Raw genomic sequence first — 115,343 nt, 5'->3', positions numbered from 1 at the left:
CACAAAAGCCTAACAGGGTTGTCAATCAGCTCTCCACAGGGAATATATGTTAGATTCTCGGTAGTTGTATCATACTTAATCCTCCCGATTGGTGCCTTATCCATAAGATAATCTGAAAGCCCTACCGTAGCATTCTCATTAAGTCTTTTGTATCTGTTCTTTTTTCTCATGTCGCCATCAATCAGTACGGTCTTCCACCCTGATTCAGCAAGCGCAGCAGCAAGATTGATCGCCACAGTAGTTGTTCCGTTACCTGCCTCACATCCACAAACAACAAAACTTCTATATCCATTTTGTTTCTTTAAAATATGAAGGTTCATGACTGCTTCATCAAAAGCATCCTTCAATATATAATTATCACTTTTATAAATATCTAACTTTTTCAAAATAGCCCCTCCTTACTCCTTATACTCAGGAATGATACCAATTACAGGCAGGCTGTTTCCAATTGTAGCCTCTCTAACGGTTCGTACATTTTTATCAAGAATTTCAAAAAGAATCACCCCAAATGATGATAATGCGAATCCGACCATCATCGCAATTATTCTCTTTTTCCAAGCAGATTTATTGGCATCATGAGCCATATAATATGTATAGGCATTATCCAGCACTTTAACTGAATCCGCACGTAGTATATTAGCCATCTCAATAGTATATGCTTGAGCCATGGCATCAGCCATAGCCATTGATAAATCCGGATCAGACGTTCTTGCTGTAAACGAGATAATAGTTGCAGAATTAGCCTTTGCCAAAGCTGAAGAAAGCGAATTTGTATCCTGCGATGAGTATACGGATATACTGTTCTGAATATCGGATGTCTCCACATCACTTCTTCCAAGAATAAGTGCTGCTCTTTGACATACCTTATAGGACTTTGCCACATCCATATATGCATTCATGGCAGTTACAGCATTTGCCGCATCTGAATAAGAATTCACCGCTGATGCATATACTGTAGCTTTAGCTCCAAAAGTATCATTTCCCTTATCCAAGGTAACACCTAATCCTACTAAGAAAAACAACAGTGTTATTATTGCTATGAACTTTATATTTTTTTTAAGCGCATTTATACATCTAAAAATATCAATCTCTATTTCATTTTTATACATTATTATTCCTTCCCAACTGTGACTAAATTGAACAAAAAACACAAATTCACACAAAATCTATGAAATTATATCATCAAAAAAAGGGATTGTATACTGATATTTTCATAGAGAATCTTCTTTTTCAGATAGGTTTTTTGTATAATTTGATTATTTTACAATTCCATGTTAAAAATGTTACAATATTGTTACATAGTTGTTTTTATACACTAGGTAATATAAATGCAGTGTCAATATTTTTTCGTAATCTATTTTTACTTACATGGAGGACTACCTACTAATGGTTAAGAGATTATATTTAAGGTCACTATCTATTTTTATTACGCCTATCATTCTGGTTTCTTTAATGGGGCACCCCCTACACTCTTACGCCAGTAATACCCTAACCAGCAGCAAAGATGTCGAAATACCGGAGGAATTAGCCAATGATCCTGTCTATTGTTCAATGAATACTCCTTCAGAATCTGTTTCCGACGAAATGATTCGCGCCTGGCGTGATTACGGACACATAATCCATGATGATATTCCATCATCAGCTGAATACTTACTCAACTTCGGTGCTATCGAAGAAACCACTAAAACCACTCTCCCCGATCAATTTACTGTCTACCTCGGAAAAATGAAAATGTTCGCTTACTCAATCTCCCAAAAAAGGTGGATCACCATAGACTCTCAGCCTTATCCAACAGGTATATACATCTATACTCTTCCGTGGACAACTACAACAGCAACAAAATGCAAGGATGTAACCTATTACGACAACTATGCAAAGGTTGAATTGACTAAAAAGGATCTCCAGGGAAATTGTCTACACTTTTGGGGCAGATCTGTTCCTCTGCTCAAAGACGATTATCTATACTATGCTGCATGTTACGATGTATGGATAAGTGGAAATGCTGTAGGAACTTTAACCGCATCCGGGGGTATTGACACTAAAGATTCTACCGGCAGAAACACCTTAACCCAACTTTATTCTTCACGTGGATATAGTGGCGCAACATACAAAAAAACCGTTTGGGGAACAAATATTCCGAACGATGAATATCAAAAGTGTAATTCACAAATGCTAAACTTATTGTATTCATCCGACTCTGCTTATTCAGGTTCAAATACTTCTTCCAAATCCGAAAGCACAAACAAGTCATCTAATGCCAATAAGTCAAATGGAAAGAAGAGCAATTCTCAAAAAAGTGAGAATGATAAGAAAAGTTCTCAGAAAACAGACACTGAAACAACACCTTCAAACAAAGAAGGCACCAGTAAAACTCCCGACAAAGCTGCTGACAAATCAAATGATGAGAAAACAACTGATGAAAAAACATCATCTGAAATAGAGATTCCAGGCGAATCATTTACTGAACAGTCAGCTGCCACAGAATCGTCCGCAGAATCTTCCACAGATGTAGTGACGACGCCTTCGGTAGAATCAAATAACCGGGATGCAAGTACAGACGAAAATAATAAGACCTATTACAAGCTTCGTGCACCTAAAATAAAACTTTTATCAGCAAAAAATAAATCAATAGACGTCAAATGGCAAAAGAGCTCACAGTCCATTTCCGGTTACGAAGTCCAATACAGTACAAAACAAAAGATAAGCAAAAAAGCAAAAAAAGTACGTATAAAAGGGAAAAAACATACTTCAACAGTCATTTCAACGCTAATACCAAATACTTTTTATTTTATACGTGTCCGTTCCTATAAAAAAATTGGTAGTAAGACTGTATACTCAAAGTGGAACAAGCAACAATATATTAAAACAAAAAAATAAATGTTAAAACCCAGAAAGGCCTCATATCTTTCTGGGTTTATCTTTTATTAAAACTTGCTATAGTTTTATATCGGCATTTTTTTCAGCAATAATCAACAAATAATACTCTACCCTATAGGCCAAAATGTATAACACACATTTTGGTTTTTTTTATTATCTTTATCATTTATTTAAATAGAATAATTCTTTTTTTGGAAATGTTTTATCAAATATGCTTTGATAATAATCATATTTTCTTTTATGATTGTTTTTGTAGGTTAAATTTATTATTGCTCAAAAGAAAAGTGAGGGTCATATGAATAAAAAAATCTTCAAAACTTTCTCAACTATTATTGCAGCAGTTATTCTTTTCTCAGCATTTCCTGTAACAACATATGCAACAAGTTCCGATAATTCTTCAATAACACTTGACCGAAACGGTATCCTTAGTACAACTACTGAGTCATATTCATCTGATACAACTATCAGATGGGATTCCTATAGAAAATCAAAACTAGGTGTTCACGATGGCAACATTCCGGTATCCATGCTAAATGATCCGGTTTACTGTTCCATGAATCTTCCTTCTGAATCTGTTTCAGATATGATGATTGCAGCATGGAGAGATAATGGCCACATCGTAGGTACTATTCCCGACTCAGCATCAAAACTTCTTAATTTTGGAGCAATTGAAGACACCACTAATACTACTCTTCCCGAAAACTTTTCAGTATATATTGGAAAAATGAAGATGTTTGCGTTTTCGTCCTCTCAAAACAAGTGGCTTTTAATTGATTCACAGCCATACCCCTGCGGTATATATATTTATACTTTACCCTGGACAACAACCGTAGCAACAAAATGTACAGACGTATCATATCACGGAAGTTATGCAAAAGTTAACCTGACCAGAGAACAGCTTCAAGGTAACTGCCTCCATTTTTGGGGTAAATCTGCTCCAATCGAAAAAGAGGATTATCTTTATTACGCTGCCTGCTATGACGTTTGGGTAAGCAGTAATGCTGTAGGTACATTAACAGCTACCGGCGGAATAGATACAAAAGATGCAGCCGGCAAAAACACATTAACCCAGTTATATTCCACAAGAGGATATAGTTGTACTACAACTTCCAAATCAATTTGGGGCAATACTATACCCAATAGCGAATATACCAAATGTAACAGTTCAGTACTCAATCAGATGTATTCAGGAAACATGACCAGTTCACCTGAAGTAACAACACCTGAAGCATCTACACCTGAAGTATCTACACCTGAAGTATCTACACCTGAAGTATCTGTACCCGAAGTTACAGATTCAAATAACAATGAAGAGGTAGTAGCTCCCAGTCAGACTTCGGAAGTTTCGAATACAAACACTAACGAAACCGAAAACACCGAAACTCAAATAAATAATAATGAGGATACTACCCCCGATAATAGTAATCCCGGCTTGACAGAAGAAAAAGAAAATACACCTGAAAACAATAATGTAGATCCGGTAACAGAAAATCAGTCTCCTGCAAGTAATGGAGCAGAAGAAGTAAAAGAAACCGCAATACCCACACCACCTACAACAAATATCACACTCGCTATCGGTGGATACAAATCAATTATCCTCAGATGGAAAAAACAGTCATCAAATGTAAGTGGATATGAAATTCAGTATAGCACTGACAAGTCTTTCAAAAAAAATGTGGATTCTGTAAGTATTAACAAATATACAAAAACAAATAAGGTTATCAGTAAGCTCAAATCAGGCAAAACATATTATGTCAGAATTAGAACAATCAACAAAAAAGATAATAAAACAGCTAACTCTAACTGGAGCAAAAAAGTAAAAGTAAAGACTTGGTAAAAGAAATAAACGACTACAGAGACTGCAACCGTGGCATCTCTGTAGTCGTTTTTTAGTTGCTTAAAATCCTAAGCAATTCTTCTTTAGATTTTATTCTTTCTTTTTCCAAAGTATGATTAGCTTCTGTGAAATCGATATCTGATTCCAATACACTAAAGTCATTTTCATCTCTGGCAATCAAGCTTGTCAATTTTGTTAATTCGAGCAAACTTATATTTCTGGCACTTGTACCTGTCTCAGGCATTAGTGTGACAAATGGCGTATTTAAATTGATTGAAAATGCAGTTCCATGAAATGAATCTGTTACCACATAAGCTGCATTATCAAAATACTCCAAAAATTCCTGTATATCCGGCGTTTCAATGAAGTCTCCGCCCCATGATTTTTGGTGTCTCATAACCGCCAATCTTTTAAGTGGCAATCCCACTCTTTGAGCGAATTTTGCAGCATATGAACTCAGCCTTTCATTCTTATGAATTTGATAAACAAGAACATATTTTCCTTTATCTTCTCTTTCTTTAGCAGAAAGCATTGTTCTCCATTCATCACCGGTGAATAAAAGTGTAGGATCCAATACCTGTGTAGAAGGAATATTATTATCATTCAAAAAGCTTACTGCCTGATTCTCTCTTACCGTGATGCTGTCATATTCCTTAAAACATTGAAGCATTTTTGCAAGATTTCTTTCCTCTATTTCCATTTTTCCAAAAGAAGCAGCATACGCAACTTTCTTCTTAGAACCTTTTACAAAATCCAAAAAGTAATTCCAGTCATACTGGAAATTCATCAATGGTCCCCATACCTGATCACTACCTGTCATATAAATATCGGCTTCGGGAGGATTACTCAAATCATGATAAAGCTCTGTCATGGGTAACCATTTTTGTCTCATCCTTTCGAATTTATTGCATGCAGATTTATCCTCGCTTAGTCTGGCAAGGTAATATGCCGCCAGCATAGGAGGAAACTTTTTTACATATGTTTTTTGTTTGCCTGCAGTAATAAGTCCATTACTTTTGAATTCATCATTTCGTATATAATCTATAATTTTGCATTCAAATCCCAAGCCTTCAACAGCCCTTTGCGTGGCTATAGCTTGCAGAATTGACCCATAGTTAGCAATAGCATGCCTTGTAATAACTAAAACTTTTTTCATTAACTAAAACCTCATTATAATCTTTGCGCCAAGTCAAGATAATAATTCTGAAGAGTAATATATGACTCCTCTATATCATATTTATTATCCTGAATCACGTTATTCTCTCTCGACGTTAAATTCATTTTTTCGGTAATGATTTTTGCCCATTCATCAGCAGCTGCATCCAGCGGAATAAAATATGTGTTTTCACAAAATGCTACTTCCTTGGGGACTCTGTCAGAAAAGAAACATGGCAATTTAGAAAACTGCGCCTCTACCCCAACAACAGGAACCCCCTCGAAAAAAGACGGCATAACAAAGGCATCCATCGCTTGATATAATTCATTTACATCTGTTCTTTTGCCCAAAAACTTAACTCTTGCATCAAGTCCTTTTTCATGAACCAGCTGTTTTATTTCCTGCTCTTTTTCTCCAACCCCAATCACAAGAAGGATTACATTATTCATCAGCTTTGTGATTTCGGAGAAAATCTCTATCAAAAATCTATGATTTTTCTGATATGACAATCGTCCAATATGGCCAAAAACAACTTCGTCGGTAATTCCCAACATTTTTCTTTTTTCTTTTCTTACTTCGTTATCAAAAATAAATGCCGACTTATCTATTGCATTGGGAATAACTTTAAAATCTTTTCCCTTAAACAAAAACTTCCCGGCTTCATCCCCACAAGCCAAAAAATCGGTAGCAACACCTGTTATTCTCTCTCGATAATACATCTTTAACCAATATTTCATATCCTTATCTATAGATGTATTATGGCTATGTGCTATTCTTATAGGAACTCCATTCTTCATACCGGCCTTTAATGGCAAGTAACTCATCGGATCTATATGGGAATGCATAATCTTATATTCAGGATGTTCCTTAAAGAATTTTTTCATAAATAAAAAATATGAAATATAATTCTGCGGGTATAATCTGGGTGCATAATATACCTTCCCACCTAATGAGATAATCTCATCATCATAATCATCCTTCTCCGGACGGTGTGTCAAAAAGTCAAATTGTATTTCTGATCTGTCAATATGTCGGTAATAATTCATCAGCATAGTCTCCAACCCGGCTCTATGCATATTATTTACCACTTGCAAAACTCTTATCATTTCTCTCCTCGCTTAAACATCGTTTTTGTAATAGCAGTTTGTATAGAATTAATAATCCACGCTACTATTACTGTAAATATAACAGAAAGAATAAAGTATCTGACATCAATAGTTTTAAGATACTTTTTCAGAATATCAAACATCATAAACTGATATAAATATATTTCAAATGATATTTTATTCAAAAATCTCAATGCAGCATTATTAAAGTTAAAGTATTTACATATAACCATAACAAAGTAATAGAATGGTATTAGCATACAGTTATGAGAAACCATATCCATTACACTTACATCTTTTGCTTTCAGTGACACAACAAAAGTCACCCCAAGCAAAATAAACATTACTGCAAAAATCAGCATCTTGTACTTTTTTAAAACTTGTTCTATTTCATCTTTACACTCATAAAGTGTGACACCAAAAGGAAACGCCCACTCACTGATAAAATAGCTTCTCCCAATACCCGGAGTTTTCATATACGTCAGTACCAACGCCAAAGAAGTGAAAATTATAACCAAAGTCCAAATACCAATTATTCGAGCAGTTTTCTTTTCAATAAATCTGTATACAACAAAAAACAATATATAAAGGATTATCATTGCGTATACATACCAGTTCATATATCTGAACAAATCAACTAATGAAAGCTTTTCTCCATTTATCGCCCATAATACTAACTCGGTAACTACTCGGGAAATAACAGCAGTTATTATTATTTTAGGCATTTTTCTCTGCAGAAAACCCGAAATATAATTTATTTTAGTTCCACATGAATATGCTAAGCCATATCCTGAAAGAGCGAAAAAGAATCCCACTCCAAAAGTGCTCACTTTTCTTAATGGGACCAGAATTGCAGGAAGATTGTCATACGCCAAGGTACAATGTGTATATATTATGAATATCGCAAACACCCCTCTAAGAACATTTACACGTCTCTGAATATCTACGATATTCTCATCCTTTACCTTTTCAAATTTCATCCCCACAAGACAAAGAATAAATAAGATCAAATATAAAACTAAGTACTGCATGTTTTGTCAAGGCCTCTCAATTCCATGTATTTTTACATTTTTATATCAGCACATTGTCACAATTATACTAATTATGCAATAAATATTAAATATTCAATCTGTAAAATTTATTAAGAAAATTGAATACTATTCATACAGATAGTACAAATCCCATATGAAATAAAAGTTATTACAATTATTGCTCTCTATTCTCTATAATTGTCTATTCTCTCTTTTATTGCTATTATTAGTCTAGTACATTGTATGTATTATAAAGTTAGAGTTTTTCACGGAGTATTATCATGTTTTTATTTATATTTTCAACATTATTATTTCTTGCTAACATATATTTTTTTTATAAGAAAAAATATATGAACCTTTTTTTTCCCTGCCTTTTATTTTTGCCAAAATATTATGGTTTTGATATATCAAACGCTTTTCCTGTCATTTCAGCAACGAGGTTAATGTTTATAGTTTTTTATATCTACACCCTGGTAAATAAACGCAATGGCATTTCTTTACAGAAACACTCTATATCTAAATTCTTTTCAAATCGTGCAATTATACTGCTGAGTGGGTATTTTATTTCTAGAGTAATTGCAAACATGTATTATATTGGAACATATTCTGAAGCTATAAAGACTATTTTTAGCCTTTTATTTGAACAGTTATTGTTACTATTTGCAATCTATTTGCTAAACCCGTCGCAGAAAGAAATGCATTCTGTCATTAAATCCGTAGTGCTTTCAGCATCTGTTCTTTTTGTTGTGGGCATTTTTGAAAGTTTTTCTTTTTTCAGGCCTTTTGATTCTTTATATACCATTAGTAGGGAAATGCATAATGACTATTATGTACGATTAGGTCTACTGAGAGCAACAACTACTCTGGGCCTCCCTGTACTATATGGTAATATGTGTATTCTTATTCTTCCGCTAATTCTCTATTTGTACAATACCGAAAAGAAAAGAAGATATCTTGCAATAATTGTGTTGGATGCCTTAGCAACAGTTCATTCCGGATCAAGAGCTGATGCTATCTTCTTTGTTTTTATAACAATTATATATTTATTCTTAAAACTAATTACAAAGGATGGTTTTTTAACATCCCTGAAAAATACGTTCATTGTTGCCTTTTCATTAGCATCAATCATTTTCATCGTTTCAATCGGTAATAAGTACACTTATTACTTTTATTCAGGAAGTGCTAAAGCAGTCCTTAATGAGTTTGGATTTGATTTTCAGATAAATGAAAATGCTCCGGAAGGAGTTTCCGGTTACGGCGATAATAAGCATGGGGTTACATCCAGAACCTTCCAATTTACCGGTATAGAATATGCTTTTGGCAAAAATCCTGTATTCGGTTTAGGAAGTGGCGCTCTTCAAAATGGAGATGTGTACTATAATGGCTGGGGGACATGGGTTCCGTATCATACTTACGACATGGGAATAGTAGAAGTTCTGATTTCCGAGGGAATATTAGGTTTCATTGCACACATGTTTTTATTCATGTCGATAATTTATATTTATTTCAAGCGCAGAAAAGTCTTAAGCAAAAATAATTTTACATTATTAGCGCTGTTGCCTTTGTCTTACCTTTTATCAACTTTATCAACTGCAAATATGTATGCATTCTTGTTTTTTGATATAATCCTCTGTTTAAGATTAACATCGGATAATAGCACAGAAACAATTAACATGGAATAAAATTATGAAATATTTAAAATATGTACTGCCAATTCTAATTATACCTATTATTTTTATTGCTTATCACAATTATAAAACAAAGCCCATTACTCAAACACTTACTCGCGAACAAATATTATCAGCAGATACTAATGACTATTCTTCCAATTCCGTTTTAGTATGGGATGATTTCCGAATAGGGAAATTAGACCAAAATGATGGTTCAATTCCCGTGTCAAAACTAGATGATCCCATATACTGTTCAATGAATTTACCCTCTGAATCTCTTTCGGATGTAATGATTGAAGCTTGGAGAGATAATGGTCATATAGTCGGAGATACTTCTTCACCGGACGCCAAGAAAATTCTTAATTTCGGTGCCGTTGAAGAGACAACCGGCGCTGTTTTACCGGATAATTTTTCTGTTTACATCGGAAAAATGAAAATGTATGCATATTCAAAATCCAGAAAAAGATGGATATTATTGGATTCACAACCTTATCCAAGAGGCATTTATATCTATACTCTTCCATGGACAACTACTGTATCTGAAAAATGTAAGAACGTAACGTATTATGATGATTATGCAAGGGTTGATCTTACTAAAGATGAATTAGAAGGAAACTGCCTGCATTTTTGGGGGTCTCCAGTAGATCTTGATAAAGCGGATTATTTATACTATGCTGCTTCATATGATATTTGGGTAAGTGAAAATTCTGTAGATTTATTAACTGCTTCAGGCGGAATTGATACAAAAGATGCTCAAGGTCAAAATACTATTTCTCAGCTCTATTCTTCAAGAGGATTTAGTTGTCAAACCTATCTCAAATCAATCTGGGGAACTACTGTACCCAATTCTGAATATGATCTTTGTAACACATCTGAATTGAATCAAATATATTAAGAAAGAGGGCACATATTTTAGTTATGTGCCCTTAATAAATTTAATCCATCAGATTCATGTATTTTTCTATTTCATCTTGATTTCCATACTCTTGTTTGGATAAAAAGTCTTTGAGTGAATCTCTTAATTTATCTTCTTTGATCAATCTTGTAATACCTTCTGCTATTCCTTCAGCGCTCATTGGTACTACAATACCCTCTTGTCCATCAACCATCTGATCAGAAACCGTCGGATAATTAGTAGCAACAATCGCTGCTCCAAGTATTTTAGCTTCATCCAAGACAACTGACTTTCCTTCATATCGGGAAGGTTGTACAAAGACACTTGCATTATGAATATATGGATATGGGTTCTCTCTGGCACCTAATAGGATAAATCTATCTTCTACATCCATTCTCTTCATTTGCTGCTTAAGGCTCTCTTCCAGTTCGCCTGTTCCAATAACATACCACTTAAAATCAATATTGTTCTTCTTCATAATGGCCGATGCTTCTATAGCCATATCAAATCCCTTTTGTTCACTTAATCGGCCAATAGATAATACTACATTTGTATTCTTATCAAATTCTTCCGGAATAAACTCGTTCGCTCTATTCTTTATCACAGCTGAAGAAGTTATGTTCTCTATCATATGTATCTTGTCTTTAAATTCCGGGAATTCATCCAGTAAAATATCAGCGCAAGAGTCAGATATAGTAACAATTGCATCCATATTCTTTAAATGATCATAGTCATATTTTCTTGGATGATTAGCCGCTCTATAATCGTTATGAATCCAAACTATTTTTTTGCGTGCATTGACTTTTTCATCAAGGAAATAAAGTATTTCTCCTGAAATATATGCAAGTGCAACATCATATTCTTTATCAAGTTTTTTTATGCATGGACCATAAAAATATTTCCATCTGAAAGCTCGTTTTTCACGGTCATTACTCGTAAACACTTTTGAAATCCCATTTGTAATAAGTTTAAACGGCAACAAAGCACCTGCCTCATCTAGCGAACCATACAGTCTTCTTATTACACCAGGTGTATCTATAACCTGATAAGCTTCCGGCACCTGATTCAAAAATAAACCGGCACGCTTAAAAAGAAGTATATCTATTTCATATTTATCTTCAGGAAGTTCATTAAGTAAATTAACTAAGCTTCTTTCTGCCCCACCGTTATAAAGTGATGCCATCACAATCAAAACTTTTTTCATTGATTATTCCCTTCAATCTTTTTATGAATTATCATCCCAAAAGACTTTTTGCCTTTTTCTTTACTTTCATTGGAATCAGCGAAGAAATAAAGTACTTTATTCTATCTTTCCAAAAATGAGTATGATAAAAATGTTCTATCCCCGCATATCCCTTATCTGCGTAAACATCTATAATGTTTTGGCGAACTCCGGTTAATCTGCTTGGATACTTTAGTTGTCCATTATATTTTGATGCCATTTCAAAAGTCGACTCCATACAATTGCAGTGCTGCTTTATGTTATCAACAGCCCTCATACCTTTCTCAGAGTTAACTATAACGCAAGAAACGCCTTTTGAATCAGTAAGCTCTACAGAAGCAGCCATGTTGGGATATAAAGAACTAAATCCCCAAAAGTCACCTATGGTGATGTCCGAATATCTTGTCTGTTTAGCATATGGACATGAATAGCAATTGGTTCTATATATATGCTGCTTGAGAAATAAATAGAAATAGCTATATAATTCTCCTTTTTTAATTATGGACCTGCTTTTCAAGTTATTGGTCTTAATATCCATCCTGGATATCATACCCTGCCCCTTGCTTTTATCCCTGAAAACAAATCTCTCAATAGTGCCATCAATATGATTTTCACGATAGCTCAAAAAATCTTTGTACATTCTTTGATTAGGTACGCCATGGCATATAATATCAACAGTTAATAGGTTATCGTATTTTTTCATTAAGTAGTTATTCAACCCATCTACTTGACATGGTGTCCCGGAAAACAAAACCTTCTGTCCATCATCTAGATCTTTCCTGACTTGTTTGTATATGTTTCCCATGTCACTTTGAACATATTTAGAGCCCTGCATCATCTTTAGATCATCCATTTTATCAATTCTGGAATGATGCACTGTCCAGCCATTACTGCGATCTTCAGAAACAGCGCCGTAAACAACACCGCTTTCATTTAATACTTCCTTTGCAATTTCTGCAAATGCTCCCCCCGAAGCAGATCTGGACATAACGCTGTCATCTTTAGACGAAAATGCAATTACAAATTGATCACTATTATCATTGTTTTCATTTGCTTTTTTATATCCGCAAACCCTCATGCAAGCGCCACAAGAAATACACTTATCTTTATTTATGTAAGGATACAAAAAGCCAACTTCATCCTCTCTCATTTCTATAGCATTTTGAGAGCATATATTTTCGCAAGCTCCACATGCACAGCATTCAGTTTTGTCTTTAAATAGTTCTATTTTTTCAATCATTGTTTTTCCTGATTACTTTAATCTAAATCAAATGATTTTTCTCTAAAAAATCATCGAGATCAATGTACTTTTTTTCCATGTTCCATACATTATCAGCTACAGTCTCATATCTTTTTGAAAGAGCCTCAAAATATTTTCTAAATTCTTCAGTCCTGGGAGCAAATAATCCAATATATGCACCCATTTCTTCATATGTGGGTTTTCTGCCCAATCTGGTAATTATGCCTTTAGCCAGGGTTATTGCTCCATCTTCATAATATTTCGCTCTTTTTTCCTTAAACGCATCAAGAGTAGATATTTGTTTAGCGGGGTTCCCTGCCCATACTGTATTATCCGGAACCTTGCCGCTTACAACAGCCCCTGCTCCAATGATACAATTATCACCTATTTCTGCCCCCATAAGTATTGTAGCTCCGCGTCCAACAAATACATTATTACCAATTTTTGTCTGACGGTGATTTTGTGGCATTATTCCATAGGTGTTGTTCAATACACTAAAACTGTAATCATGCGCTAAAATCGTTACTCCTGCTGTAATCGTGCAATAGTCACCAATAAAAATCAAAAATGCAGCCTGTTCATCAACATGGGTTTGCTTAGGATCGATAAATACTGTTGTCTTTCCAATTGTTGCACCTTTCCCTCTCAAATAGGCACTATATTCTTCGGATGACATTCTGCCACTAATTTTCTTTTTTAAGGCATTTATTATTTTCATATTTTCTTACCTCTTGCAGATTTTTTTCACTAACCCGAGCGCATCCTTATACTCGTTTGTTCTAAAATAAACCAAGAAGAACAGCAAGTTACAAATAATAGTGCAGATTATCGCTCTGATCACCAATGTCATAAACAAACCTGTTTTTATAGGAATCATTATACAAATGACATAAGCAACGCAAGAGCATATTGCAGTCACAACAGCATACGTTGATATTTTTATTATGTATTTTCTCATATAGTCATGTGGAAATAGTGTTGAGAAAATATTTTTTAACAGCCAAGGTGCTCCTACAAAAAGTACTGAAAGCACAGTCGATAGAATAACACCATAAATCCCGAAAAAATTCACCATTAATAAGTTCAATGATAAATTAGCCAATGCAGTAGTTAATGGTCTAAATCTATCAGTATGCCACAAACCTGCAGCATCCTTATAAACATTAATCGCTCTATAGACTTCCCAAATAAAGAAAAACGCACTTATATATATAACAAAAAGAAATGACAACATATTTTCTTTTTTAGCCCATAATTCCATGAAGGGTTGGTACATGCTCACCAGACAGCATGTACAAAAGCCGGAAATCCACGCAATGATGAAAGTAAATTTATTAAAGTCTCTAAAGTTTTTCTCAGGTGTTTCAGTAATAATGCTATTACCTATACCTGCCATGCAAGCTGTAAAAATAATCTGAATAATACCTATAAGAGAATTAACTACATAATAGTAATTCTGATAGATACCAACCATTTCTAATCCCAAAAAAGCGGATATGACCATTGAGTCTGCAGAAGAAAAAACCACACTACCAAACTTTGATGTAAATAAGTCTCTAATCTGTCCATTGATCTCTTTTATTTCATCTTTGGGCATTGTTCCGATAGGTTTGTAGTTCGGGAACAGTTTATTTGCATAATAAGCCGTAACAATATTTGTAAGTATCTGAATACCTAACATTGTCATGACGAATGTATAATAATTATGCGTTAAAAGCAGCAGTAATATCTGAATAACATTTTGCAGCAACGCCATATATAACTTTACTTTACTTACAACATCCTCCCTTTGATGTGCGGAAAGGATACTGTTCTTATATGCAAATAACCAGTATGAAAGAACTGTAGCACCTAAGTTAAGCAGGTATAATACATATATATTGATATCCGGAGGTACATCTCCTTTTATAAGAGCCGGAATAAAGGGAATTAAGGCAATTCCTATACCTGCTATTACAAGTCCGATTATTCGGTAGTATAGACGATATAAGGCCATTAAAGCACATACTTTAGAATGATCATCTTCGGCGATAGGTTTATACATACTAAAGACCATCGCACTACCAACACCTAACTCTGCCATATTTAATACAGACAAAATTGATGTAAACAGACTTGAAAGTCCCAGATATTTCATTCCTAAAATATAAATAATGGCCGTTCTGGTAATGAATGGCAAAATTATTTGAGTGATTTTCATCACCAATCCAACCAGAATATTCCTGGAAGCATTCTTTGTTCGATTTCCGTTCATTATATCTATTCTCCCAAATTATGTCTTTTTATATATATTTTCCGTTTTATCCAAAACTTAATCGGTCCACCCATATTTTTGCGAAACTCGGATTCAACAGCTTTGTAGCCTTCTTTTAAATATAATCCTAAGTATTTCTTTCTTTTCTCCGGCATTATACTTGGTTCCCTGAGTTGCTTGTTCTTGAATGCAATTTTCTTATAATCTGAAGGAATCAGTTGTAATAATCCATTGTATTCTTTTAAGAATTCTTTTCCTTTATCAGTATTTTCTAATATGCAAGACCAATATTTTCCTAAATCTATTTCTCCGGCATCAATTTCCTCTTTGTGCTGCTCTTCTATTCCCCAGAAATCACCTATTGTAATATCCGATACTCTCTCCTTACATGCATATGGACAAGAATAACAATTTTCCCTATATATAATTCCGTTCAAAAACAATTTGTAATATGAAAGCAGTGCATGCGGTATTTCATATTTAGTATTTTCAGAATATGCAGCTGCATTAAACCCTTTCTCTTTGCCGGCTTTATCTCTAAATGAAAAATGTAACAGCCTGCACTTTAAATCTCTTTCTAATCCGGAAATGAAATCTCTGAATAATTTTTGAGAGGGAACTCCATGACATATCAAGTCAATTGTAATGAGATTATTTGGATTTCCGGTAATTGTTTTTACAGCATCAACCTGACATGGTGTTCCACAAAACAGAACCCGTTCTCCATTATTAAGTAATTCCTTTATTCGCGGGAAGGCAACAAAACTATTAGACTGAACATATTTGGACCCCTGCATTTTCTCCAATGAATCATTATCATTTCCAACAATATGTTCAATTACAAATGAACCATTTTCCTGTTTGGCAATAGCACCTGAAATAAAGCCACCACTTTTAATAAAAGCATGCGCAAGTGCAGAAAAAACTCCACCGGATGCACTTTTTCTTTCCATATCAGTATCATTATTTATTGCAGCATATCCTTCTAATGGTTCATGCTTTTCTATTTTATCTTTTTTATAGGCACAAATACGCAAGCACTTTCCGCACTCTACGCATTTGTCATGATCAATTTCCGGAAACAGAAAGCCACAGTCATCTTCTTTCATGGAAATAGCTTGTTTTGGACATTCGTTGGCACAAGCACCGCATCCACAACAATCTTTTTCATTGTTAACCAATATTATTTCACTCATCAAAATGCTCCGCTTTAGCTAATCAGTCCAATACATTCTTTTATGTAAAGTTCGCTTTTTTCTCTCTCTTTATCAATAATGGAATCTACCTTAGTGTAATCAATATCTTTTATTAACTGACCTTCCAGCTGATTCATATCAAAAAGCATTCTCTCTTCCAGGCCTAAATCGCTCAGTAGATTTGACATTTTATTCTTATTAGTCTTTCTGATAATAGATACAAACTTCTTGTGATTAATTATCGAAAAAATCGTTCCGTGAAAAGTATCTGTAACGATATATTCTGCATAATAAAAATAGTCCAATAATGTAAAAGGGTCTGCGGGAATATATAAATCGCACCACTGTAATACCCCACCAAAGCATACCGTTTTTAATTTTTGCTCTTTGGCAAAGTTCTTTATTGCAAGAATCTCTTCTTTTGAACGAATACGATCGTTATATGCATAAACTATCATATAATTTTTTAATGAAACCGTATTCCTTTTGCGCTTAGAGAGTGGTCCGACCAAAACAGGATCCAGATTATGCACTATCTCTCCGTCATACAGACTGGAGACATACTCTTCTGTTCCTTTATCACGTACAGACATTCTTTTGAAATTGCTCATGCACTTTCTGACATCAGGCACAATTTTGCTTGGTATACCATTAAAAACCGCACTTCCACATGATGCAGCATATGTAACTACGGACTTAGCATTATTAACTTCACCGTATAGCTGTTTCCTTATTTTTGTAGTACATTTAAAGACTTCATCACTACCAACAAAAACTAAATCATATTGCCCATCAGATTTATCATTATCAGCTATTTCCAAATCCTCTTTCCAAAACTTATGGATTTTTTTGAAAAAGACCAACTTCTGAAGCCTGTACATAATTATTTTTTTAATCTTCTCAATAATTTTATTTTCGCAGAAGTACTCATCATCATAATCATCCATATCCTGAACAGGCATTATTGCCTCAAGTGATGGTTCTTCCTCTATATCAAGAAATTCTGCTTTTTCACCACAAACATTTTTTATCATTTCGCGCAAAGAGTATGCCTGTAAAACAGAACCATAATTGACTACCTTTTGCATAGATAAAATTCCTATTTTCATAAATTGTCATCCCCTGTACACTGTTTATCTGTATCAATAATTTCAAAATTGTCTATATTCAGATTCTTATCCCATGCAAATGCAGTTAGTGCCACCACTACAAAAAATTTAAGATTAAGTGTAATTTCGGCAGCAGACAGAACTATATACATATAGGCCATCATTATGAACGCATTACTCTGAACTTTATCTGCCTTTTTCAAAGACATATACAAGATTCCCAGTAATATCAAAACGCCCACAACGCCAAATGAGAGCAGGATATCTGCCAGTCCATTTTGCAAGTCAGCCATTCCACCGGTAAAAATCATAGACATAACATAATTATTCTGAAATCCCGAGCCCCATATCGGCCTGTACAAAATAGCAGGGAACACTCCTTCAAATCCTGTCATTCTTCCGGAAAGTGTCATATCCTCATGCAGGACTTCTTCAATGATATATCTTATTGGAGCCCAATAAATAACGTTTGAAAAAATCAGCAATATCGTTGCGGAAATAACCAGGACTAGCATCATAACTCTGAATTTTTTAAGTATAGATGCTGTCTTTTCTCTAAACAGAAACAATGCCGCAATGATTGCTAATCCGACCAATGCGGTAGAACATTCTGTATATGCTGCCACTGCAGCTGCAATGACAAAATGAACTATCACTCCGATAGATGGGAATTCTTTAATAGTGCATAAGTATATATATAAGATCAACACAAGTATAAACAAATAAGAAATATTGAACTTATTTCCAACCAAATATGTTCCAATCAAACCTATATGTTTTGCTCCCGTTAAAAAAGCATGAACAATAGACAATCCGCAATATGATACACCGCATATATAAAACGTCTTCATAACAGGAACCACTTCGCCTGCTCTCTGTATACACTCCATAACCAAAAATGGTAAAACAAACTGAAATACAGATATTATTTTCCAAACCGAACCTATATTGTAGATCATGTCTTCATTGCCAAACATTGAATATGTCATCGACAGTCCAAATAATACAATAAGAAAATTAATCCCCAAATACTCCTTATCCAGCAAAGTACTGATATTAAACAACAAATACAGGAGTAAACATAAAATAATCAGAACTTGTATGATGGTCTTATTGGTGAATTCAACTTTAATATAAGATAGGTGAAATAACAGTACGGAAATTAGTATTGTAACAGTACGACTATTTATCTTAAGGAACATATTTTTTACCTACTCTTCTTGTTTAAGCTATGTGACATCCACAAATATATAATCAATCTCATCTTGTATTTCAAAACAAAAAGCATTATTTTTTCTTTTCTGCTTAAGTCGGAGCTTTTATATTCTTTCAGTGCTTCTCTCAACTCGTTATGATTTAATATTTCTTTTATTTTTCGAAATGAATCATTTCTGGTATGCGTAGAAGTAATTTTGCACTCATTTCGTAGAACAACATAAAAGCATTTTCCGATATATGAGCTATATAATGCATTCTTTAAATTTTCATAATCCCCACATTTCTTGGCAACATTATGCATCCCGGAATTGAGATTTTTGTATTGCTCATATAATTTGTCACGATATTTCTGTGTCAGACTACCCTCACGAAAATCATAATTATATATAATGTCAGGTATCACAACCATACTTTTGGCTTTTAGATATGTTTCCAAATTATATAAATAGTCTTCGCTACCAATTTCTCGCTCTGAAACAAATACAATATTCTCCGTTTTAAGAAACTCCAATCTGTATACATGGGACCACGCAGAACAAATAACTTCGCCTGTATTTACCAGTGACTCCTTAACTATCCATTTATGAATATCATTCGCATCATATTTTCCTGGCATAATTGAAGACTTTTCTTCTTTTCCAGAAGGCATATATTTAAAATTAAACTTCAGTATGTCACATGAACCATTCTCCAATGTATTATGCAGAGTCAATAATGCATTAGGTTCAATCCAGTCATCAGAATCAATATAAAATACATACTCACCATTTGCGACTTCAATTCCCGCATTTCTGGCACTGGACAATCCTCCGTTTTTTTTGTGAATAACTCTTATCCTTTCATCTGTAGTGCAGATTTCATCACATAATGCCGGACAGCTATCTGTTGATCCATCATCAACCAAAATGATTTCATAATCATCAAAATTCTGGCTGATAATTGAATCCACACATCTTTGTAAATAAGCTTCTACATTATATATAGGAAGAATTAAACTAAAAAAAGGTTTATTCAAAATACTCTTCTCCTTACAAATAAACGAAATACTAATTACCAAGCATCATAGGAAGATTGCAATCATAATTCCAATCCCAATTTTTGTATTATATCAGAGTATTTAAAGAAAAAACTACTCATATTTTTTTCATAGGCATTATGTTTTTTGGTAATATTACACATATTTCCACTCATTTTCTTTATTTGAACTCTTATGAACAGTAGCAATGCCTTCATAATTATGATAATATGAATAAGTTACATTTTTTGTTGGAGGAAGTAATGAACACTGTTACGTTAATTAATTGGGCTAATAAACTTCATAAAACCCGTTGTTATAATATATATAAAACAGCTCGCTATCTTCTTTGCTATTTGTTTTCAAAAAAAGTCTTGAAAAACAACGTAGAAGATGCATATTCGCTATTAAACTCATACTATCCAAAGCCTGATAGTACTTGTTTAGGAAATAACGTCATAAGCGAGCCAAAATATGACCTGCAAATCATTGTCCCAACATACAATAATGAAAAGTATTTAGAAGAATGTATTAACTCAATAATCTCACAGAAAACAACTTATAAATGGAAACTAATAATTATAAATGATGGTTCTACAGATAATTCAAAACAGATTTTAAATAAATATACTGATATTCCAAACATTGAAATAATTCATTCTGAAAATGGTGGATTATCATCCGCTCGAAATATTGGTCTTAGTAATATTGAAGCTGCCTATATCACTTTTGTAGATTCAGATGATACCATGCCGCCAAACACAATTCAGCACCTTCTGGATTGTGCAATAAAAAACGATGCCGATATAGTAGAAGGATCTTACTACCGTTTATATGATGACAGGCAAGTAAAATTCAACCACTTAAAAAATGAGCAGCTCAATTCCTCATCCAAATTGATAGGTATGGCCTGGGGAAAAGTTTATAAAAGCTCTCTATTTAAAAACATTATTTTCCCTAAGAATATGTGGTTTGAAGATACCATATGTGCGTTTTTCCTTTATCACTCAGCAAAACGCATTTTTACTATTTCCGATTATGTGTACTCGTACAGAATAGTAACCAGTAGTATCAGCCACTCTTCTTCGAAAAAAATGAAATCAATTGATACGATTTGGGTAACGGATTTAGTACTTAAAGAGTATTCAAAGCTTAATTTGCCAAAGGATCGCTCTTATCATAATACTGTCATGAAGCAGATTATTCTTAATGAAAAGAGGCTTTGTAAACTTCCGATTGATGTTCAGGAATCAGCCTTTATCATAATAGCTGATCTATTTGAAAAATATTGTTCTGCTTATGCAAGTGATAAACGGTATCATGACTTGAACAAATTTCTACTTGAAAGAGACTTCGGTCATTATAAACTTTATTGTCGAACTCACTAGGTTCATTTATATGTTTATTATTGCTTCCGTAATCGATGATTCATTGATTACGGAAGTGTTTAATTTTATATAATACTTTATATTTAAGAAGAGAATAACCGGTGAAACGTAAAAAACAATATATTCCCCATGCAGAAATACCCGTTGCCGAGCACTGTAACCTCAACTGCAGCTTATGTAATAGTCACACCTATTTGAGAATGGGCTCATACTGAAGGAAATAAATATGTTAAAACTCAAATACATGAAACAGATAACCATTTTATCTCTTGAGAAACCACAATTTATATTGAATAATAATATTTAGATTATCAATTTATGTTTCTACACTATTCGCATATTTATTAAAGGAGTGCAGTTATATGCATAGAAGTATTTATACCAGCTTATTATCTGTATTATTATCAGTCACAATTTTTTCCGCTCCTACTTTTCATGCATATTCTGCCTCTAAATCTAAATCAACAGTCATTTTAAATCGGGACGAAATGACAAATATTAGTCCGGAGTCTCTTCCCAAAAACGGTACTGTCAAATGGGATTCATATCGTAAGTCAAAAAAAGATGTTCACAACGGAAAAATACCCGTTTCATTACTTACCGATCCTGTCTACTGCTCTATGAATATGCCTTCAGAATCCCTATCAGACGAAATGATTCGCGCTTCGCGCGACAATGGTCACATTGTCACAAAAAAAATTCCTGCTTCAGCATCAAAATTATTAAATTTTGGAGCTGTAGAGGAAACCACAAAACAAACTCTGCCTGACAGCTTTTCTGTATATTTTGGAAAGATGAAAATGTTTGCCTATTCAAAATCAAAAAAGCGATGGATAACAATTGATTCTCAGCCATATCCCAAGGGTATATACATATATACATTGCCATGGAAAACGGCAAAAGCAAGAAAATGTAAAAACGTGACATATTACAACAATTATGCAAAAGTGGATCTTACGAAAGACGATTTACACGGAAATTGCCTGCATTTTTGGGGCGGTGCCGCTAAACTAAAAAAAAATGATTATCTATATTATGCCGCCAGTTATGAAGTATGGGTTAGTCCTAATGTTGTCGGAAAGCTTACAGCATCCGGTGGAATTGATTCAAAAGACTCTGCATGTATAAAAACCCTGTCTCAGCTATATTCATCCAGAGGATACAAATGTACAACATCCGCTAAATCTGTCTGGGGTAACACTATTCCAAACAAAAAATATAAAAAATGTAAGGCTTCAAAATTAAATAAATTATACTATTCTGATACACGAAAGAAATAACAAAAAATCCCACGATTCAAAAATGAATCGTGGGATTTTTGTTAAATCTTATTTCTTACCTACTATTTTAGCTTTTTCAGGAACACCCTTACTTCTTAATACTTTCTCGTATTTCTTGACCTTATTCTTTGGAACTTGAATGGTCGCCTTTGATGAAATGCCCTTAAATGCTTTTTTGCCAACACTTTTTTTGCTTAGCTTGGATGATTTAATTACAATTTTCTTCAGTTTTTTACATCCATAGAAAGCTTTCTTACCGATTTTACTTATGTTTTTACTGATAATAACCTTGGTAATTGTAGTATTCTTAGCAAAAGCATTATCATCAATAGAAGAAATATTAACCACAGCTCCATTGTCCAGAACAACTCTGCCGGGAATAGTTACTGTTTTCTCTTCACTGTCTTTAGAATAAATGAATGCACCTTCTGCGCTACCATCTTCTGAAACAGATGTAACCTTGCATTTTACATTCTGATCAACAGTATCATATATCTTCCCAATTTCAAGCTTCGATGCATCAACTAAAGCTGCAGATTCACTATTTGCACTGTTATTTTCAGGTGCCCAACCTGCATATACCTTTACATTACCTGCAGGCATTGTTCCAAAAGGATAAAGCGCTGTACATTCCTGATCAATATACCAACCTGTGAAAACATAGCCCTCTTTTACAGGTTTTTCCGGCACAATTACATTTTCTCCAAATGCGACAATCTGTGCTTCTACCGGGCTTCCTCCCATGCTGTCATACTCAAATGTATAGTTATTTTTCTCCCATCCTGCAAAAAGAACAAGATTATAAGCAGGCATACTTGAAAGATCCGCTGCCGTACTCAAGTCTCTATCTACAAACCAGCCTCTAAATGTATAGCCTTCTCTTATCGGTTCAGCAACACTTATAGCTTGTCCATATGTTACATCAAATGCCCCTATCTCATTACCACCATTGGTATCTACCGTCACAGTATAGTTATTAGGAACCCATCCCGCAAAGATTATGAGATCATTAGCAGGCATTTTTCCAAATGAAAACTCATTCTCACATGCCTCGTCTGTAAACCACCCTGTAAAGGTAAAGCCTTCTTTCTCCGGAACAATTTCAGGCGCCACTATTTCTGCATCATAATCAGCTGTAATCGCTTCTACTTCTGATCCACCAAGTGATGCATATGTAATTGAATATGCATTTATATCCCACTTCGCATAAACTGTTGATACACCTGTAATGGCCTCAGCAAAATCAAATTCGGTTTCATAACCGGCATCTGCATACCATCCGGCAAATGTATATCCTTCTCTAGAGGGTTCTTCAGGTGCTTCTACAATAATATCACTTTCAGAGATTATCGGTGATATTGCTGTTTCACATAATGTCACAAATCTAACAACATTCTGGTATTCTGTCCAACCTGCGTAAAGGACAATATCCTCAGCGGGCATTTTGCCAAAACCAAAAGGAGTCTGGCATTCTTCATCCGCAAACCAACCGGTAAATACATATCCTTCCTTTTCCGGAACAGATGGTACCGGTATATATGTCTCAAAAGGAACCTCATTTGTATCTATTTCGGATCCGCCATTACTCTCATACGATACCAAATAGTTTGCTCTATCCCATTTAGCATACAAAGTGGTATTTCCATAAGGCATCCTGTCAAATGAAAACTCTTGTGTGAGTGCTCTATCGATATACCAGCCGGCAAAAGTATAACCTAATCGTGTCGGTTCTGCAGGAGCTGAGATTTCTGCATCATAATTCTCCATAGAATACGGAATCAGACTTCCACCATTTGTAACATATCTCAGCATATACTGTCTTGGCGTCCATTTTGCATATAATGTTATGTCTTCAGCAGGCATTTTTCCAAAGAGGAATATGTTCTCGTAGGAACTTTCTTTGTACCACCCCACAAACCAATATCCATCTCTTTGCGGTATTGCCGGAGCATGAATCTCAGATCCGTATACTCCTGTAATAGAGTCGTCTATAACTGAACCGCCACAGCTATCAAATGATATTGTATGGTTTTCCGGAATCCAGTTTGCATATACTGTATTCAAGCCTTCGTTTAACGAATCCGGCACGAATTCATTTTCAAAATTCTTATCCGAATACCACCCGCCAAAAGAATAACCTTCTCTCTCCGGAATCATTGATATATCAATTTCACTGGGATTTTCAGTAATAATTGTAGGTATAGTTGTTCCACCATTCGAAACAAAATACAGGACATAACTGGATTTGTTTGCCGTTATCTGATGCCATCCGGCATATAAGGTAATATCATGTTGAGGCATCTCTCCGAAATCAAATAAAGTAGTCCAACCTTCATCTAAATACCAGCCTGTAAAAATGCATCCTTCTTTTATCGGATCTTCAGGTTCATCAATGTCCATTCCGCATTGATATGATTGCGCAGCTACTTCTGAACCACCGTTGCTATTATATGTAATTGTATATGCAGGATAAGTCATATTCTCATCCTGGATTACAGTCTTGTAATTTGAATATACTAATTTACCGTTTTTATCCCTGCATATAACAGCAATAACATTTCTCTTTCCTACTGGTTCAGTAAGCGCCTCAGGTTCTATACTAAATGAATAACCAGTTTCATCTTCTATTGCATATCCTGAATACTTACCATTTATATAAACTTCAAAATCATAGTTTTTGTCTTTCTCAGCAGCATCTCCGGATATGGAAAGAGTCGTAGACATCTTTTCTCCTAAAATATAATCTGCCGGAAAATGCTCTGATATTTTGTCTTCGGATCCGCCTAGAATATCAAGAGGCAGCTCTTCATCCTGCTTTTTATATGAATCCCCTCTACTGGATTTAATGTCAGACAACGATTTCGACAGCACCTGGTTATTTGCAAAAGCTCTGTCAAACCATTGCAGTCTTTCAGAAAAGTATGTTCTGAATAAAGAAGCATCAGTATCAAAATCTCGTCTCTCATAAATCCAATAATCTTTACGAGGATAAACTACATCACTTGCACGGCCGGCCTCTTTAATATAATCAATCTTTTCATCATATAATCCTGAAGTCTTAATCCAATTATTAAAATAATCACGATTATCCCAATACTTTTCTGCTGATTTTATCTGAAAATAGGGATCATCAACGAAATCCCTCCAGAGGGTACCACCTGTCAGTTTCCACCATATCGGGTCGGTTCCAACCGTATATGATCCACAACCCCAGTCAAAATCCCAAGCCGGTCCAAAAAAGATCTTTCCGTTCTTATCCAAATAGCAGAATCTGCTTTTTTTTGAAGAATCATGATTTCCCATTATTTCCATAGTCAGCCAATAGGATGTCATGGAATCAAAATCAGCATAATCCGTATAATGTTTGCCCTGACTGTTATAACCGGAATCTGCCACAAGAGCATCTTCAAAATTCTGCCAATACTCCTGTGAATAGTTCATCATATCGTCGTTAGAGAATAGGCTCTCAGGTTTTTTCAGCATAACCTTTAAGCCTCTTGAAGTTTCAAATTTTGAATCCTCATCGAACTCTTCGGACAATTCATATAAATAGCCACCGGAAATATCAAAGATATCTCCATCATAATAATCATTTATCAGATAAGTCTTATGCTTGAATTCTACAGTTCCGGTACTCACCCATGTAAGGTCACTACTAAGAAGATCCTCAAGAGCTTTCTTATCACTATCACTAAACTTTTCTTTTTTTGCGATCTTCTTAGATATTGACTCTGCTTCATCCTCCCAGTCGTAGATATTTACTCTTGTGCTTCCGATGCTGATGTGCTCAGTAAGTACATACATTCCTCTATACTCACCATTGAGAACAACATCAACCCAGGTCATATCCATGTTCTCAATCCCAAGCTGTTTTGCTATTTCTGAGCCAAGCACGTTTCTCATTGCACATTGGTCTATATAATTTGATATTAGACACCAATGCTTATTCTTTCCCATTCCAAACAGATCCGTACTTTTATCAAGCTTGATTTTATACGGCTTCTGCGGAAATTTTGCTGATGTATTACCTCTAAGCTTTACAGATATTTTTCCGGAATACTGATCACTATAGCCATCATTACCCTGGATAAACAGATTTGCCGGCTTCTCATTCTTGTCTGTAATGGCCTGTCCATCATCCGTATTAATATATACTACCGGTAATTTACTAAAGTAAATCGAATCAGAAGCTACTTCTTTTCCCTCTGAATCATATGCTTTCAATACAATCCATTTCTCATAATCTTCCGATTCGGGAGTGTATGTATCTCCTTCAGATATAACGGTATCGCCAATATACCACTTTACCGAATTTACCACATCAGATTTCTTAATCTCCAGTGGCTGACCTGCCATAGGTCTTTTAGTAACAATTGTTACAGCATTTTCTTTTGCCAAAGCAGTACAATTAAACATATTCATAAGAAATATGCACATAATAAAAAGCATACATGTTTTAAGTATGCTCTTTACGAAGGCATCATAAGAGTGCTTAAATGTCCACTTTGAGTTCCCTTTTCCCATTCTTCTTCTCCTCACTAATTCTTTTCTTCCCCCCTGAAAATATAAAGGTAATTATGCGAAATGGAAATAAAATAGGTCATAGCACGTTATTACCCTGCTATGACCTTCTATATAATTTTATATATTATTCCGCAAAGTCAAAATATATTCTACAAAAATGTATCACCATAAGTCAACACTATTTTCTTTGCATTTTTTTTATAAATTTTCCCAAATAACTGGCAAGAAAAATGCTTAATATAGTCCCTATTATATATATTACTAACTGAACAGAATATGAGCTCAATGGCAATATCCCATACATTACCGGAGTCAGGATTCCAAGTACTTTCTCATGTACTAAATATATTTCCAGAGTAATCCCTCCAACAAAAGTGAAAAAAGTCGTACAACGTCTTATTATATTATTGTTTTCAGCTTTATCCCTGACAATAATCCAGCAAATAATTATCGAGAAAACAATAAATATGAATACAGTACGAATTATAATCCAATTATTTGCTACTTTCATCTTAAAAACATAAAGAGATAATATGCTTGATAATACTCCAAGTATTATTATATATCGTGCTGTTGATAATTTTATTCCTCTACTTCCTTCACTGTTCTTTGCCATCAAAGATCCTATCAGAAAAGCCGGGAAACGTGTTCCAAGTATCTCAAACACAATTCTAATAGGATTTGGAATTCTAATAATATGACACAAAAATAAAACTATTATGGCATAAATTAGTATGAGCAGTGCTTTTGCAACAGCTTCACTTTTTTCAACGATAACATAAATAAGCGGATATATAAGATATACCAAAATAATCGAAGCAACAAACCATTCATTTAAAGTATTATCAACATAAAATGAAATAAGAGAATATGTCCATAAGTATTCGTTAAATGGTTTACCCATTACACATATCGCATATAAGCCAAAGATTAAAAAAACTGTTAAATAAGGAGGAACCAGTCTCATGATTCTCTTCCTATAAAATGATATCGGATTGCTGTCTTTTTTCATTGAATAATAACAGCCGAATCCCGATAGTAGAAAAAAGATATCAACACCAACCTGACATAGCATTTTTATACCGCTATTAACATTATGAAATACCCATGGAAAATCAAGATTATTATGGCTAATCACAATCAGCATAATTGCAATTCCCATAAGTTCTTTACGATATTTAGATATATACTTATATTCTAATTTCATAATAGTTAGCTCTCCGACGTTCATGTTGTCATTTTTGAGTTAATCTGTGGTATTCCGCATACAGATATCTGTTCCACTCGTCTTCTATCTCAGGATTCTCTGAAGTATTCTTAATATTTCCATCCGTCCCGACATACTGTCCTACAGTAGATCTTCCAGGCATTTTTCCATGCAGATTCAGTATCTGTTTGTAATAGTCATCAAGCTCTATTCCTGCCGAATAAAGGACCGAAGGAATAAGGTCTGTCATACTGGAATAATCAGTAAACATTTTAGTGTCAATCTGGTAATTGGACCAAACTAGGTAAGGAACCGTTCTGTCATTTATGTCCTTTTCCTGCGCTGAAACATTTTCCTGTCCGAGCTGGGTGGAATAAGAAAACGTATGATCTCCCACCATGCATATGATCACAGGTCTCTCAACCGCTGAAAAATAATCAGTCAGCTCTTTAAATGCATGAGCAGAAAGTGCCAAACTGGACTCATACTCATCAATTATGTCATTGGAAACCTCATATTCTCCCAATGAGTGGATCGTATCCATCTCCGGAGGATTTTGCTCGTACCCGCCATGATTCTGGTATGTAAGCAGATACATAAACTTCGGATTATCAGATGTTTCATTATAGACTCTGATTATGTCCTTATAGTTATCTTCATCAAGCCAGTCTCTGTTTCCGTTCTTGTTGTGATATTCATATTGATCAGGCCCAAGATAAACATGGTCAAATCCCATAGCCGGATATGCTATCTTTCGGTTGTAGTTTTCCTTTGAAAAACAATGAAAAGCGTAGGTGGAATAATTATTTTTCTCCAGATAAGAAACCACTGAATCATTATGCTTCTCAAAGTTAATATAGTTAAACGGTGCACCAACTGAAAGTAAAGCGGTCGAATTGGAAGTAAGCAGCTCATATTCAGATGTATTTGTGCCGCCTCCGGCATTCGGAACAAGGCAATAGCCCATGTTCAGGTTCTCTATGGAGTTAAGTTCATCCAAAGGATCCTTATCTGTTTGTACATCACTGTATTTTGTGATATCGCTGAACGCCTCATTCAGGATTACTATTATATCCGGATTGGTATCTGACACGTTATCATCAAAACCCTCGACATTAACAGGAACAAGTTTTACATTATACCCATCGGGCTTACTGAAATGATTGACACAGTATATGCTGTCAGTTATCAGATATGAGCAATATCCGCGCTGTTCTATAATAAAAAATGGTGCCCAGCTCATATTATTATTTGCGATCTTATAGGATAAGCATGCATAGGCCACAAAAAATGCAAGGAATAACAGTTTGGGCAGCATATGAAGTTTTCCTTCAGAATATGTTTCTATATGCTTCTTCGGAAAAAGTATCACTACCGCCAGATTGATTATAAAAACAAGCGCAATAAGCAGAACTCTTAAGTCTATTGTTAAATTATAATTATCTATAACCGTAACAGCTGTTTTAAAGTTTTTAAAAAGGCTTGCACAAAGCGCACTGCCATGTAATTGCAAAACAAAATGTGATATGGTACTCCAGATAAAAGCAGCTGCTGAAATAACTATTAATGTAAGCTTTTTCTTTACCAGATTAAATATAAGAATATTAATCAAAAAGCAAATCATTATGTTATGAGCCCAGTATTTGTTTATAACAATATTTTGGGAAGCGCCTAAAAGTAAATCCAGATATGTAATCGCACTAAATACACCAAGCCAAACATATATAAGAACAAATGAAATCTTCGGTATCTTTTTCATTAACTACTCCACCTCATTAACATTAAATAACGAGCCATGTCAATTGACATAGCCCGCATATTTTTAAAATTCAATCTAAATATTATCATTTAGAAAATGATGATGCAACATCAAACGTTCATACTATATTCAAGCCTTTGCCTCGCTCTTCTCCATATCGGATACCAGATATATAAAAATATCCAAATTGGTTACTTGTATAAATGTTGTAACCAATTTGGATACTAACGTCAATTATTTATTATCTATTTCAATTTTTCTACTCTGACTAAATACCAGGTATAGCACAGCCATAATCACCGCCCCAATAAAAGTACCGGTTGTATTCGTTACAATATCTGTAGCTTCGAACATTCCAGTAGCAGTATGAAGCTGTGTGATTTCTATGAAAAGGCTGGTAAACGCACCAATAATTGTAGTAATTAAAATACTGATTATGGGCCTTTTTTTACTGAAAAACGGACAAATAATCATTCCCCAGGGAATAAACAAAATTGTGTTAAGCGTGCTAAACGCAGCACTCCAATAGGAGACTATTCCCCCAAAAGAAAAGCCTGTATCCACATTAAGGTGCACTATCCCCGGTCTCGTTCCGATGGGACGACGGAAAATGGTCATGGTCAAAATAACTCCCAGATATAATACCAGCAGGTAAACATGCAGTAATTTTCCAAACGAGGTTTTTTTCTTAATCAAGAGAATCAAGCCGGGAATAAAAACTATGCAGGTTTCTATGATGAGTAACATAATCTGGTTTTCGAGGCTAATCCCCTGGAATTCCCTCTCAAGTATGCGATTGAATAATTCAATATTCTGATCTGACATTAGAAAATAATCCTTTATATAAAGTAAAAGAGAAATACCTAAAATGGCATTTCTCCTGTAATTGCCTTCTTTGAAATATACCACAAAATGGAAATATCCTCAAATCGCGGTGAAAATGATACTTCCTACCTCTTGCGCCTGTTATTCTTCTTATAGTACTCCTCTTTGTCAGCATACATATGCTTATCAATTTCGCTGATCAGATCGATGTTCTCATCGGTGCTTAGGTCGATGATATCTCCACCGATGGCCGCAGACAGTTTATAAGGTTTTTTTGACGCATCGTTGTAATCTTCTATAGCATCAGCAATAAATTCCTTATAATCAACGATTGAATGTGTTGCTGTTTTATCCAGAATTACGATAAACTCGTCTCCTGCAAAGCGGATAACAACGCCGTTATTCATTACTACCTGGTTCAAAATATCGGCCATAGCAATTAGTGCATTGTCGCCTTCCGTATGAGAATAGTTGTCGTTTATCTGCTTAAATCCGTTCATATCAAGCATTAAGGCCGAAAGTTTTTCTCCGCGTTTTTTTGCTGCATTCACTATTTCATTAAGATAAAAACGGTTAAACGCACCTGTCAGTTTGTCCAGGTAGATATTCTCATTTTGAAGGCTCAGTGCTATGCAGCACACAGACACACCCACACACGGCCAGATCAGAGATACTCCGTACAATGCCGTCTGCACCAGCATACCGACCGCAATAGGAACAAGAAACTGCCAGGTCGGGAAAAAGCTGAGGATTCTGCCTCTTCGCTTCGCCGCAAAGTATTCATACAATCCATAAAGCAGGAAAAAGGCCTCAACTATTATGTACACGCCATAAAAAGAGAGCCTTCGATAGCAATTGTTTTCATCAATCAGGAACACAAGAGGTTTAAATAGATTTATAAGAAGAAGCAGTATCTCACTTAGACACAATGAATATACAATCAGCCTCTGTCTACAGGACTGGCTTTCGTTGATATGTCTGACAATTATAGTTATATATGCCGGTCCTATAACGGCATTTAAGAAAAACAGGAACGAATTACCGATATACAAAAAAATGCGAACAAATGTCCCAGGCTTTCCATCAAAATAGAAAACCAGTGGATCAACGATACAGCCGGATATAACAGAAAAAATCATCACAAGAAGTATCAGACTTTCGGAATTCTTGTTCTGAATTCGCCATCCACGGCTGAGCAGGATCACTGCCATTACCAAAAGTCCAACTATATTGGACGAATAAATTGAAACAAGATTAATCATGTCTTTATGGTATTTTAGAGAAAATCCAAAGTCAATTAACTCACTATTAAAAAAGCGATATAAAAGTATTATAATTATCTTTATAGAGCTCCAAAAATTCTTTGAAAAAAATTTAAAATTATTGTTGACATTACCTTTGGGGAGCGATATACTATCCTAGTCGGTCGGCAAGAGACGACAACAAAATGAATATGGCGAGATAGCTCAGTTGGCTAGAGCACGCGGTTCATACCCGCGGTGTCGAGGGTTCGAATCCCCCTCTCGCTATGTAGAATAAGACATAAGTCAGTGACCTATGTCTTATTTTTTATGCTATTATATCTTAGTGACCACCAGTCACAATTTTATCAAAACAAGGAAGGTTTATCTTATGAGCTATGAATTAAATGAAAAACGATATCTTGAAGAGCTTGAAAAGGAGCTGGCTATTGATTCCGTCACAGGTCAGTACCACGAGCTTCAAGATTATCTTATAAAAGAAATCGAGGCGCTCGGCTACAAAACCACCACCCTTCACAAGGGCGGCATTTTAGCTGAAATCGGCGGCGAAGGGAATCCGCTCCTTATCACCGCTCACGGCGATACAATCGGCATGATGGTTCGCCACATCAATGATGATGGCACAATTAAGGTATACAAGGTTGGCGGTCTCTACGCATATCATACCGAGCGTGAGAATGTTCGTATTCATACAAGAAGCGGTAAAGTTATAACCGGCTGCGTCCAGAGAAAGAATGCTTCAGTTCACGTCACAGAAGACGAATTAAACAAAGAAGTTGCAAGCTTTGATACCAATTCTTTTGTAGTTCTTGATGAGGATGTCAAGAGCGCTGATGACGTCAGAAAGCTTGGTATAGAAATTGGTGATTATGTAGCTGTTGAACCCAGATTCACATATGCCAATGGCTATATCAAATCACACTTCATTGATGATAAGGCACTTGTCGCACTTATTATGGAACTGCTCCACGATGTTAAAGATGGCAAAATAAAATTAAATCGTAAGATTTATGCTTTCATTCCCTTCTATGAAGAGATTGGACACGGCGGATCCTGCATTCCTTCCGATGTTAAGGATTTCCTTGCTTTGGATATCGCCTGCATCGGACCTGAGCAGACCAGCTCTGAGCGCAAGGTTTCAGTATTCTGCATGGATAGTAGATTCCCCTATAATCTTGACATGATAAAAGAGCTTGAGGAAGCAGGTAAAAAGTCCGGTGCTGACTATGTCCCCGATATTTTCACTCCTCACTACGGAACAGACGCTGATCCGGCACTTGTGGCAGGCTTCGATATAAGGCACGCTGCGATTGGCCCCGGCACCAGAGCAAGTCATGGCTATGAGAGAACTCATATTGATGGAATTAAGAATACATATAGGCTGCTTGCAGAATACGTAGCAATGTAAGAAAATACGCCTCCCCTCATCCGGCACTTCGTGCCACCTTCCCCCGGTGGGGGAAGGCTTTAAACGAGTGAAGGCGCTATTTGTGCCATCTATGATATTTGTATTATTCGTGTTACTTTTGTGTAACCTTCTGTGATTTTCCTGAAACACCTCTTGCTTTAAGAATTTTCTTGTAAGCTTTGAGCTTGCTCTTAGGAACCTGTATCTTAGCCTTTTTGTTGATCTTTTTAAAGGCGTCCGTACCTATTGTTTTCTTCGTAAGGAACAGTGTCTTAATTTTAACATTTTTAAGCTTCTTACAGCCATAAAAAGCATTCTGGCCAATCTTCTCTACATTCTCACCAATAACTGCCGTCTTGAGGCTCTTATTGCCATAAAATGCATTATCCGTTATCTCGGTTACTCTGTATTCGTTACCATCGATTACTATGGATAGAGGAATTGTAATGCTGCCGGCAGCCTCTGATCTGGCCTTTATGAATTTTACCGTAAGGTCTGCGTCATCATTTGAAGTCACCTCATAGGTGTTACCCTGGCAGATGACCTTATCTCCAATGTTGTGGCGGTAAGCTGTATTTACTACAACTACCGGCTGATTTACCTCTTCTGTTACCGCAGCATTTCCGGATGATACCTCAACAGAAGCATTATCTTCCTTTTTATATTTCTCCTCAATTCTGTCAAAAATATCGGAAACACCGGTCTTCTCAGCTATATCCTCTACCTTCTTTTCAGCGTCATCCTCATCGTTCTTTTTGTCATCTGAAGACTTGTCATCACCATTGTGAAGCTTGTCATCAATCTTTTCCGAGATATCCTTCTCTTTATCTGCTACGGAACTCTTCTTTATTCTGAAAGTCTTAACTGTTTTTCCGAAATAATTGGGATTAACAGCAGTAACAATAACCTCGGCAACTCCGGGATCAACGTTATCCTTATATTCAACGGTATAGTCATCCTTATCAAGCACTATATCGCCGTTCTTTACAGTAACCTCCGGAGTCTTCTCCTCACCGTCGTAGATATAAGAATCCTCGCTCAGTGCCACCATAGTAGGAAGCAGTTCTTTCTTAGTTATTTGGAAATTATTGGCAATCTCCTTCTGCTGCTCTCTGCCGTCCTCATCCTTGTATTTTATAACTGCTGCGGCAGTGTACTCGCCAATTTCATGGATATCGGTTTCGTTTAGTTCATTCCCCTCTCTGTCTCTGTATATGACATCACTTACTTCTATCTCTTCAGGAAGGTTCTCGGGCTTTTGAATATCAACTTTAAGTGCCTCGCCATAGTCTCTGTTTACTGCAGTTATAGATATTGTGTAACTTTCAGAGCAGTCAAGACACTTTATTGTAGCGTTGTCATCACCTGCGCCAAGGTACTCAGCTTCCCAGGCGTGAGTATGCTCATCAGCTTTAAACTCAAAATACTTCGGAGTGTTTGCATAGTCGGTCTCTGTATCCCCACCGATTTTCTCACATACAAGATAAGCAAACTTAAAATCATTGTAATTCTCGGGAAGGTTGAATGTTCCGTTCACATAGTTGTTTATATCTTTACCGTTCCCTGACTGACTCGAACTTGTAACATCTACCGGAATATAGGCAAAATCGGAAGAATTACTTATTGTCAGCCCCTCTTCGTATCTCTTCTTTAAAAGGATCACCGAAAATGAAACCTCATCATCATCCTCTGTATGAGGGAATTTAAAACTTATTTCCTCAGTATCACCATCGACATGTCCTCTTATGTCAGACGGAGTTTGCATCGCACGATCGATAACCGTAAGTTTATACTCGTTGTCTGTTCCCGCAACTAATGATGAAAAGAGTATGGATTCTTTTTTAAGGTTAAACGCGGGGCTTACACCTTCAGATTCGTTCGCCGATCTGGAGCCAATTATTCCAAGACTATCAACTCTGTAAAGTCTTTTATTTAATAATTTTGTTCCTTCTTTCCCAAGTCGAAGCCACCAGTCATCCTTTCTTCCGGTAGTAATATTCTTTTTTATTCTATTAAAATCCTCTGCCTGGTTCTTATATCCATAGCTTGTATTTGTTACCTCTTTGGGATCAAGTACAAATATCTTTGTCTCCTTTAGCTGCGCAAAACCGCCGTCAACTCCTTCTCCATCTGAAGATGATCTTCTTTCTTTTCTGCTAAAAGCTATTGCATCCTTCTCAACATCGGTAAAAACATCCGCATCAAGGAATCCCTGATCGTTAAGGTCCTCAATCAGGCCTGCAGAAGTACCGGGCATCAAGTGATAGAGAACGTTGTCGCAATCAAGAAGCATTGTGTTTTTACTTACTTTTTTATAATCACTGAAATCACTGCAATCTATATCAAGTACTCGATATTTTACGCTCTTATCATCATACTGGCCGTAGTAGACATAATTCCACTCTCCGCCACCGTTTACGGGATTCTCGATAGCTCCTGTCCCAAGGCCGGTTATGGTTTTAACTTCTCCCTGCGCCTTTGCTGTCATCGGATTATAAAAAAATGCTCCAATAGAAGCCACCACCAAAAGCGTCAGTGAAAAAGATATCATTTTCTTAGGCATTGCAAACTTCATCAGTTGTTCCTCCATCTATAACTAAACAACAAAAATATATGTATATATAAATAAGCGTGCTGTATTAGTATAAGACATAAAAAAGCCGCCAAGCCTACGGATTATGAACCAAATGGTTCATAATTCGTACTTGACGACTTTAAGGTTCCATGAAGCTGCGAGTATATAAGGCTTTAAAACTCGCTCTGCGCAATTAAGTTTCCACTTAAAAAATGACCAATATTCATTTTTTAGTGTATAGGGTTTACATTCTATCCGGTGCACTAAAGCCAAGTAAATCGATTCCTGTCTCGAGCACTTTAAGTGTTACATTAAGGAGTGCGATGTATCCGCTCTTCTTCTCCTCATCGGGCTCAGTGAGGATCTTGGTTGAGTGGTAGAAGCTGTTAAGCGCATTTGACAGCTCGTAGATATATGCACAAACTCTGTTGGGCATGAGATCTCTTGCTGCGCTCTCCACTGCATCCGTAAATCTTGTGAGAAGAAGCATCAAGTTCTTTTCATCAGCGGACTCTGCATTTCTAAGGAGTGCTTCCCTAACATTACCGCCCTCGTTCTCATACTTTGAAAGGATAGACTTGATACGTACCATTGTGTAAAGGATGTACGGACCGGTGTCTCCCTCGAAGGATGTGAACTTGTCGATATCGAAAATGTAATCCTTTGAAGGCTGGTTTGAAAGATCTCCGTATTTGATGGCTGCAAGAGCTACCTTGTGAGCTGTATCTTTTGCCTCGGTGTCATCGATTTCCTGGTTGCCTTCCTTGATGCGGTTATACATCTGCTCATCGATTTCTGCGATAAGCTTCTCAAGACGCATAACTCCGCCCTCTCTTGTCTTGAAGGGCTTGCCGTCCTTGCCGTTCATGGTACCGAATCCTACAAAGTGAAGCTCTGTCTCGGGAAGAACAAGCTTAGTCTTTCTAGCGCAGCGGAAAACCTGTGTAAAGTAGAGTTCCTGGCGCTTATCTACCACGTAGATGAGGCCTTCTGGCTTGAACTCCTCCATGCGCTGCTGAATAGTAGCAAGGTCTGTTGTATTGTAAAGTGAAGCTCCGTCTGACTTAAGGATCATGCAGGGCGGAATCTCCTTGGTGTCTGTCTCCTCAGCAACATCAACAACGAGAGCTCCCTGGCTCTCATGAGCATAGCCGTGCTGCTTCATGTAATCAACCATTCCCGGGATTACTTCGTGAACGTCGGATTCACCTCTCCAGAGATCGAAATCCACGTTGAGGTTCTTGTAGTTTTTCTTAAGGTCATTTACAGATACATTCATGATATGGTGCCAAAGTGCACGATAACCCTTATCGCCGTCCTGAAGAAGCTTTGTTGCCTCCATTGCCTCAGCCTTGAAAGCTTCATCCTCCTTGGACTTAGCGCTGGCTGCGGGATAAATCTCCTCAAGCTCACCGATAGTGAAAGGCGCTTCCTTCGGGTACTGTCCGGTGTGGTTTTTATCAAAATAAGGAAGATCGGGCTGACGATGCTTAAGCTCTGTGATAATGAGGCCCATCTGAAGTCCCCAGTCACCGAGGTGAATGTCGCCTGTTACCTTGTAGCCTGCGTACTTGAGAATTCTCTTAAGGCTCTCACCGATAACTGCTGAGCGAAGGTGTCCTACATGGAGCGGCTTAGCAACATTCGGTCCGCCGTAGTCGATCATGAAATTAGGCGCATGAAGAGGAGTCTTGATTCCGAAATGATGCTCATGGAGCATTTTCACAATATATCCTCTTACGAAATCCTCGCTAACCTTGAGATTCAGGAATCCGGGCTTAACCGATTCTACAGATGAAAAGATCTCGCTTCCCTGAAGCTTTTCAGCAACCGCATCCGCAATCATGAAAGGTGCTTTGCCATATTTCTTGGCGCCTGCCATAGCTCCGTTGCACTGATATTCACAGAGGTCAGGTCTGTTGGAAAGAGTAACCTTTCCAAGCTCTGCATCAAAACCGGCTGCCTCAAACGCAGCGGAAACTTCTTTTGAAATTAACTCTAAGATTTTTTCCAAGATAATCTTCCTTCCTTATAACTAATATGAATAATAATGAATTCTAACACAAATATCTGAAATTTCAAATGTCAGGTGTGCCGGGCTTCCATATGAATCTGTCAATATCGACGTGAGTCTCATCCACAAATTCGATTCCGTCTGCCTCAAGCATTTTTATCTGAATGTTCTCTCCTCCGAATGCAAATGCCGATGACACCCTTCCCTCACGGTTCACGACGCGGTAGCACGGGATGTGCTCGGGATCGGGATTTACGTGAAGTGCATAGCCCACGACTCTGCTCCAGCGCTTGTTTCCTGCAAGCATCGCTATCTGTCCGTAGGTCGCAACCTTTCCCTTGGGAATTTGCCTCACAATATCATAGATTTTATCAAAGGTGTTTTCTCCCATTTTCACCCTGCTCCTGTCTCTCACGCTCCTGGCTTTCCCGCTCCAGCCTTGAAAACTCGCAGCCGCAGAAATCCTGCCTGTAGAGATCGAATTTATGCGACAGTTCTATAGAGCGTTTATAGCCGTCTTTTTTCTTAAAATCAGAAGGCAAAAACGAGACACCATATTTCTCCCCCATCTCATTTCCAATTCGGTTTAGTCTCGCTGCATCCTTTAAAGGCGAAATTGTGAGCGTTGTTGTGAAAAACTCGAAGCTATGCTCTTTTGCTATCCGAGCGGATTCCTCAAGACGAAGTTCAAAGCATCTGGTGCACCGCTCGCCCCCTTCAGTGCAATTCTCAAGCCCTTTCACAGCCTCAAGATAATCGCTTACGATATAGTCACCTTCGATGATTTCAATTTTCCTGGCCCCTTCATCGGAATTCATCCCTTCGAAATCGCCGGTTTCAACCTGTCTGTTATATTCGGCTATGAGGCGCTTTTCCTCCTCCACTCGCTTTCTGTACTCTGGTTCATTCATGATATTCGGATTGTAGAAAAACACGGTGATATCGAAGTACTGTCTAAGATACTCAAGACAGTAGGATGAACACGGAGCGCAGCAGGCATGAAGAAGAAGTCTTGGGAAACGTCCTTCCTTCTGGAACTGCTGTATTCTCTTTTCAAGTTCTTTTGCGTAATTTATGTTCACTATCTTTTCCATTTCAATTATACTGTTAATGTTTAAACTTCTATAACTATATCACAAAAGGTATTCGATGCTTCAAAATCGCGAGTACCTTGGGAGGAATGAAAATGAATTTCAGACGAGCACTTGATAAGGATATTCCACAGATTCACGAGCTTTTAAAACAGGTTAATCTTGTCCATCATTTGGGACGTCCCGATCTTTTTAAGAAAAATAATAAATATACCGACGATGAACTTAAAGTAATCCTGAAGGATGATTCAAGGCCTATTTTCGCTGCGGTAGATGACAATGATGTGATGCTGGGCTACGCCTTCTGTGTGCATCAGGAGCACCCGAACGACAATCTTCTTACAGACATCAAGACTCTTTACATCGATGATCTGTGCGTTGATGAAAACTGCCGCGGTCAGCATGTCGGAAGAAGTTTATACGACTATGTTCTTGGCTGGGCCAAGGATGCCGGCTACTACAATATCACCCTAAATGTCTGGAACTGCAATGAAAGTGCCATGAAGTTTTACGAGTCCATCGGCATGCAGCCCTATAAGGTTGGAATGGAGCAGATTCTGTAAATTATAACGAGTTCTTGTAGTATTGCTTAGATGTAAGCATATTGAACAAGACTGTTTCAGGCTGTTTTTTTCATATATTCAGCATCTGCCCATCCAGAACAGCCTCAACAAGCTCGTCACCTTCATAAGTGAGTTTTAATGAAAAGAACGGCTGCGCAGGGTCTTTGATCAGATCAAGGAAAATCAGATCACCCTTCCAGAGATCAAGCTTTACGAGTTCGTCCTTGGATATCCATTCAAGGACGCCTTCGTTGCAGTCTCCTGCATCGCCTTCAAAATCATCGGATGTGAAAAGGCACATGTAATCTGTAACATCGCCCTGACCCGAAATTGACATCTCTGGTAAAGCAGCATCCACATCAGCATTTTCTTTATAGCGTATGTCTCTTTCTGAACAGGAACTATTCTCTTCAGAGCAACCAGATTTCTGCTGTGTTTTTCGAGAATAGAACGTCACAATCCCCCTAAACTTCACAGAATTCAGCTTGATTCCTGTCTCCTCAAGCACTTCTCTTTTCACGCAGTCATCAGGACTCTCACCGTTTTCGCAGTGTCCGCCTGGCGCAATCCACTTACCTTCGTTTATGTCATTCTTTTTCTTTATACGGTGGAGCATGAGATATTTTCCATCTCTCTCCATGTAGCATAAGGTTGTAATTTCCATATTGCTATCCTTTATATATTGGCGCGATTTATTCTATCTATTACCAAGATATTCTTCTTTTTTATCTTTTCTTGGTATAACCAAGCTTAATAATTCCCAAGAACTTCGGCATTTTACTTTTTTCTTGGTAAATTCTAACTCATCCAATACCAAGATAATCTTTGTTTTCATATTTTATTGGCACAAAGCCAAGTAATCTATACCAAGAAAAATAGATTTTTGAAATTTTCTTGGTATAGACCATCTTAATCCATACCCAGAAAAATGAAAATTTGTGATTTTCTGGGCAAACACCTATCTAATTCATGCCCGAATAAACTTCTTTTTTCAGTTCTACGGGTAATCCTAAATTAAAAAATAATAATCATCCCGCAACACAGAAATATCAGGCAATCGCAAAGTGCATTCCAACAAATATCACAAGGAACGATACATTAACCGCAGTAAACACAAGCAGGTATTTTCCTCTGCTCTCCTTATAGTCATTGGAGAAAGCCTTGAAAGAAATAAGGCTCGCCATAGAGGCGATAAGGGTTCCGAGACCGCCAACATTTACGCCTGCAAGAAGCTCCTTGTAGTTTTCTGTAAAACCTGAAAGCATCAGCGTCGCAGGAACATTACTGATAAACTGGCTGGCCACCACTGAAGTGATAAACTCGCGTCCTTCCATCAGCTTTGTCAGATTCTCTTTGACGAAGTCCATGCGCCCCATGTTTCCGGTGAAAATGAAAAATCCAACAAAAGTCAAAAGTAGTATATAGTCAGCCCTTAATAGGATTTTTCCATCCATAACAGCAACTACAACAAGAACAGCTATCACCATTATAAACCACGGAATTATGCGAAGCACTGATAAAAGTGCAATCGCAAAAAGGAGGCAATAAACTACGATCTGTTTGGTGCTTCCAAAATGCCTTACTATATTATAATCCTTCTTTCTGCCTTCAAGAGTCTTGGATTTTCCGGGAAGAACGAGCATTGCTGCAAGTAAAAGAACTGCCGCCAAAACCGAATACGGCAACATGCAGAGCACAAACTCACCGATCCCCATTCCTGTAAGGCCGTACAGATAAAGGTTCTGCGGATTACCGATAGGAGTCAGCATACTTCCGAGATTCGCAGCAACAGTCTGAAGCACGATAACAGGAATCATCAGGTCTTCTCTCTTACAGCTACTAAGTGTCATAAGCGCGAAGGGCACAAAGGTAATCAGCGCCACATCGTTTGTTATAAACATGCTGCTTACAAAGCAAAGAAATACAAGGACTAATGCAAGCTGCCAGCTTTTCTTAACCTTTGAAAGAAGTACGTCTCCGATTTTTTCAAATATTGAATTCTCGCGAAGGCCCTGAATAATGATCATGAGTCCCCATAGTATTCCCAGTGACCTGAAATCAATGTATCCGGTATACTCAGAGTCGGGACGTACGATAAATGACGATAAAAAAGCCAGAATCCATGCTATTACAAGCACAGGATCTGACACGAGTTTTTTCAGCTTGTTTTTCATAATACTCCTCAAAAATACGTGTGGATCTGTTTTATTTCCACATAAGATTTTATACAGTAGGAGAATTATTGCAAGGGATATTTGGAGAATAATGATTTTTCCCAACGCCGGTTGCTACTTTATTTGGTACTGTTATAATGGAAGTTGGTAAAATTATTGAAAAAAGGCAGGTTCATTATGAATTTTGAAGAAATAACTGCGCAGAGCAGACAGGCAGTAACAGAAATACTTGAAGGGGCAAAGCTTCGTCCCGGTTCCATCTTTGTAATCGGGTGCTCATCCAGTGAGGTTCTTGGCGACCAGATCGGAACAGCCACTAATGTGGATGTTGCAAACGCTGTCTATGACGGCATTATCCCGGTTCTTAAGGAAAAAGGAATCCTGGCAGCTGCTCAGTGCTGCGAGCATCTTAACAGAGCTTTGGTAGTTGAAAGAGAAACCATGGAAAAATATGGCTTCGAGCAGGTGAATGCTATTCCTCAGCCCAACCACGCTGGCGGTGCGCTCGGCACTGTGTGCTATGAGAGGTTCGATGATCCTGTTCTTGTTGAGAGCATTCGCTGCAAAGCTGACGCCGGAATAGATATCGGCGGTACCATGATTGGTATGCATATGCACAGTGTTGTGGTTCCGATGCGTATATCACTAAGAAAAATCGGCGCTGCTCCTATAATCTGTGCAAGACACAGGCCTAAGTATGTTGGCGGACAAAGAGCTATATATGATGAGGAACTGATGTAAAAAAATCCCCTCATCCGTCTGCTTCGCAGACACCTTCCCCCGGAGGGGGAAGGCTTTTATCTATATACCTTCCCCGGAGGGGGAAGGCTTTTATCTATATACCTTCCCCAAAGGGAAGGCTTTTTTATTTACTTATGTATGTCTGAATCTCCTCTTCCGTCATGCCTTTATCAGAAACAAGGGAGTACATGATTCCATCTTTTTCCCAATAAGCAAATTTATAAGTTGTGTCGTCGCCGCAGGCGATAACTCTGTAACTGTCAAATTCCATAAGCTTTTTGTTTTCAAAAGAACTAACATCTAATTCCTCGGAACCGGTGAACAGTCCAATTTCAGATGCAAAATAGCTTATGCTGTTATTATCTGTTTTATAAAGGATCTCTCCGCCTTCATCATATTTAAAATATTGAACCTCTGTTGCTTCATTTTTCAGTGATTCAATGTCTGTAATATCAAATCCTAAAGCCTGTGAAAGCTCTGATGCAGATGAAAACTCATCTTTTGTCATTGCCGGGCTCTCAGCCTCCTCGGAAGCTGAATCCTCTTTAGCACTTCCTGTAAAATCTATAGCATTCTCAGATTCCGAACCCTTTGCACCCTCTGCTGCACTTATGGATGGCGTCATAACAGAATCTGCTGATTCAGGTAAAGCAGCATCTTCGGTTGCTTCTTCGGTAACCTCTGCATAGTCCATAGCTTCTGAAGTGGCTTCTTCCATTGTTTCCGCTGCAGAATCAGTTTCATATTCGGCAGGTGCTGTAGTAGCCGTCTCTGACTTTGAACCGCCAAGTCCAACTGTTCTGATAACTCCATAGGTTCCAAGAATCAGCAGAGCAAAGACCGCTGCCATAGAACCATATCTCTTTACAAATTTTATTACATTATTACCGGATTTCTTTTTTCTTGTGCTATCAAATTCGGTAATATTAGCATCCCCCACACGTAGTTTCTCATCTACATTCGAAAGGATTCTATCGCGCATTTCATTGGTAATTTTTACTGATTCCATAACTTCATTATATTTACTCAAAGTCATACGCCTCCTTTAGAATATTTTTTAGCTGTCCTCTTGCGCGATTTAAATCAGAGCGGACAGTCGACTCCTTTCGATTCAAGATCCCCGCTATATCTTTGGTTGAATATCCTTCCTGATAGAAAAGATGTACCACCTCTCTATATTTTTCAGGGAGCTGTTTTACTGCCTCCCATACAAATGCCAGGTCCTCCTTATTCTCTGCAACGAGTTCTTCTGAAAGCTCATCGGCTTTTCTCACATTCAGATAGTCGATCTTGTTTTTACTCAAGTTCGCTGCTACTGTAAGAAGCCATGCTTTCTCGTGCTTTTCATTTTCAAAATAAGGTGCCTTCCTGATGTACTGAATGAGCGTATCCTGGACGATGTCCTCCGCATCACTCATATTGTGAAGGTAAGAATAAGCTACTCGCAAAATATTGTTACCGTATTTTTCCAGAATTTCTCCTGCTCTTGCTGCTGCGGCATTCAGAGCATCCGCACTTGCGGTCTTCTCTTCATAAGACATACTTTGAGTCTCACCGCCAAAAGCATGATACCGGCTACCGTTAGTTTGCATTTTTACATCTGCTAAAATCGCACGGATAGCCCTTTCACTAAAATCTCTGTAATCGTTTTTTTCCTTTAAAAGGAATATCGTTTCAATAATAGTTTCTACATAATATTTCGCGATATTCCTATGCATTGAAATTGTTCTCATCGTTTCCCTAACCCGATGTCATTTTTCATACCGTATGATTTCCTCCCACGCGACATCGATTCCCTCTTTATGAGTTGTCTTTTGTCCCTCGGATTTCCCAAATGATTTTTATTCCTTTGTTTTCAAAAAGACAACTGTTTAAATTTCCAATGCATAGTATATCACGATAACGGTGCGTTTTTCCAGATTTTGCACCAGGAGCTGGTTAAGATTATCCCCTCATCCGCCCCTTCGGGGCACCTTCCCCCCAAGGGGAAGGCTGTAATCAACTTCTCTTCGCCATCATTCTTACGAGCTGGCCGAACTCATCTCTGTATTCATCCTTGGTCTCGATTGTTTTGTAATCGTCCATAATGCCTGTAAGTGTTGCTGTTCCCTTATATTCACTGTCTGAAAGGATCATAGCAAATTCTGCTACAAGTCCTGCGAACTTTAAGTTTTCACTTCCGTTTTCATAGAAGTCCTTGTCGCCCACAACTACTGAGAAGAGCTGTGATTTATCTGCCTCGGGCTCCTTGTAGCGAACGCTTACTGTTGCGTACTCATCACTGTAAGCACTGTCTGAATCCTTCTTACGGCTATCTTCTTTCTCATTATCAGAATCATTGTCCTGGTACTTAAGCTTGATCTCGCTCTTTGCACCTGCAGGAATGATCTCGTAAAGTGCTACTACGCTGTGTCCTGCGCCGATCTCGCCGCCGTCCTTGGTGTCATCGTTGAAATCTTCGTCGTTCATGAGTCTGTTTTCATAGCCGATAAGTCTGTAGGAATTAACTCTCTCGGGGTTGAACTCAACCTGGAGCTTAACGTCCTTGGCTACTGTCACAAGTGTTGATCCCATCTCATCGATGAGGACCTTCTTGCCCTCGAAGAGTGAATCGATGTATGAATAGTTACCGTTACCGCAGTCTGCAAGTCTCTCAAGGTTATCGTCCTTTAAGTTGCCGCTGCCAAAGCCGAGTACTGATAAAAAGATGCCCTTGTCTCTCTTCTGCTCAATGAGTTTCTCGAGATCGTCGGGATTTGAAACTCCTACGTTAAGGTCGCCATCGGTGCACATGATGATTCTGTTGATGCCGCCTTTAATAAAGTTATTTTCAGCAATTTTGTAAGCCTTCTGTATGCCGGCTTCACCGTTTGTGCAGCCGCTTGCCTGCATGCTGTCGATGGCATCTTTGATCTTTGATTTATTCTTCATGCTTGTTCCGGAAAGAAGTACCGCCTCCTGTCCTGAATAGGTAACTATTGAGACGCAGCCCTTGTCGGGAAGTGTATCCACAAGCTCTGTGAGTGATTTCTGCAAAAGAGGAAGCTTATCGGGTTCATCCATTGAGCCGGATACATCTACCAGGAATACCAAATTACTGTCGGGTGCCTCAGAAAGGTCGATGTCTCTTGTTTTCATACCAACAAACATGAGCTCGTGGTCCTCGTTCCAAGGGCACTTAGCGATTTCTGTCGTGATACCGAACTTCTCATCTCCCACAGGATTATTGAGGTCATAGGAAAAATAGTTGATGAACTCTTCCGGTCTGACTGCGCTGGGATTTATATCTGTCAGAGAATATCCATCCTCAATCATTCTTCTTACATTGGAGTAGGATGCTGTATCAACGTCTGCCGCAAAGGTTGAAAGCGGTTTTGCGGTTACAAGGTCATATCCATTCTCCTCAGGTTTTTCATAGGACTCTGTGTTGTACTCCTGAACGTAAGGATCGTAAATGTCGGTGCAATCCTCAGTTTCACACATCGCTGTTTCATATGAATTTTCAGCCCCTGCTGCACTCTTATCTGCTGTAGCTGCTGGTGCTTCGCAGGCCTCTTCCTCGTAATACTCAGCAGCCGGCTCCTCATCGTAATACGCTGTGTCTGCAGTCGCCTCTGTACTGTAGCTGTCTTGTACTGTGGTAGCTGTTTCGTGTGTGGTTCCGCCGCATCCGCATACAGAGCTTGCTGCGATTATGATGCTTAGAACAACTGATGCAACATTCATTTTTCTTCTCATAATTTTTCCCTCCGTTTTTAAAAATGTGTCAGATTTTTAAAAAATAACTTGTTTGTTGCCGTTCTACTCTATATACAGATGGGATTCAAAAAATGTTGCAGATATTTCAAAAATTTTTTTATTTTTTTCCACAGAAAAAGCCGCCACATTTCTGCAGCGACTTTTTCCTGAAACTATTGAGGTTTATAAAAAGAATGAAGAAACTCAGTAGATACTAGCGGTACTTAACAGTGAATTAAATCCGCTAGGCCACAGATACCACTGTCCATCGGAAGGATCGCGGTAAACCTGTACTGTCAGGTTGTTCTTAAGGCAAGGATGGTTATCTGTGTGGAACAAAATCTGTTCAATCGAAAGCTCTACGCCGTAAATTGTGCTCTTCTGAGGTGCATAGGGAGATTCTTCCATAACAACGGTAATTGGCTGATTGTGGTTGTAGTTGTAAGGCTTTGATCCCTCAAAGAATGCCCACGGAAGTTTTTCCTTCTTATTATCATAACCGAAATAATATGTAAGGTTTCCGGCACCACCAACAGATGCTCTGGAAATGTGAGGTGAAACCAAAAGTTCATTCATCATTGCCTGACCTTCTGCGTCTCTGCCCTCTGAATAAGCTGTCATAGCTGCAAGTGCGCATGCAACTGTGAGATACTTACCATCCTGTTTTCCATCAGCTTCGCTTCCCTTACCGTTACTGCGGTCAATCTTCTTCATGTGCTTTGCTCTCTGAGGAAGTCCGTTGAAGGTGATTGTAGTCTGGTTAATCTCCTCATATACCGGCTTTCCGTTTCTTGTAGCTTCTCTTGTAACAGTCTTGTATGAAATAGCGGGCTGTCTGATCACAACAGGATCAACGATTGTAAGATTGCAGGAAACAGAATACCCGGCTGCTGTTGCTGTGATAACTGCGCTTCCGTCATCAACGCTCTTCACAACGCCGCCTGAAACTGTTGCTACTGCTTCATTACTGCTGCTCCAGGTTACATTTGATGCTCCGCTTACAGTAAGTGTAAGTGTCTGCCCATAGTTAATTGTTGCAGAAGTCTGGCTTATTGTGAACTGAGGAACAGATACTGTGCAGGATACTGAAGTTTTTCCTGCCGAAGCTGTGATAACTGCGCTTCCTACGCCTACAGCTGTTACAAGGCCGTTATTTACTGATGCAACCTGATCGTTACTGCTGCTCCACTTTACATTTGCTGCATTACCTGCATTTAATTGTAATGACTCTCCAAGGAAAACCTGAGCCATTGTCTCATTTATATTCATATCAGGTACCGTAACCTTTACAGAATAATTACCTGAGCTGCATTTTCCTGTAATTGTTGCTGTGCCGGGTTTATTAGCTGTAAGCACGCCCTTCTTTGTTACAGATACAACTTTCTTGTTTGAGCTCTTAAAATTCTTTCCGCCCTTTACGGAGATTTTCTTAGTTGCTCCCGCTACAAGGGTTATTCCCTTTGCTTTCTTACTCTTAACCTTCTTTGCTTTTTTAGTCTTCTTTTTAGATTTCTTAGCTTTCTTCTTAGCCTCTGCGGTAATTGTTGCCTGAGGTCCGAAAACGCTTGCTGCCGGGCTTGCCGCCAGAATAAATGACAATAATATCGAGAATATAACTACTGAAATTCTTTTTTTCATCTAAATCCTCCTTATAGAACTTCTTATTTTGAGAGAAATTTCATTTTAATCCCCCTCATCCGTCTGCTTCGCAGCCACCTTCCCCCAAGGGGGAAGGCAGAAAATTTTTGTATTACTTTTTAATTTTCACTCCGGCATCTGTCTTCTTTTTAAGAAGCTTTGTGTAAGCCTTAAGTTTCTTCTTGGGTGTCTTGAATGTAGCGCCCTTCTTAATCTTCTTGAAGGCCTTAGCACCGATGCTCTTAACCTTGGTTCCCTTGAAGGTAACCTTCTTAAGATTTGAGCACTTGAAAAATGCCTTCTTACCGATCTTGGTGATATTTGCACCGATTGTAACCTTCTTAAGTTTCTTACAGCCCTCAAAAGCACTGTCGCCGATTTCAGTAACCTCGCCTTCAACTGCGAGACTTGTGATCTCAGTATTCTTGAATGCCGAAGGTCCGATCTTGTTTACGGGATAATCCTTATCTCCGATCTTTACAGTTCCGGGAACCGTGAAGTCTCCGCTTACATCCTTTGTGGATTCAAGTGATGCATTCTCTCCGTCAACCTTGTAATGAGCGCCATCAACATCAGCCTCTGTTACAGGTGCAGCATCCTCGACCTTCTTAGCCTCCTCTGTGGGCTTTCCTGCTTCGCCGGACTTGCCTTCTTCACCGGGCTTTGTTTCTTCGCCGGGTTCAATTATTGGCTTGCCATCCTTGTCGAGAGCAGGGATATCTTCGATGTCTATTGTCTGAGTCTTGAAAATTTTGTTTGTAAACTCTGCTGTATATGTAGTTGTTCCCTTCTTACCTATTGATGCCGGAGTTTTAACTTTTGATGAAACCAGTCCTTCTTCCTTTTCTACTTTTCCGCATTTATCTCTTTTACAGGTTCTTGACGCCGTACATGTCTTTCCATCTGCACTCCATTCATATACAGGATCCGCATAATCATGTCCAAGTCTCGGAATAGAATCTCTATTCCCTGTCCTTACATGTTCTCCGCATATAAGACAATCATGGTATTCATGTTTATTACCTGCTCTTTCACATGATGCAGGAGCGCTTACTCTCCAATACGGCTCACCAAAAACGTGCGCATCTGTATCAGGAACATTTACCTGACTTGGAAATGCAGCAAAATATGAGGAACCATTATCAGATCCATCCGGCTCACCTTCGATTGTGAAATAAACAAAATAGTCTTTTCCATAAGTTTTATTCTTCAGATCGAAGGGAAGCTCGTATGTAATTTCTCCTTTAGCATTTTCATATTTCCCTAAATTCACATATTCATAGAGTTTTGTATTGGACATATCAGCAAGATATTTATCACCTAGTATCTGCTTGTTAGTGATAATAAGAGACATTCTGCTATAGTTGTTGTATTTGTAGTTTGCATCAACTTCATATGAAAACTTGATCTTACCTTGGCATCTTCCAATAGTCTTAGTTGTTATTTTACGTTTATCAGAATCATATTTATCTAACAGAGTAAGCTTATACATACCATGTGTTGAATCCGCCTGCCCAACTTTTGTAGAGAACAGTATTTTGTTTAAAGGTATGTTCATTGACGGAGTAAAGCCAATTACCTGGGTATTTTTTTTATCACTATAGACACTACCATTTGTATTAACATAGTACCCATAATCAGTGCCATACGTATCTCTTAACCACCAGTCTCTCTTGATCCCGTTATAGCTTTTTATCATAGCTTGTGAATTATTACCATAAAATTCATTAATATCACTTTTACTAAGCAAACAATAATCCCAGCCGTGATATCCATCATCAATCTCCTGTATCACTCTGGATTCCAAAGGAGAAAAATGTGCTTGTTCTACGCTGGCAGTTCTAAAATAATAATTTACATCATAAGTTGACCTATGGCTGTTCTCCCATACCGGCATCTTACAGTCGATTAACAGACAAGGCGTGGACACTGTAAACCCACTCTGACATTTCGTTTTGCTGAGAACGTTGAATAAAAGTTCCTCTCGTCCATCTGCCATGCCATACGTAATAACATTAAAATGTCCAGGCTCGATATTAGTAATCGAATTAGCCCCCAAGCTTGTATTAGCCGTTGTTTTCACCACCGCAGCCTCAGCTTTAATGGCCTCTCCTCCTACAGCCGGCAACATTGTTACACTCAGGGCACACGCCAGCACTGCCCCCAGGACTTTTCGTCCCATTTGCTTCATTAGTTTCCTTCTCTTCATTCTTTATAACCCCCTTTGTTGCTGTGAAATTTGTTTTCACGTTTCCGCGAGATTATTGTAAATATTTTTTAAAAATTCCACTACCGCCATTTGGGGGTAATTTTGTCAAAAAATTAAAAAAGAGGTAACGCAGATTGATACGTTTCTGCATTACCTCAGTTTCCCATAATCAAATATCCGATTTTCTATTTCTTATTCAAGTACTCCCGACACGCCTGTCCATTCGTAGGTCGGATCAGCTTCTTTAACATATTCAAAGACCATCGCCATATTGGAATCATTTATTGTGATTATGCTTTTGCCGTCATAATCCGATTTAAAGTAGATCATCTTCTCCTGTCCTTGGTCAGTCGCAACATAGATGGTACCATCATCCCAGGAGAGATCGTAGTAGGTACCTATAAAGTTCGCATAGCCTTTTCCGTCAGGGCAAAGCATCATATCAAAAGCTACTCCTGCTTTCTTAAGCTGATCAGCGGTGTAGGTCTTGCTATCCTCCTGAAAAGCCATAATCTCATAATACCCTGTATCGTTATGTTTTGCTGAAGACATATCCGGCAAATAGGAGGAATCCAATTTAGTTGATTCGGAAGTTGCTTCATCAGCTGTGTTATCAAGATCAGAAATCGCATCATCAGCAGCGCTGTCCAACTCCGAAGTAGCCTCATCATAAGCGGAATCCAGCATCTCATCCGTGAGCTGATCTATGTTTTTGTCGTAATCACCATTATCGTAGGCCTGTTTTTCTTCGTCAGTCATGCGGACAAATATCATCTCGTCGCTCTCCTGAGCGATTGTAAGTTTACCGTCGGCAAAAGTATAGGGCACATCAGTATCGCTCACAGTATCATCATGCATGTGGAAATATTTCTCATCCCAGTCGAAATCCGTCATTTCACCCATCATGTTAATTTGGCCTGTTCCATCGGGATTAATGACAGCGAATATGCCGGATCCGATTGCAGCTAGTTGCTCAAGCTCAGCAGTTATATCCTCACCGTCCGTGGTCATGGATATTACCTTGTAGTAGCCGGCAAGAGTATTCTCATCCTGCTCGCTTTCCGAAGAAGCTGCTTCTTTATTATCAGTATTATCTGTAGTCTCGGTTGTTTCCGGTATCTTGTCAGAAGTTGCCTTCAGTTTTCCCTCAGGAATGCTCGTAGTCTCGCCGGTATTACCACTATCCGCGCCTTTCTTCGAGGAACCACATGCAACTATAGAAATTGACATAGTAAGAACTATTGCAACGGCCAGAATTTTTCTCTTCATATTGCCCCCTTCATATCTGAATTGAAAATTTATGTTGCCACCTATTATTCTAGGAAAAAATCCCGCACACATCTACCCCCAAATGGAGGTAATTATTTCTTAGTAGAGATTTTTTATCATCGCAAAATATCTTTTTATACTATAATTGATTGTTAGAAAAGATATGATCAGAGGATGAAATATGGTAAAAATAGACTTGATAACCGGTTTTCTTGGTTCCGGTAAAACTACCTTCATTAGGGAATATGCTAAATATCTGGTATCACAGGGTGAGCGCATATGTATCATTGAAAATGATTACGGCGCTGTAAATATAGACATGGTACTACTTCAGGATCTTTTTGGTGAAAACTGTAATCTTGAGATGATTGTCGGAGGCGACGGTCAGGAAGCTCATAGACGGAGATTTCGCACAAAACTGATATCCATGGGGATGAGCGGGTATACTAGAGTTATCATCGAACCCTCGGGAATTTACGACGTGGATGAATTCTTTGATGTACTCTATGATGAACCACTTGATCGCTGGTATGAGATAGGAAATGTAATATCTATAGTAGATGCTTCATCTGTGAGTTCACTTGAAGGAATGTCACGATATCTCTTCATGTCTGAAATTGCTCATGCAGGAAAAATAGTTGTAAGTAAGATTTCGGATGGTATGGATGTTCCCGAAGTTATTTCAAACGTTAATTCAATCATGTTCGAATTCGGACTTGGAAAAGAAAACTCCTGGTTTGATCCCTCCAAGGATTTTATTACAAAGCATTATGATGAGTTTACAGAGACTGACTTTAAATCTCTTGCAGGTTGTGGCTACAGACATGCCTCTTATGTAAAGCTTCCCCTTGAAGATAAGCAGTTCACTCCGCTCTTTTATTTTGATGTTGAAATATCCGAGGATAATCTGAGGAAAATCGCAGAATCACTTTTCAAAGATACTAATGCCGGAAAAGTTATCAGAATTAAAGGCTTTGTAAAGACCGGTGACAACTCGCAGATTGAATTTAATGCTACTGAAAACGAGATGAAGATTGCACCTGTTGTTTCAAGCAGGAATGTACTGATAATCATCGGTGAAGCGTTAAATAAGGAATACATAAATTCGATTCTTAAGGATTACTGTAAAGTAGTATCGCTATAAAGCTATATCGTAAGGCGAATCAGCCAAAAAAGGAATGTACTGTCTTCAGCACATTCCTTTTTATATTTTGCTTATCAGATAATTATTATAATCCAAGAGGATCAAGGAAATCTCTTACTGCGTTCATATAACCTTCCTTGTCATCGAGGACACCCTCAATGTGGGCACTGTCTGCATGATAAATGGTTTTTACAGAGCTTCCGACATTTTCATAAACCTCTTCAACCATATCGGGGAGGCAGACCTCATCCTTATCGGATACGATTATCATGGTCGGCAGCTGGTCCTTTGCCACTTCATTCACAGTATCTCCGTCATCGAAATCAACGTGGTTTACAACCTTCATATATCCCTTAGTTACCGCGATAAGATAGTTAGTCATGGGTGAATACATTCCCTCGAGGCCGTCTCCGAACATAAGTCGCAACATGGATTCCATGCCGGGAACAGGGCTGTCACAGATAACCGCATCAGCTGCCTCTGGAGTTCCGGGTGTTACATTTGATGCATAGAGAGCGGTGGTCTGACCACCCATAGACTGTCCATGAACAATAACCTTCTCTTTTCCAAGAGTTTCTCTTGCATATTTTACAAGTGCTCTCACATCGAGCTGTTCATGAATTCCGAAAGTAACCTTTTCATCGGGATTAGCTCCATGTCCTCTCTGATCATAGGCAATTACGTCATAGCCACTCTCCAGATAAGGTTCAGCCAAGGGTGCATCGAATGTTCTGTCTCCGCCTGCTCCGTGAACAAGAACTACCAGCTTATCACTTCCGTTATCATAATAAGTTCCGGGAACTTCATTCCCATCCTCTGCTATAGCACTGATATCCACGCCTGTATACTTACTCCTGAAGCCCTCCAGGTCGTAGCCCCACTTTTCAAGCTGCTTCAAGCTATTGCCTACAGTATCATTATCTTTGTTCTGATGTAAAATACGGTCTGCAATATAACCGCCCATTGCTACTGATCCGCCAACACAGAGTATCACGATAACAATCAGTATAATACTTAAGATTTTTGTGATTCTTTTTTTCATTTCCCCAAATTCTCCTTTTTTACACAGTGCTAATATCTTACCATAAAAAGGATGAAAATGGCAGAAAAAAATTGGAGGCCTTTTACAGCCTCCAATCTTACAAATTCATTAGATTTTTGCGATGTCCACAAGCTCAAGAGTATCCTCTTTGTAGGTATCCTCAAGGCTTGTAACAAGCGCTTTCGCTGTATCGAGTGCGGTGATTACGTTAACGCCTGTCTCGATAGCTGTACGGCGAATCAGGAAACCGTCTCTGCTCTTGTCTCGTCCCTGAGTGGGTGTGTCGATAACAAGGTCTATTCTGTGACCGAGAATAAGGTCGATGACCGTAGGTGATTCCTGGCTGATACGGTTAACCTTCCTTGCCTTTACGCCGTTCTCGTTAAGCGTGTCAGCAGTTGAGCGTGTTGCATAGATGATATAGCCAAGTTTTTCAAAGCGTCTTGCTATGTCGATAACCTCGCCCTTATCCGAATCCTTAACGGTAATTATCATCTGCTTATGCTTAGGAAGTTTTATTCCTGCTCCGATGAAGGCCTTGTAAAGAGCCTCACTGTATGACTTGCTTATACCAAGGCACTCACCTGTACTCTTCATCTCAGGTCCTAGGCTAATCTCAGCTCCTCTGATCTTCTCGAAGGAGAATACCGGCATCTTGATAGCGATATGCTCTGCCTCGGGCTGAAGTCCAGGTGTATAACCAAGCTCTGTGAGCTTTTTGCCCATCATTACCTGAGCTGCAAGATCAACAATCGGAATGCCCGTAACCTTACTGATGTAAGGAACGGTTCTTGAGGATCTGGGGTTCGCCTCGATGATGTAAACCTCATCTCCCACTGCGATGAACTGTACGTTTATGAGTCCGATTACATGGAGCGCTTTTGCAAGTCTCTCTGTGTAATCGGCGATGGTCTGCTTTACCTTGTCGGAAAGTGACTGTGCGGGATAAACCGAAATGGAGTCTCCGGAATGGATACCTGATCTCTCGATATGTTCCATAATTCCGGGGATAACAATATTCTCTCCGTCGCACACTGCGTCTACCTCAGTCTCAACGCCCTGCAGATACTTATCTACAAGTATCGGATGATCCTGAGCGATTCTGTTGATTATGTTAATAAACTCTTCGATTTCTTTATCAGAGAGCGCAATCTGCATTCCCTGTCCGCCAAGTACGTAGGAAGGGCGAACAAGTACGGGATAGCCAAGTCTGTTTGCTACCTCCTTAGCCTCCTCTGCTGTATAAACTGTCGCACCTTCAGCGCGCTTAATTCCGGTCTCCTCAAGGATTCTGTCAAAGATTTCTCTGTCCTCTGCTGCATCAACATCCTCAGCCTTGGTTCCGTAAATCTTGACACCCATTTTCATAAGATCCTGTGTGAGCTTGATTGCGGTCTGTCCACCGAACTGTACTACCGCTCCGTCGGGCTTTTCAAGTCTTACTATGTTCTCAACATCCTCGGGAGTGAGGGGCTCGAAGTAGAGCTTATCCGCTATATCAAAATCGGTTGAAACCGTCTCAGGGTTATTGTTGATGATAATGGTCTCATAACCTGCCTTTTCGAAAGCCCAGGTTGCATGAACAGAGCAATAGTCGAACTCGATACCCTGACCGATTCTGATGGGGCCTGAACCGAGAACAAGGATCTTCTTTTTGCCGCTTCCTTCGCCCTCTGCCTCGTTTTCCTCATCTGCATCGCCGTAAACCGAGTAGTAATAAGGTGTCTCAGCTGCAAACTCCGCAGCACAGGTATCAACGAGCTTGTAGGCTGCCTTGATTCCATAGAAGTCCCTCAGAGCCTTAATTGTTTCAACTGAAAATCTTGTAAGTCTGCTTATTACCTTATCAGGATACTCAAGTTTCTTAGCCTTAAGAAGTGTATCCGCGCTTATGATTTTCTTAGCCTCCTCAAATTCGGGGACGTTCTCCTCGGAGGGCTTATGACGTGCTATTGTGCTCTTTTCACCAAGCCTCAGGAGCTTAAGCTCCATCTTGACAAGCTTGTGTATCTTATCAATGAACCAGAGATCAATCATAGTTATCTTATGAATCTCTTCATGGCTCATTCCGCGGCGAAGCGCCTCTGCGATAACCCAGATTCTCTGGTCATCCACGATGGTGAGTCTGTCCTTTAATTCGTCATCGTCAAGCTCTGAAAAGTCATAGCTTGTAAGGCAGTCCACGTGCTGCTCAAGTGAGCGGATAGCCTTCATCATCGCACCCTCAAAGTTGGTGCAGATACTCATAACCTCACCGGTCGCCTTCATCTGGGTTGTGAGTGTACGTTTTGCCGTAATAAACTTATCGAAAGGAAGCCTAGGAAATTTAACTACGCAGTAGTCGAGTGTAGGCTCGAAGCTGGCGTAGGTCTTTCCAGTAATAGCGTTCTTAATTTCATCAAGTGTATAACCGAGGGCAATCTTAGCAGCAACCTTGGCAATCGGATAACCTGTTGCCTTGGAAGCCAGAGCCGATGAACGGCTTACACGGGGATTAACCTCGATTACACAGTACTCAAAGCTTGTGGGATGAAGCGCAAACTGTACGTTACATCCACCTGTAATCTGCAGCTCATCAATGATATTGAGTGCCGCGCTTCTAAGCATCTGGTACTCTTTATCTGTAAGTGTCTGTGAAGGCGCAACAACGATACTGTCACCTGTGTGAACACCTACGGGATCGATGTTTTCCATGTTGCAGACGGTGATGCAGTTACCTGCGCCGTCACGCATAACCTCGTACTCAATCTCTTTCCAGCCTGCAATACAGCGCTCAACAAGAACCTCGTTAGCTCTTGAAAGTCTGAGCCCGTTTTCAAGAATCTCCTCACACTCTATTCTGTTATGTGCGATTCCGCCGCCGGATCCGCCAAGCGTGAAAGCAGGTCTGAGAACCACCGGATATCCGATTTTCTCAGCAAAAGCCACACCGTCATCGACGTTATGCACAACCAGTGATGCTGCGCAGGGCTCGCCGATTTTTTCCATGGTATCCTTGAACTCCTGACGGTCCTCAGCTTTTTTGATAGTCTCAGCTGTTGTTCCGAGAAGCTTTACACCGTGCTTTTCAAGAAATCCTGACTCTGCAAGTTCCATTCCAAGGTTAAGTCCTGCCTGCCCTCCAAGGGTAGGAAGAACACTGTCGGGCTTTTCCTTTTCAATAATCTGCTCGAGAACCTTGACTGTGAGAGGCTCAATGTAAACCTCGTCCGCTATGTCTTTATCTGTCATGATGGTTGCAGGATTGGAGTTTACAAGGACAACCTCGATGCCCTCCTCCTTAAGGGAGCGGCAGGCCTGAGTTCCTGCGTAGTCGAACTCCGCCGCCTGACCGATTACAATCGGTCCCGAACCTATAACCAAAACTTTTTTCACATCTAAATTTTTTGGCATTTTATATCCTTTCTCTAGTTCAACACCTCATCCGGCGCTTCGCGCCACCTTCCCCTCAAGGGGAAGGCCTTTATTTATTCTTCATCATGTTAATGAACCTATCGAATAAGTATCCGCTGTCCTGGGGACCACAACAGGCCTCAGGGTGGAACTGGACTGTGAAGATGTTCTTTCCTACATACTTAAGTCCTTCATTTGTTCCGTCGTTTACATTCACAAAAGCAGGTACCGCAACATTGCTGTCGAGTTTGTCGGTATCTACAACGTAGCCGTGGTTCTGGGATGATATATAAACTCTTCCGGTCTCCAGGTCCTTGACGGGGTGGTTACCACCTCTGTGACCGTACTTCATCTTATAGGTATCTGCTCCTGTTGCAAGTGCCATGAGCTGGTGTCCAAGGCAGATTGCAAAAATCGGAACATCCGATGCATAAAGCTTTTTAATTTCCTCGATAACGCCTGTGCATTCCTTCGGATCGCCGGGGCCATTGCTAAGCATAATGCCATCCGGTTTTCCCTCAAGAATCTTCTCTGCAGATGTATCCTGAGGATAAACTGTTACGTCGCATCCTCGTGCAGCAAGAGAAGCTGCTATGTTATCCTTTGCGCCTACATCCAAAAGCGCAACCTTTAGTCCTTTGCCGTTAAGCTCCTTAACAAGGCTGGGGCGCTTTTCTCTCTTTGAAAGATCTCCCTTTAAGGATGCCTCGTAGTCTTCCTTCTTAAATACCGCACTTCCGGAAAGCGGTCCATTGTCAGAGAGTTCCTTACTTCCTGCAATATTCTTTACTTCTTTGCAGGAAACCTTCTCAACAACTTTTCCTGTAGTATATGCCTTGAGCCTCGGAATGATCTCATCAAGGTTGTAATTCTCGTTGGTGGTTATCATTCCGTTCATTGTGCCCTTTTCACGAAGGATGCGAACAAGCTTACGCGTATCTATTCTCTCTATTCCCGGAATGTCGTATTCTTCAAGGAATTCCTGGATTGTCATGTCGCATCGGAAATTGGATGCCACGTCAGAGAGTTCTCTGACTATAACTCCGTCCAGCCAGATGCGCTCGGATTCCATATCGTCCTTGCAAACGCCGTAGTTCCCGATAAGCGGATAGGTCATGCAGACCGCCTGTCCCGCATAGGACGGATCAGTAAAGACCTCTGTATAGCCCGCCATGGAAGTATTAAATACGATTTCGCTTATTACTTCCTTTACCGCGCCTATGGCATGGCCCTTGAAAACTGTGCCATCCTCTAAGATCAAAAATGCTTTCATTCGCTCCTCCTGTATATCTATTATCCGAAGTACTTCACGCCACTCTCAAATATCTTCATATCCTGCTCGCCGAATATGTTAACAGCTACGCCGTCTCCTCTTCTCTCTGAGTGGCACATCTTTCCAAGGCATCTGCCATCGGGTGATGTGATACCCTCAACTGCCATGTAGGAACCGTTGATGTTCCAGAGATTGTCGAGATGTACCTGTCCCTCAGGATCGCAGTACTGTGTTACAACCTGACCGTTCTCGAAGAGCTTCTTAAGGGCATCTACGGGTGCTACAAATCTTCCTTCACCGTGGGATGCGGGATTTACATAAACTCCGCCGAGTTCAGCGCCCTGCATCCAGGGAGACTTGTTGCTGACAACCTTAAGGTACGCCATTGTTGAGATGTGGCGTCCGATTGTGTTGAAGGTCAGTGTCGGGCTCTCAGGATTCTGACCTGTGATCTGTCCGTTGGGAACAAGACCAAGCTTGATCATAGCCTGGAATCCGTTACAGATACCAAGTGCAAGACCGTCTCTCTTCTGAAGGAGGTCGTTAACTGCTTCTTTGATGCTCTCATTCTGGAAGGCAGTTGCAAAGAACTTGGCACTTCCGTCCGGCTCATCACCTGCTGAGAATCCGCCGGGGAACATGATGATCTGTGCCTGTTCGATTGCCTTCTTAAATTCAGCAACAGACTCTACGATATCCTCCGCATTTCTGTTTCTGAAGATTTTTACTATGGTGTCAGCACCTGCTCTCTCGAAGGCCTGAGCAGAGTCGTACTCACAGTTACTTCCGGGGAATACCGGGATGAAAACTGTGGGCTTTGCTGTCTTATTTTTGCAAACATATATATCAGAAGTCTTATATTCTTTTGTAAGCGCGCCATCATCGAAGATGCTCTTCTTATCTGCGCTTTCGGTATCCTCCTCGGAAATGGGTGCTACTGAAGGGAATACCTTTTCAAGCTTATTTTTCCAGTTTTCAAGAGCCTCTTCTTCAGAAATCTCAACGTTTCCGATAGTGAACTTCTTGTCATCGGTAACCACACCGATTTCTCTTGCTTCTCTGAGTGCGAGTACTTCTCCGGCCTTGTCTGCGGGAACTTCCACCAGGATGTTTCCGATTCTGTTTGTGAAAAGGTCCTCATTTTTCACACAGCCCGCAATCTTCACACCGAATCCGTTACCAAATGCCATGCGGCTTATAGCTGCTGCTACGCCGTAGGAATCAATTGCATAAGCTGCGGAAACATAGCCCTTCTGCATAAGGTCGTGTATCTCATCGTATCTGGCCATAACCTTTTCATAATCAGGAAGGCCGTACTCATCCCTGTCTATCGGAAGCTCGATGAGCATATCTCCGGCTTTCTTAAGCTCGGGAGTAATGACATCACTCTGCTTTGCAACGTCCACTGCGAAAGATACAAGAGTCGGAGGAACGTTGATCTCACCGGATGCTCTCTTTTCATCGCCCTCATAGAAGAAGGATCCTGACATTGAATCCTTACCGCCGATTGATGCGATACCGAATCTGAGCTGTGCCTCAAAGGATCCGAGAAGGGCTGTGAGCGGCTGACTCCATCTGGTCTTGTCAGCTGTCATTCTCTGGAAGTACTCCTGGAAGGTGAGATGAAGCTTTTTATAATCACCGCCTGTTGCTACGATTCTGGCAACAGACTCTGTTACTGCATAAGCTGCACCGTGGTACGGACTCCATGAAGAGAGGTAAGGATCGAAGCCGTAAGCCATCATTGTTACGGTATCCGTTTTCCCTCCGAGAACAGGGAGCTTAGCTACCATGGACTGAGTCTCTGTCAGCTGGTATTTTCCTCCGTAAGGCATGGTCACTGTGCCTGCACCGATTGAAGAGTCGAACATCTCAACGAGTCCCTTCTGTGAGCAGACATTGAGGTCTTCCATTTCTGAAAGCCATGCTGTTTTTACGTCGTTATTCTTAAGTGCTTCGCCTGCAGCTTTGCACGCATACTTATCAAAATAGTTATCTTCTGCTGCAGGAATCTGAACCTCAACCTCAGTCTCCTGATGAGCGCCGTTGGTATCAAGGAATGAACGCTTGATGTCTACGATTTTCTTGCCTCTCCACTTAAGGACAAGTCTGGGCTCCTCAGTAACAACCGCAACCTTAACTGCCTCGAGGTTCTCCTCTGCTGCGTACTCAAGGAACTTATCTACCTGAGAAGGATCAACAACTACTGCCATTCTCTCTTGTGACTCGGAGATTGCAAGCTCTGTGCCGTCAAGGCCTGCGTACTTCTTCGGAACCTTATCGAGATCTACGTCAAGACCGTCTGCAAGCTCACCGATTGCTACGGATACACCGCCGGCACCAAAGTCGTTACATTTTTTAATAAGCTCTGAAACCTCGGGCCTTCTGAAAAGTCTCTGTAATTTACGCTCTGTAGGTGCGTTACCCTTCTGAACCTCAGCGCCGCAGGTAAGGATTGAATCAGCTGTGTGAGCTTTGGATGAACCTGTAGCTCCGCCACAGCCGTCGCGTCCTGTTCTACCGCCAAGAAGCACGATGATGTCTCCGGGATCGGATGACTCACGGATAACGTGCTCCTGGGGAGCAGCGCCCATAACAGCACCGATTTCCATTCTCTTTGCAGCGTAGTCGGGATGGTAAACTTCCTTTACATATCCTGTTGCAAGTCCAATCTGGTTACCATAACTTGAATAACCTGAAGCAGCACCGCGAACAAGCTTTTTCTGTGAAAGCTTACCTTTAAGTGTGTCAGCAACCGGAACCGTAGGATCAGCCGCACCGGTTACACGCATTGCCTGATATACATAACCTCTTCCTGAGAGCGGATCTCTGATAGCGCCGCCAAGACATGTGGCAGCACCACCGAAGGGCTCAATCTCTGTAGGATGGTTGTGAGTCTCATTTTTGAAAAATACGAGCCAGTTTTCTTTTACAGGGCCGTTACCGTAGTCAACATCTACAGGAACAACAACTGTACATGCGTTATTCTCTTCAGACTCTTCCATGTCTGTGAGCTTTCCGTCTTTCTTAAGTTTCTTCATTCCCATAAGGGCGATGTCCATAAGGGAGATGAATTTCTCCTCGCGCTTCTTAGGATCAGCGTAAACGTCCTCTCTCGCGCTAAGATATTTATCATATGAAGCTTTGATAGGCGCAGCATAGAAGCCATCACCAAAGCTTACGTTTTTGAGCTCTGTGCCGAAGGTTGTATGACGGCAATGATCTGACCAGTATGTATCAAGAACGCGGATCTCTGTCATTGAGGGATCGCGCTTCTCATCATCGTGGAAGTACTGCTGAATCCACTTGAAATCATTGAAGGTCATAGCAAGACCGAAGGATTCGTAGAGCTTTTTAAGATCATCCTCTGCCATATCCTTAAATCCGTCCAGAATCTTAACATCCTCAGGCTCTTCGAAGTTATCTACAAGAGTCTCGGGCTTTCCTTCATCAGCAATTCTTGAATCAACGGGGTTCATTACGTACTCTTCTATTTTAGAAAGTTCCTCATCAGTAATGTCTCCCATCAGCATGTATGTTACAGCTGTGCGGATAACCGGCTCCTCGTCGCCCTTAATAAAACGTACACACTGAACTGCTGAGTCAGCCCTCTGATCGAACTGTCCGGGAAGCGCCTCAACGCTGAACACTTTTGCCCCTTCCGGGATCTCGATCTTTTCATGATAAAGGATATCAACCGGGGGCTCTGAAAAAACTGTAGTGCAGGCTTTTTCAAATACCTCATCCGAAATGTTCTCCACATCGTAACGGATGAACTCCCTTACCTTGGATACACTCTTGATACCGAGATAGCTCTTGATCTCCTTACGAAGCTCCTTGGCTTTTCCGGCATAGGGTGCTTTCTTTTCCACATAGACTCTTCTGACTTGGCTCATAAATCTCCTCCTGATAGTTTATAAATGTCATCCCCTCATCCGTCAGCTTCGCTGACACCTTCCCCCCAGGGGGAAGGCCCGAACAAGAAGACTATTTTTATATCAAAAAATCAGTGTCGAAAAACACTGATTAATTATCTGCGGGCACTAAGCCCTCCAATATATATAACAATTCGCGGTCAACCGCGGACTCGCTAACACCAATAGTTTTAGCGGATACTTTAAGACCCTCAACCACATACATAAGGTTGCGGGCACATCCATACGGATCAGCACAGAAAAACTCGCCTGAACGTATTCCGTTTTCAATTAAAGCCTGAACAATCTGAACTCCGGTATCGAACTGTTTACGAAGCGGATTGTCAGAGGCGGGAATATCCCTGTTTGCAAAATATTCATAAGTGGCAATAACAAGGCTGTTCTTCTTTCGAAGAATTTCCTTTTTCTGCTCTTTCAAGAAAAGAGCCAGCATATCGCCGGCAGTAGCGTCATTATTCAACGCTTTTGAAATAGCTTCCTCATCCTCATCCGCTGTCTCTTCAGACAATACGGCAAGGAAGATTTCTTCAGTGGACGAGAAATAGAGATAAAGCCCTCCACGACTGATGTCACAAGCTTCTACGACATCCTTCATGGTGACATTTTTAAATCCCTTTTCCGCGAATACTTCGCGGGCTTTTTCCAGAATGTATTTTCTTTTCTGAGCAGATTTCTCACCCATTAGTAAAACTCCTGAAATCAAAAGTTAGTTCATAATCTTCTTAATACGACATTGTACCCCAGAAGTGTATGAGATCATCCATCTTGTAAACAACAGCATAGAGGACTCCGGTATAAACACCCTCGGCCCACACGGTTCCCTTGGTCTGACCCTCAAGAATGTATCTTGAGAGAATTCCTGCAAGGTCATCCATGTCTGTGATCTCAGCATCTTCTATAAATAGAAGTTCATCCTTATAAGTATTGAGATGATTTCTTGTATAGACATATGTATAGTTGCGATTCATCATCTTCGTCTGCTGTGCCTGTTTTACAAAGCTCAGAAGATTTGAATCATAGACAGGAAACGGCATTGATTTGGATAATTCGCTGTTGGAGTAACTCTCTGCAACCTGCTGCTTGGTATGCTCCTTAAGCCATGTTATGTAAGGTGCAAGGCTCGCAACATCATCCTTATATCTTGAAATGATATCTTCTACGCTGTTCTCGCCGTCTTTTCCTTCAAACATATCTCTGCCCCCTCGGATTCAATATATTAAGAAAATTTATCTCAATGAATTATAACATAAGAAAGAAAAAAATATATATGGAAATTTGTTCAAAGAATAGTTTTGCTGTATACTTGTTCCTAACCAATTTTCACAGATAGAAAAAGGAATATAAAATATGAAATATTTTCTTCTATATATAAAGCAGACGCTGCGCTTTGTTTTAAAGCCCCTGTCGTTTCTGCCTGCAATTGTAATGATGTGCCTGATTTTTAATTTTTCTGACCAAAATGCCGATGCAAGCTCAGCTCTTAGCTACAAAGTTGGGGTTGAGGTTTTGAACGTAACCAATGATGTTCTAGATAAGGGATGGACTGATGCCCATATTTCAGAGCTAAGTACCACATATCAGTATTATATAAGGAAGCTTGCTCATTTTTCGGAATATATGCTTCTTGCTATTACGGTTGCTTTTCCGCTCTATGTCTATGGGCTTAGGGGATTTCCACTTGTTATTATTGCCGGTGCAATATGCGTAGGCTACGCCTGCCTCGATGAATACCACCAGTCATTCATCGCCGGCCGCTCCCCTCAGAAGAAGGACATCATTATCGACAGTTGCGGCGTGCTTGCCGGAGTCATAATTACAAGAATTGTCGGCTGGACAGGGCGTATGACCATTTTCAGGCCACTGTCGAACCACAAGGAAGTCAGGGAGTAAAAACAACAGGGGGGAGAAAACAGTATGAAAAAGTATTCCAAAAGACTCAAATATATAAGTCTTGTCTCTACACTTTGCTTAATGGCAAGCACTTCTGCATGTGGAAATAAAAAAGAAAGTACCACCATCGATGATAACTATCGCACCACTTACGAGATCTTCGTGTACTCCTTTTGTGACAGCGATGGTGATGGAATCGGGGATCTGAAGGGTGTGATCAACAAGCTTGATTACATAAATGACGGAGATGATTCTACAGCTGAAGATCTTGGTTGTAATCAGATATGGCTTATGCCGGTTTGTCCATCTCCTACATATCATAAATATGATGTGACCGATTACTGTGACATCGATCCCGAGTATGGAACCATTGACGATTACAAACAGCTCATTGAAGAATCTCACAAGCGCGGAATCCGTGTTATCAATGACATGGTTATGAATCATACCTCTTCTCAGCACCCATGGTTTAAAGAAGCTTGCGATTATCTGAGGAATCTGCCGGCTGATGCCGAACCCGATGCATCAGATTGTCCCTACTTTGACTACTTTAATTTCTCAAAAGAGTCTGCAACAGGTTATGAGAAGCTTGCAGGTACCGACTGGTACTACGAGTGCAGATTCTGGTCAGAGATGCCTGATCTAAATCTTGATAACGAAAAGGTAAAACAGGAATTTGCTGATATCGCAAAGTTCTGGCTTGATCTTGGCTGCGATGGTTTCCGAATGGACGCTGTTACTTCATATACAACTGATGATACCGATACAAGCACCGCGCAGCTAAAGGAATTTGTCAGTGCCGTAAAATCTATAAATCCCGATGCTTATATCGTCGGTGAAGCCTGGACAAATTCTTCTACCTACTCCAAGTATTATGCCAGCGGCATTGATTCACTTTTTGATTTCGATTTTTCCGGAAGTGAAGGTGCCATCGCTAAATGCGCAAAGAGCAAGCTCAAACCTATAAAATACGTACAACAACAGATTGACGAGGATAAACTCTTTTCATCTTATTCAGAAGATTATGTGAACGCCCCCTTCTACACCAATCACGATATGGCAAGAAGTGCAGGTTATTATATTGGAAAAAATGCGACAGACAGCACCAAGCTAGCCGGAGCGCTGAATCTCCTTATGAGCGGTAACGCCTTCATATACTATGGTGAAGAGCTTGGAATGAAGGGTTCCGGAAAAGATGAGAACAAGCGCGCTCCCATGCAGTGGGGCGAATCGGGTTCTGAAGGCATGACCAAAGGTCCTTCTGGTATGGATAAAATCGAGATGACCTATGGTACCCTTGAAGACCAGAAAAATGATGAGTCTTCTATTTACAATTACTATAAAAAAGCAATCAGAATAAGGAATGCTTGTCCTGCAATAGCACGTGGGAAGTGCGCTATCCTTGATCAGCTTTGCGGCGATCGCTGTGCTGTATGGACAAAAGAAATATCAGATACAGACTCTGTTATTCTTATTGCTTTGAATAACGGTAAAGAGCCGATTCAGATCGATTTAGCCAAAAGTGATGATGCTGATGGCTTCAAGACTCTTGGAGCATCTCTTTCAACCGGTGGCGAAGACGCAGTACTGGATGGGAACACCCTTACTCTTCCTGCCTTTTCATTCGCGGTTTTGACAAAGTAAAGCCCTAAAAAGCGCGTAGTAACAGCACACTATTTTTAAGATGTAAAAAGTTCAAAAAACATGTTTACATCACCATATTACTGTGATATAATTTCATTCGTTGGCGACATAAAGCGTCAAGGATAGGGGAATCATACAATGGCTAGTATTGCGGTCTCCAAAACCGTTCATGCGGGTTCGAATCCTGCTTCCCCTGCTCAAAACAAAACCGCTTAATCATAATGGTTAAGCGGTTTTATTGTTTATAAAAATGATATAGGTGTCAAAAGTATCTTTTGACACCTATATCATAGTAATTATTTACTTACCTTGAAATTAAATGTAACGTGCTTCGCAAGAATTGCCAAAGTGTCGAAGAAGATATATACTGTATCACCGGCATTAAGACTTACTGTCTGCTTTCTTGTCTTAGGGAACCGCTTGTTGCCTGATCTGCTTGCAAAATAACCTTCACCGGGAGCGTTGGTCTTGATATTATCGTAAGAAGTAAGTCCATCAACACCATCAGCCTGCTGCTTGTATAAAGTGTAAAATCCATTTGCATAGCTGCCATTGGGTGTACTTAACTTAGATAATGTGAATGTATAATCCTTTGTAGCAGGAGCTGTGAATTTTACATATGATAAACCTCTATGATTCTTTTGCTTGAGCTTGAATTTGTAGCTCTTGCCTGCTTTAATCTCAGTTGCACATGAATTTGCAACGCTTACTGTGAGGTTACCGGCATCATTCTTGATTGACTTTAATGTCTTTACCTTTGTTTTAGCTTCAACACTTAAAGGATTGGCTAAAACAAGTGCCGCAATAAGTGCGAGTGCCAAAAATCTTTTTGCGACAGCACTAACTTTTAAAAAATGATTTTTCATACTTTTTCCCTCCGGATATAATATTTAAATGATTATTTCTTAGCATTTGCTTTTACAAGGCTTACTGAGTAGAACTCATTGTCGATATAAATATGTTTTCGGAAGTATAACATCCTCTCTGCAAAGTACCAGCTTGTCGAATACCGCGCCGGCATCTCCTGCATAGAGCGCGATAGTATTTATCCCCTTATGAAGGCTTACCTTAACACTTTTTGTATGCTCGTGTGAAAGGACGTCGTCGCACCACTGCCTGCATGGAAAATCTGTAAAATAGCCATCTTTCAAGGCGTTTTCGATTATAATTTCAGATTCATTTACTGCGTAGCCAAACTTAAGGAGTCCCCCTTTTACTATGGGATTAGTCATGGCAAGATGGAAATCCAATGTATAAACACCATCATCTTCGACAAGTACATTGTATTTCACCAAAGGAGCCCTTCCATCAAGGATTTCCTTTTTATCAAAATTTGAAGTCGAAGGGAATACCTTGATTGCAGGCTTGCCGCTCTTTCCAAGATAATCCACTACCTTAAAGCCAACTCCGCGCACATCTTTTTTCTCATGAAAACACTCAGCATTTACTGTGATGATTCCACATTTTTCCATATAGAGGTTTTCTCTACTATAACCATCAGGGTAGTTCTCCTTGTCAGCTTTAAAAATGATGTCCACATCAGTAAAAGTGCCATCATCAAAGCTAATCTTCACCTTGGCTTTTGCCTCGATTTTTCCGGTTATCAGCTCTCCCCTTTTTGCAAAACATACAGTTTTCCTTCCGTCACTTGAAGTGCCGTTAGCGTCTTCTGCTATGAAATTTGCCACTCTGCTTCGCGAAACTTCTACTCTTCCCTTAGCATTCTTGCAAATAAGCCAATCAATATCATTCTCAATTTCATAAACATAGCTCACATCACCTCTACTGTCAATATCAAGAAAGACTTCCGTAGTTTCAGGTCTTGTAAATCCGTAGCTTACAGGTGCAGGCGGGCACTGCCAATGAGCACCGTAGTTTACTATCTTTTCACCCCTGAATGACACTGCTGCCTTAGGCCCGTGAATTGGCGAAACAACCGATACCGTAGGGTATGTCCAGTTATATGCATCCCAGCTTCTGAAATTAGTGTGATCAGAGCTCATCATATGTTTCCACTTACAGTCATTAAACTCATGGAACTCATTAACATATCGGATATCCTCCTCGATCCTTTTCCTGACAGACTCAGCATAATGATTTGCATAGACGCAGCCTCTAAGAGCAAGCTCTCTATTCATACCTGCTTCAACATTCATAAGCACATTGTTAAGGCTTGCTGCAGCCTGATAATAAATCATACTCCTGTATGCAATAAGTGCTTCATCTCTAAGCTCTCTATTTAATCTGTCAGCAGTATCAAGTATATCCCTTGCATCTCTCCAGACTCTGTCTCCCTCCATGAAGTTCACGGGATGATATACATCCGGATTCATAGTCTCCGGCGTTCTCTGCGCATTGAATCTCGTATAACCCTCGAGCACCTTAGCGATATCTTTTTTCTGCTCATCGCTAACACCGGGAAATTGCCTGTTAATCCAACCATAGACATACTCCTCTATCTTATTAACAGACTTTTCACCATATTTTTCATAGTCATATGCCATATCCATGAAAAATGAAAGCGGATACTCATTGAGCTTAAGGTCGCCCACATTCACAATCCACATCTGCCTCACTCCTGATTCGTAAGCAAGGCTCATCTGTTCCCAGGTCTTAGTCAGTCTCGTACAATTGACCCATTCATAGCTGACAGGAGCGCCATGATAATCAAAATGATAATACATTCCAAATCCGCCCGGATGATTTCTTGTATCATCGGTAGGAAGTGCTCGAACATGACCGTGATTATCATCACTAAGTAAAAAGATGACATCCTTAAGCTCATCCCAGTCCTTTAGTCCCTCGGTGTACTCATCACCAAAATAGTAGTCCTCTACCTCTTTGTAGATAGCGAGCATCCTTGGCACCATTGAAATATCCTCATTCACATTTCTTCTGATAAGGTCATCCTGAGTCTTAATAGCCTTCTTTATAACCCTGATATTATCTGAAAGTGTAGCATCCTCAGGCATGAGCTTTGAGTCCGCCTCACCGCGCATACCTATGGTAATCACATTTTCGAATGCCTTATTCCTGTTTATTCCGTCCTCCCAGAACTTTGTAATGCCCTCTTCATTTGATAAAAAGCTCCAGGTGTTATCGTCACTGTATTTTTTATACTGCTGCTGCCACTCGTTACCTGCTCTGCACATAGGCTCATGATGAGACAGCCCCATCACTACGCCAAGCTTATCTGCAAGTTCAGCGCTAAGAAGCCCCGGACCATCCTCCGAGAAATTGGAATTCCACATGGCAGGCCACATGTAATTGCCCTTCAGCCTTAGAAGGAGTTCAAATATCTTCCTGTAGCACTTTGCATTCACATCGCCGAATTTCTCTGTAGCCCAGTTTCCAAAGGCAGGCCACTCATCATTAATAAAAAATCCTCGATATCTGACAGAAGGCTCCTTGGATACAATTTCTTTATCAAGCTTTAGGATTATCTCGTTCTTTTTAAGTGGTGTCACATCTCCAAAATAAATCAGCGGAGATACTCCGCACATCTCAGAAAGTCTGAACATTCCGTAGATTGTTCCGCGTTTATCACTTCCTGCAATCACGAGCATCTGCTTTACATGACCATTCTCAGGGAAAGGTTCATCAACAAGTGATATCTTATAGACTTCACGTTTACCTTCTATGTCCTTTGTCGTTATCTTTCCAAGGGACTCAAGACTGTCAAGAACCGGGCTGTGTCCACAGGTAGCCATGAGAATGATATTTTCACATGAACTTTCAGAAACGTTTTCTGCCTGCATGTCCAATATGCCCCGGATAATCTCAGGCATTATACCAGTCACACTCTGTATGTCCTCTGCGACAGTTTTTCCTATTAGTTTAATCCCTTCAAAGCTCTCCTCTTCGATAAGAAAAGTGGCAGGTATATTGTTACTAAATATAGTGAATTTATCCATATTTATAATTATCCCCTCATCCGTCTGCTACGCTGACACCTTTCCCCCTAGGGGAAGGCTTTAATTAACTTCACATCCTTCCCAAGGGGAAGGCATGATTTTAGAGTGCTGCTCTGACTTCCATCTCCTCATACTGTCTGGAGAAGAGCTGGTGATAATAACCACCGATATTCTTCATAAGTTCCTTATGTGTTCCGCGTTCAATTATCTTTCCGTCTCTTACAACAAGTATAAAATCTGCATCAACTACTGTTGATAATCTATGGGCAATCATAAAGGATGTTCTGCCTTTAATAACAACCGATATGGCATCCTGTATAGCTTTCTCTGTCACGGTGTCAATGGAAGAAGTAGCTTCATCGAGTACCAGTATCCTGGGATCTGCAAGAATAGCTCTTGCAAAGGACAGGAGCTGCTTTTCACCAGTCGATAGCATATCTCCGCCCTCTCCGACATCACTATCAAGGCCTTTCTCCATCCTGTTTACAATTTTATCAGCAGATACCAGCCTGAGTGCTTCCCATATCTCCTCATCAGTCGCATTCGGATTGCCATATTTCAGATTTTCTCTGACACTTCCCGAGAAAAGATGCGGTGTCTGCAAAACATAGCCGATGTTACTGTGAAGCCACAGCTGCGATCTCTCTCTTGCATCCCTTCCGTCTATAAGCACCTGTCCTGAGGTAGGCTCAAAAAATCTGCAAACGAGGTTTACAAGTGTGGACTTGCCTGCTCCGGTCTCGCCGACAATAGCTACGTTACTTCCCTGCGGAACCTTCAGATTAAAATGTTCCAGCACATACTCGGTTCCGTCGGGATAATGGAAGGATACATCCTTGAACTCTACGTCTCCCACCAGTTCTTCCCAGTTTTCCTTCCTTGGATTAAAGGTATCTCCGTACTTCCTGACAACCTCCGGTGAATCAGCAACATCAGACTCTGTGTTAAGTAGTCTTGTAAGTCTCTCCACATTAACCTGAACAGCAATAAGTTCGGAAATCGTAACAATTATATTCTGTATGGGTTCAAGTATTCCGAGCGCATAGGACAGGAAAACCGAAAGCGTTCCTATTTCCATAACGCCCTCCATCGTAATCATACCACCTCTCCAAAGCACAAGCGCAAGGGCACAGGACGAAAGCATTGTTACCGAGGCCGTAAACATTGCAGAAAAGTGCGTCGCATGAACTGCGGTTTTTCTATACTTCTCTGTATCCTCCATGAAATCTTCCTGAATCTTCTTTTCAACAACAAGTGTTTTTATTGCCTTGGCACCTGTAATACCCTCATTGAAATTACCTGTTATTGTTGAATTCAGCTCTCGTATTTTCCTATTAAGCACTATCAAATGCTTTTGGAAATAAATAACAAGCACTATTGCAATCGGAACAAGTGCAAGAACATACAGCGCAAGTCTTACATTAACCGTGAGCATAACTATAAATACGAATAGTATGTAACTGCCGTTCCAGACTATGTCCATCATTCTCCAGGCGCACATCATACCGATCTTACCGGTATCACTCATTACCCTGGCATGAATATAGCCGACATTGTTCTGGTTGAAGTAGGAAAAGGACAGCTCCTGCAGATGGTTGAATGCTGCATTTCTAAGATCCCTGTCCACAGACATCTCTATTTCCCCGCACATATACGCACTGGTAAAGTCCATAATCAGCTTAAGTATAAGAATAACAGCGTAAACAAAAGCAAAGATGCCTATTCCTTTAATCGTTCCCCTGGCAACGAAATTATTTAGTGCATATCTGTTAAAAAGCGGTACAACCGAATCCACCAGACTTACCATACTCCCCAGAAAGACCATTACTGCCATCTTTGGCAGATAAGGTTTCAAAAAAGGCATAAGTCTTGGTATTCCAAACCATGGAAGCCTGGTGACGGTTTTATTGGTATCATTTTCAGGCAATACCTTCACCTCCTCCCTGAATCTGTATGTCATAAATTCTGCGGTAAAGGCCATTCTCTGCAAGAAGCTCATCGTGAGTTCCTTCCTCTACAACCTTTCCGTGACTAAGTACAATTATTCGATCCGCATGCATCAACGTCGTTATTCTGTGAGAAATGATGATAGTTGTAGCCATTCCCGCGTGTTCATCGAGAGCTGCCCTTATCTTGGCATCCGTCTCCGTATCAACAGCTGAAAGCGAATCATCAAAGATCATAATCGGCGGGTTAGTAATGAGCATCTGCGCTATCGCAGTCCTCTGCTTCTGTCCGCCTGAAAGGGTTACTCCACGCTCTCCTACGAAGGTATCGTAGCCCTCATCGAAATTTTTAATGGTGTCATCAAGCGACGCCATCTTAGCAGCTTTTCTGACATCCTCCATCTTAGCTGACTTACTGGTAATTCCGATGTTTTCAAAAAGCGTTCTCGAAAACAGGAATGGCTCCTGAAGCACGAAACCGATGTTTTCCCTTAAGTAATGCATCTTGATTTTGCGAATATCGACTCCGCCTATAGTAATGCTTCCACCATTCTCCGGAAGGTTGTAGAGTCTGTCAAGAAGGTACATAAGTGTCGATTTTCCGGAACCCGTTCCTCCAAGCACACCCACAGTCTTCCCTGCTTCAACCTTAAAGCTGACGTCCTTAAGAATCTCTGCTGTCCCGTTTTCATAAGTAAAGCTCACATGATTAAACTCTATATCCTTGTTAAGTGGTGGTTCTCCGGCATCCTCGTCATCCTTCTCCACCTCGGAGTTCATGATATAACGAAGCCTGTCAATGGAAACGCCGGCCTTACTCATCTCGGATATAACACGCCCCAGAAGTCGCACAGGCCAAGAAATCATAGCATTGTATGCAACGAATGCTATGAGCTCACCCACTGTAATTCGCCCCTGTACGCAGAATACAGAACCCATCACAAGTACCGTCATACCCTGAAAGCCTGATATCAGATCATTTGATGTCCAAAAGGCTGCCAGCAACTTCATAAGGTGAACCCACATATTAGTATATTCTGTGTTCTTTTTCTCAAAGCGCTCACGCTCGAACTTCTCACGTCCAAACGCTCTTACCACTCTGACTCCGGTCAGGTTCTCCTGCGCTATAGCTGAGAGCTTTCCCTCCTCGATATCCGCATTTTCAAAGGCACTTCCGATCCTGTTATGAAAGAAAAGCGAATACAGTACGATTACCGGAATGAATGCGGCTGAAATCAGTGAAAGCTTCACATCTATCTGAAACATGAATGTTAAACCGAGCCCTATCATGATCACAATTCTGAAAAGTGCGGTCAGCTGCTCAGAGAGAAAGTTCTTGATTGTCTCCACATCTGATGTACATCTCTGAATAATGTCACCCGTATGGTTCTCACTGTGCCATGAAAAGGGCAGATGGCTGATATGCTCAAAGAGAATATCTCTCATCCTGCATATAAGCTTTTCAGCAGCCATCGAGTTGAGCAGTTTATTGAGATACCTGAAAACAGCACATAGAAATGCTATGATAACTACAACAAGAGCCATCATAGCTATATGCGCCCTTAGATACTCCTTTCCACCTGTGAAATCGACTATCATCTGCATATAAAACGGCATGCGGGAATTTGAATCCCCGATTAGATAATCGACCGTATACTGTATGATTTTGGGATTGACCATATCAAGAAAAGCCACCATTATCGAAAAGATGACTTCTGAAATGAATAAGGCTTTACATCCTTCTAAAAAATACAGGACCAGTGATGTTTTAGTAGTAAATCTTTCGCCGGTATTTTTCATAGTCCTCCGATCTATATGGGCTGTGGAAGGGCGAATACAGACAATAGCCAATGGCACGGCATTGGCCCCAAGATTATCTATCGCCTCCGCAAGGCTTGAATAGGCCCCCTGACGTGAGTAGCCGCCTCCCTTTGCCCTGAAATAATTGTTGTGTATATAGAAGCAGTCAGCCTCTTTCGAGATATTTACTGTATGAAGCTGATCTTTGATATTATTTACATTCCAGTAAAATGTCACGATAAAAGTACGATATCTCTCGCCAAAGGAATTGATATCCTCCTTTTTTCTTGTGGTAAGCTTTTTTACTTCAAAGCCCCTGCTCCTAAAAAATTTGCACGGCGCTGACGGAGTAATTCCAAAGCCACCCTTAAGTGCAATCCCTTTTTGTTCGAAATATCTTATAAGATATGGTATAGTATCGCTCTTATCGCCGAGACTCCTAAGTGCATTGTAGGTTGCTATTATTTCACAGCCCGAGTAAGACATATCTGATTTTTTATGAGTACCAAATAAGACACCTGTCCACTCCGACTGGTTCTCTATGTGCCCGGTATTCTTAAGAAAACGTTCTGCATGCTCCGAAAACAGCCTGCTGTTTTCCCGGAAATGCAGTTCTCTTATCCGTTTCTTTACAGGACCCGAAAAGAATGCAATAATGGAAAAAAGAGCCAGAACTACTGAATTGGGCACAAATTTAGGAATTATTTTTTCATATAGTTTATTAGTTTTTGGCATTTACTTTCACCACGGCTTAATTTTTTACGAAAACTCACTTTACATTTGTGGTTTCCCATTGTTTAATATATAAGGTTGCAATTATTCATGTACAAATAAACATTTTATTCAAACGTATGAGGGCGCTATGAATATCACTGCTTTAGCTCAAGGAACAGAACTCACCGTGAGCACACTAATCGATAATATGCCGGTAAACATTAAGACGAAAGCCATCTCGGTTATGGATGACTCACTTCTGGTCGGTCCGCTTAAATATCACGGACAACCCATACCCGCTGCTACTCAGGCTACAGCAATAGCTAAGATGCCTTCCGGTATTTCTATAAATTTCCATCTTGAGTCAGTTATTCCGTATGAAAACTGGAATGATACGTATTATCTTCTAAAGGGAACCGAAGCGATATCCGATGCAGATAATCAGAGAAAGGCTGAAAGATATGTAATAAATGCCCTCAGCAAAGCAGTTATAAACCATGTGACTACAACAAGCGCTATTATCTATGATATTTCTATTCGCGGTTTATCACTTCTTCTCGGAAAATCCGCCACAGCAAAAGCCGGTGACACAATAAGGCTTACCTTTAAGCCAGCCGGTTATACAAAAGCTTTTGAGATGAACCTTACAGTTGTACGAAATTTCAAAATCGGGACCTACGATGCAGTAGGCTGTAAGATGCGTGGTATCGACAGTCAGCTTATGACCTACATCCTCTCTGTTAAAAAGCAGAAAGATGAGATCAAAAGAGCTCAGTCTCTTTCAATGGTTACCGTTCATGATGAATCTGCTCAGGATGAAGCGAATGCTGTGGTTCAGTAATAGGTATAAAAAAGGAGTTGCCTTAATTATAAGTCAACTCCTTATTTTTATCATCAGTCTCAACCTGCTGCAGGTACCATCTCGTCCATAACTTCTGAATTATCTATATTCTCATTTGATATAAGCTCATCCGTCTTACGTGGAGCGCGAACTCCGAAGCTTCCTTCGTATCGCTGTTCCTTCAGTATCTTACGGATATCCTGAAGATCCTTGCTCATGTCCTCGCGTCTCTTACAAACGACTGTCGGAACACTTCCGTTTCCCATCTCAACCATATAGCCGGCTTCAGAAAGGATTCTCTGAATCTTCAATTTATCTGTGGTACGAATCTCTGCAGGTGTCTTATCTTCTCTCCCCACTACAAACCTCCTATGAATCACAATTAGCAGAATTTGTGTTTAAATCATTTCCTACCACAAAATATAGCACATTCAAAATAACATTGCAAGAATCGGTATTTCTTTAACAAACTAAAAATCCCATAAATTCTGGGCTTTTTCTGAATTTGACTACGCTAATCCGTTAATTTTTATTTCTGCTTCACACATTACAGATATAGTTTATAAACATAATATTTTTACTTTATGAACCGTCCATATTTTGGCAACATATTTATCTTAATATAAACACATCAGAGATGAAGAACATCTTCTGAACCCCAAAAACTTTTTTCATACAACATGGCCATGCGACTCCCCATCGCATGGTCACCTCCCATTAATGGGGATTTTATTTTGTAATCAAATCTGTATTTCTTATTTTCTTTGTGTATATCTTCACAAAGAAGTCTCTTTCATCTTGCCTGAGCATGTAATTGCCGGTTCTATCGACCAGATAGCTGTGACCGCTTGCCGTGTTCACTGTATGTATTGATCCCAGATTGTTATGCCACTCATCCTTATGCTGCTCAGTTGTGTAATCCATGGCCTTTTCATAGACGAGGTACTGCTCCTTACCGGGTTTTATAACCAGAATATACTTTTTGTCTTTTTGTACCTCTATCTTTTCAGTTAAAGAAAACGTGTGATATCCTCCGGTAATCGATTTGCAATCCATTGTTATGATTGGGCTTCCGAGCACACTAATACTGTAATAATCTGCATTTGAACCATCTGCTTCTCCCGGAAGCTCGTAGATGCTTGCAGTATCATTTGAAAGAGTACTCATCGTAAAGTATCCGAAGGCTGAAAGTTCCTCATCACTTTCCGGTGAAAAGACAATTCCATACTCCGCGTTATTTTTATCAAACATGTAAACTACGTTTTCCTGGTCGATTATCGGATCCTTGATATGTGTCAAAAAACCTGCATACTGATAATTCGTATCATACCAGTTATCATCTTCCGGCATTGCACAATCATACGCAGCAACATTGTTATTACACAAGATACTGTCCTCGTAGGACAGATAAAAGTAACCTGATGCCCCGTATTTGGTACCCCAGCTGTTCCTGCAGATAAAAGCGCCATTCTCTGAAGGTTTTGTAATGAAGTTTGCAGCAGGGTAGTCGTCATTCCAACCTACTATTAGTACTTCATGATCGGCATAATTTCCGTTTCCGTACTTTTTATAATCGTACAGCGCAACCTTTTTGCCTGTCCAATAGTCATCATCAGCGCAAATACTGGCCGTCACGCTTCCGTGCTTTACTATCAGCCTTTTAATAAGTTCCCTGTTCTTTTCTGTAGCCGGAACTTCCATGACATTTTGGACATGGCAAACGGCATTCCCATACGCATCAGTAGGTACATCAGCATTTTGCGTATAAAAATCATTCTGACCTCTGAGAACATGTATTGAATTCATATTTTCATCCACAACAGGGCCTTTCCAGGCTGTCAAAATACTAAGGCAATAGTCAGTAACACCTCCAACGGATAAATAGCCGGTGTCATACTTGCTTAAAAAACCATCACCCTCTTCATAAACAAATTCGCGATAGTCTTCGTCGATGCCACCGCCTGCAGAGCCTTCGGCTTTATGCATGTTATAGTATGCTCCGTGCTTCTCCGATAGGTTAAGCGAATCTGTCTCAAGATCCTCATGCTTCTTTAGAAGATTGCTTTCCACAGCCCCGAGCGCCGCAAAATTCCAACAAAGTGCAGTATCACCCTGATTCCTTACAGCTGTTATATAATCCCTGTTATCAGTTTTATCGGAAGTATAAAAACTCGGCAATTCCGTATCGTCCGATATCGATTCATAGTCTGTTTCTGTCCCATCTGCAGCGGTTATAAGGTCCTCATCAGCATCATCAATAACAATTGCTTCGCTCACCTCAAGTTCTTTGATATCAATCGGTTGTAATTCTTCAATATCGACTTCTTCGCCGTTTGCTTCACCGGTTTCTTCCTGAGCATCATCACTTGCAGAAATATCATCTGTTTTACTTTCAGAAAGCGCAGGCTTGGTATCCTCATCCACTTGAGTTATTGCTCTTGCGAGCTCAGAAGGATGCTCACCCTCCGGTATCTTCTCAAAGAGTTCCGGAGGATCTTCGTTTTCCTCACTATTTGCGCATGCACAGATCGCACATGTAAACAATACCGTCACTGTAAGCCTTATCACAGTGACGGCTATTTTGTTTTTCGTCATCCTATACCCCTGATAAGTTTTAAAGCATCACGAAGGATCTCTTCGTGATCGAATGCAAGGTCCTTTGAATAAAAAACATTATCACCGCAGGAAAGCTTTACTCCTTCCGCAGTATCCTCAATCTTATACCATCCGGTGGCATCAGCATCGTCACCCGCTATAGGCTTTACCTTATTTTCATCAACCTCTGCAAGAAACGCAATAGAAATTGTCCAATCCCTGGGGTCTCTCCCGGGCTTACTGTAGACTCCGACAAGCTCAAGGTCGCTTGGAGCCATTTTTACAGCAGTTTCTTCCTCAAGTTCTCTCGAAGCCGTTTCTTCTATACTCTCCCCGGCCTGGGTAAATCCTCCCGGAAGTGCCCACATGCCTATGCATGGATGGTTTCCCCTCTTTACAAGAAGCAGTTTTCTATTATCAGGATCATTTGTTATTATACAAATATCAGACGTAACAGATGGTTTTTTCCACTTGTCCGGATTGTAATCCTTTAAATATTCCTCTTCTGTTAATCCGTTTTTATCTTTAAATAAATCGCTCATAGTATCCTCCCCAAATGGCTGATTGAAGCCATATTATCATTATTTTAAATTCATTTGCTATACTGTAAAACGTCTGTTTCGATACCATTTTTCAGATATCATCTTATATATCGGACGCTTTATAAACAAATAAAGGATATAACATATATAACTAAATACATATATGCCTATGATACTGCCTATAATATGAAGTATGAGCAGCGGGGTGTCACCTCCCGCAAATCTCTTAGCATCCAAAAAGCCTACAAGTCTGAGATTTAAAATATAGACAGTAAAGGTTCCTCCGGCTATGGCATTTATTATACGATTGTTCGTTATCTTTATTTTTCTGAACATCATGAATAAAAGCGCTGCCTGGGAAATAATAAGCGGATTGTTATAGTTCCAGGCTATCGTATCATAGATGTTCTTTCCTGCCCTTATTCCATCAGCATAGCTCCAGGCTACCGTCACCAGGATACTCAGAATATACCAGAATAACAGATGTCCAACCGTCGGAACATGCTTTTCATCCATATCCCGAATTCCAGCTCCAATCAGATAGACAAGCGCAAAGTTTACAATTGTATATCCTGCCTGAGCTCCATCAATTCCAATAGTACTGCTTCCGGCAAGCTGTCTGCCTGACCAGTATTTTAAAATATCAATCACTGTTGGATAAACTGAAAACAAAACAAATGATATTCCGATAAGAAGCTTTCTTCCGGAAACATCAAGTTTCTCCCAGGCAATATTGATGAACGGCGAAATAAAATAGAGCGCCACAAACACATACACAAACCAGTTGCCTGAAAAAATATATTCAAACAAGTCGTCAATTGAAGAGCTTTGATGTAAAAAGACGCGCTTTGCCAAAACAGTAATCAGCGCAAAAACAATCACCTGCATTACAAGGCTAAGAGGTTTAAGGCCATCACGCTTATTAACTTTACACATGAAATAACCGGTGATCAGAACAAATACATTTACAGCACAAATGCTGAAGGTCTCGAGTAAAACAAGAATAAACTGATTTATGCTGCCATCAGCAGCTCCTGCAAAGCCTCCGTTTTTCACACTGTTATAATGCAGCATTATTACCCCACAGGCTGACAATATTCTCAGAAGCTCTATATTTGATTCACGAAGTGGTCTCTGACTCATATATCCCCCAAATTATTAAAGCTATTCAGGAGAAAATGTCAAAATTTTCATCCTGAACAGCTTTAATTGTATCACAATTTGCAATTATGAGATATATGCCCTTACCTGAGTTTGAAGTTCTTTACAATTCCGTCAAGAGTAACAGCAATGTCTTCCTGTTTGCTGGACATATCACCGACGTTTTCAACTACATCAGCAGCAGTATTGATGGAATCGGTAATATCAGAGCTATGGGATGCTGTTTCCTGAGTTGATTCTGCGATATTCTGAATCGCATTATTAACCTCATTCATTGCATTTCTGATATTCTCTACCATCTGAGCTATCTGATCGGACTGTGAGCCGAACTGCTGAGCATCATCACCATACTGACGGGCTACATGCACGAAGTTCTCATAGTCAGGTGCAGCAGTATTATTTACAAAATCAAGCAGTGCCTGTGAACTCTCGGTAAGTGTCTGGAAAGCATCCTGAACGCCGTCGATAGTGGTCTGGATCTGCTGAACTGCCTCGGCGGTATCCGTTGCAAGCTTATTGATCTCGGAAGCAACAACCGCGAAGCCCTTACCATGCTCTCCTGCTCTTGCAGCCTCAATTGAAGCATTCAGTGAAAGGAGGTTGATCTGATCGGCTATCTCAGCAATAGACTGTGCCATGTTGCTGATCTCTTCAACAACCTTAGCCTTCTCGGATGCATCCGAAAGCTCCTGACTTCTCTCCTGCGCAATATTTATTGCATTGTCGTATGCCTTCTGGCTGTTCTGCTCGATCTCATGTGCGCGAATCATGATATCCTTGGTAGCAGCAAGGCTCTCCTCACTCACATCTGCAAGGCTCTGAACCGAAGTATTAACTTCCTCTACGGATGCACTTACTTCCTCTGTAGCTGCTCCGGATGACATCATCGCATCGTTTACACCGGACATGTTGCTCTGAATCTTCTCAAACTGGCTGGTAAGCTCATTTGCCATCGATGACAGTGAAGCACTTGCCGAGCTTATCTGTTCCGATTCATCGGATATCTGGCTGATTACGCTTCTGTTGGACTCATACATGTTATTTAAGGAATCACTCATAAGTCCAAGCTCATCCTGGTTCTTAGCATGAAGCTTTGATACAGTAAAGTCGCCGCTTGCAAGGGATCCTGCAAACTTTTTAACGCTTGCGATATTTCTTGCAATAGAACTTACAAGGAGTATTACTACCAGTGAACTTATAACAAGGGCAGCTATCAAAATCCCCACCATCATATAAGTCATCTGATTTACGTCTTCTTCAAGCTCATCCTGATTCATGCGAATCATAAGCTTCCAGTTAACCTCCGGAACCGTTCCGTAGTTAACAATAATATATTTTCCGTTCTCCTCAAATCTTGCCATACCTGTCTCATTGGCAAGTACCTGAGATGCGGCAACTACAAGCGAAGCGTTATCTTCATCTGTTATCTTTGCGCCATCCTGAACCTTCTGATTATCTGCGGTATAGAGATAAGTTCCATCAGAGGTTACCATCATAGCTGATCCGGTTTTGCCTACTGTGATTGCACCGGCAATATTAGCAATCGAATCAAGCACAACATCTACAGTAACACAGCCGATATACTCATCTTTGTTATTGTAAATAGGTGCCGAACAGGTCGACATAACAGTTCCCGATGTCGGATCATAGTAAGGATCTGTTATCTTCGCAGTTCCCTTCGACAAAGCCTTGGCATTAAGATAATATTCCTGATTGTGATAATCATACTCAGCATTACTGTAATCCCAAGTCTCTACTACAGAAGAACCATCCTTATACCAATAAGGTCCCATGTACTCCTGATCGCCTTGATAAGCAAAGGGCTCAAACCAGATTCCGCATCCGGATATGAGTTCATTGTTCATCTGGACATTGGTGAAAGCATCTTTAAACTCTTCCATTGTCGCACTTCTGTAGGTTGCGCCAACAGTTTCCGCGAGTCCTACAGCCGTGGTTCTTATCGCATCCAAATAGCTGTCGACCTTATTGATATTACCTTCGGTTATTGCCTCATTTCTTTCAGTCGTCTGCTCCTGGATCAGACTGCGGCTGGTTGAGACACTGATATAGGTCATCAGAATCATTGCTATAGCAACGATAGGAATAATACCAATCAGCATCTTTGCCATAATAGACATCTTTTTCCACATAGTCATACCCTCATAAATTATTGTTGTGGCCAGGGACTATACCGTCACCCGAACCGGTGTCAATAACAGCTTGCTTTTTAAAAAATCATAATTTTATTTTTCCATATAAAAAGTGTATCATAAATTATGTGGAAAATTATCAAATAAACGATTATTAATTATTAAAGTTTTGGAAACAAAGTTGCAGATTTTCCCGATATTCTTTACACTTTTTTTATATTTAAAATTATTGGCGTTTACTTTCTTACTTTAACGTGTTATAGTGGAACACGTTAGAGAATTTTATTGGAGGTATTTTCAAATGTCATTTCAATATATACAGCAGCTTCCGTCTCCTGAGGAAATCAGGGATGAGTTCCCGCTTTCAAAGGACTTAATTGAATTAAAAAAGAAAAGAGATAAGGAAATTGCTGATGTTCTCACAGGAAACAGTAATAAATTTCTTGTCATCGTAGGCCCCTGCTCTGCAGATAATGAGGATGCGGTTTGCGATTACGTATCAAGACTTGCCAAGGTAAATGACAGGGTAAAGGATAAGCTGATAATCGTTCCCAGAGTATATACAAATAAACCTCGTACAACAGGTGAAGGATATAAGGGAATTACTTCTCAGCCGGATCCCGAAGGTAAGACAGATTTCAGAGCCGGTCTTGTAGCAATGCGTCACATGCAGATTCGTGCCATAGAGGAGTCAGGACTCACCGCTGCCGATGAGATGCTTTATCCCGAGAACTGGGGATATGTCGAGGACATTCTTTCCTACGTTGCCATCGGTGCACGCTCTGTAGAGGATCAGGAGCACAGAATGGTTGCCAGCGGCTTTGGAGTTCCTGCAGGAATGAAGAATCCTACAAGCGGTACCCTAAGCGTAATGCTCAATTCCGTTTATGCAGCTCAGCTTCCTCATTCCTTTGTATACAGAGGCTATGAGGTAAAAACCAGCGGAAATCCGCTCTCCCACTGCGTCCTTCGCGGTTCTCAGAATAAGCACGGACAGTCCCAGCCCAACTACCACTATGAGGACCTCAGTCTTCTTGCTTATCTATATTCCGAGAGAGACATAAAAAATCCTGCTGCCATCATCGATGCCAACCATAACAATTCAGGCAAGAAATATCAGGAACAGGTACGTATTGTAAAAGAAGTTTTACATTCCAGAAATCAGAACAAAAACATCAGTGAGCTTGTAAAGGGCGTAATGATTGAAAGTTATATTGAGGAAGGTTGCCAGAAGATAGGTGAAGGTATCTATGGAAAATCAATCACTGATCCCTGTCTTGGATGGGATGATACAGAAAGACTTCTTCTTGATATTGCGGAGCTTGCATAAAGCGTGTAACACATAATGAGCATATAAAAACGGATCGTCAATTAGTCATTGGCGATCCGCTTTTTTATCAGAAATTATAAATCAGATGTACAGCAAGGGCACTTTGTAGCCTCGATGTTGATCTCGCTCTTGCAGTGAGGACAAATCTTTGTTGTAGGAGCTTCCTCCTCTTGTTCCTTCTTCACTTTTTCACTGACCTTGTTAAGAGATTTTACTATGCAGAAAATAACAAGTGCCATAAGCAGGAAGTTGATAACCGCTGTAATGAATACACCATAGTTAAGTGTAGCTGCTCCTGCTTCCTGTGCTGCAGCAAGATTGCTGTACTTGGAGCCATCAAGTGAAACGAACCAGTTTGAAAAATCGATACCACCTGTGAGAACACTGATAACAGGCATTATGATGTCATTTACAAGTGAATTGATAATGCTCTGGAAAGCTCCACCGATGATAACACCGACAGCCAGATCCATGACATTGCCGCGCATGATGAACTCACGAAACTCGTTAGCAAACCCCTTGCTCTTCTCGAGAGCCTTACTCTTATCTACTACCATATTCTCCTCCAATCTGAAACGAAACTATTTTCAACCACTTGAAATTATAGCACAAATTGTTTATTATTAAATAGTTGTTTGCAGGACTAGTACATCGGTAGTATGTCAGCTTCCCAAGCTGAAGAGGCGGGTTCGACTCCCGTGTTCTGCTTTTCAGTATGCCATCACCTCGCTTACGCAGGTATCATCATATTTTGCTCCGGAAGTTGCCCCGGTTATCGTAATAACGATTGTATCCGTCATCACGGGCTCTTCCAATTCAAGCTTTGTCCGGTTTAAATCTGCCAGATTTTCCGCTGTGTATCCCTCATAATTACAGCTTATAACTTCGCCTTTTACGGTATTTCCATCTCCAAAATCAGCACTTGCCTCTGATAGCACTCCATTATTTTCAAACTGTTCATAGCTTGCAGTATAGCCGTTACAGATCACTACTCCATATACAAGCTGTTTTTTGTCCAAATGAAGTGTGATAGTCTCGCCTACACCTGTTCCCGAAACACCTTCAGCCCATACAGTGGTATAATCCCCATCAATCAAATTATCTCCTGAATAAGTCTTCCCACCGGACGCAGAAAGCTCAGACGAAGTTTCTACGGAAGATATGTTTATTTTCTCATTACGGTATCTTCCATAAAGAAGCGTTGCTCCATATTTGCTGTCAGGATTCTTAGAAAAGAGAATATCTGCGTATCCCAAGAACTCCTCATCTCCGCCGTTACTTTCATAGAATCCCGGCCCCGTAAAGAGAATGTAGTCATCATCCTCAAAAAATTGCATATGCTCAACCCGCTGCCAGGCTTCCCCGTCAGCCATCAAAGGATAAACATATCCGTCTTCTACCCTTTCGTATTCGTACGGAGTAAAATTCTCTTCTCCGTAAAAGTCCTTAAAAATCCTCTCTGCATCCTCTAATGGAATCGCTGTCTCATCATTTACAGTAGTTGCTATATCCTCATGAACAGGTGTCTGCAGCCAAAGGACACTGTTAAGAATCTGGAATCGAAGTGATGCCTTGCCTGCGTTATCCATCTCCGAAAAAATAACTCCATCAGCATCAATGACACGGCTATATGTCACACAGCTTGCCATTTCTTTGAGTACATCTATGTTGTCAGGAGTCGCCGGATTAGTTGCCAGAAGCTGATCAATTTTCTCTGAGCATTTGCTTTCTGATAAATGGTTCACTTGTCCCGATTCTGTTTCCTTATCCTCTTCTGATGCTTCTTTTGAGGCATCTTCCACCGCGGTAATTACTTCCTCTGCATTTTCCTCAGAATTTGAGTCAACCTGATCATCTACTTGTGAATCGTCCAGATCAGTTTTTTGATCAGTTGCCGTATTATCTGTAGCAGCAGTCTCTTCAGCCGCTGTGCTTTCTGCTTCAACATTCACCTCAGCAGCCGCACTTTCCGATGTAGCTGTCTCTTCACTACTTCCGTTTTCATTACTTTCTCCGCAGGCTGCAATGTTCAGCGCCATAACAGTCATTATAGATACCGATAAAAGTGTTCTTAAAGTGTTCTTTTTCATAATTATCTCCCTGTAATAAAGCTACAGTGCTGGTAGGTTTCACCACTGAATTCCGTTACCGCCCACTCTGTAGTGGTCTCTTTTCCATCTTCGTCTGTTGTTACCTTAATGGTATATAAAGGCATAGTCTCAGAAACCGTCATCTTGTACATGCTACTCTTTCCTTTATCCAGATACTCGGTAGCAGTACATGTTTCGCCGTCCTTATATACATCAACGACCGAGTTGTCGTGCAGAGAGACAACCATTACATAGTTTACAGCTGTCTCTTCAAGCATGTCTGATAGGAAAAAGAGGTCTCTTGCCCAAGCCTGCGGATCTGTAACAGCAAGGAATACGGCATCTTCAGGTGCATATTCCATAAACTTTCTGTAGTCACCTGCTCTTCCGGAATCCACATAATTACAATATGCATTCATTGCAGCGTCTCGGCGCTCGGGCATTTCAAATGTCTCTTCCTCGACATCGCTATAGCCATTTACATAGTAAGAGCATTTTACCCGCTTTCCGCCATCGGTAAATTCAAGATCTGAAATTTCTTCACCATCTACAGCAAACATAAAATCACCGCACAGGTCTCTCACTTCATTCTTCTGCGCATAAATTGCAGTTGTGAAGTCATCATCCAGCCAGATAAGATTCGTCCCGTCTATGAGTTCCTCGCAGAATTCTCCGCGGAACTTATCAAAAATGTAATATAAACTTGTATGTGGATTTACATGACACTCCACAATCTCTTTTCCATATGCATGATAAACATCAAGAATTGCATTTCCCGCGCCTTTTCCTTCCAAATCAAAGGTAGTGCCATTATAATTGAACTTCAGACCATCATAAGAAATCTCCGGATCCAAATCCCCAAGGTCATACATTCCGTAAAATGCACTGTCAACCTCTTCAATATCTTTTATGCTTCCATCTGATCCGATACTCAGTTTGCACATGTATCTTGGATATTCCATTTCCAGTCGCTGTCCGTTTAAGAGCAGCTTCTTATCTATTCCATCTGAATATTTATAGTATTCGGCGCTCATCTGTTTCGGTTCAAAAGCTGCTGCCGTAAAGCGATTTAATGTGTACTCATTCTCTCCGTCCCAGGTAAGGGGTTTCATTTCCTGTGCCCAGAGCCCTTTATCGTCAGCTTTCCATACCCATGCATAAAAGCTTCCTGTGTTTGCGGATGCCTCTATCGTTTCGCTGCTCTTTCTATGCATCAGATAAGAATTTGATGAAAGTGAAAATGACCCGTCCACACTACTTTGATCCTGGAAAAGAACGCTTCCCATGAAGGAATCGCCGTTACCTGTCTCCTCCATGTAAATGAAGTCTTCTTTGTCGCAGCTGCCATAATACAGTTTCACATTTGATGTATCCTTACCGTCATCAGGCACATAATATCCATTGTCTGCAAAGGTCATCTTATCTATCCCTGACACATTTACAGAAAATGATAAGGGTACATTTTTCTCTCCGGGACACTGGTGATCTGGTGTAAACTCACCTGTACAGGTCTCGTCAGAGCCTGTATATCCATATGTAAAAGAGCCATCGTTTTTGATTTCCATATGACCATAATCTTTAAGTGTCACCGGATTTACAAGACTCCACTCCCCCTCCATGAAGGTGAAAAGGTCTTCTTCTGATTTGGGGCCATCAAACGCATTTTCCTCACCTTTTTTATAAAGTTCTCCATCCATGGAGACGCTTATTGTATCAGCCTTTACATCATGCTCCTCACCGCCTTCATCAATAAGCACCCTGATATCTTCCGTTCCTACCGGCATATAAAAAGGAGCAGCGTCTTCATCTTCGTCTGCCTCATCCCAGGCATATTCGAGTCCAGCAAGCATTGTGTCGCCCTGTTTTATTTTGCCATTAACAAGCGGATAAGCACTGATAAGTGCATAATCATACTCATAATGTGATTCAAGAATAAGATTTTTATGATCTTTATGCATAAGGAAAATGAAGTAGGAGCTAGCCTCTTCCCCCTTGTACTTTTTGTAGTCATCTTCATAGCTGATCATAAAACCTGAAACATAGTAGTCATCAAAATCCGGATCATACTCAGTTATTTCCGAAGAAAGTACAGTATTCTCTTCTCCGTCATCATCCTCATCAAAATGCGTATTGTCTCCTCCCGGCATCATCATTATCCATTCATCCGGGATATCTTTTGCAAACTCCTCCTTAAAAATCTTCCCATCTTTATCTTCTGAGAAGAATACAGTGTTTGACGTTGAAAATGGCGAAAATACATTTGAATCAAACCAAAAGGTTACCCCCTGAGGATCCAGAGTCCATGCGCACCCTGTGCCTTGCATACAGGTCTTTATACTTTTTTTAATACCTTCCTTGTCAAGGTTCGACGGCTCTCCCATATAATCCGTCAGTGTTTCGTCAACATTTTTCTTTACTTTCTCTGCCAGAAGGTCATAAAAAGCATCCTCATCAGCAACGATGTCTGTCAGCTTAATCTCTTTTCCGCTATCCACATAATATGAATGCGCTATATATGACAGGACATTAAAGTCGAAGGTTCCCGCATTTTCACATTCATTGACAAAGCTGATGTACTTGCTGTCAGCCCTCCTAAGATACGTATACCAGCTGCACTCGAAGGTAAGATCATCATATTCCTTCGCCTCTTCCATGGATAACGTATAATAGTCATACTCGTGTGCTTCAATATCATCTCTGGCATCATTTATATTCTTCGCAAGCTCGCTGTGTGAAGCAGCATATTCTTTGCCAAGAGAAAGATAACTGTAGTAATGTTTGAGATAAGGCTTATTATCCTCATTCCATTCATATTTACTTGTCTTGTGCAGGACAAGCGGTGGTACTCCATCATAAGGAGAAGCAGATTCAGATTTTTCTGCAGATTTATCCCCGGCAGAATCGGACGTGCTGTTCTGGGCTGCTTCTGTCGTACCATTATTTTCAGGAGCTGTTGCAGCATCATTTCCCTTTTTGCCACATCCGGAAAACAGGCAGCATACTATCGTAGACATAAGTAATAGAGATAATGGTTTACTTCTCATTTGGTTTCCCCCTATTGACCTAAATGAACAAAATCATTATTTACTGAATTAGTTGAGTTTCCTCGTTTAAGTTTAAATCAAAGCTATATTATTTACAATATTTCAAAAGGCGGTATGCAATCGCACACCGCCTTTTAACATCATATTTACATAATCTCCATCAGACTTTTTCTAAGGTCTATCTTATCCCAATAGGAAAGTGTATCCATACTCTTGAAGGTGTTTACCATTTCCTGAGTGTCTATCTGCGAAAAATTATCACTCTTAAGCTTCTCCAGTTTTTTATCAAGTTCTGAATAATAGAGGTCTGATGAGTCAGGGTCTATATTCCTTGGAACATTTTTGTCATCCTCAATATAAGCAAACAAGCCATAAAGTTCTGCCTGTCCGGCAGTTTCAGGATTTACCTTATTCACCTCAACTTTGTATAAGCCTTCCTGATCACCTTGTTTCACATAGACTTCAACCGACGGATTTGTTTTATCATAGTCGGCGGGATACTTAGCACTAAGTTCTAAGCTATTTCCTTCCGCATCAGACGCTGCCGCCCTATGGAAGAAATAACCCTGGCCGTAATTATCCGGAAGTTCCAGTTTTTCTACTGCTTTTGATTCTTCTCCCGGATATACATCAATATTATTCTTATTCATTTTCTCAAAAGTACTGACATCTGACGGCGTATAGCTTCCATCCTTGAGGCCGTTCAGTTTCCCCAAGAGATTGTCGTAGAATTCCAGTTCCTTACTATTTCCGTTTGCACTGTTGTTTATGGTGTCATATCTGGCCGCTGACACAGCATCTATTGCTGAATCCACAGTCCCGCCAAAAAGATCCTGGACTCCTGCAATACTATTGTCTGTCATTCTTGCACTGGCCGATACTTCCGCAAAGAGCTTTGTTGCACCGCTTTCCCCGTATCCCATGCCATTAAAACCTGTCTCCCTGGAAGCATCAATCCACGCACTTTTGACTTCCTGCGGTGCATTAGGCGCAACTCTCTCAAGCGCAGCAACATCCGCATCCAGCTTTTGAAGTTTTCCTATTGCAGTATTCTTTGTTCTCTGCGCATCCCACTCTGCCTTTGAGTAATCTGACTTTGAGGTTTTCTGAATTGTATCGGCCGCATTGTTGTAGCAGTCAGCAAAGCTTTGGGTATTGGCTGTATTTATCTGTGATGTTTGCTTTGATTGCTGTATTTTATTGGTTTCTATCTGTGCAGAATTAGCGTTTGATGATACTTTATCCGGTGTAACGTTATAACTATATGTATAGATACCGTTTTGCTCTTTAATTCCGGTGAGTTCCATCATAGACAATCCCTCCTTTTATTAATCGCAGTTGTCCCAGATATCCCCCATTTTGCCTTGAATTTTTGTTTTTGAACTCATTCAAGGTAAGCATTTTCCTATATTTGCCTTGATACTACTAGTTTGGCATTTTTCTTATCTTTACCTTGAAATTGCTTGATATGTCCATATCAAGGCAAACTATGTTCTTTTTAACTGACTATTTCCCGTTCTTGCTTCCTCTCTTACCCAGATAACGTTCTTTTCCTGAAAATCTGGGTAGGAAATTCGTTTCTCTTTACCAAGATTATTCTACTATTAGCAATTTCTTGGTAAATAGTCCTAGCTTCTTTACCAAGATATTTCTAATTTATCAAATATCTTGGCAAATAATTCCTTCCGCTATACCAATATTTTTCCTATATTGGAATAATCTTGGTAACCTCTCTAACCAGGCACACCCATAAATCCCCATTCTGCATCATTTATGGGTAAAAGCATCACTCCTTGAACACAAAAACGGCCGAATACCAAAGATTATCAATCCTTTGATATTCGGCATATCCCTTGCTATCTTATATATCGGCTAAAAACATTATAACTTTAGAGGAAATTTAAAAATTTTAGACCAAAAATAAAAAGGCCCGAACAATATGTCCGGACCTAAGCTTATCAACAATATGTGTATCTTCATGCCTTAAGATGTTTCCCTGTAAGCAGTGCTGTCAGGAATACGGAAAAGCTGGCAAGCATTGCAATGAAGGTAATCATTATGCGGTTATCATCACCTGTTTTGGGAAGATCTGTTGTTGTGGTGGTTGCTGCTGTAGAAGCAGTGTTAGCAGCGACATCTGTTGCTGCCGGCGTAGTAGTTGTCGGCGTGGTTGCTGCCGGAGCAGTTGATGAAGCCGTATTACTTGCTGCTGATGAAGCCTTGGATGCACTGTTTGCTGCAGTACTTGAGCTCGCGGTGCTTGCAGCATCCTCATCTTCATCTTTACCGTTACCATCCCTCTCTTCGCCTAAAAGTCCGGCATCGTAATTGTCCTTAATATCAACCGTTACAGCACCTGCGCGGATTCCAGATACAGGCGTAAGCATAAGCATAAGACAAATTGGAATTATTGTAAGTACTCGTATTTTTTTCATGTCAAATTCCCCTTCCGATGTTTAGACTCAAAATTCATCTCTGTCATTTAGCAATTTATCATCCTACTCGTTTCGCAACAACAAGTAATCTTCCGTTCTTCATTGTATAGTCACAGGTTGAAAGTGTAAGCAGCTGGTCACCATAGGAAGCTGTCGCTGCTATCTTGTGAAGTGACTTTGCTTTAAGATATGCAATGTAGGTATCAAAAGTCTGCTTATCATTTATATTGATATAATCTGCGTAGTTAAAGCCATCCTTCTCACCATTTGCTGTGGTATCAACCACTGCTATTATCTCATAAAATCGCTGTTCTGTCGGTGTGTCAAGCTCAACTGCCTGGTGCTTTCTAAGATACTCATCTTCTTTATAATACTTCAGAGTTCCGAACAATGCTCCGGACTTCATGTTATGTCCGTGTATCAGAAGGTGATTATCAGACAAATCAAAACTGCATCTTTTATCTAAAACCAATAGGCCGTTTCTGTCATCATTTCCGAAAAAATCGTGCTGAAGATAATAGTCATTATCCCCTTCCCTGTACATTATCGGATAATCAATATCCGAATTGTTGATTCGAAGCCAGCCGGTCAGATCCTTGTTCTTCTTATACAGGTACTCGATTTTCAGAGCTGCGAGATTGTTCTTTGGATCATCAGGATCATCACTTATAGCCTTCTTTACGGTGCCTGATTCGCCAACCGTAACGGCTGCCATTGCCTGAACTTTTCTCATGTTGGCGCTGCTCTTTTGCTCCTGATAAATCTCTACAGCAAAAATACCTGTCACCACCAGAAAGGTGATGCAGGATAACGTAAGGATAGTATTTCTTATTGTTTTCCTGATTTTCCCCCTACGTTTTTGCATGCGCATAAATCCCCTGCTTTTATTTTTTCATACTTTATTTCGGCATAAACTTAGAAAAAATTTAGTATATTGTTTTCCCCTCATCCGGCACTTCGTGCCACCTTGTCTACGCTCCGCTCCGGTCAGCGCAAAGCCGACGTCCCCCGGACGTCGTGCGCCCCAAAGGGGAAGGCTATATAGTTATGACATCATTTCAGTAGCTCCATCCCGACATCATAAACATTCCCGTTTACGGCATCGTGAAGCCATCGCGCCATTGTCACATCGTTTTGCGAAAAAAGGGTAAAATACGGTTCCCGTACAGCTGTATGGACAGTTCCGCCTTTTGTGACGATAGGCAACGTCCAGTCATTTATAAACATACCGAACTTCGGAGTAAGATTCTTTAACTCCTTCACCATTTCCTTAAGCTGATTATAGTACGCATCCTGAACATCCGCATCCGTCTTGTAGGTTTTGTTGGTAACATCATTATAGTAGGCACTAAGCACATAATCCCTGGTGGAACTGGAGTAAAGATATCTAAGTCTGTCACCATATTTTTTAAATAATCGTCTATACCAGCTAAGCGTGATGTTGTCTGACTTAATGGCATCACATATCGGCTCCGGAGCTTTCCAAACTTCCCGTGCGGTATACTCCCACTTATTGTAAAGAAGAAGCGCACTGTCCGATAAAAGCGTCACATCTTTCACCTCAGGATACCACACTCTGAGTATCTCATCAGTAAGTGCCGGAACCGCAAAAGCGCCTGCGCTGTTACCAGCTATCAGAAGTCTTTTCGGGTTTCCGAACAAATTTCTGGATACCCCCATCGCTTCAAGGAAATTGATATATCCGTGAAAATGCAGAACATGCTTCTCTCCATCCTCACCTTCATAGGGAAAATCGTTGTTTCCTACGTGAAAATCGCCGGTGGCATAAGGAATATCAATTATAGACCAGTCCTTGAAAGGGTTTGCCTTATCCTTGAGGTTCATGATCCCCATATCGATGTTCATTATCTGAGTAAAAGGGCGCAGATTATTCCAATAGTAATTGGGAAGATCCGCAGCAACCTTTCCACCGGTAATAGGCCTTGCAGCAGTGTACTCGTTGTACGCCACACCTCCGCCTGAAAAAAAGATGCAGAGCTTTTTGGGATCTGCAATCTTTACATAAACATGATATTCAGAGCCATCACCACTTAGCCCCATGGGAATTATAACGCGGTACCACTTCTTCTTTTCAGGCTTATCGGGGAGTTCAGGGGCAATAAGGTCTTTATCAACTATTCTTTTCCCGATGGAATTCTCCACGAAGTCGCCAAACTGCTGCTCTAGTTTTTGCTTTCTGATTTTGCGTTTTTCTTTGTAGTCCATGATCCATCATCTCTTGTAAGTAATTCTTCAGAGCCAGACTCGAAAATGCAAGCATTTTCTCGTTGTGGCTTCTCGCCACATAGAAGGTTTACACGTTAAACATCCTCTGCGTTGCACTGCTAAGCTCTCTAAAGCGGAACAGTAACAATGCGGCGACAGCAATCGCGAAAGCTGCCATGACAAACACCGCTGCGTAAGGATATGTGTTTTCACCGCTCCAGATGAAATAGGCCTGGGAAAAGGCGAGCACAGCATCAAATACAATATATATGATGTACTCCTCTATACGAAGCTTCATAAATTTAGCGATAATCCAGCTCGCGATCGAATGCCCCACCAGGCAAAAAGGAATCATCCAAATAACACTCCATCCGTGAAAGCCTGTAACCTTGTCAATGTAATAGTCGACAATTATCGCGACAAGTACCTCAACTGCAAGAACTTTTAATATGTTATAGCGGTAGCGCATGATGGCCAGTATATCCAGCCATAACACAACACTTCCGAGAATAACCATTCCAACCCAGGTCACCATATCTCCGAAGAGATACTTAAGAGTAATTCCAAGTACTATAATGATTGCCAGTAAAAAGGTGCATATTTTCACAAAAGTCACGCCGTTGATTTTTCTCTCGGGAAGCGTCGGGTAGGGCTCATCCGGCTCCTCCGAAAAGTCATCGATATCATACATCCTCTCATCTATACCGGTTCTAAGAACGTCGCTCCTGCCGAGAATTTTTCCTTCGCACAAAGGACAGCAGGTCTTGTTCCCTCTTATTACAATTTTACATTTCGGGCAATAATGCATTTACTTACTCTCCCTTGTCTTCTTTTCCTTAATAATTGGAACATCATAATCATTGGTGCTTATCTCAACACCGATTCCCTCAGCAGTCAGCCTTCTGCAAAGGTTCAGCATCGTGGGATGATTGGTGAAGGCCGAACACTCTCCGAACACCATCTTATCCCTGAAGCTGCATATGGTTATCTGCTCCTTGGAAGCAGTCATAAACGCCGCAAATCTCTCTATGAAAGGAGTCACCTCAGCGGGCATTTTTATAACACCCATATTTGAAATCGAAGTCGTCACACCTTTCTTGGCAGCAGCATCAAACTGTCCTACGACATAATCCTTTATGAAAAGCGGCACAACCTTTATCGCTATATTATGCTCAAGCGCCGCATAAGAATTCATGGTCTCATTAATTCTTGAAGGCTCAAGCTGCTTCTTAAAAGCTGCATTCACCACATCTATAATGCTCTGCAGCGTATTGTCAAAATCCATGGGATCGTATTTTATGCTTATTACCCCAAAGAAATTTCTCGCTGTGTAAGATTGAAAATACTGCCTCAGGTTTACCGGCACACTTACAACAATAGGCTTCTTCTTCTGTGCAGTCGACATCGTATCTATTATGGCTGCGATATAAACCGCAGTCGAAAGAACTCCAACTGTTGAGCCATACTTCTCTGCAAGCTTTTTGAAAGCCTTAGCCGAAACACAGGCTTCAACAATATGTGACTCATTGTTACTGTCAGCTTCTCCATGAAGCTGATAAGCATTGTTTGAAGAAAGGCTCTTTAGCTGCTTTAAGCCTTTCTGGTTCTGATAAAAATGCCTGAAGGCATCGTTATTTTTCTCCTGAAGTGATGAAATTTCCGCTGCGAAGAAATCGTCATCCGCATGAAAATCGTGCGCAATCTCGAGATATCTCGTCACCATACGCCTAAAGAACATGAACGCACCCGTTCCGTCGGCCAGCACATGGAACATCTCTATGCTTATACGTCTTTTATAATAAAACACTCTGTATAAAAGACTCTTTTTACCGGGAAGATACAGCGCACTGCAGGGCGGCAGATGCTCTTCCTCCACCTCGCAGGAAAGGTTTGAATCCTCAAGATAATACCAGAAAAGTCCTCTCCTTAAAATGCAATTGAAAAAAGGGTATTCGACGATGGACTCATCAAGCGCCCTTTGTAATATAACCGGATCAATCTCCTCAAACAGTTCGCAGGAAATACGAAAAACTCTCGTATTTGCCCCGCTAACTGTTGAAGGAATGATCTTTGCAGCGTTATCAAGTTTGTACCAATTTGTATGTCTTTCCATTATTAATAGTTATCTGTATCACAGATTCTCAACAGTCTCTGTGACAGGCTCAATAGGTGATGTCTTTACTCTGTAAATAACATCCTCTAATGAGATGAATTTTTTCTCCTGTATAAATTTTAAATATTTAGGTGTGAGTCTCATAGTTATGCGGGGCTCGAGAGCCTTATTTACTCTCTCGCTTATAGTCTTGCAGGCATCTGCGGGATCATGAGCCATACTCTTACTGAGTACGCACAAAAGTGTTCCCACTGTCTGAACAATACCGCTCATATTGGCATCAGAACCGGCATCTACAGACTGCAATGAGCTGACACTCCATTTTTTCTTCTCCGAATAGATTCCGTATTCGCAGTCAACCTCAACAAGCCTCTGCGTTTTAAGATCGCGAAGCCACGCCGTGTTGCCTCTTACAAAAATATCCTGAACCTGGAACAACGTTCCGTTGTATGGGAAGGTAACATTTTCACAGCCGGTCATTGTAATATCAGCTTGGATTCTTGCCACTTCATCCTCTTTTTCCATGGCTTCCCAGCTTGCTTCACCCTCGGGACCGTTCTCAAACTCCCCAAAAGGTCTCTGCTCCGGCTCCATATCCTCCAAGTCCTTCTGAGAAATACGCTTACGCGCTCTTCCTTCAAGGCGGTGTTTATCGTGATAATATATTGCACGTCCGCCCATGGTGGGATATGCAACGGTAAATCTGTCCGCAGCACCTTCTTCAAAAGGTCCGCAGAGAGGATGGATTGATCTTTTTCTTCCAAAATAGTCCGTATCAAATATAATCTCTGTCCCGTCCGGATTTTCAAAAAACTGCTCCGGCTCAAATGCCTGTCCCATAACCTTAGTAGAAACCATTCGAGTCATGCTCCTTGGCAGATACTCGTAGAGGTTTGTGTGAAGTCTGAAATGTCCGTCCTCTTCGGAGACAATTATCTTAACGGTATGATTTTTCTCAATATAGGGCGAATGCTCGCTGTCACAGGGCTGCGCTCCGTTAAAGAACGCATTTCCACCGGTGTAAACCGGAAGATGATCATAGTATTTATCATTGCTGCCGGGCTTAGCGAAGTCTCCGGACATCGGTTTTAACGAGGCAAAATACTGTTCCTTCGTGGGATAACCGTCATAGGGCTTGGTTCCGCATATAAAATTGTATAGCGTCAGTGACTCAAAGCCTGCCTGATGCACATAATCTCTGAGGTCCTGCCTTATCTCCTTCTGAACGAAGATATTGTTATAGAATCTTGCATCGCCGTGCAGAATAGTCATAAATCCCGCAATTTTCGTGGAGTGCGGAACATGGTACGGCGTGTATCTGCAGCTCTGGAACTTAAGTCCGCCGTTGTCACACCCCTCACCTACAAAGGTAAACGAACCATTTATAAGATTGTGCACCAGTGCGATACCCTGAGTGCTTAATCTGCAGGAAATATCCGACAGCATAAGATTGTGGTCAATAAGAGTCGGTCCGTGCGATACCTCGACAAACAAATCCTCTCCCAGAGACAATCCGCTCTTTATTTCGCACCCTTCGGGCGGTGTATTATCATGGAAAAAGTTCTGCGTAACCCTTGTTCCCTGTGCCTGCCAGTCAAGCCAGATTCCTCTGGTGCAGTGATGGATGTGATTTCTTCTGAAAATCGTATCGATCGCGGCGTGCATCTTGATGCCGCCAATCTCGGCACCTTCTATATTATGCTTGGTATTTATCCTGTAAATATGGTTATCTTCAATTACGCTGAAGGCACCTCCGAGATGTCCAACAATTCCGGTCTGCCCGCAATCATGGATTTCACACCTTCTTACTATGTGAGAACCAATATGCTCTTTGTCCCAGCCCTCATTTACTGCCTGACAAACAGCATCTCGCTCGGTCTGAGTGCCATCCTTAATGTAGGTCTTGGTCCACTTATTATCATTGCCGCTCTGAAGATATTTTCCCAAAGAAATGCCCGAGCACTTGGATTCATAGATCTCACAGTCCTCAATGATCCAACCCTTAGCCCAGTGCGGTCCTATAAGTCCGTCCTGATAAGCTGTAGGCGGTGCCCACTGCGTTGCTGCCTGCCTCATTGCAAAGCCTGACACAGTGATGTAATTTATACCATCGGTAAGTGGCATGAAGCAGTTCCTTCTTACGCTTATCTCGACAGTTTCTTCGTTCGGATCTTTTCCATGAAAATTGGCAAAGATAACGGTGTCATTCATCTCCTGCGCTGAGAACCAGGTATAAACGCTAAATTCCGGATCCCAGGAGCTTCTTCTGACTTCGGGATTTTCAACCGCCTCAAGGGAATTCTCTTCATACATGGATTTTCCATTCAAATAAACTTCTCCTGTATGATTCTCTCTGTCGGCAAAGTACCAGTCACCTTCTACCTTCGTTGTGAAGGGATTGTAATTTCCGAAAATATTATTGGGAACACTGACCTTCCAGACATCCCCCCTGAAGGGTTCCCATTCCTTTATTTCCTCGGCGCCTGTGATCACAGCCCCCTGAGGCTCGGTGGTACAATAAACTATAGGCTGATCCTTGGTTCCGCTGTTTTTCGGATGCACAAATTCTCTGTAAATACCCGGAGCAACAATTACTACGTCTCCGGGACGCGCTATGTCGGCAGCCTCCTGAATGAAACGGAATGGATGGTTTCTCGTTCCGTCGCCACTTCGAACTACGCTCTGTGAAACATAAATCTGCATGGCTTTACCCCCATAAAAAATATTTAATATAGCATCGGTATTAGTATAGCACAATTAGCTAAAGATTCCCTTAATTTAGCGTAATTTCACACGGTGTATAATTTATTAAAAAATTATAAAATTTACAAAATGCCGAAAAATAGAGGCTCTAAAAGTGATAAAATAGTTGGAAATATCGCAGATGCGAAATTCATTACAACTCAGGGGGGACTCATCGTGTCTGAAGCTCTGTATTATACCGAAGCCAATATAGCATGCACTATCATTTTGGGGCTAATTCTTATAAAGATAAATCAAGGCATTGATCGCCAGACTTCAACAATTGTTCTGCGTCGTATGATTCTGGTATTGATGGGATATTTTCTCTCAGATGCTGTCTGGGCGCTTTTCTTTGAAGGAATCATTCCAAGTACTCAGAGCGCAATGTTTATCGTTTCCATTATTCCTTATGCATTTATTGTTGCCTGCAGCTACTGCTGGTTTATATTCTGCGAACTGAATCAGCAAAACAAGGACATCCTTTCAAGAAAAGGAGTCATAAAAAGTGCTGTTCCCATGATAGTGGCTATTCTCCTGATTCTCTTCGGAGCATTTGGCGGTATAGTCTTTTCCTTTGATGAGTCAGGCACACTTCTGTATGGTCCTCTTTATGCCGTACTTGTACTTGTCCCCATCGGATACATGGTTCATGCGTCTATCAAGGCTTTAATCAGAGTCTACACACAGGAGCGTTATATTGACCACGGACTTTATTTTGTAATCGGTATTTTCCCGCTCCTTCCCATAGTATGCGGGGTTCTTCAGTTGATATTCCTTGAGATTCCAATCATGTGTTTTGGTGCAACACTTTCCATCCTACAGGTTTATCTGACCTCGTTGGAGGATCTGATTTCCATGGATTCCCTTACTCAGGTCAACAACAGACACCAGATGCAGCGTTATCTTCTGAAAAAAATTAAGACGCCTACACCGGGACTTTCACTTTATCTTATGATAATTGACGTGGATCACTTCAGGGAAATAAATGATAACTACGGACATATAGAGGGCGATAAGGCTCTTGTCAGAGTCTCCACTGCAATGAAGGAAGCCTGCCAGGCTCACAGAAACAGATTCTTTGTTTCAAGATATGGCGGGGACGAATTTATAATCATTGCCGAAACCGAATACAAAGGTGAAGTAAACTGGCTCTCCGACAAGATCAGATCAAGCGTGAAGATTCTCAACGAGAAGGCCGCTGCTCCCTATGATTTATCAGTATGTGTAGGCATAGCGGAGTACGACTACTCCTCTCCCGTCCCGATTCCATCCTTGATTGCCCGCGCCGGCACCGACCTCTACCACATGAAACACGCCAAAGCATAAATTATACAAAGACATAACGCATGCAAAGACATGAAACACATAAAGGCATGAGCAGGCAAGAACATAATGAATACTAAAGCATAGAAAAGCCGCCGCATATATATGTTATACTTCAGACGATTATGCGTTTTTTGCAACGAGTCTGAAGTATAACATATATATGCGGCGGCTGTTTTAATGGTTTTGTTTTATGCTCCGCCGGCTACAGCCTTAAGAGCTTCAAATTCGGATTCGAATACTCCGCCCATCTTCTCTAGTTCATCCCAGTTGTACCAGGAGCCCGAAAGCTGGATTCCGTTTATCGATACATCTGTTACCACCACCATGAAGGGCTTGTGATTGATAACGATATAAGCGGTTCTGTTCATGCCAAGAGGCGCCACAAAAACATGGCCTGTGTCTATCAGGTGATTAATCTGATCCAGTGTGAGGTTTTTGGTTAAAGGCATTGTTCTTAACATCAGACCACTCCGGGAATAGAATTGAGCAATTTTTCACGCCCTATTCTTATTCTAAAGTTCCGTGGGCAGATTATCAATAAAATGATTATGAAAAATTGGTAAACTGTGATGGTTACACCTTACTGTAGTCACGCTCGCCAAATATTCCGGTGCCGACTCTTACAAAGGTCGCACCCTCTTCTATAGCGATCTCGTAATCTCCGGTCATTCCCATTGAAAGTGTATCAAGCTGCGTCCCTTCGATATTTTCTGCCTTGAGCTTTTCCAGCATCTCCCTGAGTGCCCTGAAATATTGTCTGTTAGACTCCGGATCATCTGTGTAAGGCGCTATAGTCATGAGTCCGCGAACTCTGACATGAGGAAGCTTTGCTATAGTTCTTACAAATTCCGGCGCCTCCTCCGGTGTGAGTCCGAACTTTGTGTCTTCTCCTGCCATATTAACCTCGCAGAGAACATCCATCACAAGGTCGTGTTTTGCAGCCTGCTTCTCAATTTCTTCAGCAAGCGAGAGCTTATCAACAGAGTGGATCATATCCACTTTTCCCGGAAGATACTTCACCTTGTTGGTCTGAAGATGACCGATCATATGCCAGTGAAGAGGCTCTTTGATCTCCTCCGTCTTATCTCTGATCTCCTGAACCTTATTCTCACCAAATACGGTTATGCCGCAGTCCATCGCCTGTCTGATATCAGATACGGGCTTGGTCTTACTTACCGCAATAAGGGTAACTTCGCTTCTATCGCGTCCCGCTCTGTCGCAGGCTGCCTGAATTTTCTTCTCTACTTCTTCTAAATTGTCTTTAATCATTGTCTTAACCTTTCCCTCATCCGTCAGCTTCGCTGACACCTTCTCCCAGGGGGAGAAGGCTAATATATTACTGTTTTTCTTCCAAAAAAGCGAATGGTTCCTCATCATGTAAAAAGTGCTGGAGCTGATAGGCTGCAAGAATCGCAACATGCTCTTCCTTAAGGATGCGTCTGACTTCATCCCTGTCAGCGATCACAACCTGAATCTCTTCGCTCAGTTCCTGGTATTTATCGGTTATCTTACCATCTGCATAGCCAAATACCATAGCCACTGATTCGTCAGTCATTCCGACCGATGAGAATCTCGGAAGCTCATACATCGGATCCACCTCAATCGGATGAAATGTAAGTCCCGTCTCCTCACGAAGCTCTCGAACCGCAGCCTCGTGATAATCCTCTCCGGGCTCACAAAGTCCTGCGGGGAACTCATAGATATAGGTATTTATCGGATAGCGGTATTGTTTTACCATAACCACCTTGTCATGCTTCTCTCCGCAAAGCGCATAGATAGAAACACCATCCGCCACATTTTTCCCTGTGTTTATCATAAGTTCGTCTTTTGTCTTGCATCTGGATGCCACAAAATAATTGGACTTATGCCCCTTATCATTCTCACCCTTTACATGGAACAGATTTACAAATCTGTTCTCGGTGAGCTGTTCAATTGAATTGATTGTTGCCATAGTTGTTCCTTTCTAAATGTATTTACTCAGATTCCGAAAAATTCTCTTACAAAAATCTCTATTCCTATTCCGATAAGAATTATACCGCCTACAATTGTGGCTCTTCCTGCAAGTTTAAGTCCGACTTTTCTTCCAAGGTGAAGACCAATCCTGCATATCACAAAAGTAACCGCGCCGATAATGAGTGCAGACACAAGCGCCTCCGGTGCGTTGTAATCAGAAATTGTAAAGCCTACGGAAAGAGCATCTATTGCTGTCGCAATCCCCTGAACCATCAAAAGCTTTACAGTAAGCGGTTCCTTTTCAATAGGCTCATCACTCTTTTGTTCCTTAATTCCCTCAATCAGCATCTTACCGCCAATATATGAAAGAAGAATCAGCGCAATCCAGGGAATCAGTACCTGAAACTGTGTAAATAAAGTAGCTATTGTATGTACACAGATCCATCCGATCATCGGCATCAAAAACTGAAAACCGGCAAAGGTACCTGCTATTACATTTTTCCTCTTAGGGTTCATCTCAGGATCTGCTATGGCATTTGCAATCGACACTGAGAAAGCATCCATAGCAAGACCAATGCCAAGCAAGATAGAATTACTGATATGTATAATTATATTTGACATGAATTCTCCTAACCAAAACTAATACAGCACCGGATGATAATCCATCCATACAAAACTTTATTATACACACAATGCCTTCCATAGAAAAGGGATGCCGCTCATATTGCAGCATCCCAGTCAAAATACACAGCACTGTCAATGGCTTAAGATTTTATTTTTTTCATATACCGTAACACGGTTCTTTCCGTTTTCCTTGGAAAAATACAGGCTATCGTCCGCATTTTTTAGGACATCATCCTTACCGCTTCCGGTGGCAACCCCGATACTTAAGGTTATCTTCTGATCCTCCGCGAACATCCAGGTCTGCTGTTCCATATAAAGCCTGAGTCTGTTCGCAACTGCCTCAGTATAAGGCACAGCTTTTTTATCAAGAAGCAATACGAATTCCTCGCCGCCGTACCGATAGCAGTGAACATCTGCGGTGATTTCCCTTTGCATCAGCTGTCCCATTCTCCCCAGCACGATATCGCCGTTGATATGACCATAGCTATCGTTGATCTGCTTAAAGTCATCTATATCAACCATTATTATGCTGAATATCTGGTTTCTTCGTTTTGCCCTGTTGTAGTCGTGATTAAAGGTCTTTCTGTTAAAGAGCCTGGTAAGAGCATCTATCCTGCTGTTTAGAAGCAGTATTATAAATATCAGTATTATAATGCCAACAACAATCATTGATCCAATGATTATCTGCAATCTCTTGACATACTGTCTCCTGTACTGCTCATCTCTTGTCATCTCAGCCTTTGAATCAGAGACCATGTTATCAATGACATTTGAATACGATATATTCTGATTATCAAACAAATCCGTATACAATCTGTTCAAAATTCCATACAGCCTGAACCGAACCTCGTCACTGGTCGGCGGATAATCGGTCTGAAGCCTTAAAATAGTGCTAAGTTCTGCCTTCTGATAACCATTTTCCTCGCAAAGTTCTATAAATTGATCAAGGTGCTCCCCAACCTCAACTTCCCTTTGTTCAAGCTCTTCCTTGCTGAGTTTATCAGAGTCCTTTAATGTCTCGGCGGCAGACAGATAACACTTAATCTGGTAATAGGGAACTATCAGGTCTCGGAGCATTATCTGACGATAAACATCCGTCGTAAACATGTCGTGTCCGTCCCATTTATCCAGTTTTTCCTGACACTCTTCATATCTGCCTGTATCCACATAGACTCTGGCCAGCCAGGTATCGTTTATCGCACTATAGGTTTCTTCATAAATATTCGTGTGTGACGTATCAACAATTTTCTGAGACTCCTTCAGATAATTCTCCGCAGCCTCATAGTCCTCATCAAGAATGGCCATGATTCCAAGCATGCGGTAGGCATAGCTTTTGATCTGAATATCTTCGATATTCTCAAACGCTTCAACCTTTTTCGCCTCGGCTATCATTTTTCTCGCCGAATCCTCTGTATAATTGTTCAGGAAAAAGTTGGCAAGATCGAGGTAAATATTGACCGTATAATCTTTATCCTCACTCTGCTCAAGATAATACAGGGCATAACCAAGATACCTGTAATAACTCATGGTCTCACCCTTTTGCATATAAATAAGGCTGGCCTTCTCATAGAGTCTTCCGAGATCCTCGTTTGAAAAATGCCTGTTATTTATCATCTCATTTATCTTAGCCAGCTCATCATCCATGGTCTCCCAGCTGAAAACGAGGTCCTGATTGATATATTCTCTGAGTTTTTCATGATTATTCTTTTTTTCAAGTCTTACCTGGGCATAATAAAGAAACTGCATCACAAAGAGAGCAGCTATAAAAAGAAATGCCGATATAATCCATTTTCTGGCAAGCGTTTTATCCATAGTTTTCCTGTTATTCCGATATCATACGGTACCTGGCAAACAGTCAAAAAACACAATTCCATCATTAATTATAATCGGCATTTATAAAATTTTCGTTTCTTAAGTATAGTATTTTTAGAAATTAACTACGGCGGTAACTAATCAAGGTAAGAGGCCTTGGATAAGGATTATGGCTATGAGGATAGGGAGGATGAATTTAAAATAATACTTGAGGATGTGAGGCATTTTCATGCCGACACCGGTGTTTGTTTCCTCAATATATTTGTCAAAGCCCCATCCGAACTTTGTTGTACAGAACAAGAGGAATATAAGTGATCCCAGAGGAAGCAGGATGTTACTTACAATAAAGTCCTCGGAATCAAGGACATCCCTTGCTCCTATGATGTGAAGATCACTCCAGACATTATAGCCAAGTACGCAGGGAATGCTTGCTACAAGGATAAATATGCAGTTTACAAAAATTGATTTTCCTCTGCTCCATCCAAGGTTATCAGTAAGGAATGCCACGAGATTTTCAAATACAGCAGTAACTGTCGAGAAGCTTGCAAAGGTCATAAATATAAAGAACAATGTTCCCCATAATCTTCCAAGATTCATATTCAAGAATACTTTGGGCAAAGTTATGAAAATAAGCGCAGGCCCCTGACCGGGTTCAACGTTATAGCTAAAACATGCAGGGAAAATGATAAGGCCCGAGATGATCGCTACAAAGGTATCAAGCGCGCATATTCTCACTGCTTCTCCGGTAAGAGAATTCTCTTTTGACATATAACTACCAAATATTTCAAGGGCACCGATACCAAGGCTCAGTGTAAAGAAGGCCTGGTTCATCGCTGCACTTATAACCTTGCCGATTCCAACCTCCATGGCTCTCTTCCAGCTGGGAAGGAGATAAAAGCTAACACCCTTTGCCGCACCCTCCAGTGTCAACGAATGAAGTGCCAGAACTATAATCAGAGCAAGCAAACCAATCATCATGACCTTGTTGACGCGTTCAAGTCCATTTTCAACGCCGAGGCTTAAAACCAGGAATCCGAACACAACGGTTATCACCATAAAGATTCCCATCTCCTTTGGATTAGCCAGCATATTTCCAAAGACCTCTTCTACTCCTTCGGTAGCTACATTCGCAAATTGTCCCGACGCAAACTTGTAGAAGTAGTCAACCATCCAGCCTGAAACCGTGGTGTAGTACATCATGAGAAGATAACATCCGATAATACACATCCATCCGTGTATATGCCACTTCTGTCCCGGCTTCTCCAGCTTCTGATAGCCGCGCACCACAGTCTGCCCACTGGCACGACCGATGGCAAACTCCATTGTCATTACGGGAATTCCCATGAGAATAAGAAAGAGCAAATAAAAAAGCACAAATACTGCGCCGCCGTTAGCTCCCGTCACATACGGAAACTTCCATACATTACCGATACCGATTGCGCAGCCTGCACTTACCAGAATAAATCCAAGTCTTGAGCCGAAGCTTCCCCTCTGTTCTTCGTACATTTTTAACTCCCTTCAAACTTTCATACACAAAATCCAAATATAATTTTATCACATTTACACTTAGGATTAATAAAAAGATTATTGGAAACATCAGCAATTTTGTTCTATTATAGTTGCATAAACAACTTAATTTTTAAGTAACTACGGAGTTATTACTATGTTATTATCCAAGGATTGGGAAGAGAATGAACTGAATCTGTCAGAGAGCGAGATGATACACCGCCAGCAGAATGATGAGTACATGTTCTATCAGAGTGTAGCCAGTGGGGATGTGGATGCCATCCAGGAAAACATCGACAACCACAGATTCCTGGATGCCAACGGAACCGGTACCCTCTCAAGGGATCCTCTCCAGAATCTCAAATATCATTTTGTTGTGACGGTAGCACTCATCACCAGAATATGCACCGAAAAGGGCATGGAGATGGAGCGCGCCTTCAGACTCAGCGATTTTTATATACAAAAGCTCGATGACATAAAGACTATCAATGAAATATCGGATCTTCATTCCAAGATGGTAATGGACTACACCGTCAGGATGAAGGATTTAAAGCACAACGCAAATCTTTCTAAGACAACAAACGAATGCCTGAATTACATCTATACAAATGTAAACGACCGCATCACTATTGATGATCTTGCTGAACATATGAAGACTTCAACAAGTCATATCTCAAGATTATTCAAGGAAGAACTGGGGATATCCCCAAGTGATTATATAAGGAATGTCAAATTGGACAAAGCAAAGAATCTGCTCAGATTCAGCGATTATTCAATAATTGATATTTCCAATTATCTCTCCTTCTCTTCACAGAGTCATTTCAGTAAGCTCTTTTTCGAAGAGACCGGAATGACACCTAAGAAGTATCGCGAAACATATTATGGTACTACATGGAAATAAAAAGGGATCCCGCACAATTACTTGAATTGTGCGGGATTTTGGTATGATAAAAAAATATAGGGAGAACTATCAAACCGGGCGGCATGCCGCCCGGAACGACAAGCATAAATTATTTACGGACGAAGGTTACACCTGTAAGTCCGGCTTCCTCGAAGAGCTTAGCTATTCTAACAAAGTTCTCATCATTAGATGCATAGATTACAACTATGAAGTCCTTATCATGTTTGCAATTTTTGAAGGCTGATTTGTCAATCTTAGTAAGATCATCACCCTTTACAGTGATCTTCTTAAGGTTTTCGCAGCCGTTAAACGCGTTCTTACCGATCGTGGTAACATTCTTTCCAATAGTTACATTCTTAACCTTTTTGTTACCCTTGAATGCGTTCTTTGCTATCTTTGTTACCTTAACCTTGGCTCCATCAATTACAACGGTTGAAGGAACTGTGAAAATCTTCTTCTTTGAACCAGTGTTAGGCTTGAAGCTTGCTTCGCCCTTACCTGTTACCTTGTAAACCTTGTTCTTTGAAGCCTTTACTTCGCCCTTCTCAGCCTTACCATTATTGTTGGATTTAGACTGAACCTTTGCAGGCTCATTTTTCTTGGTTTCAACTGTAGGTGCAGGCTGCTGTGCTGCTTCCTCGCTTTTGTTTTCGGAAGGAGCAACTTCTGAAGCTTTCTCCTGTGCAGGTGCTGCCTCTGAAGTCTTCTCCTCTGTAGGAGCCACTTCTGAAGTTTTCTCCTCTGAAGGAGTTTCTGCAGGCTCTTCTGCAGGTGTCTCTGAAGGTGCCGGAGCAGGTGCCACAGCGCCATTTAACTTATCAAACTCTTCCTTAGTGATCTCTACAAGTGAGATATCATCGATGTAAACATCGTGCTTATCTGTAATCTGTACTCCGTCAACAGATCCCATTGTGATGTTAAATCTTGCAGCATCATCCTTAGGCATCTGGAATGCGCTTGTAAATTCTTTCCAATCACCGTTAACTGTCTCTACAAAAGCTCCGTCATAGGTTGACCAGTCATTATCGGTCTCTCCGTTATGACCTACGGAATACTTAATCTTACGCTCTATGCTTGACTTTGCTCTGAAAGCAACCTTATAGTACTTATCCTTCTGAAGCTTGATATCATCCTGGTTGAGCTGGATGTACCAGTCATTTCCTGCATCTCCTGTATCCTCGATACTCATTGCGAAGGTATTGGAGTTACCGTTCATGCTGTCAATTACGCTGCTTGCTTTTGCCGCACCATCAATATAAGTCTTAAAAGCTGTCATTCCTGCGTTGAATGAACCATTCTTAAGGAGTGACTTTTCAGCTAAAAATACATCGTCAAGGAAGTATGTTCCGGGCTTTGTAAATGTGAACTCAACTCCGGTTTCTTCTCTTGTAAGATCGTTGTCAACAACGAGTACATTACTGAAACTCTTCTTCTCATTTGTAAGCTCAGGTGTAAAGGTCTTGCCTGCGACTGTAGCTGTAAGACCGTCCTTTTCACCATCAGTTGTGTATGCGCTGAAGCTGAAATCGTACTCGCCTGCTGCCAAAGGAGCAAGATCAGCCTGTGAGATTGTCACAGGGTTAGTCTCTGAAGTTCCTTCAGGAACCTCAACCTTAACCATAAGCTCTCTCTTGTTCTTTGTATTTGTTACGGATACGTTATCCTTATCCTCTTCCACAACTTCCCAGTAACCAAGCCTCTTATCGCCCTGGTCAAAGGATCCGTTGTATACATAGTTTCCGTCGGGACGGATTGTCTTTTCATTAGTCTCCTGAATCTCTTCTCCGGACTTATGAACAAGCTTAACATTTGAAATTGTCACAGGTGCTGTTGAACCAAGCGCTCCAAGGTTGAACTCAAGTGAACCGTTGGGATCAGTTTTATCATTGATAGTGAAATCAAGAGTATAATTCTTGTTCTCCGGAGTAATATCAACTGTTGTATCAGCAAGATATCTGCTCCAGTTGCGATCGGGCGCGGAAACATCTACTACTATGCTTCTGTTCTCTGTAGAGTATGCATCAAATGAAAGCTCATACTCCCAGCCCTTGTACATAGGAATACCTGCCTGCTTAAGCTGTACGCTGTAGCTCAGTCCGCCTTCTGCAGAAGGAGTAATTGTAACTGCACCATCAGCTGTTTCTGCTGTTGATCCCTCTGCATCATCCTGCAGGTGAAGCACCCAGTTCTTGCTTGAATTATTATCCTTATCTTCGTCTACCGGAGCTGAAAAATCTGCGTTTAATAAATAGTTGCCATCTACGGGCTCTCTGTACTGTACAGGCTCTTTCTCAGGACGTGTTGCAACTTCTTCACCCTGGGAGTAAGAAGCCTCATCCTTCTGATATACTCTCACATAATCAACAACGAACTCTTCTCCGTCAATGTCGTGATAGTCATCGGGATAACCAACCCAGCTTCCGCCTACTGCAAGATTCAGAATGATGTAGAAGTCCTGATCAAAAGGAGCGGGATATGTAACCTGGTTATCATCATCGGTACCTGTGTGCCAGTCATTTGTCTGGTAAACCTGCTCGCCATCAACATACCAGGTGATAAGGCCGGGTTCCCAGTCAACTCTGAAATCATGGAACTCATCGGAGAATCCGTTTTCACCGATAACCTTTGTTCCCTGGTTCTCTTTATGTGTATCCTGGCTGTATCCATAATGGATGGTATGGTAGGATTTGCTTGTATTCTGTCCCATAACCTCCATGATGTCGATCTCACCGCACTTAGGCCACTGTCCGTAAAGACCTTCGTCTGTAGCCATAAGCCAGAATGCAGGAAGAAGTCCTTTTGATGCAGGAACCTTAGCTCTTGCTTCGAAACGTCCATAGGTAAAATCGTGAAGGTTCTGTGTTGTGATTCTTCCTGAAGTGATCTCACCCTTTACAGTCTTAGCAGATCCGCCAGCCTCGGGAAGCTCTCCGATTCCGTTAACAGTCAATCCGGTACCGCCAAACCAACCCCAGTTTGAATAATCCATAGCATTAACCTGAACAGTTCTGTTATTGTCTGCTACGGCGCTCATCTCGAAATGATACTTGTGACCCGGTATAAGCTCAAAGTCCTTCTGCTGGAACTGAACATGCCAGTTTTCAGAGCCGCACTCATCAATTTTAATCTTAAGCACTCCGTCTGTTACGCTGTACTCACCCTTAGCAGGATCTGTAATTCCAAGTTCCCAACCGTCAGGTCTTTCCCCGTCTGATGAGTCAAGGTCTGAGTTTTTCAAAACTTCAACACCCTCGCCTCCATCGGTAATATCCTTAAGTGAAACACTGTCAATCAAAACCGTTGCAGCTGCTTCACCGAATTCGCCATCTACTTTTCCGAAATTAAGCTGGAGAGTTGTTGTAGATGATTCTCCGCCCATATCGAAATCAAAACCATATGTGCTAAATTCAACTGAGTCGTAGTTAGCTTCGCCCTGGTCCTCGCTCTCACCTTCGGCATCCTCGACCTCAGTCTCCTCATATTTGGAAATAATATGAAGCATGCCATCATGCACTTCGATATTGCCCTCATCAATTGCGGTATATCTCTGCTTCTCTTTATTAACCCAGCCGGGTTCATGCTGCTCAACATTCCAGTCGTTGGTGTTCAAGGTTTCACCGTCGAATTCGTCCTCCCATACAAGAGAATACTGACCATCGTTGCTTTTATCCACGCCTTCTCCTTCTGCGGAATCAACAGCAGCTTCTGCCACGCTTTCCTCCGGAGCCTCTTCCTCAGCTCTTACTGAAAGCGGAGCACTTGTAACCGTTAAGGCCATTGCCATTGTCATCGCAAACAACCTTCCCAATTGCTTGTTTTTCATGTCCTTTTTCCTCCCAAAAATCTAATCGGTAAAGCTATATTAGATAATTTTAGAAAAAGGTTATATCAAATTTATGCTTTTTTTATAATTTTCATTACGGAACCAAGCAGAAATAAAAAAATACACAGTTATTGAGCTTGCTCAAAATAACTGTGTGTTTTTTATTTCTATTTGGCGACAAGCCAAAACGAGAAAATGCGCAGCATTTTCGAGTCTTGGTTCTGTAATGAAAATTTTCCTATATCATCCCGCGTACTGCAATCCCTCAAACAGTTCGTCCACTTCACCTTCTTTTAATGAAGCCGGATACTCAAAGGAAGTATATGTAAATCTTACAATCCGGTCATCATCAAGCTTGCAGTCAATGTAGGTCTCTCCATCGGTTTTATAGGGGATAACATGTGTCCCTACCGGCAGAGTAACACCGCTTTGAAGAACAGTTCCGTCTTCTCCGACGATATCAGCGCTTAGCTTAGTCTTGCTGTAAGCCTCTTCCGACTTCCAGGCAATGTGAAATTCCTTTGATACAAGCTCAGGCATCCCGTTTTTCCCTACTGTGTAAGAACCATAGCAGGTATAAGTACCGAGGCTGTTAAGCACCTGACCGAAATGCATATTATCAGGATTCGAATATAACGTATCTATGTCAAAACCACCGTAGATAGACTCCTCCAGGTAATGGAATCCCTGGTCTCCGACATAAGTCACACTTCCGTCTGTTATATCAAATACGTTAAGATAGTAGTAGTCATTTTCCATCGGAATTATGACATAAATATACTCTCTGCCCTCCGGTGTGCCGACTCTGTAGGATTTCAGACCTCTATCACGTCTTATGCTAAAGCCGCCTCCGATTTTTGCACTGCTGCCGTTTTCCATAACAAGCTCAAGATCCTCCGCGGAGATCATTTCGTCATCCATATCATCGTAATCTGTAGGATAGTAGTTGTAGTGGATGTAATGAATATCTGAGTCATAGCCTTTTTCCCAAACCGGGATATCTTCTCTTCTGCAATAGCCGGTGTTCTCCTCGGGAATGAATCTGCTTTCAACAAGTCCGGGATATTCTTCATATCCGATCACGATATCCTGCATACCGTCGGCGTAGGACGCTATTTCATAGACATTAAATATTATATGAATGCCGTCACCAGCCATATACCATATATATTTGTATTCATGGGTATCCGAATTCACGTCAAATTCCGCATTATACCGATAGTTTTTAAGGCTATCCTCTGCCATTGAAAACTGTCCCTCGTACTCCTCGATTTCGTGAAGCTTTGAAAGAATTATCTCATTAAGCTGCTCTTCCGAAAAGGTCACAACATCCCCGAGATCAAGCTCTTTTCCTGATTCCACATCAAAGGTCTGGCCTGAAGCACCATAAATCCCATGAGCTCCGCCGGTAAACTCATAGTTAAAGCAATATATGCTAAGCACAGTATTATCGGAACGCTTTATACTGTAATCATCCGTATTTTCAAATGGGCCGAAAAATGAGTATCCGTTTTGTGCGCTGTCTTCGTACTGGGCCTTTGCTTCCTCCGCTGTACTGTTTGCCCATCCATCAGCCTTATCGATTACATTCTGAGTCTGGTCATACAGAGTTTTATAGAGTTCCGGATATATATCCTTCCACTCCTCATCCATCAGTACCGACTGCGTTACTCCCTCGAACAATATTCCATTGGAATAATCCTTGCTGTTTTCATTATTTTCAGGGAAGGTTACATCACCATCATATTTTATACTGTATTCTTTGGTTACAAGCTTGTAGGTAGGTCCGCCGACAGTATATGCGGTGTTTACGCTCTGATCGGATGACATTTTTTCATCTGTATTGTCTTCTTTCTCACTACCTGTTTCATCTGAGAAAAATCCCGGAGCATCCTGACTACCATCATCTCCGCTTAATATATTTGTATGCTCACTGCTGCCAATACCGTCTTTAGTATCAACCTTTACCTGTTCTTCAGTCTGTGTATCTGAGTTTTCCGACTCACCACTATCCACTACTGCGTCAATCTGTTCCTGCGGATTAGCTATGCTGCAGCCGCTAATCATTGATGCCGTAAGCACCAGGCTCATCATTGTTCCAAATGATCTCATTTTCTTATACATCATACTTCCTTAAAACCTCCCCGATATGCAGTAATTGCCCTCGGTCTCTCCTTTTTTCGTAGTATACCGTTTATTGTTACCCTAAAACGGCTTCACTTATAATACAAATATCCCCTCTATAATGTTGCAAAAAACACAAGAAAATTTTTAGTTTTCTTCATATTACATCTTAATCACTAAAATCCCTGTCAAGATTTATCTGGAACGAATACTCCGGATATACGCTCTTTAATTCAGAGATGACATCATCATGAAGTTTTTCTCTATTGCTCTCCTTGAAAGAAACAACCATGTCAAAAGCTACGATGTTCTTGGTTTCATCAAGATAAAAACCGTGGATCTGTTTTACTGTATCGTGCTTGGAGAGTATATTCTTAGCAATATTATTTCTGAGCTTACCTGCTGCCGAAGAATCCGAATTCTGAGAATATATACTGATACCCTCAATCGCAACGCCGTGCTCCTCATAGACCTTGGCTGCTATTTCTCTCTGAAGCTGATCGAGTCTGTAAATCGTGATATCCTCCGGAACCTCGATGTGCACCGAACCAATGTATCTGTCCGGGCCGTAGTTGTGAAGAAGTAAATCATAAGCTCCCTGCACCTCAGGAAACGATGCTATCGTCTTCTTGATTTCACTTGAAAGTTCAAAGTCAACTCTCTCCCCGAGAATCAGCGACAGATTATCGCGAAGCATCTCAAGGCCCGCCTTAATGATAACTATAGAAATCACTGCAGCGAGATACGCTTCAAGACTGACTCCGCTTGCAAGAAAAATTATGGCTGCCAGCAAAGTAGCTGCTGAGATAACCGAATCAAGCTTCGCATCCTGACCTGACGCAACAAGAGATTCGGAATTAACCTTTTCTCCCACCTTTTTCACATAGGTTCCGAGAACTATTTTTACAACTACCGCAACAGCAATGATTAAAATAGACGCTGTCTGATAAGATGGCTTTTCAGGGCTAATGATTTTCTTTATGGATTCCACAAAGGAAGTGATACCGGCATAGAGAACAATTACCGAAATCATAGCCGCACTAAGGTACTCGATTCTTCCGTATCCAAGGGGATGCTTTTTATCTGGCTCTTTTCCCGCAAGCTTCGTTCCAATAATTGTGATAACTGATGAAAGCGCATCGCTCAAGTTGTTCACCGCATCAAGAACGATCGCGATAGAGCCGGAAATTATACCAACTGCTGCCTTAAAGCTTGCAAGAAGAATATTGGTAACAATTCCTATTATGCTTGTTTTGATGATTGTCTTATTTCTGTCCATACGTATATCTCCTCATGCTGTTTTCTTCTGTAAAGCCATAATACTTTTCCCATTATAGCAATAAAAACGTCTTAAGTACTATAATAGAGCTATGAATAAAAAAGAAATCCTTGAAAAGATAGATAAACTTAATAACACACCTGCCGTCTCTAAGGGAAGTTCTGCCGTTATAATCCCGCTCATTGAAAAGGATGGTGAGATACACATCCTCTTTGAGGAGCGCTCTCATAAGCTTGAATTTCAACCGGGAGAAGTATGCTTTCCGGGAGGTCGGATTGAAGAAGGGGAGACGCCAAAAGAGGCTGCCATAAGAGAATTCTTTGAAGAATTGTTTTCAAAGCTCGATCATGATAGATCTGAAGAATACATCGAAATCCTTTCAGAGCTTCCTCCCATAATGGGACCCACAGGTGCAATAATCTATCCGTTTGTTGGACTTGTAAAAAAAGACGACCTCACCTATTCAAAAGATGAAGTCGAGAAACTCTTTACCTATCCGGTGACCTATCTTCAGGAGCACCCTCCTATATGTTATAAGATGCAGAAGAAAACATTTGCGCCGGATAATTTCCCTTTTGAAAAAGTTACCGGCGGAAAAAGCACCTATGGTTTCCATGTTCAAAAGTATGACATGTGGATCTATGAGGATACCGATCCGATAGTCTGGGGCTTTACGGGAAGGCTCCTTCACAGCTTCCTGGAACAGATTAACAGCGAAAAACCGGCTGAATAAGCCGGTTTTCTTATTTGCACGCTTCTACTGTTTGCAGATTATCCCGCCGCCAAGCACGATATCTCCGTCATACAAGACCGCTGACTGGCCTGCGGTTATCGCGCGCTGAGGTTCGTCAAAAAGAATTTTGCAGATTCCGCCCTCTTTTTCGGGAAGGATTACGGTTGCTGGCTGTTCCTTGTGCTTATATCTTATCTTGGCGCTGCATCTGATGTCGCCCTTTGGCATTTCTCCTGTTATCCAGTGGAAATCCCTGACTGTCACCTCGCGTTTAAAAAGGTCCTCGTTGTCGGAGAGAACTACTCTGTTATTTACGGTATCAATCTCCGTGACATAAAGCCTTCTGTCTGCAGGAACCCCGAGACCTCTTCTCTGTCCGATGGTATAATTGATAAGCCCATAGTGGTGTCCTATTACATTTCCGTTCTTATCAACTATATCTCCGTCCGGATATTCCTTACCTCTGTACCTTTTTATCATGGATGCGTAGTCTCCGTCCGGCACAAAGCATATATCCTGGGAGTCGCTCTTGTGAGAGGTCACAAATTCATTTTTTTCCGCAATCTCACGAGCCTGCGTCTTTTTAAATTCTCCAAGCGGGAACATCGTGTGTGACAGCTGTTCCTCTGTGAGATCATATAGGACATAGCTCTGATCCTTGGTATCATCCACTGCTTTTTTCAGATAAAAATGGCCGTCCTTTTCCTCTATCCTTGCATAATGTCCTGTGACGATGTATTCACAGTCAAGCTCCTTCGCCTTTTTATAAAGAATATCGAACTTCAGATACTTGTTGCATCTTATGCAGGGATTAGGTGTCTCTCCGCGCTCATAGCTGCATACAAAGGGCTCTATTACGTTATCTATAAACTCTTTTTCATAGTGAAAAATGTGATAGGGAATTCCAATCTTCTCCGTCACGGCTCTGGCATCATCGGTGTCCTTTTTGCTGCAGCAAGTGCCGAAAAGATCCTCGCCTATCATGTCATTTTCATATAATCTCATTGTACAGCCTATGCATGAAAAGCCCTTTTCGCTCATAAGCTCAGCTGCAACGCTGCTGTCCACTCCGCCGCTCATGGCAATGAGTGCTGTCTTTTTCTTGTCCATCTTTCTTCCTTATACTGATGATTAAGGCATCGACGGCTCACAGTGATCTGAACTGTTTACCTCGATGCCCTTTTTCTTAACTCCAGATAATTGTCATATCCACGCTGTCTTTTTTAACTCCGACGATAACATCCTTGGCAAGACTTGCAACTATTGATTTCTCAAGCTCGTCATTTGCCTCCTTAACATCATCCTCTTCATCATCGGCTTCATCCAATGCATCTTTATAGTTGCTAAGCGACCAGATAAGCGGATCTCCCATAGGAGGAAGCTCGCCCGGAGCACCCATTCCGCACATCGTAAAATCGGCTGCTCCTCCGCCATATTCCTGCTGAAGGGACATTACTTCATCAAAATTGAGAAGTCCGTTCTCTATGATATCCCCGATTTTTCCCATGAAGCCTTTAGCGGCTGCATTTTTCTTGGAGGTTGCTACAGAGAGAAGCTCTTCCTTTTTCTCAAGATTCATCTTCGTCTTGGCAAGCAGTTTAACTCTGTACTCGCCGTCTTCATGCTCCATCCAGAAAAGTGCCTGATAATCGCCGGTCATGGCCTTAACCATTCCGATTGTCTCTTCGGCAAGAAGCCTTAAATGAATGGCCCTTTTGCCTGAAAGCCCCTGATGATTAATAAAAGCATCCACTGTATCAAGTGCCTTTTGTGCCTTCTCTTCTGTGTCACTGATGTACAGTTCCTT

General features: G+C 40.4%; 83 protein-coding genes and 3 tRNA genes (2 of these 86 cut by a window edge). 20 read left to right on the top strand and 66 right to left on the bottom strand.

The genetic code is table 11. The features are described from left to right. Both G596_RS0104415 and G596_RS0104410 read right to left on the bottom strand, forming a co-directional pair. Nucleotides 1-386, bottom strand: the 5' portion of a protein-coding gene (locus G596_RS0104415; RefSeq protein ID WP_022760632.1) for a CpsD/CapB family tyrosine-protein kinase. It extends 331 nt beyond the left edge of the window; 386 of the gene's 717 nt are visible here — the first part of the coding sequence; the start codon lies at nt 384-386; its stop codon lies off the left edge, out of view. Nucleotides 387-398: 12 nt separating this feature from the next. Next, the gene (locus tag G596_RS0104410) at nt 399-1,109 is read right to left on the bottom strand and encodes a Wzz/FepE/Etk N-terminal domain-containing protein (RefSeq protein ID WP_022760631.1); all 711 of its coding nucleotides are present in this window, start codon (nt 1,107-1,109) and stop codon (nt 399-401) included. Between the two features lie 277 nt (nt 1,110-1,386). On the opposite strand from G596_RS0104410, the gene G596_RS0104405 reads away from it, so the two are divergent. Together G596_RS0104405 and G596_RS0104400 are read left to right on the top strand one after the other, a co-directional pair. Next, on the top strand, nt 1,387-2,877 hold the full coding sequence (locus G596_RS0104405; RefSeq protein ID WP_022760630.1) for a fibronectin type III domain-containing protein: 1,491 nt from the start codon (nt 1,387-1,389) through the stop codon (nt 2,875-2,877). 295 nt (nt 2,878-3,172) lie between these two features. Next, a complete protein-coding gene (locus G596_RS0104400) occupies nt 3,173-4,714 on the top strand; it encodes a fibronectin type III domain-containing protein (RefSeq protein ID WP_022760629.1) in 1,542 nt (513 codons plus the stop codon). Between the two features lie 52 nt (nt 4,715-4,766). Here G596_RS0104400 and G596_RS0104395 read toward each other — a convergent pair whose 3' ends face one another. From G596_RS0104395 to G596_RS0104385, 3 genes are read right to left on the bottom strand one after another with little or no spacing between them, the layout of a single operon-like run. After that, nucleotides 4,767-5,870, bottom strand: coding sequence for a polysaccharide pyruvyl transferase family protein (locus G596_RS0104395; protein WP_022760628.1), 1,104 nt, complete (start codon nt 5,868-5,870; stop codon nt 4,767-4,769). A gap of 14 nt (nt 5,871-5,884) precedes the next feature. Continuing rightward, nucleotides 5,885-6,916 (bottom strand): glycosyltransferase family 1 protein, encoded by a 1,032-nt coding sequence (locus tag G596_RS0104390; RefSeq protein WP_242829165.1) that lies wholly within the window; start codon nt 6,914-6,916, stop codon nt 5,885-5,887. 56 nt (nt 6,917-6,972) lie between these two features. After that, entirely contained in the window at nt 6,973-7,956 is a 984-nt protein-coding gene (locus G596_RS0104385; protein WP_196805190.1) for an acyltransferase family protein, read from the bottom strand. Nucleotides 7,957-8,288: 332 nt separating this feature from the next. Between G596_RS0104385 and G596_RS0104380 the strand changes: the two genes are divergently transcribed. Then, nucleotides 8,289-9,689 carry an O-antigen ligase family protein gene (locus tag G596_RS0104380; protein ID WP_022760625.1) on the top strand — a complete coding sequence of 467 codons (1,401 nt, stop codon included), beginning with the start codon at nt 8,289-8,291 and terminating at the stop codon, nt 9,687-9,689. A 4-nt stretch (nt 9,690-9,693) separates the two neighbouring features. After that, complete coding sequence (locus tag G596_RS0104375) at nt 9,694-10,572, top strand: hypothetical protein (protein WP_155829130.1); 879 nt, start codon at nt 9,694-9,696, stop codon at nt 10,570-10,572. A gap of 40 nt (nt 10,573-10,612) precedes the next feature. On the opposite strand, the gene G596_RS0104370 is transcribed toward G596_RS0104375, so the two are convergent. From G596_RS0104370 to G596_RS20855, 8 genes are all read right to left on the bottom strand, one after another. Continuing rightward, nucleotides 10,613-11,776: a glycosyltransferase gene (locus G596_RS0104370; protein ID WP_022760623.1), complete on the bottom strand. Its 1,164-nt coding sequence runs from the start codon at nt 11,774-11,776 to the stop codon at nt 10,613-10,615. A gap of 31 nt (nt 11,777-11,807) precedes the next feature. After that, nucleotides 11,808-13,034: a Coenzyme F420 hydrogenase/dehydrogenase, beta subunit C-terminal domain gene (locus G596_RS0104365; protein ID WP_022760622.1), complete on the bottom strand. Its 1,227-nt coding sequence runs from the start codon at nt 13,032-13,034 to the stop codon at nt 11,808-11,810. A gap of 22 nt (nt 13,035-13,056) precedes the next feature. Continuing rightward, entirely contained in the window at nt 13,057-13,752 is a 696-nt protein-coding gene (locus G596_RS20860) for an acyltransferase (protein WP_022760621.1), read from the bottom strand. 6 nt (nt 13,753-13,758) lie between these two features. Further along, complete coding sequence (locus tag G596_RS0104355; protein ID WP_022760620.1) at nt 13,759-15,288, bottom strand: lipopolysaccharide biosynthesis protein; 1,530 nt, start codon at nt 15,286-15,288, stop codon at nt 13,759-13,761. Between the two features lie 5 nt (nt 15,289-15,293). Beyond that, nucleotides 15,294-16,484, bottom strand: coding sequence for a Coenzyme F420 hydrogenase/dehydrogenase, beta subunit C-terminal domain (locus G596_RS0104350; RefSeq protein ID WP_022760619.1), 1,191 nt, complete (start codon nt 16,482-16,484; stop codon nt 15,294-15,296). Between the two features lie 14 nt (nt 16,485-16,498). Continuing rightward, complete coding sequence (locus tag G596_RS0104345) at nt 16,499-17,593, bottom strand: polysaccharide pyruvyl transferase family protein (protein WP_022760618.1); 1,095 nt, start codon at nt 17,591-17,593, stop codon at nt 16,499-16,501. Further along, nucleotides 17,590-18,552, bottom strand: a complete 963-nt coding sequence (locus tag G596_RS0104340) for an O-antigen ligase family protein (protein ID WP_196805188.1) — start codon at nt 18,550-18,552, stop codon at nt 17,590-17,592. Before G596_RS0104340 ends, G596_RS0104345 begins: the two co-directional genes overlap by 4 nt. Before the next feature lie 248 nt (nt 18,553-18,800). Beyond that, on the bottom strand, nt 18,801-19,826 hold the full coding sequence (locus G596_RS20855) for a glycosyltransferase (protein WP_022760616.1): 1,026 nt from the start codon (nt 19,824-19,826) through the stop codon (nt 18,801-18,803). A 263-nt stretch (nt 19,827-20,089) separates the two neighbouring features. On the opposite strand from G596_RS20855, the gene G596_RS0104330 reads away from it, so the two are divergent. Further along, nucleotides 20,090-21,214 (top strand): glycosyltransferase, encoded by a 1,125-nt coding sequence (locus G596_RS0104330; RefSeq protein WP_022760615.1) that lies wholly within the window; start codon nt 20,090-20,092, stop codon nt 21,212-21,214. 362 nt (nt 21,215-21,576) lie between these two features. Continuing rightward, nucleotides 21,577-22,494 (top strand): hypothetical protein, encoded by a 918-nt coding sequence (locus G596_RS0104325; RefSeq protein WP_139165225.1) that lies wholly within the window; start codon nt 21,577-21,579, stop codon nt 22,492-22,494. A 48-nt stretch (nt 22,495-22,542) separates the two neighbouring features. Here G596_RS0104325 and G596_RS0104320 read toward each other — a convergent pair whose 3' ends face one another. From G596_RS0104320 to G596_RS0104300, 5 genes are all read right to left on the bottom strand, one after another. After that, a complete protein-coding gene (locus G596_RS0104320) occupies nt 22,543-27,018 on the bottom strand; it encodes an InlB B-repeat-containing protein (RefSeq protein WP_022760613.1) in 4,476 nt (1,491 codons plus the stop codon). A gap of 178 nt (nt 27,019-27,196) precedes the next feature. Continuing rightward, a complete protein-coding gene (locus G596_RS0104315; RefSeq protein WP_022760612.1) occupies nt 27,197-28,225 on the bottom strand; it encodes an acyltransferase family protein in 1,029 nt (342 codons plus the stop codon). A gap of 28 nt (nt 28,226-28,253) precedes the next feature. Then, nucleotides 28,254-29,984 carry an LTA synthase family protein gene (locus G596_RS0104310; protein WP_022760611.1) on the bottom strand — a complete coding sequence of 577 codons (1,731 nt, stop codon included), beginning with the start codon at nt 29,982-29,984 and terminating at the stop codon, nt 28,254-28,256. A 234-nt stretch (nt 29,985-30,218) separates the two neighbouring features. Next, a complete protein-coding gene (locus tag G596_RS0104305; protein WP_022760610.1) occupies nt 30,219-30,893 on the bottom strand; it encodes a VanZ family protein in 675 nt (224 codons plus the stop codon). Nucleotides 30,894-30,934: 41 nt separating this feature from the next. Beyond that, a complete protein-coding gene (locus G596_RS0104300; protein WP_022760609.1) occupies nt 30,935-32,071 on the bottom strand; it encodes a GGDEF domain-containing protein in 1,137 nt (378 codons plus the stop codon). Between the two features lie 193 nt (nt 32,072-32,264). Between G596_RS0104300 and G596_RS0104295 the strand changes: the two genes are divergently transcribed. Further along, a tRNA-Met gene (locus G596_RS0104295) sits at nt 32,265-32,338 on the top strand. A 103-nt stretch (nt 32,339-32,441) separates the two neighbouring features. Then, nucleotides 32,442-33,479 carry a M42 family metallopeptidase gene (locus G596_RS0104290; RefSeq protein WP_022760608.1) on the top strand — a complete coding sequence of 346 codons (1,038 nt, stop codon included), beginning with the start codon at nt 32,442-32,444 and terminating at the stop codon, nt 33,477-33,479. 112 nt (nt 33,480-33,591) lie between these two features. On the opposite strand, the gene G596_RS0104285 is transcribed toward G596_RS0104290, so the two are convergent. The 4 genes from G596_RS0104285 to G596_RS0104270 all read right to left on the bottom strand — a co-directional run bounded on the left by G596_RS0104285 (nt 33,592) and on the right by G596_RS0104270 (nt 39,162). Then, nucleotides 33,592-36,054 carry a leucine-rich repeat protein gene (locus tag G596_RS0104285; protein WP_022760607.1) on the bottom strand — a complete coding sequence of 821 codons (2,463 nt, stop codon included), beginning with the start codon at nt 36,052-36,054 and terminating at the stop codon, nt 33,592-33,594. 244 nt (nt 36,055-36,298) lie between these two features. Then, nucleotides 36,299-38,068, bottom strand: a complete 1,770-nt coding sequence (gene argS, locus G596_RS0104280; RefSeq protein WP_022760606.1) for an arginine--tRNA ligase — start codon at nt 38,066-38,068, stop codon at nt 36,299-36,301. Between the two features lie 64 nt (nt 38,069-38,132). After that, on the bottom strand, nt 38,133-38,459 hold the full coding sequence (locus tag G596_RS0104275) for an MGMT family protein (RefSeq protein WP_022760605.1): 327 nt from the start codon (nt 38,457-38,459) through the stop codon (nt 38,133-38,135). Continuing rightward, nucleotides 38,440-39,162: an epoxyqueuosine reductase QueH gene (locus tag G596_RS0104270; RefSeq protein WP_022760604.1), complete on the bottom strand. Its 723-nt coding sequence runs from the start codon at nt 39,160-39,162 to the stop codon at nt 38,440-38,442. Before G596_RS0104270 ends, G596_RS0104275 begins: the two co-directional genes overlap by 20 nt. 92 nt (nt 39,163-39,254) lie before the next feature. Here G596_RS0104270 and G596_RS0104265 point away from each other — a divergent pair, with 92 nt between their 5' ends. Beyond that, on the top strand, nt 39,255-39,722 hold the full coding sequence (locus tag G596_RS0104265; RefSeq protein ID WP_022760603.1) for a GNAT family N-acetyltransferase: 468 nt from the start codon (nt 39,255-39,257) through the stop codon (nt 39,720-39,722). Between the two features lie 70 nt (nt 39,723-39,792). Here the strand turns inward: G596_RS0104265 and G596_RS25475 are convergent, their stop codons facing one another. Both G596_RS25475 and G596_RS0104255 read right to left on the bottom strand, forming a co-directional pair. Continuing rightward, nucleotides 39,793-40,386 carry an NUDIX hydrolase gene (locus tag G596_RS25475; protein ID WP_022760602.1) on the bottom strand — a complete coding sequence of 198 codons (594 nt, stop codon included), beginning with the start codon at nt 40,384-40,386 and terminating at the stop codon, nt 39,793-39,795. Nucleotides 40,387-40,771: 385 nt separating this feature from the next. Then, nucleotides 40,772-41,896, bottom strand: a complete 1,125-nt coding sequence (locus tag G596_RS0104255; RefSeq protein ID WP_022760601.1) for an SLC13 family permease — start codon at nt 41,894-41,896, stop codon at nt 40,772-40,774. A gap of 177 nt (nt 41,897-42,073) precedes the next feature. On the opposite strand from G596_RS0104255, the gene G596_RS0104250 reads away from it, so the two are divergent. Continuing rightward, nucleotides 42,074-42,637, top strand: a complete 564-nt coding sequence (locus G596_RS0104250; protein WP_022760600.1) for a TIGR01440 family protein — start codon at nt 42,074-42,076, stop codon at nt 42,635-42,637. A gap of 124 nt (nt 42,638-42,761) precedes the next feature. On the opposite strand, the gene G596_RS0104245 is transcribed toward G596_RS0104250, so the two are convergent. From G596_RS0104245 to G596_RS0104220, 6 genes are all read right to left on the bottom strand, one after another. Next, nucleotides 42,762-43,667: a hypothetical protein gene (locus G596_RS0104245; RefSeq protein WP_155829121.1), complete on the bottom strand. Its 906-nt coding sequence runs from the start codon at nt 43,665-43,667 to the stop codon at nt 42,762-42,764. Next, the gene (locus tag G596_RS0104240; protein ID WP_242829164.1) at nt 43,660-44,370 is read right to left on the bottom strand and encodes an RNA polymerase sigma factor; all 711 of its coding nucleotides are present in this window, start codon (nt 44,368-44,370) and stop codon (nt 43,660-43,662) included. The genes G596_RS0104245 and G596_RS0104240 overlap by 8 nt, the downstream gene beginning before the upstream one ends. Nucleotides 44,371-44,635: 265 nt before the next feature. Beyond that, nucleotides 44,636-46,375 carry a vWA domain-containing protein gene (locus G596_RS0104235; RefSeq protein WP_022760597.1) on the bottom strand — a complete coding sequence of 580 codons (1,740 nt, stop codon included), beginning with the start codon at nt 46,373-46,375 and terminating at the stop codon, nt 44,636-44,638. A gap of 204 nt (nt 46,376-46,579) precedes the next feature. After that, nucleotides 46,580-48,013 (bottom strand): Ig-like domain-containing protein, encoded by a 1,434-nt coding sequence (locus G596_RS23470; protein WP_022760595.1) that lies wholly within the window; start codon nt 48,011-48,013, stop codon nt 46,580-46,582. Between the two features lie 112 nt (nt 48,014-48,125). Then, nucleotides 48,126-50,222, bottom strand: coding sequence for a leucine-rich repeat domain-containing protein (locus tag G596_RS0104225; RefSeq protein WP_022760594.1), 2,097 nt, complete (start codon nt 50,220-50,222; stop codon nt 48,126-48,128). Nucleotides 50,223-50,414: 192 nt separating this feature from the next. Then, a complete protein-coding gene (locus G596_RS0104220) occupies nt 50,415-51,491 on the bottom strand; it encodes a hypothetical protein (RefSeq protein ID WP_155829118.1) in 1,077 nt (358 codons plus the stop codon). Nucleotides 51,492-51,672: 181 nt separating this feature from the next. On the opposite strand from G596_RS0104220, the gene G596_RS0104215 reads away from it, so the two are divergent. Beyond that, nucleotides 51,673-52,635: a GTP-binding protein gene (locus G596_RS0104215; protein ID WP_022760592.1), complete on the top strand. Its 963-nt coding sequence runs from the start codon at nt 51,673-51,675 to the stop codon at nt 52,633-52,635. Between the two features lie 85 nt (nt 52,636-52,720). Here the strand turns inward: G596_RS0104215 and G596_RS0104210 are convergent, their stop codons facing one another. From G596_RS0104210 to G596_RS0104185, 6 genes are all read right to left on the bottom strand, one after another. Then, nucleotides 52,721-53,677: an alpha/beta hydrolase gene (locus G596_RS0104210; RefSeq protein ID WP_022760591.1), complete on the bottom strand. Its 957-nt coding sequence runs from the start codon at nt 53,675-53,677 to the stop codon at nt 52,721-52,723. A 108-nt stretch (nt 53,678-53,785) separates the two neighbouring features. After that, complete coding sequence (gene carB / locus G596_RS0104205; RefSeq protein ID WP_022760590.1) at nt 53,786-57,070, bottom strand: carbamoyl-phosphate synthase large subunit; 3,285 nt, start codon at nt 57,068-57,070, stop codon at nt 53,786-53,788. Nucleotides 57,071-57,140: 70 nt separating this feature from the next. Beyond that, a complete protein-coding gene (locus tag G596_RS0104200) occupies nt 57,141-58,343 on the bottom strand; it encodes a carbamoyl phosphate synthase small subunit (protein ID WP_022760589.1) in 1,203 nt (400 codons plus the stop codon). 20 nt (nt 58,344-58,363) lie between these two features. After that, on the bottom strand, nt 58,364-62,239 hold the full coding sequence (locus tag G596_RS0104195) for a phosphoribosylformylglycinamidine synthase (protein ID WP_022760588.1): 3,876 nt from the start codon (nt 62,237-62,239) through the stop codon (nt 58,364-58,366). 130 nt (nt 62,240-62,369) lie between these two features. Further along, entirely contained in the window at nt 62,370-62,960 is a 591-nt protein-coding gene (locus G596_RS0104190; RefSeq protein WP_022760587.1) for a TetR/AcrR family transcriptional regulator, read from the bottom strand. Between the two features lie 40 nt (nt 62,961-63,000). Then, entirely contained in the window at nt 63,001-63,468 is a 468-nt protein-coding gene (locus G596_RS0104185; protein ID WP_022760586.1) for a hypothetical protein, read from the bottom strand. A 157-nt stretch (nt 63,469-63,625) separates the two neighbouring features. Here G596_RS0104185 and G596_RS0104180 point away from each other — a divergent pair, with 157 nt between their 5' ends. The 3 genes from G596_RS0104180 to G596_RS0104170 all read left to right on the top strand — a co-directional run bounded on the left by G596_RS0104180 (nt 63,626) and on the right by G596_RS0104170 (nt 66,008). Beyond that, nucleotides 63,626-64,168: a VanZ family protein gene (locus tag G596_RS0104180; protein ID WP_022760585.1), complete on the top strand. Its 543-nt coding sequence runs from the start codon at nt 63,626-63,628 to the stop codon at nt 64,166-64,168. Nucleotides 64,169-64,192: 24 nt separating this feature from the next. Further along, entirely contained in the window at nt 64,193-65,812 is a 1,620-nt protein-coding gene (locus G596_RS20845; RefSeq protein WP_022760584.1) for an alpha-amylase family glycosyl hydrolase, read from the top strand. Nucleotides 65,813-65,936: 124 nt separating this feature from the next. Next, nucleotides 65,937-66,008 (top strand) — tRNA-Trp (locus tag G596_RS0104170). 100 nt (nt 66,009-66,108) lie between these two features. Here G596_RS0104170 and G596_RS0104165 read toward each other — a convergent pair. The 4 genes from G596_RS0104165 to G596_RS0104150 all read right to left on the bottom strand — a co-directional run bounded on the left by G596_RS0104165 (nt 66,109) and on the right by G596_RS0104150 (nt 74,207). Next, the gene (locus tag G596_RS0104165; RefSeq protein ID WP_022760583.1) at nt 66,109-66,678 is read right to left on the bottom strand and encodes a hypothetical protein; all 570 of its coding nucleotides are present in this window, start codon (nt 66,676-66,678) and stop codon (nt 66,109-66,111) included. Nucleotides 66,679-66,753: 75 nt separating this feature from the next. After that, nucleotides 66,754-69,726, bottom strand: coding sequence for a glycosyl hydrolase 115 family protein (locus G596_RS0104160; protein ID WP_022760582.1), 2,973 nt, complete (start codon nt 69,724-69,726; stop codon nt 66,754-66,756). A 100-nt stretch (nt 69,727-69,826) separates the two neighbouring features. Further along, the gene (locus tag G596_RS0104155; protein WP_442855843.1) at nt 69,827-71,662 is read right to left on the bottom strand and encodes an ABC transporter ATP-binding protein; all 1,836 of its coding nucleotides are present in this window, start codon (nt 71,660-71,662) and stop codon (nt 69,827-69,829) included. Continuing rightward, nucleotides 71,646-74,207 carry an ABC transporter ATP-binding protein gene (locus tag G596_RS0104150; RefSeq protein ID WP_022760580.1) on the bottom strand — a complete coding sequence of 854 codons (2,562 nt, stop codon included), beginning with the start codon at nt 74,205-74,207 and terminating at the stop codon, nt 71,646-71,648. The genes G596_RS0104155 and G596_RS0104150 overlap by 17 nt, the downstream gene beginning before the upstream one ends. Before the next feature lie 127 nt (nt 74,208-74,334). Here G596_RS0104150 and G596_RS0104145 point away from each other — a divergent pair, with 127 nt between their 5' ends. Then, nucleotides 74,335-75,027, top strand: coding sequence for a PilZ domain-containing protein (locus G596_RS0104145; protein WP_022760579.1), 693 nt, complete (start codon nt 74,335-74,337; stop codon nt 75,025-75,027). Nucleotides 75,028-75,086: 59 nt separating this feature from the next. Here G596_RS0104145 and G596_RS0104140 read toward each other — a convergent pair whose 3' ends face one another. From G596_RS0104140 to G596_RS0104120, 5 genes are all read right to left on the bottom strand, one after another. Then, complete coding sequence (locus tag G596_RS0104140; protein WP_022760578.1) at nt 75,087-75,386, bottom strand: hypothetical protein; 300 nt, start codon at nt 75,384-75,386, stop codon at nt 75,087-75,089. Nucleotides 75,387-75,756: 370 nt separating this feature from the next. Beyond that, complete coding sequence (locus tag G596_RS0104135; RefSeq protein ID WP_022760577.1) at nt 75,757-77,622, bottom strand: C1 family peptidase; 1,866 nt, start codon at nt 77,620-77,622, stop codon at nt 75,757-75,759. Further along, nucleotides 77,619-78,164, bottom strand: coding sequence for an NUDIX domain-containing protein (locus tag G596_RS20840; RefSeq protein WP_022760576.1), 546 nt, complete (start codon nt 78,162-78,164; stop codon nt 77,619-77,621). Before G596_RS20840 ends, G596_RS0104135 begins: the two co-directional genes overlap by 4 nt. A gap of 57 nt (nt 78,165-78,221) precedes the next feature. Beyond that, the gene (locus tag G596_RS0104125) at nt 78,222-79,307 is read right to left on the bottom strand and encodes an acyltransferase (protein WP_022760575.1); all 1,086 of its coding nucleotides are present in this window, start codon (nt 79,305-79,307) and stop codon (nt 78,222-78,224) included. 101 nt (nt 79,308-79,408) lie between these two features. Beyond that, nucleotides 79,409-81,475: a methyl-accepting chemotaxis protein gene (locus tag G596_RS0104120; protein WP_022760574.1), complete on the bottom strand. Its 2,067-nt coding sequence runs from the start codon at nt 81,473-81,475 to the stop codon at nt 79,409-79,411. A 301-nt stretch (nt 81,476-81,776) separates the two neighbouring features. Between G596_RS0104120 and G596_RS0104115 the strand changes: the two genes are divergently transcribed. Further along, nucleotides 81,777-82,805 carry a 3-deoxy-7-phosphoheptulonate synthase gene (locus tag G596_RS0104115; RefSeq protein ID WP_022760573.1) on the top strand — a complete coding sequence of 343 codons (1,029 nt, stop codon included), beginning with the start codon at nt 81,777-81,779 and terminating at the stop codon, nt 82,803-82,805. 74 nt (nt 82,806-82,879) lie between these two features. Here the strand turns inward: G596_RS0104115 and mscL are convergent, their stop codons facing one another. Next, on the bottom strand, nt 82,880-83,362 hold the full coding sequence (gene mscL, locus G596_RS0104110) for a large conductance mechanosensitive channel protein MscL (RefSeq protein ID WP_022760572.1): 483 nt from the start codon (nt 83,360-83,362) through the stop codon (nt 82,880-82,882). An 80-nt stretch (nt 83,363-83,442) separates the two neighbouring features. Between mscL and G596_RS0104105 the strand changes: the two genes are divergently transcribed. Further along, nucleotides 83,443-83,513: transfer RNA gene (locus tag G596_RS0104105), tRNA-Gly, on the top strand. Between the two features lie 2 nt (nt 83,514-83,515). Here the strand turns inward: G596_RS0104105 and G596_RS0104100 are convergent. The 9 genes from G596_RS0104100 to G596_RS20830 all read right to left on the bottom strand — a co-directional run bounded on the left by G596_RS0104100 (nt 83,516) and on the right by G596_RS20830 (nt 97,416). After that, entirely contained in the window at nt 83,516-84,895 is a 1,380-nt protein-coding gene (locus G596_RS0104100; protein ID WP_022760571.1) for an NADase-type glycan-binding domain-containing protein, read from the bottom strand. A 2-nt stretch (nt 84,896-84,897) separates the two neighbouring features. After that, complete coding sequence (locus G596_RS0104095) at nt 84,898-87,939, bottom strand: hypothetical protein (protein WP_026671188.1); 3,042 nt, start codon at nt 87,937-87,939, stop codon at nt 84,898-84,900. Between the two features lie 146 nt (nt 87,940-88,085). Next, entirely contained in the window at nt 88,086-89,249 is a 1,164-nt protein-coding gene (locus tag G596_RS0104090; RefSeq protein WP_022760569.1) for a hypothetical protein, read from the bottom strand. Nucleotides 89,250-89,915: 666 nt separating this feature from the next. Then, nucleotides 89,916-90,374, bottom strand: coding sequence for a hypothetical protein (locus tag G596_RS0104085; RefSeq protein ID WP_022760568.1), 459 nt, complete (start codon nt 90,372-90,374; stop codon nt 89,916-89,918). Nucleotides 90,375-90,432: 58 nt separating this feature from the next. Next, nucleotides 90,433-91,239 carry a class B sortase gene (locus tag G596_RS20835; RefSeq protein WP_022760567.1) on the bottom strand — a complete coding sequence of 269 codons (807 nt, stop codon included), beginning with the start codon at nt 91,237-91,239 and terminating at the stop codon, nt 90,433-90,435. Between the two features lie 188 nt (nt 91,240-91,427). Beyond that, nucleotides 91,428-92,600: a pectin acetylesterase-family hydrolase gene (locus G596_RS0104075; RefSeq protein WP_022760566.1), complete on the bottom strand. Its 1,173-nt coding sequence runs from the start codon at nt 92,598-92,600 to the stop codon at nt 91,428-91,430. Nucleotides 92,601-92,688: 88 nt separating this feature from the next. Beyond that, nucleotides 92,689-93,351 carry a DUF6320 domain-containing protein gene (locus tag G596_RS0104070; RefSeq protein ID WP_207637795.1) on the bottom strand — a complete coding sequence of 221 codons (663 nt, stop codon included), beginning with the start codon at nt 93,349-93,351 and terminating at the stop codon, nt 92,689-92,691. A gap of 57 nt (nt 93,352-93,408) precedes the next feature. Continuing rightward, nucleotides 93,409-94,713 (bottom strand): hypothetical protein, encoded by a 1,305-nt coding sequence (locus tag G596_RS0104065; protein WP_022760564.1) that lies wholly within the window; start codon nt 94,711-94,713, stop codon nt 93,409-93,411. Nucleotides 94,714-94,731: 18 nt separating this feature from the next. Continuing rightward, nucleotides 94,732-97,416 (bottom strand): right-handed parallel beta-helix repeat-containing protein, encoded by a 2,685-nt coding sequence (locus G596_RS20830; RefSeq protein WP_022760563.1) that lies wholly within the window; start codon nt 97,414-97,416, stop codon nt 94,732-94,734. 129 nt (nt 97,417-97,545) lie between these two features. Between G596_RS20830 and G596_RS23465 the strand changes: the two genes are divergently transcribed. Continuing rightward, complete coding sequence (locus G596_RS23465; RefSeq protein WP_081646626.1) at nt 97,546-98,781, top strand: GGDEF domain-containing protein; 1,236 nt, start codon at nt 97,546-97,548, stop codon at nt 98,779-98,781. 188 nt (nt 98,782-98,969) lie between these two features. Here G596_RS23465 and G596_RS0104050 read toward each other — a convergent pair whose 3' ends face one another. From G596_RS0104050 to G596_RS0104025, 6 genes are all read right to left on the bottom strand, one after another. After that, nucleotides 98,970-99,242 (bottom strand): hypothetical protein, encoded by a 273-nt coding sequence (locus G596_RS0104050; RefSeq protein ID WP_022760561.1) that lies wholly within the window; start codon nt 99,240-99,242, stop codon nt 98,970-98,972. A 112-nt stretch (nt 99,243-99,354) separates the two neighbouring features. Next, nucleotides 99,355-100,050 (bottom strand): YggS family pyridoxal phosphate-dependent enzyme, encoded by a 696-nt coding sequence (locus G596_RS0104045; RefSeq protein ID WP_026498520.1) that lies wholly within the window; start codon nt 100,048-100,050, stop codon nt 99,355-99,357. Nucleotides 100,051-100,117: 67 nt separating this feature from the next. Continuing rightward, nucleotides 100,118-100,732: an NUDIX hydrolase gene (locus G596_RS0104040; RefSeq protein WP_022760559.1), complete on the bottom strand. Its 615-nt coding sequence runs from the start codon at nt 100,730-100,732 to the stop codon at nt 100,118-100,120. A 26-nt stretch (nt 100,733-100,758) separates the two neighbouring features. Next, complete coding sequence (locus G596_RS0104035; protein WP_022760558.1) at nt 100,759-101,355, bottom strand: manganese efflux pump MntP; 597 nt, start codon at nt 101,353-101,355, stop codon at nt 100,759-100,761. A 135-nt stretch (nt 101,356-101,490) separates the two neighbouring features. Beyond that, a complete protein-coding gene (locus G596_RS0104030) occupies nt 101,491-103,170 on the bottom strand; it encodes a GGDEF domain-containing protein (RefSeq protein WP_022760557.1) in 1,680 nt (559 codons plus the stop codon). A gap of 141 nt (nt 103,171-103,311) precedes the next feature. After that, on the bottom strand, nt 103,312-104,676 hold the full coding sequence (locus G596_RS0104025) for a sodium-dependent transporter (protein WP_022760556.1): 1,365 nt from the start codon (nt 104,674-104,676) through the stop codon (nt 103,312-103,314). 157 nt (nt 104,677-104,833) lie between these two features. Between G596_RS0104025 and G596_RS0104020 the strand changes: the two genes are divergently transcribed. Continuing rightward, nucleotides 104,834-105,577 carry a helix-turn-helix domain-containing protein gene (locus G596_RS0104020; protein WP_022760555.1) on the top strand — a complete coding sequence of 248 codons (744 nt, stop codon included), beginning with the start codon at nt 104,834-104,836 and terminating at the stop codon, nt 105,575-105,577. A gap of 109 nt (nt 105,578-105,686) precedes the next feature. On the opposite strand, the gene G596_RS23460 is transcribed toward G596_RS0104020, so the two are convergent. The 3 genes from G596_RS23460 to G596_RS0104005 all read right to left on the bottom strand — a co-directional run bounded on the left by G596_RS23460 (nt 105,687) and on the right by G596_RS0104005 (nt 112,803). Continuing rightward, nucleotides 105,687-109,400 carry a carbohydrate binding domain-containing protein gene (locus G596_RS23460; protein WP_022760554.1) on the bottom strand — a complete coding sequence of 1,238 codons (3,714 nt, stop codon included), beginning with the start codon at nt 109,398-109,400 and terminating at the stop codon, nt 105,687-105,689. 243 nt (nt 109,401-109,643) lie between these two features. Beyond that, the gene (locus G596_RS0104010) at nt 109,644-111,527 is read right to left on the bottom strand and encodes a DUF3298 and DUF4163 domain-containing protein (protein WP_022760553.1); all 1,884 of its coding nucleotides are present in this window, start codon (nt 111,525-111,527) and stop codon (nt 109,644-109,646) included. A 166-nt stretch (nt 111,528-111,693) separates the two neighbouring features. Beyond that, the gene (locus tag G596_RS0104005) at nt 111,694-112,803 is read right to left on the bottom strand and encodes a cation diffusion facilitator family transporter (protein ID WP_022760552.1); all 1,110 of its coding nucleotides are present in this window, start codon (nt 112,801-112,803) and stop codon (nt 111,694-111,696) included. 91 nt (nt 112,804-112,894) lie between these two features. Between G596_RS0104005 and G596_RS0104000 the strand changes: the two genes are divergently transcribed. Then, entirely contained in the window at nt 112,895-113,536 is a 642-nt protein-coding gene (locus G596_RS0104000; RefSeq protein ID WP_022760551.1) for an NUDIX hydrolase, read from the top strand. A gap of 24 nt (nt 113,537-113,560) precedes the next feature. On the opposite strand, the gene mnmA is transcribed toward G596_RS0104000, so the two are convergent. Then, nucleotides 113,561-114,646, bottom strand: a complete 1,086-nt coding sequence (gene mnmA / locus G596_RS0103995; protein WP_022760550.1) for a tRNA 2-thiouridine(34) synthase MnmA — start codon at nt 114,644-114,646, stop codon at nt 113,561-113,563. A 76-nt stretch (nt 114,647-114,722) separates the two neighbouring features. Continuing rightward, on the bottom strand, nt 114,723-115,343 hold the 3' portion of the coding sequence (locus G596_RS0103990) for a hypothetical protein (protein ID WP_022760549.1). 12 nt of this gene lie beyond the right edge of the window; 621 of the gene's 633 nt are visible here — the last part of the coding sequence; the start codon falls outside the window, past its right edge; its stop codon occupies nt 114,723-114,725.

It is taken from the genome of Butyrivibrio sp. AD3002 (assembly GCF_000420905.1).
Taxonomy (GTDB): domain Bacteria; phylum Bacillota; class Clostridia; order Lachnospirales; family Lachnospiraceae; genus Butyrivibrio.
This window is presented reverse-complemented; position numbering and strand designations above follow the sequence as displayed.

Bases quoted from the DNA above. Each gene is read 5' to 3' on its own strand.
- G596_RS0104410 (WP_022760631.1), bottom strand. From the start codon at position 1,109: ATGTATAAAAATGAAATAGAGATTGATATTTTTAGATGTATAAATGCG.
- G596_RS0104405 (WP_022760630.1), top strand. From the start codon at position 1,387: ATGGTTAAGAGATTATATTTAAGGTCACTATCTATTTTTATTACGCCT.
- G596_RS0104400 (WP_022760629.1), top strand. From the start codon at position 3,173: ATGAATAAAAAAATCTTCAAAACTTTCTCAACTATTATTGCAGCAGTT.
- G596_RS0104395 (WP_022760628.1), bottom strand. From the start codon at position 5,870: ATGAAAAAAGTTTTAGTTATTACAAGGCATGCTATTGCTAACTATGGG.
- G596_RS0104390 (WP_242829165.1), bottom strand. From the start codon at position 6,916: ATGAATTATTACCGACATATTGACAGATCAGAAATACAATTTGACTTT.
- G596_RS0104385 (WP_196805190.1), bottom strand. From the start codon at position 7,956: ATGAAATTTGAAAAGGTAAAGGATGAGAATATCGTAGATATTCAGAGA.
- G596_RS0104380 (WP_022760625.1), top strand. From the start codon at position 8,289: ATGTTTTTATTTATATTTTCAACATTATTATTTCTTGCTAACATATAT.
- G596_RS0104375 (WP_155829130.1), top strand. From the start codon at position 9,694: ATGAAATATTTAAAATATGTACTGCCAATTCTAATTATACCTATTATT.
- G596_RS0104370 (WP_022760623.1), bottom strand. From the start codon at position 11,776: ATGAAAAAAGTTTTGATTGTGATGGCATCACTTTATAACGGTGGGGCA.
- G596_RS0104365 (WP_022760622.1), bottom strand. From the start codon at position 13,034: ATGATTGAAAAAATAGAACTATTTAAAGACAAAACTGAATGCTGTGCA.
- G596_RS20860 (WP_022760621.1), bottom strand. From the start codon at position 13,752: ATGAAAATAATAAATGCCTTAAAAAAGAAAATTAGTGGCAGAATGTCA.
- G596_RS0104355 (WP_022760620.1), bottom strand. From the start codon at position 15,288: ATGAACGGAAATCGAACAAAGAATGCTTCCAGGAATATTCTGGTTGGA.
- G596_RS0104350 (WP_022760619.1), bottom strand. From the start codon at position 16,484: ATGAGTGAAATAATATTGGTTAACAATGAAAAAGATTGTTGTGGATGC.
- G596_RS0104345 (WP_022760618.1), bottom strand. From the start codon at position 17,593: ATGAAAATAGGAATTTTATCTATGCAAAAGGTAGTCAATTATGGTTCT.
- G596_RS0104340 (WP_196805188.1), bottom strand. From the start codon at position 18,552: ATGATCTACAATATAGGTTCGGTTTGGAAAATAATATCTGTATTTCAG.
- G596_RS0104330 (WP_022760615.1), top strand. From the start codon at position 20,090: ATGAACACTGTTACGTTAATTAATTGGGCTAATAAACTTCATAAAACC.
- G596_RS0104325 (WP_139165225.1), top strand. From the start codon at position 21,577: ATGCATAGAAGTATTTATACCAGCTTATTATCTGTATTATTATCAGTC.
- G596_RS0104320 (WP_022760613.1), bottom strand. From the start codon at position 27,018: ATGGGAAAAGGGAACTCAAAGTGGACATTTAAGCACTCTTATGATGCC.
- G596_RS0104315 (WP_022760612.1), bottom strand. From the start codon at position 28,225: ATGAAATTAGAATATAAGTATATATCTAAATATCGTAAAGAACTTATG.
- G596_RS0104310 (WP_022760611.1), bottom strand. From the start codon at position 29,984: ATGAAAAAGATACCGAAGATTTCATTTGTTCTTATATATGTTTGGCTT.
- G596_RS0104300 (WP_022760609.1), bottom strand. From the start codon at position 32,071: ATGATTAATCTTGTTTCAATTTATTCGTCCAATATAGTTGGACTTTTG.
- G596_RS0104290 (WP_022760608.1), top strand. From the start codon at position 32,442: ATGAGCTATGAATTAAATGAAAAACGATATCTTGAAGAGCTTGAAAAG.
- G596_RS0104285 (WP_022760607.1), bottom strand. From the start codon at position 36,054: ATGAAGTTTGCAATGCCTAAGAAAATGATATCTTTTTCACTGACGCTT.
- G596_RS0104275 (WP_022760605.1), bottom strand. From the start codon at position 38,459: ATGGGAGAAAACACCTTTGATAAAATCTATGATATTGTGAGGCAAATT.
- G596_RS0104270 (WP_022760604.1), bottom strand. From the start codon at position 39,162: ATGGAAAAGATAGTGAACATAAATTACGCAAAAGAACTTGAAAAGAGA.
- G596_RS0104265 (WP_022760603.1), top strand. From the start codon at position 39,255: ATGAATTTCAGACGAGCACTTGATAAGGATATTCCACAGATTCACGAG.
- G596_RS25475 (WP_022760602.1), bottom strand. From the start codon at position 40,386: ATGGAAATTACAACCTTATGCTACATGGAGAGAGATGGAAAATATCTC.
- G596_RS0104255 (WP_022760601.1), bottom strand. From the start codon at position 41,896: ATGAAAAACAAGCTGAAAAAACTCGTGTCAGATCCTGTGCTTGTAATA.
- G596_RS0104250 (WP_022760600.1), top strand. From the start codon at position 42,074: ATGAATTTTGAAGAAATAACTGCGCAGAGCAGACAGGCAGTAACAGAA.
- G596_RS0104240 (WP_242829164.1), bottom strand. From the start codon at position 44,370: ATGAGAACAATTTCAATGCATAGGAATATCGCGAAATATTATGTAGAA.
- G596_RS0104235 (WP_022760597.1), bottom strand. From the start codon at position 46,375: ATGAGAAGAAAAATGAATGTTGCATCAGTTGTTCTAAGCATCATAATC.
- G596_RS23470 (WP_022760595.1), bottom strand. From the start codon at position 48,013: ATGAAAAAAAGAATTTCAGTAGTTATATTCTCGATATTATTGTCATTT.
- G596_RS0104225 (WP_022760594.1), bottom strand. From the start codon at position 50,222: ATGAAGAGAAGGAAACTAATGAAGCAAATGGGACGAAAAGTCCTGGGG.
- G596_RS0104220 (WP_155829118.1), bottom strand. From the start codon at position 51,491: ATGAAGAGAAAAATTCTGGCCGTTGCAATAGTTCTTACTATGTCAATT.
- G596_RS0104215 (WP_022760592.1), top strand. From the start codon at position 51,673: ATGGTAAAAATAGACTTGATAACCGGTTTTCTTGGTTCCGGTAAAACT.
- G596_RS0104210 (WP_022760591.1), bottom strand. From the start codon at position 53,677: ATGAAAAAAAGAATCACAAAAATCTTAAGTATTATACTGATTGTTATC.
- carB (WP_022760590.1), bottom strand. From the start codon at position 57,070: ATGCCAAAAAATTTAGATGTGAAAAAAGTTTTGGTTATAGGTTCGGGA.
- G596_RS0104200 (WP_022760589.1), bottom strand. From the start codon at position 58,343: ATGAAAGCATTTTTGATCTTAGAGGATGGCACAGTTTTCAAGGGCCAT.
- G596_RS0104195 (WP_022760588.1), bottom strand. From the start codon at position 62,239: ATGAGCCAAGTCAGAAGAGTCTATGTGGAAAAGAAAGCACCCTATGCC.
- G596_RS0104190 (WP_022760587.1), bottom strand. From the start codon at position 62,960: ATGGGTGAGAAATCTGCTCAGAAAAGAAAATACATTCTGGAAAAAGCC.
- G596_RS0104185 (WP_022760586.1), bottom strand. From the start codon at position 63,468: ATGTTTGAAGGAAAAGACGGCGAGAACAGCGTAGAAGATATCATTTCA.
- G596_RS0104180 (WP_022760585.1), top strand. From the start codon at position 63,626: ATGAAATATTTTCTTCTATATATAAAGCAGACGCTGCGCTTTGTTTTA.
- G596_RS20845 (WP_022760584.1), top strand. From the start codon at position 64,193: ATGAAAAAGTATTCCAAAAGACTCAAATATATAAGTCTTGTCTCTACA.
- G596_RS0104165 (WP_022760583.1), bottom strand. From the start codon at position 66,678: ATGAAAAATCATTTTTTAAAAGTTAGTGCTGTCGCAAAAAGATTTTTG.
- G596_RS0104160 (WP_022760582.1), bottom strand. From the start codon at position 69,726: ATGGATAAATTCACTATATTTAGTAACAATATACCTGCCACTTTTCTT.
- G596_RS0104150 (WP_022760580.1), bottom strand. From the start codon at position 74,207: ATGCCAAAAACTAATAAACTATATGAAAAAATAATTCCTAAATTTGTG.
- G596_RS0104145 (WP_022760579.1), top strand. From the start codon at position 74,335: ATGAATATCACTGCTTTAGCTCAAGGAACAGAACTCACCGTGAGCACA.
- G596_RS0104135 (WP_022760577.1), bottom strand. From the start codon at position 77,622: ATGACGAAAAACAAAATAGCCGTCACTGTGATAAGGCTTACAGTGACG.
- G596_RS20840 (WP_022760576.1), bottom strand. From the start codon at position 78,164: ATGAGCGATTTATTTAAAGATAAAAACGGATTAACAGAAGAGGAATAT.
- G596_RS0104125 (WP_022760575.1), bottom strand. From the start codon at position 79,307: ATGAGTCAGAGACCACTTCGTGAATCAAATATAGAGCTTCTGAGAATA.
- G596_RS0104120 (WP_022760574.1), bottom strand. From the start codon at position 81,475: ATGTGGAAAAAGATGTCTATTATGGCAAAGATGCTGATTGGTATTATT.
- G596_RS0104115 (WP_022760573.1), top strand. From the start codon at position 81,777: ATGTCATTTCAATATATACAGCAGCTTCCGTCTCCTGAGGAAATCAGG.
- mscL (WP_022760572.1), bottom strand. From the start codon at position 83,362: ATGGTAGTAGATAAGAGTAAGGCTCTCGAGAAGAGCAAGGGGTTTGCT.
- G596_RS0104100 (WP_022760571.1), bottom strand. From the start codon at position 84,895: ATGAAAAAGAACACTTTAAGAACACTTTTATCGGTATCTATAATGACT.
- G596_RS0104095 (WP_026671188.1), bottom strand. From the start codon at position 87,939: ATGAGAAGTAAACCATTATCTCTATTACTTATGTCTACGATAGTATGC.
- G596_RS0104090 (WP_022760569.1), bottom strand. From the start codon at position 89,249: ATGATGGAACTCACCGGAATTAAAGAGCAAAACGGTATCTATACATAT.
- G596_RS0104085 (WP_022760568.1), bottom strand. From the start codon at position 90,374: ATGAAAAAAATACGAGTACTTACAATAATTCCAATTTGTCTTATGCTT.
- G596_RS20835 (WP_022760567.1), bottom strand. From the start codon at position 91,239: ATGCAAAAACGTAGGGGGAAAATCAGGAAAACAATAAGAAATACTATC.
- G596_RS0104075 (WP_022760566.1), bottom strand. From the start codon at position 92,600: ATGGACTACAAAGAAAAACGCAAAATCAGAAAGCAAAAACTAGAGCAG.
- G596_RS0104065 (WP_022760564.1), bottom strand. From the start codon at position 94,713: ATGGAAAGACATACAAATTGGTACAAACTTGATAACGCTGCAAAGATC.
- G596_RS20830 (WP_022760563.1), bottom strand. From the start codon at position 97,416: ATGCAGATTTATGTTTCACAGAGCGTAGTTCGAAGTGGCGACGGAACG.
- G596_RS23465 (WP_081646626.1), top strand. From the start codon at position 97,546: ATGCCGAAAAATAGAGGCTCTAAAAGTGATAAAATAGTTGGAAATATC.
- G596_RS0104050 (WP_022760561.1), bottom strand. From the start codon at position 99,242: ATGTTAAGAACAATGCCTTTAACCAAAAACCTCACACTGGATCAGATT.
- G596_RS0104045 (WP_026498520.1), bottom strand. From the start codon at position 100,050: ATGATTAAAGACAATTTAGAAGAAGTAGAGAAGAAAATTCAGGCAGCC.
- G596_RS0104040 (WP_022760559.1), bottom strand. From the start codon at position 100,732: ATGGCAACAATCAATTCAATTGAACAGCTCACCGAGAACAGATTTGTA.
- G596_RS0104035 (WP_022760558.1), bottom strand. From the start codon at position 101,355: ATGTCAAATATAATTATACATATCAGTAATTCTATCTTGCTTGGCATT.
- G596_RS0104030 (WP_022760557.1), bottom strand. From the start codon at position 103,170: ATGGATAAAACGCTTGCCAGAAAATGGATTATATCGGCATTTCTTTTT.
- G596_RS0104025 (WP_022760556.1), bottom strand. From the start codon at position 104,676: ATGTACGAAGAACAGAGGGGAAGCTTCGGCTCAAGACTTGGATTTATT.
- G596_RS0104020 (WP_022760555.1), top strand. From the start codon at position 104,834: ATGTTATTATCCAAGGATTGGGAAGAGAATGAACTGAATCTGTCAGAG.
- G596_RS23460 (WP_022760554.1), bottom strand. From the start codon at position 109,400: ATGAAAAACAAGCAATTGGGAAGGTTGTTTGCGATGACAATGGCAATG.
- G596_RS0104010 (WP_022760553.1), bottom strand. From the start codon at position 111,527: ATGATGTATAAGAAAATGAGATCATTTGGAACAATGATGAGCCTGGTG.
- G596_RS0104005 (WP_022760552.1), bottom strand. From the start codon at position 112,803: ATGGACAGAAATAAGACAATCATCAAAACAAGCATAATAGGAATTGTT.
- G596_RS0104000 (WP_022760551.1), top strand. From the start codon at position 112,895: ATGAATAAAAAAGAAATCCTTGAAAAGATAGATAAACTTAATAACACA.
- mnmA (WP_022760550.1), bottom strand. From the start codon at position 114,646: ATGGACAAGAAAAAGACAGCACTCATTGCCATGAGCGGCGGAGTGGAC.